This is a genomic window from Micromonospora sp. NPDC005237 (assembly GCF_040607775.1).
Taxonomy (GTDB): domain Bacteria; phylum Actinomycetota; class Actinomycetes; order Mycobacteriales; family Micromonosporaceae; genus Micromonospora.
Genome location: NZ_JBEXHJ010000006.1, coordinates 113,850 through 226,668, shown reverse-complemented (window position 1 = coordinate 226,668; position 112,819 = coordinate 113,850). Strand labels below are relative to the sequence as shown.

104 protein-coding genes and 2 riboswitches (2 of these 106 only partly in view) are annotated in these 112,819 nt (G+C 71.7%); of the genes, 43 read left to right on the top strand and 61 right to left on the bottom strand.

Features of this window, described 5'->3' with window-relative positions; translation table 11 throughout:
* The 4 genes from ABZT87_RS18295 to ABZT87_RS18280 form a co-directional block, all read right to left on the bottom strand.
* Positions 1–499, bottom strand: the 5' portion of a protein-coding gene (locus ABZT87_RS18295; protein WP_355136803.1) for a hypothetical protein. 86 nt of this gene lie to the left of the window's left edge; only the first 499 of its 585 coding nucleotides appear in the window; it begins with the start codon at positions 497–499; the stop codon falls past the left edge of the window.
* A 563-nt stretch (positions 500–1,062) separates the two neighbouring features.
* Positions 1,063–1,227 (bottom strand): hypothetical protein, encoded by a 165-nt coding sequence (locus ABZT87_RS18290; RefSeq protein WP_355137119.1) that lies wholly within the window; start codon positions 1,225–1,227, stop codon positions 1,063–1,065.
* Positions 1,228–1,365: 138 nt separating this feature from the next.
* Positions 1,366–1,569 (bottom strand): hypothetical protein, encoded by a 204-nt coding sequence (locus tag ABZT87_RS18285; protein WP_355136801.1) that lies wholly within the window; start codon positions 1,567–1,569, stop codon positions 1,366–1,368.
* Between the two features lie 41 nt (positions 1,570–1,610).
* A complete protein-coding gene (locus ABZT87_RS18280) occupies positions 1,611–2,420 on the bottom strand; it encodes a DedA family protein (RefSeq protein WP_354859979.1) in 810 nt (269 codons plus the stop codon).
* Between the two features lie 100 nt (positions 2,421–2,520).
* Between ABZT87_RS18280 and ABZT87_RS18275 the strand changes: the two genes are divergently transcribed.
* The 3 genes from ABZT87_RS18275 (at position 2,521) to ABZT87_RS18265 (ending at position 4,270) form a co-directional block, all read left to right on the top strand.
* Positions 2,521–3,201, top strand: coding sequence for a carbon-nitrogen hydrolase family protein (locus ABZT87_RS18275; protein WP_355137117.1), 681 nt, complete (start codon positions 2,521–2,523; stop codon positions 3,199–3,201).
* An 81-nt stretch (positions 3,202–3,282) separates the two neighbouring features.
* Positions 3,283–3,726 carry a VOC family protein gene (locus ABZT87_RS18270; RefSeq protein ID WP_355136799.1) on the top strand — a complete coding sequence of 148 codons (444 nt, stop codon included), beginning with the start codon at positions 3,283–3,285 and terminating at the stop codon, positions 3,724–3,726.
* Positions 3,727–3,772: 46 nt separating this feature from the next.
* A complete protein-coding gene (locus ABZT87_RS18265) occupies positions 3,773–4,270 on the top strand; it encodes a DinB family protein (RefSeq protein WP_355136797.1) in 498 nt (165 codons plus the stop codon).
* 15 nt (positions 4,271–4,285) lie between these two features.
* On the opposite strand, the gene ABZT87_RS18260 is transcribed toward ABZT87_RS18265, so the two are convergent.
* The 7 genes from ABZT87_RS18260 to ABZT87_RS18230 form a co-directional block, all read right to left on the bottom strand.
* Positions 4,286–4,936, bottom strand: coding sequence for a histidine phosphatase family protein (locus ABZT87_RS18260; RefSeq protein ID WP_355136795.1), 651 nt, complete (start codon positions 4,934–4,936; stop codon positions 4,286–4,288).
* Positions 4,937–4,996: 60 nt separating this feature from the next.
* Positions 4,997–5,872, bottom strand: coding sequence for an alpha/beta hydrolase (locus ABZT87_RS18255; RefSeq protein WP_355136793.1), 876 nt, complete (start codon positions 5,870–5,872; stop codon positions 4,997–4,999).
* 25 nt (positions 5,873–5,897) lie between these two features.
* On the bottom strand, positions 5,898–7,361 hold the full coding sequence (locus tag ABZT87_RS18250; protein WP_355136791.1) for a protein kinase: 1,464 nt from the start codon (positions 7,359–7,361) through the stop codon (positions 5,898–5,900).
* Positions 7,362–7,448: 87 nt separating this feature from the next.
* The gene (locus ABZT87_RS18245; RefSeq protein ID WP_355136789.1) at positions 7,449–7,652 is read right to left on the bottom strand and encodes a hypothetical protein; all 204 of its coding nucleotides are present in this window, start codon (positions 7,650–7,652) and stop codon (positions 7,449–7,451) included.
* Between the two features lie 2 nt (positions 7,653–7,654).
* Positions 7,655–8,719 carry a LacI family DNA-binding transcriptional regulator gene (locus tag ABZT87_RS18240; protein ID WP_355136787.1) on the bottom strand — a complete coding sequence of 355 codons (1,065 nt, stop codon included), beginning with the start codon at positions 8,717–8,719 and terminating at the stop codon, positions 7,655–7,657.
* A gap of 110 nt (positions 8,720–8,829) precedes the next feature.
* Positions 8,830–9,717 carry a helix-turn-helix transcriptional regulator gene (locus ABZT87_RS18235; RefSeq protein WP_355136785.1) on the bottom strand — a complete coding sequence of 296 codons (888 nt, stop codon included), beginning with the start codon at positions 9,715–9,717 and terminating at the stop codon, positions 8,830–8,832.
* Between the two features lie 138 nt (positions 9,718–9,855).
* Entirely contained in the window at positions 9,856–10,095 is a 240-nt protein-coding gene (locus ABZT87_RS18230) for a DUF397 domain-containing protein (protein WP_355136783.1), read from the bottom strand.
* 264 nt (positions 10,096–10,359) lie between these two features.
* Here ABZT87_RS18230 and ABZT87_RS18225 point away from each other — a divergent pair, with 264 nt between their 5' ends.
* The gene (locus tag ABZT87_RS18225) at positions 10,360–11,010 is read left to right on the top strand and encodes a GGDEF domain-containing protein (RefSeq protein ID WP_355136781.1); all 651 of its coding nucleotides are present in this window, start codon (positions 10,360–10,362) and stop codon (positions 11,008–11,010) included.
* 22 nt (positions 11,011–11,032) lie between these two features.
* Here ABZT87_RS18225 and rox read toward each other — a convergent pair whose 3' ends face one another.
* From rox to ABZT87_RS18210, 3 genes are all read right to left on the bottom strand, one after another.
* Positions 11,033–12,460 carry a rifampin monooxygenase gene (rox, locus tag ABZT87_RS18220; RefSeq protein ID WP_355136779.1) on the bottom strand — a complete coding sequence of 476 codons (1,428 nt, stop codon included), beginning with the start codon at positions 12,458–12,460 and terminating at the stop codon, positions 11,033–11,035.
* A 165-nt stretch (positions 12,461–12,625) separates the two neighbouring features.
* The gene (locus ABZT87_RS18215) at positions 12,626–13,099 is read right to left on the bottom strand and encodes an SRPBCC family protein (protein ID WP_355136777.1); all 474 of its coding nucleotides are present in this window, start codon (positions 13,097–13,099) and stop codon (positions 12,626–12,628) included.
* Positions 13,083–13,427 (bottom strand): metalloregulator ArsR/SmtB family transcription factor, encoded by a 345-nt coding sequence (locus ABZT87_RS18210; RefSeq protein WP_355067387.1) that lies wholly within the window; start codon positions 13,425–13,427, stop codon positions 13,083–13,085. The genes ABZT87_RS18215 and ABZT87_RS18210 overlap by 17 nt, the downstream gene beginning before the upstream one ends.
* Positions 13,428–13,587: 160 nt before the next feature.
* Between ABZT87_RS18210 and ABZT87_RS18205 the strand changes: the two genes are divergently transcribed.
* Positions 13,588–14,238 carry an NAD(P)H-dependent oxidoreductase gene (locus ABZT87_RS18205; RefSeq protein WP_355136775.1) on the top strand — a complete coding sequence of 217 codons (651 nt, stop codon included), beginning with the start codon at positions 13,588–13,590 and terminating at the stop codon, positions 14,236–14,238.
* Between the two features lie 36 nt (positions 14,239–14,274).
* Here ABZT87_RS18205 and ABZT87_RS18200 read toward each other — a convergent pair whose 3' ends face one another.
* On the bottom strand, positions 14,275–14,766 hold the full coding sequence (locus ABZT87_RS18200) for a type II toxin-antitoxin system PemK/MazF family toxin (protein ID WP_354860017.1): 492 nt from the start codon (positions 14,764–14,766) through the stop codon (positions 14,275–14,277).
* Positions 14,767–14,830: 64 nt separating this feature from the next.
* Between ABZT87_RS18200 and ABZT87_RS18195 the strand changes: the two genes are divergently transcribed.
* The gene (locus ABZT87_RS18195; RefSeq protein ID WP_355136773.1) at positions 14,831–15,346 is read left to right on the top strand and encodes an NUDIX domain-containing protein; all 516 of its coding nucleotides are present in this window, start codon (positions 14,831–14,833) and stop codon (positions 15,344–15,346) included.
* A 50-nt stretch (positions 15,347–15,396) separates the two neighbouring features.
* Positions 15,397–16,644 carry a hypothetical protein gene (locus ABZT87_RS18190; RefSeq protein WP_355136771.1) on the top strand — a complete coding sequence of 416 codons (1,248 nt, stop codon included), beginning with the start codon at positions 15,397–15,399 and terminating at the stop codon, positions 16,642–16,644.
* Positions 16,645–16,749: 105 nt separating this feature from the next.
* On the opposite strand, the gene ABZT87_RS18185 is transcribed toward ABZT87_RS18190, so the two are convergent.
* From ABZT87_RS18185 to ABZT87_RS18160, 6 genes are all read right to left on the bottom strand, one after another.
* Positions 16,750–17,169, bottom strand: a complete 420-nt coding sequence (locus tag ABZT87_RS18185; RefSeq protein ID WP_355067395.1) for a hypothetical protein — start codon at positions 17,167–17,169, stop codon at positions 16,750–16,752.
* A gap of 278 nt (positions 17,170–17,447) precedes the next feature.
* Positions 17,448–18,044 carry a DUF2267 domain-containing protein gene (locus tag ABZT87_RS18180; RefSeq protein ID WP_355136769.1) on the bottom strand — a complete coding sequence of 199 codons (597 nt, stop codon included), beginning with the start codon at positions 18,042–18,044 and terminating at the stop codon, positions 17,448–17,450.
* 82 nt (positions 18,045–18,126) lie between these two features.
* Positions 18,127–18,525, bottom strand: coding sequence for an NUDIX domain-containing protein (locus tag ABZT87_RS18175; RefSeq protein ID WP_355136767.1), 399 nt, complete (start codon positions 18,523–18,525; stop codon positions 18,127–18,129).
* 59 nt (positions 18,526–18,584) lie between these two features.
* A complete protein-coding gene (locus ABZT87_RS18170; RefSeq protein WP_355136765.1) occupies positions 18,585–19,925 on the bottom strand; it encodes a hypothetical protein in 1,341 nt (446 codons plus the stop codon).
* Positions 19,922–20,743 (bottom strand): sugar phosphate isomerase/epimerase family protein, encoded by an 822-nt coding sequence (locus tag ABZT87_RS18165; RefSeq protein ID WP_355136763.1) that lies wholly within the window; start codon positions 20,741–20,743, stop codon positions 19,922–19,924. The genes ABZT87_RS18170 and ABZT87_RS18165 overlap by 4 nt, the downstream gene beginning before the upstream one ends.
* Entirely contained in the window at positions 20,744–21,781 is a 1,038-nt protein-coding gene (locus ABZT87_RS18160) for a zinc-binding alcohol dehydrogenase (RefSeq protein ID WP_355136761.1), read from the bottom strand.
* Positions 21,782–21,897: 116 nt separating this feature from the next.
* Here ABZT87_RS18160 and ABZT87_RS18155 point away from each other — a divergent pair, with 116 nt between their 5' ends.
* From ABZT87_RS18155 to ABZT87_RS18140, 4 genes are all read left to right on the top strand, one after another.
* Positions 21,898–23,292, top strand: coding sequence for an extracellular solute-binding protein (locus tag ABZT87_RS18155; RefSeq protein WP_355136758.1), 1,395 nt, complete (start codon positions 21,898–21,900; stop codon positions 23,290–23,292).
* Positions 23,289–24,245 carry a sugar ABC transporter permease gene (locus ABZT87_RS18150; protein WP_355136756.1) on the top strand — a complete coding sequence of 319 codons (957 nt, stop codon included), beginning with the start codon at positions 23,289–23,291 and terminating at the stop codon, positions 24,243–24,245. The genes ABZT87_RS18155 and ABZT87_RS18150 overlap by 4 nt, the downstream gene beginning before the upstream one ends.
* A complete protein-coding gene (locus tag ABZT87_RS18145; RefSeq protein WP_355136754.1) occupies positions 24,245–25,111 on the top strand; it encodes a carbohydrate ABC transporter permease in 867 nt (288 codons plus the stop codon). The genes ABZT87_RS18150 and ABZT87_RS18145 overlap by 1 nt, the downstream gene beginning before the upstream one ends.
* A gap of 127 nt (positions 25,112–25,238) precedes the next feature.
* Positions 25,239–25,844, top strand: coding sequence for a class I SAM-dependent methyltransferase (locus ABZT87_RS18140; protein WP_354860046.1), 606 nt, complete (start codon positions 25,239–25,241; stop codon positions 25,842–25,844).
* 107 nt (positions 25,845–25,951) lie between these two features.
* Here the strand turns inward: ABZT87_RS18140 and eccB are convergent, their stop codons facing one another.
* Positions 25,952–27,325: a type VII secretion protein EccB gene (eccB, locus tag ABZT87_RS18135; protein ID WP_355136752.1), complete on the bottom strand. Its 1,374-nt coding sequence runs from the start codon at positions 27,323–27,325 to the stop codon at positions 25,952–25,954.
* Positions 27,326–27,453: 128 nt separating this feature from the next.
* On the opposite strand from eccB, the gene ABZT87_RS18130 reads away from it, so the two are divergent.
* Positions 27,454–28,167, top strand: a complete 714-nt coding sequence (locus tag ABZT87_RS18130) for a spermidine synthase (protein ID WP_355136750.1) — start codon at positions 27,454–27,456, stop codon at positions 28,165–28,167.
* A 97-nt stretch (positions 28,168–28,264) separates the two neighbouring features.
* Entirely contained in the window at positions 28,265–28,441 is a 177-nt protein-coding gene (locus ABZT87_RS18125; RefSeq protein WP_355136748.1) for a hypothetical protein, read from the top strand.
* Positions 28,442–28,453: 12 nt separating this feature from the next.
* Here the strand turns inward: ABZT87_RS18125 and ABZT87_RS18120 are convergent, their stop codons facing one another.
* A complete protein-coding gene (locus tag ABZT87_RS18120) occupies positions 28,454–30,256 on the bottom strand; it encodes an acyl-CoA dehydrogenase (RefSeq protein WP_355136746.1) in 1,803 nt (600 codons plus the stop codon).
* A gap of 147 nt (positions 30,257–30,403) precedes the next feature.
* Between ABZT87_RS18120 and ABZT87_RS18115 the strand changes: the two genes are divergently transcribed.
* From ABZT87_RS18115 to ABZT87_RS18095, 5 genes are all read left to right on the top strand, one after another.
* Entirely contained in the window at positions 30,404–30,814 is a 411-nt protein-coding gene (locus tag ABZT87_RS18115) for an MmcQ/YjbR family DNA-binding protein (protein ID WP_355136744.1), read from the top strand.
* 112 nt (positions 30,815–30,926) lie between these two features.
* A complete protein-coding gene (locus tag ABZT87_RS18110) occupies positions 30,927–31,964 on the top strand; it encodes an L-dopachrome tautomerase-related protein (RefSeq protein WP_355136742.1) in 1,038 nt (345 codons plus the stop codon).
* 50 nt (positions 31,965–32,014) lie between these two features.
* Positions 32,015–32,620: a DUF4291 domain-containing protein gene (locus tag ABZT87_RS18105; RefSeq protein WP_354857155.1), complete on the top strand. Its 606-nt coding sequence runs from the start codon at positions 32,015–32,017 to the stop codon at positions 32,618–32,620.
* Between the two features lie 23 nt (positions 32,621–32,643).
* Entirely contained in the window at positions 32,644–33,024 is a 381-nt protein-coding gene (locus tag ABZT87_RS18100; protein ID WP_354857157.1) for a VOC family protein, read from the top strand.
* A gap of 39 nt (positions 33,025–33,063) precedes the next feature.
* Positions 33,064–33,759: an alpha/beta hydrolase gene (locus ABZT87_RS18095; RefSeq protein ID WP_355136740.1), complete on the top strand. Its 696-nt coding sequence runs from the start codon at positions 33,064–33,066 to the stop codon at positions 33,757–33,759.
* Between the two features lie 41 nt (positions 33,760–33,800).
* Here ABZT87_RS18095 and ABZT87_RS18090 read toward each other — a convergent pair whose 3' ends face one another.
* From ABZT87_RS18090 to ABZT87_RS18080, 3 genes are read right to left on the bottom strand one after another with little or no spacing between them, the layout of a single operon-like run.
* A complete protein-coding gene (locus ABZT87_RS18090; protein ID WP_355136738.1) occupies positions 33,801–35,057 on the bottom strand; it encodes an MFS transporter in 1,257 nt (418 codons plus the stop codon).
* Complete coding sequence (locus ABZT87_RS18085) at positions 35,054–35,650, bottom strand: helix-turn-helix domain-containing protein (protein ID WP_355136736.1); 597 nt, start codon at positions 35,648–35,650, stop codon at positions 35,054–35,056. The genes ABZT87_RS18090 and ABZT87_RS18085 overlap by 4 nt, the downstream gene beginning before the upstream one ends.
* Before the next feature lie 60 nt (positions 35,651–35,710).
* Positions 35,711–37,303: an LLM class flavin-dependent oxidoreductase gene (locus tag ABZT87_RS18080; protein WP_355136734.1), complete on the bottom strand. Its 1,593-nt coding sequence runs from the start codon at positions 37,301–37,303 to the stop codon at positions 35,711–35,713.
* Between the two features lie 115 nt (positions 37,304–37,418).
* Here ABZT87_RS18080 and ABZT87_RS18075 point away from each other — a divergent pair, with 115 nt between their 5' ends.
* The gene (locus ABZT87_RS18075) at positions 37,419–38,012 is read left to right on the top strand and encodes a MarR family winged helix-turn-helix transcriptional regulator (protein ID WP_355136732.1); all 594 of its coding nucleotides are present in this window, start codon (positions 37,419–37,421) and stop codon (positions 38,010–38,012) included.
* Positions 38,013–38,121: 109 nt separating this feature from the next.
* On the opposite strand, the gene ABZT87_RS18070 is transcribed toward ABZT87_RS18075, so the two are convergent.
* Positions 38,122–39,630 carry a phosphoesterase gene (locus ABZT87_RS18070; protein WP_355136730.1) on the bottom strand — a complete coding sequence of 503 codons (1,509 nt, stop codon included), beginning with the start codon at positions 39,628–39,630 and terminating at the stop codon, positions 38,122–38,124.
* Positions 39,631–39,806: 176 nt separating this feature from the next.
* Positions 39,807–40,292, bottom strand: coding sequence for a hypothetical protein (locus tag ABZT87_RS18065; RefSeq protein WP_355136728.1), 486 nt, complete (start codon positions 40,290–40,292; stop codon positions 39,807–39,809).
* On the opposite strand from ABZT87_RS18065, the gene ABZT87_RS18060 reads away from it, so the two are divergent.
* Both ABZT87_RS18060 and ABZT87_RS18055 read left to right on the top strand, forming a co-directional pair.
* A complete protein-coding gene (locus tag ABZT87_RS18060) occupies positions 40,293–40,928 on the top strand; it encodes a helix-turn-helix transcriptional regulator (RefSeq protein ID WP_355136726.1) in 636 nt (211 codons plus the stop codon).
* A 49-nt stretch (positions 40,929–40,977) separates the two neighbouring features.
* Positions 40,978–41,367: a VOC family protein gene (locus ABZT87_RS18055; protein WP_354857177.1), complete on the top strand. Its 390-nt coding sequence runs from the start codon at positions 40,978–40,980 to the stop codon at positions 41,365–41,367.
* Between the two features lie 25 nt (positions 41,368–41,392).
* Here the strand turns inward: ABZT87_RS18055 and ABZT87_RS18050 are convergent, their stop codons facing one another.
* Positions 41,393–41,788: a helix-turn-helix domain-containing protein gene (locus ABZT87_RS18050; protein ID WP_354857180.1), complete on the bottom strand. Its 396-nt coding sequence runs from the start codon at positions 41,786–41,788 to the stop codon at positions 41,393–41,395.
* A gap of 87 nt (positions 41,789–41,875) precedes the next feature.
* On the opposite strand from ABZT87_RS18050, the gene ABZT87_RS18045 reads away from it, so the two are divergent.
* The 6 genes from ABZT87_RS18045 (at position 41,876) to ABZT87_RS18020 (ending at position 47,590) form a co-directional block, all read left to right on the top strand.
* Positions 41,876–42,733 (top strand): SDR family oxidoreductase, encoded by an 858-nt coding sequence (locus ABZT87_RS18045; RefSeq protein WP_355136724.1) that lies wholly within the window; start codon positions 41,876–41,878, stop codon positions 42,731–42,733.
* 221 nt (positions 42,734–42,954) lie between these two features.
* Entirely contained in the window at positions 42,955–43,902 is a 948-nt protein-coding gene (locus tag ABZT87_RS18040; RefSeq protein WP_355136722.1) for an ion transporter, read from the top strand.
* A 79-nt stretch (positions 43,903–43,981) separates the two neighbouring features.
* Complete coding sequence (locus ABZT87_RS18035) at positions 43,982–45,151, top strand: acyl-CoA dehydrogenase family protein (RefSeq protein WP_355136720.1); 1,170 nt, start codon at positions 43,982–43,984, stop codon at positions 45,149–45,151.
* Positions 45,151–45,996 carry a PhnD/SsuA/transferrin family substrate-binding protein gene (locus tag ABZT87_RS18030; RefSeq protein ID WP_355136719.1) on the top strand — a complete coding sequence of 282 codons (846 nt, stop codon included), beginning with the start codon at positions 45,151–45,153 and terminating at the stop codon, positions 45,994–45,996. The genes ABZT87_RS18035 and ABZT87_RS18030 overlap by 1 nt, the downstream gene beginning before the upstream one ends.
* Complete coding sequence (locus ABZT87_RS18025; protein WP_354857190.1) at positions 45,993–47,198, top strand: ferritin-like domain-containing protein; 1,206 nt, start codon at positions 45,993–45,995, stop codon at positions 47,196–47,198. Before ABZT87_RS18030 ends, ABZT87_RS18025 begins: the two co-directional genes overlap by 4 nt.
* A 38-nt stretch (positions 47,199–47,236) precedes the next feature.
* Entirely contained in the window at positions 47,237–47,590 is a 354-nt protein-coding gene (locus tag ABZT87_RS18020) for a TraR/DksA C4-type zinc finger protein (RefSeq protein WP_355067447.1), read from the top strand.
* Between the two features lie 54 nt (positions 47,591–47,644).
* Here ABZT87_RS18020 and ABZT87_RS18015 read toward each other — a convergent pair whose 3' ends face one another.
* Both ABZT87_RS18015 and ABZT87_RS18010 read right to left on the bottom strand, forming a co-directional pair.
* Positions 47,645–49,051 (bottom strand): NAD(P)-binding domain-containing protein, encoded by a 1,407-nt coding sequence (locus ABZT87_RS18015; protein WP_355136717.1) that lies wholly within the window; start codon positions 49,049–49,051, stop codon positions 47,645–47,647.
* 14 nt (positions 49,052–49,065) lie between these two features.
* Entirely contained in the window at positions 49,066–49,563 is a 498-nt protein-coding gene (locus ABZT87_RS18010) for an N-acetyltransferase family protein (RefSeq protein WP_355136716.1), read from the bottom strand.
* 98 nt (positions 49,564–49,661) lie between these two features.
* Here ABZT87_RS18010 and ABZT87_RS18005 point away from each other — a divergent pair, with 98 nt between their 5' ends.
* The 5 genes from ABZT87_RS18005 to ABZT87_RS17985 all read left to right on the top strand — a co-directional run bounded on the left by ABZT87_RS18005 (position 49,662) and on the right by ABZT87_RS17985 (position 54,174).
* Positions 49,662–50,045 (top strand): metalloregulator ArsR/SmtB family transcription factor, encoded by a 384-nt coding sequence (locus ABZT87_RS18005; protein WP_354857201.1) that lies wholly within the window; start codon positions 49,662–49,664, stop codon positions 50,043–50,045.
* Entirely contained in the window at positions 50,042–51,142 is a 1,101-nt protein-coding gene (gene arsB / locus ABZT87_RS18000) for an ACR3 family arsenite efflux transporter (protein WP_355136715.1), read from the top strand. Before ABZT87_RS18005 ends, arsB begins: the two co-directional genes overlap by 4 nt.
* The gene (locus ABZT87_RS17995) at positions 51,139–51,546 is read left to right on the top strand and encodes an arsenate reductase ArsC (RefSeq protein ID WP_355136713.1); all 408 of its coding nucleotides are present in this window, start codon (positions 51,139–51,141) and stop codon (positions 51,544–51,546) included. Before arsB ends, ABZT87_RS17995 begins: the two co-directional genes overlap by 4 nt.
* 502 nt (positions 51,547–52,048) lie before the next feature.
* Positions 52,049–53,443 carry an enolase C-terminal domain-like protein gene (locus ABZT87_RS17990; protein ID WP_355136711.1) on the top strand — a complete coding sequence of 465 codons (1,395 nt, stop codon included), beginning with the start codon at positions 52,049–52,051 and terminating at the stop codon, positions 53,441–53,443.
* Positions 53,444–53,451: 8 nt separating this feature from the next.
* Positions 53,452–54,174 (top strand): FadR/GntR family transcriptional regulator, encoded by a 723-nt coding sequence (locus tag ABZT87_RS17985; RefSeq protein WP_354857210.1) that lies wholly within the window; start codon positions 53,452–53,454, stop codon positions 54,172–54,174.
* A gap of 73 nt (positions 54,175–54,247) precedes the next feature.
* Here the strand turns inward: ABZT87_RS17985 and ABZT87_RS17980 are convergent, their stop codons facing one another.
* From ABZT87_RS17980 to ABZT87_RS17970, 3 genes are read right to left on the bottom strand one after another with little or no spacing between them, the layout of a single operon-like run.
* Positions 54,248–55,063 carry an ATP-binding cassette domain-containing protein gene (locus ABZT87_RS17980; RefSeq protein WP_354857211.1) on the bottom strand — a complete coding sequence of 272 codons (816 nt, stop codon included), beginning with the start codon at positions 55,061–55,063 and terminating at the stop codon, positions 54,248–54,250.
* A complete protein-coding gene (locus ABZT87_RS17975; RefSeq protein ID WP_355136709.1) occupies positions 55,063–56,115 on the bottom strand; it encodes an ABC transporter substrate-binding protein in 1,053 nt (350 codons plus the stop codon). Before ABZT87_RS17975 ends, ABZT87_RS17980 begins: the two co-directional genes overlap by 1 nt.
* Before the next feature lie 40 nt (positions 56,116–56,155).
* On the bottom strand, positions 56,156–57,163 hold the full coding sequence (locus ABZT87_RS17970; protein ID WP_355136707.1) for an ABC transporter permease: 1,008 nt from the start codon (positions 57,161–57,163) through the stop codon (positions 56,156–56,158).
* Between the two features lie 736 nt (positions 57,164–57,899).
* On the opposite strand from ABZT87_RS17970, the gene ABZT87_RS17965 reads away from it, so the two are divergent.
* Positions 57,900–59,330 carry an endo-1,4-beta-xylanase gene (locus tag ABZT87_RS17965; protein ID WP_355136705.1) on the top strand — a complete coding sequence of 477 codons (1,431 nt, stop codon included), beginning with the start codon at positions 57,900–57,902 and terminating at the stop codon, positions 59,328–59,330.
* Positions 59,331–59,653: 323 nt separating this feature from the next.
* Here ABZT87_RS17965 and ABZT87_RS17960 read toward each other — a convergent pair whose 3' ends face one another.
* From ABZT87_RS17960 to ABZT87_RS17940, 5 genes are all read right to left on the bottom strand, one after another.
* The gene (locus tag ABZT87_RS17960) at positions 59,654–59,905 is read right to left on the bottom strand and encodes a hypothetical protein (RefSeq protein ID WP_355136703.1); all 252 of its coding nucleotides are present in this window, start codon (positions 59,903–59,905) and stop codon (positions 59,654–59,656) included.
* A gap of 151 nt (positions 59,906–60,056) precedes the next feature.
* Positions 60,057–61,205: a serine hydrolase domain-containing protein gene (locus ABZT87_RS17955; RefSeq protein ID WP_355136702.1), complete on the bottom strand. Its 1,149-nt coding sequence runs from the start codon at positions 61,203–61,205 to the stop codon at positions 60,057–60,059.
* Between the two features lie 3 nt (positions 61,206–61,208).
* Positions 61,209–62,033: a carbohydrate ABC transporter permease gene (locus ABZT87_RS17950; protein ID WP_355136700.1), complete on the bottom strand. Its 825-nt coding sequence runs from the start codon at positions 62,031–62,033 to the stop codon at positions 61,209–61,211.
* Entirely contained in the window at positions 62,030–63,001 is a 972-nt protein-coding gene (locus ABZT87_RS17945) for a sugar ABC transporter permease (protein WP_355136698.1), read from the bottom strand. The genes ABZT87_RS17950 and ABZT87_RS17945 overlap by 4 nt, the downstream gene beginning before the upstream one ends.
* Complete coding sequence (locus tag ABZT87_RS17940; protein WP_354857228.1) at positions 62,998–64,353, bottom strand: extracellular solute-binding protein; 1,356 nt, start codon at positions 64,351–64,353, stop codon at positions 62,998–63,000. Before ABZT87_RS17940 ends, ABZT87_RS17945 begins: the two co-directional genes overlap by 4 nt.
* A gap of 372 nt (positions 64,354–64,725) precedes the next feature.
* Here ABZT87_RS17940 and ABZT87_RS17935 point away from each other — a divergent pair, with 372 nt between their 5' ends.
* Entirely contained in the window at positions 64,726–65,751 is a 1,026-nt protein-coding gene (locus ABZT87_RS17935) for a LacI family DNA-binding transcriptional regulator (protein WP_355067467.1), read from the top strand.
* The gene (locus tag ABZT87_RS17930) at positions 65,678–66,778 is read left to right on the top strand and encodes a family 43 glycosylhydrolase (RefSeq protein WP_355136696.1); all 1,101 of its coding nucleotides are present in this window, start codon (positions 65,678–65,680) and stop codon (positions 66,776–66,778) included. Before ABZT87_RS17935 ends, ABZT87_RS17930 begins: the two co-directional genes overlap by 74 nt.
* Positions 66,779–66,908: 130 nt before the next feature.
* Here ABZT87_RS17930 and ABZT87_RS17925 read toward each other — a convergent pair whose 3' ends face one another.
* The 8 genes from ABZT87_RS17925 to ABZT87_RS17890 form a co-directional block, all read right to left on the bottom strand.
* Positions 66,909–68,588, bottom strand: coding sequence for a ricin-type beta-trefoil lectin domain protein (locus ABZT87_RS17925; RefSeq protein ID WP_354857234.1), 1,680 nt, complete (start codon positions 68,586–68,588; stop codon positions 66,909–66,911).
* Positions 68,589–68,803: 215 nt separating this feature from the next.
* The gene (locus tag ABZT87_RS17920) at positions 68,804–70,177 is read right to left on the bottom strand and encodes an RICIN domain-containing protein (RefSeq protein WP_355136694.1); all 1,374 of its coding nucleotides are present in this window, start codon (positions 70,175–70,177) and stop codon (positions 68,804–68,806) included.
* Between the two features lie 172 nt (positions 70,178–70,349).
* Positions 70,350–72,746: an RICIN domain-containing protein gene (locus tag ABZT87_RS17915; RefSeq protein ID WP_355136692.1), complete on the bottom strand. Its 2,397-nt coding sequence runs from the start codon at positions 72,744–72,746 to the stop codon at positions 70,350–70,352.
* A gap of 106 nt (positions 72,747–72,852) precedes the next feature.
* The gene (locus tag ABZT87_RS17910; RefSeq protein WP_355136690.1) at positions 72,853–73,704 is read right to left on the bottom strand and encodes a sugar phosphate isomerase/epimerase family protein; all 852 of its coding nucleotides are present in this window, start codon (positions 73,702–73,704) and stop codon (positions 72,853–72,855) included.
* Between the two features lie 7 nt (positions 73,705–73,711).
* A complete protein-coding gene (locus tag ABZT87_RS17905) occupies positions 73,712–74,896 on the bottom strand; it encodes a substrate-binding domain-containing protein (protein WP_355136688.1) in 1,185 nt (394 codons plus the stop codon).
* Positions 74,897–74,906: 10 nt separating this feature from the next.
* The gene (locus ABZT87_RS17900) at positions 74,907–75,884 is read right to left on the bottom strand and encodes an ABC transporter permease (protein ID WP_355136686.1); all 978 of its coding nucleotides are present in this window, start codon (positions 75,882–75,884) and stop codon (positions 74,907–74,909) included.
* Positions 75,885–75,886: 2 nt separating this feature from the next.
* Entirely contained in the window at positions 75,887–76,861 is a 975-nt protein-coding gene (locus ABZT87_RS17895) for an ABC transporter permease (protein ID WP_355067479.1), read from the bottom strand.
* Between the two features lie 114 nt (positions 76,862–76,975).
* Complete coding sequence (locus ABZT87_RS17890; protein ID WP_355136684.1) at positions 76,976–78,487, bottom strand: sugar ABC transporter ATP-binding protein; 1,512 nt, start codon at positions 78,485–78,487, stop codon at positions 76,976–76,978.
* Between the two features lie 523 nt (positions 78,488–79,010).
* Here ABZT87_RS17890 and ABZT87_RS17885 point away from each other — a divergent pair.
* On the top strand, positions 79,011–82,562 hold the full coding sequence (locus ABZT87_RS17885) for a ThuA domain-containing protein (protein ID WP_355067483.1): 3,552 nt from the start codon (positions 79,011–79,013) through the stop codon (positions 82,560–82,562).
* Between the two features lie 87 nt (positions 82,563–82,649).
* Here ABZT87_RS17885 and ABZT87_RS17880 read toward each other — a convergent pair whose 3' ends face one another.
* The 8 genes from ABZT87_RS17880 to ABZT87_RS17845 form a co-directional block, all read right to left on the bottom strand.
* Positions 82,650–83,624, bottom strand: a complete 975-nt coding sequence (locus ABZT87_RS17880; protein ID WP_354859905.1) for an aldo/keto reductase — start codon at positions 83,622–83,624, stop codon at positions 82,650–82,652.
* Positions 83,621–84,502, bottom strand: coding sequence for an amidohydrolase family protein (locus ABZT87_RS17875; RefSeq protein WP_355068738.1), 882 nt, complete (start codon positions 84,500–84,502; stop codon positions 83,621–83,623). Before ABZT87_RS17875 ends, ABZT87_RS17880 begins: the two co-directional genes overlap by 4 nt.
* Complete coding sequence (locus ABZT87_RS17870; protein WP_355068740.1) at positions 84,499–85,260, bottom strand: SDR family NAD(P)-dependent oxidoreductase; 762 nt, start codon at positions 85,258–85,260, stop codon at positions 84,499–84,501. The genes ABZT87_RS17875 and ABZT87_RS17870 overlap by 4 nt, the downstream gene beginning before the upstream one ends.
* Complete coding sequence (locus tag ABZT87_RS17865; RefSeq protein ID WP_354859899.1) at positions 85,257–86,285, bottom strand: alcohol dehydrogenase catalytic domain-containing protein; 1,029 nt, start codon at positions 86,283–86,285, stop codon at positions 85,257–85,259. The genes ABZT87_RS17870 and ABZT87_RS17865 overlap by 4 nt, the downstream gene beginning before the upstream one ends.
* Positions 86,286–86,425: 140 nt before the next feature.
* A complete protein-coding gene (locus ABZT87_RS17860; protein ID WP_355136682.1) occupies positions 86,426–87,661 on the bottom strand; it encodes a mandelate racemase/muconate lactonizing enzyme family protein in 1,236 nt (411 codons plus the stop codon).
* 1 nt (position 87,662) lies between these two features.
* Entirely contained in the window at positions 87,663–88,490 is an 828-nt protein-coding gene (locus ABZT87_RS17855) for a carbohydrate ABC transporter permease (RefSeq protein WP_355136680.1), read from the bottom strand.
* Positions 88,490–89,470, bottom strand: a complete 981-nt coding sequence (locus ABZT87_RS17850) for a sugar ABC transporter permease (RefSeq protein WP_355136678.1) — start codon at positions 89,468–89,470, stop codon at positions 88,490–88,492. The genes ABZT87_RS17855 and ABZT87_RS17850 overlap by 1 nt, the downstream gene beginning before the upstream one ends.
* 4 nt (positions 89,471–89,474) lie before the next feature.
* Positions 89,475–90,743: an extracellular solute-binding protein gene (locus ABZT87_RS17845; RefSeq protein WP_355136676.1), complete on the bottom strand. Its 1,269-nt coding sequence runs from the start codon at positions 90,741–90,743 to the stop codon at positions 89,475–89,477.
* A gap of 152 nt (positions 90,744–90,895) precedes the next feature.
* Between ABZT87_RS17845 and ABZT87_RS17840 the strand changes: the two genes are divergently transcribed.
* Together ABZT87_RS17840 and ABZT87_RS17835 are read left to right on the top strand one after the other, a co-directional pair.
* Positions 90,896–91,666, top strand: coding sequence for a FadR/GntR family transcriptional regulator (locus ABZT87_RS17840; protein ID WP_354859888.1), 771 nt, complete (start codon positions 90,896–90,898; stop codon positions 91,664–91,666).
* Positions 91,667–92,095: 429 nt separating this feature from the next.
* The gene (locus tag ABZT87_RS17835; RefSeq protein WP_355136674.1) at positions 92,096–93,907 is read left to right on the top strand and encodes a family 43 glycosylhydrolase; all 1,812 of its coding nucleotides are present in this window, start codon (positions 92,096–92,098) and stop codon (positions 93,905–93,907) included.
* 146 nt (positions 93,908–94,053) lie between these two features.
* Here ABZT87_RS17835 and ABZT87_RS17830 read toward each other — a convergent pair whose 3' ends face one another.
* Positions 94,054–95,049, bottom strand: coding sequence for a ribonucleotide-diphosphate reductase subunit beta (locus ABZT87_RS17830; RefSeq protein ID WP_355137115.1), 996 nt, complete (start codon positions 95,047–95,049; stop codon positions 94,054–94,056).
* 50 nt (positions 95,050–95,099) lie between these two features.
* Entirely contained in the window at positions 95,100–97,490 is a 2,391-nt protein-coding gene (locus tag ABZT87_RS17825; protein ID WP_355136672.1) for a ribonucleoside-diphosphate reductase subunit alpha, read from the bottom strand.
* Between the two features lie 136 nt (positions 97,491–97,626).
* Positions 97,627–97,847: riboswitch (cobalamin riboswitch) on the bottom strand.
* A gap of 196 nt (positions 97,848–98,043) precedes the next feature.
* A riboswitch (cobalamin riboswitch) is annotated at positions 98,044–98,118 on the top strand.
* 58 nt (positions 98,119–98,176) lie between these two features.
* On the opposite strand from ABZT87_RS17825, the gene ABZT87_RS17820 reads away from it, so the two are divergent.
* Genes ABZT87_RS17820 through ABZT87_RS17810 form a run of 3 tightly spaced genes read left to right on the top strand, consistent with a single transcriptional unit; the run spans position 98,177 to position 99,740 of the window.
* Entirely contained in the window at positions 98,177–98,380 is a 204-nt protein-coding gene (locus ABZT87_RS17820; RefSeq protein ID WP_355136670.1) for a CbtB domain-containing protein, read from the top strand.
* Positions 98,371–99,141 (top strand): CbtA family protein, encoded by a 771-nt coding sequence (locus ABZT87_RS17815; protein WP_355136668.1) that lies wholly within the window; start codon positions 98,371–98,373, stop codon positions 99,139–99,141. The genes ABZT87_RS17820 and ABZT87_RS17815 overlap by 10 nt, the downstream gene beginning before the upstream one ends.
* On the top strand, positions 99,138–99,740 hold the full coding sequence (locus ABZT87_RS17810) for a histidine phosphatase family protein (RefSeq protein ID WP_355136666.1): 603 nt from the start codon (positions 99,138–99,140) through the stop codon (positions 99,738–99,740). The genes ABZT87_RS17815 and ABZT87_RS17810 overlap by 4 nt, the downstream gene beginning before the upstream one ends.
* A 358-nt stretch (positions 99,741–100,098) precedes the next feature.
* Here the strand turns inward: ABZT87_RS17810 and ABZT87_RS17805 are convergent, their stop codons facing one another.
* From ABZT87_RS17805 to ABZT87_RS17790, 4 genes are all read right to left on the bottom strand, one after another.
* Complete coding sequence (locus ABZT87_RS17805) at positions 100,099–105,684, bottom strand: GH92 family glycosyl hydrolase (RefSeq protein ID WP_355136664.1); 5,586 nt, start codon at positions 105,682–105,684, stop codon at positions 100,099–100,101.
* A gap of 295 nt (positions 105,685–105,979) precedes the next feature.
* Positions 105,980–107,440 carry a GTP-binding protein gene (locus ABZT87_RS17800; RefSeq protein ID WP_355136662.1) on the bottom strand — a complete coding sequence of 487 codons (1,461 nt, stop codon included), beginning with the start codon at positions 107,438–107,440 and terminating at the stop codon, positions 105,980–105,982.
* On the bottom strand, positions 107,437–109,299 hold the full coding sequence (locus tag ABZT87_RS17795) for a dynamin family protein (protein ID WP_355137113.1): 1,863 nt from the start codon (positions 109,297–109,299) through the stop codon (positions 107,437–107,439). The genes ABZT87_RS17800 and ABZT87_RS17795 overlap by 4 nt, the downstream gene beginning before the upstream one ends.
* A 115-nt stretch (positions 109,300–109,414) precedes the next feature.
* Positions 109,415–110,302 carry an IniB N-terminal domain-containing protein gene (locus tag ABZT87_RS17790; RefSeq protein WP_355136660.1) on the bottom strand — a complete coding sequence of 296 codons (888 nt, stop codon included), beginning with the start codon at positions 110,300–110,302 and terminating at the stop codon, positions 109,415–109,417.
* Between the two features lie 297 nt (positions 110,303–110,599).
* Between ABZT87_RS17790 and ABZT87_RS17785 the strand changes: the two genes are divergently transcribed.
* Together ABZT87_RS17785 and ABZT87_RS17780 are read left to right on the top strand one after the other, a co-directional pair.
* Complete coding sequence (locus tag ABZT87_RS17785) at positions 110,600–111,865, top strand: Hsp70 family protein (protein WP_355136658.1); 1,266 nt, start codon at positions 110,600–110,602, stop codon at positions 111,863–111,865.
* A 5-nt stretch (positions 111,866–111,870) separates the two neighbouring features.
* On the top strand, positions 111,871–112,819 hold the start of the coding sequence (locus ABZT87_RS17780; protein WP_355136656.1) for a LuxR C-terminal-related transcriptional regulator. 1,628 nt of this gene lie beyond the right edge of the window; 949 of the gene's 2,577 nt are visible here — the first part of the coding sequence; its start codon is at positions 111,871–111,873; its stop codon lies off the right edge, out of view.

Here is a 112,819-nt window from a genome sequence, read left to right as displayed (position 1 = left end):
TCTGCGCGGCCTCGGTCAGCGGCATGTCCTGCCACCCGTCAACCTGACGCAGGCCCTTCAGGAACGCGGTCGTGGAGTACTCCGGGTCGGTGATCTGCTCCGGCGTGCCCCAACCACTGGACGGGCGCTGCTGGAACAGACCCAGCGAATCATGGTCGTTCATGTCGCCGAGGTGGCCGAGGTTCTCCAGCTTCGACTCCTGCAGGCTCGTCGCGATCGAGATGACCGCGGCCCGCTCGGGCAGGCCCGCCTTCTTCGTGGCGGCGATGATCGCCTTGGCGTTGGCCGTCTGCTCGTCATTCAGGTCGATGTGCGACTGGGCACCCTGGGTGCCGTGCGGGATCAGCTTGCTCGTGTCGGGCTTGTCGGCCTGCACCACGGCCACCGGACGGGCGTCCGTGCTCGGGGTGGCGACATGGGCGATCGGGCCGGCGAAGACACCACCGGCGAACGCGAGACCAGCAACAGACAGCATGCTCTTACGGAAGATCGTGTTCATGGGGGTAGCTCCTTCGGGGGTAGGAACACCACACGCCACCACCGGGGGGACGGTGACGCGGATGTGAGCACCTCGTCGGGCGCTGCAAAAGCAGGGGAAAGTTTCGGGCCGGCACCCTGCGGGGCGAGGCCCTCGCGGTGCCGGGGCGGCGGCCGACGGGCAAGGGGTCGCTCGTGGCGCCGGGACCGTGTGCAACGACCGCCGGTCCGGGGTCATTCCCGGGCCCTCAGCGGGACCTGGCAACGGACCCGGGGGGCGAGCCCACGGTCGGTCGGGGGTCTGCAACGACCCGACCCGGCCGCCCATTCCCGCACCGGTTGGGCGGGCACGGTGGCCGTGGTCCTGCGATCGTCAGGGTATGTAACGACCCCCGGCCCGCCACGATTCCGGCCCAGGGATGCACCCGGTCACACCCCATCGGGCCTCGCAACCGGACAGCACGCCCCAGACCAACCGCCTCCGAGGGCCGGAGCGAGCCGTCGGGTGACGATCCACCCGGAATGTCCGATACCGGATGGTGCGAGCGATCGGGACATCCCGGCCTCCCCGATCCGGCTTGATCTTTAAGAAAGGGATGCAGAGGTAGCGCAGGACAGCGGGGATACGGCGGCTGTAGCCGGTCGTGTGAGGCCGAGCTTGTCGAAGATGGCGTTGACGTGCTTCCCCACGGCGCTCCGAGACACGTGCGACCGCTGGGCGACACCGGCGTTGGTGTGCCCGTGGGTCATTTCGTGCAGGACGTCCCGTTCGCGCGGGGTGAGTCGGCCGAACGGGTCGGGTCGCTCCGATCCGGCCGCCACCTGGCTAACCACCTCCGGGTTGAGCGCGGGGCCCCGGGCGGCGACCCGGTCGAGGCGTCGAGGGAGTCATCCACCTGGGCGACCGATTCCTTCGGGACGGTCCGCGCGCAGCCGGGCGGCGTAGCGCCGCTGGACGTACTGGGAGAGCACGAGGACGCCGGTGTCGGGCCAGCGCTCGCGGATCTCCAGCGCGGCACGCAACCCATCGTCGATGTGGGTGGGCTGCGGCAGCCGAGCCCACCACGGGCGGGTCCGCCGCTCCCCTGTCACCGTCTCGCGTCCCCACCTAAGACGTCTGACAAGGCGGCGGGCTAGCGCTCGTCCGAGGCCCAGGAGCCGCCCCGGTAGAGGGTGCCCCGACCGCCCGGATCCGGCATCCCCGACGGTGGCGCACCATCCCGAGAAGGACCCGAGTCCGACCAGGGGCGGTCGGCCGACTCGGGGTTTCGCGCGGCGCGGCGGGCCCGCAGCACCCGGGAGCCGACGAACCAGGCGACGGCCGCGACGCACGCGACGATCACGACGTTCTGGAGTGTGCCGACGTAGCCCTCGACGAGGTGCCAGTTGTCGCCGAGCAGGTATCCGGCGAGCACGAAAGTGGTGTTCCAGATCAGGCTGCCCAGCGTCGTGTAGAGCAGGAAGATCCGCACCGGCATCCGCTCCACCCCGGCCGGGATGGAGATCAGGCTCCGGAAGATCGGGATCATCCGGCCGAAGAACACCGCCTTCACGCCGTGCCGGAGAAACCACGCCTCGGTCCGGTCCACGTCGCTGAGCTTCACCAGCGGCAGTCGGGCGACGATGGCGCGCATCCGCTCCCGGCCCAGGGACGCGCCGATCAGGTAGAGCGCCAGCGCGCCCAGCACCGAGCCCAGCGTGGTCCAGAAGATCGCGCCGAGCAGGCTCATCCGCCCCTGCGCGGCCACGAAGCCGGCCAGCGGCAGGATGACCTCGCTGGGGATCGGCGGGAACAGGTTCTCCAGCGCCACCGCCAGACCGGCGCCCGGCCCGCCGAGCCGTTCCACCAGATCGCTGACGTAGCCGACGATTCCGCCCTCGGGCGGTTCGGCCGCGGCGGCGGGGGTTCCGGTGGCGAGCACGGCGTGCGACGTTCGAATCATGTCCCCACGCTACGAACCGATCCTGAGAATCGACCATGAGGCGGACCATCCGACCCCGCGGGTCGCCCCCACCGGCGGGCGTGCGGAAAACCGCACCCCGTTGCGGCTCGCGGTGGCGCAGCCGCCGTGCGTACCCCTGGATGTCGCACAGAACGCGCGGGCGCACGCCGACGCGGTCCGCGCGGCGCGCGCCCGGGTGGTGGTCTTCCCGGAGCTGTCACTGACGGGGTACGAGTTGCAGGGCCCGGTCGTGTCGGTCGACGACCTCCGGTTGGCGCCGCTGGTCGACGCGTGCGCCGAGGCGGGCACGCTGGCGCTGGCCGGTGCGCCGGTGGCCGGTGACCACATCGGGGTGCTGGCGGTGACCGGCGACGGGGTGACCGTGGTGTACCGGAAGATGTGGCTCGGCGGCGCGGAGGCGCAGCGGTTCCGGCCGGGCGACACACCAAGGGTGCTCGATGTGGACGGGTGGCGGATCGGGCTGGCGGTCTGCAAGGACACCGGCGTCGCCGCGCACGCGCAGCGCACGGCCGCGCTCGGCATTGACGTGTACGCGGCGGGGGTGCTGGAGTTGGCGCGCGACGCCGGCGTTCCGGACGAGCGGGCCCAGCGGATCGCCACGACACACCGGGTCTGGGTGGCGGTGGCGAGCTTCGCCGGGTCCACCGGCGGCGGCTACACCGAGGCGGCGGGCCGGTCGGCCATCTGGACGCCGCAGGGTGAGGTGACCGCCCGGGTGGGCACGGCACCGGGCGAGTGGACCGTTACGACCCTCCACTGAGGGTGCCGCCGGAGTCGACGACCGGCCCGAGGGCCCCCGACGAGGGACCGGTTGTCGTACCGCTGCGGCAGGATCGGCGCCATGAGTGCGATCCCCTCTCGGCTGTCCGTGGTCACTCTGGGCGTACGCGACATGGGTTCGCTGCGGTCGTTCTACCGCTCCCTGGGCTGGCCGGAGCTGTCGGCGAGCGACGACGGCTGGTCGGCGTTCCTGCTCGGTGGCGTTCTGCTCGCGCTCTATCCGCTGCCGGATCTGGCCGCCGAGGCGGCACCCGGCGTCGCCGGTCCGGCCGGCGGCTGGTCCGGCGTGACCCTCGCCTGCAACGTCGATGACCGCGCCGAGGTCGACACGGCCTTCGCGGCGGCCGTCGCGATGGGGGCGACGGTGGTGGCGGAGCCGACCGACCGCCCGTGGGGTGGCCGCTCGGCCTACATCGCCGACCCGGAGGGCAACCGCTGGGAGATCGCCTGGGCGGGCACCGCCGTCTTCGACGAACGCGGCGCCCTCGTCTTCTTCGGCTCATGAGTGCCGAAGTTGCTCACAGGTGACCGCCCTTGAGATGCTTCGGTCCATGACCATCTTCCCGCCGACGTTCGCCGAAGATGTCGTGAATCAGCCGGCCCAGGCACAGGTCGAGGCGTTCATGGACGAACACCGCGGAGCGCTCAACGGCGCCCTGGACGGGCTGACCGAGGAGCAGGCGCGTCGCTCTTTGGTGCCATCGCGGACGACGCTGCTGGGTCTGGTGAAGCACGCGACCTTCGTCGAGAAGGTCTGGTTCGACGAGGCCGTCACGTGCCGGTCGCGCGCCGAGATCGGGATCCCGGCGACGCCGGACGAGTCGTTCATCCTCGATGACGGCGACACGATCGCCACCGTCCAGCAGGCCCACCGCGAGGCGTGCGAGGCGTCGCGCCGCGCGACGGCGTCACTGGGTCTGGACGACCTGCTGCGCGGCAACCGGCGCGGTCCGCTGCCGCTGAACTGGGTGTACCTGCACGTGCTGCGCGAGCTGGCTCAGCACTGCGGGCACGCGGAGATCCTGCGCGAGCAGATCCTCAGCGAGTAAGGCGCCGGCGCGGCGTTACTGGATCACGCTCTGGCCGGCCGGCGCCGTGTCACCGAAGCGGCGCAGGGTCCAGCGGGCCGGCGGCCAGCCGCCGGTGTCCTGGTCGGTGACCCACTCGGTGATCGAGGCCGGCGGCACGTCCAGGTCGAACGCCCGGAAGATCGGCTGCGCGGCGAGCGCGTGGAAGGCGCCCTCGACGGTCTCGCTGTGGCCGACCAGGACCACGGTGCCGCCCCGGTGCCGGTGCGCGATCTCCATGATGGCGCGACTGACGCGTACCACCAGTTCGGCCCAGCTCTCGTTGCCGTCCTCGAACGGCCGGAACACTCCCCCACCGGGCACCGCGTGTTCGGTACGGAAGCGGGTGACCGGCAGCCCGTCCGCGTACGGCGGGGTGTGCCAGGTGCACAGGCCGCAGTCGGCCAGCGGGCGGACGCCGAACGCCGCGGCGATGGGCTGCGCGGTCTCGACGGTGCGGCGCAGCACGGACGAGTAGACCGCCAGCGGCCCCTCGACGGCGTAGTCGTCGACGAGCCGCTGGGCCAGCCGGTGTGCCTGGTCGTGGCCGAGCGGCGTCAGCCCGCGGCATCCGTGCGGGCCGCCCACGATCCCATCGACCTGGTGGACCGACTCGCCGTGCCGCACGAAGATCAGCCGTGTTCGCATCGGCCCATCATGCCAGCGACGTACGCGGATGGATCAGCCGTCCGTACGAGATGACGGCCGTCAGCCGGCGTCCAGCACCTCGCGCAGCCGTGCGGCGAACTCTTCGGGCTTGCCCGCATAGCCGAACTCGCCTCCGAGGAAGCCGCCGTGGTGACTCGGGAACACCACGGCCTCCTGGCCGAGCAGCGCCGCCGTGCCGAGGGCCGTACGGTCGGTGTACGTGCCCGCCGACTCCTCGCCGACCGCGATCACGATCCGGGTCGGGGACGCCGTGAGCACGCTCGCGTCGGGTTGGTAGTCGGTGATCGCCCACGAGCTCTTCGACAGCAGCGGATCGTCGCGGCTGCCGTCGTCGTCGGTCGGCATGCCGACCATCGCGGGGTCGGGCGCGGGCTGGGCGAAGTAGGCGTCGGTGAACTCGCCCTGCCACGACGTCATCGCGATGAACGCGGCCATGCCGGCGCCGAATCCCTTCGCCTGGTACGCCTCGTAGAAGGCGGCCTGAGCGCGCTCGGCTGCCGTGACGTCCGGGAGCACCGCGTTGATCGGCGGCTCGTGGGCCACCAGCGTGACGACGTCGCCGGGATGGGCCGCGACGAGTTCGAGTGCGGTCACCGCACCGCCGCTGCTGGCGAACACGTCCACCGGGCCGGCGTCGAGCGCCTCGATGAGCAGGTGCAGGTCGGCCGCCTGCTGCTGTGGCGTGTGGTCGGACCGGCCGTCGGTGCGGACGCTGCGGCCGAGGCCGCGCGGGTCGTAGGTCACGACGGTGCGGTCGGTGAAGTGCGCGGCGAGCGCGTCGAAGCCCTCCGCTGTCATCGGCTGGCCGATCATGAGCAGCGCGGGACGCCCGCCGCCCGGGGGTAGGGGGCCGCGGACGTCGTAGACCAGCTCGACGCCGGGCAAGGCGAGGGTGTGCGTCTGCTTCGTCGTCATGCCGGTGAGACTACGACAGATGCCCTCAGTCGGCGGTGCGCCCGGCGGGCAGCCCGCGGGCCTGATTGAGCAGTTCGTCGAGGTGGGCGCCCGTCTGCCGCGGCAGCCGGCCACGGTCCACCAGCTCGGCGATGGTGTTTCGCAGGTCGGCGATGCGCCGCTCGCGGTCCTTGGACCGTCGGTTCACGTCGGCGAGGTCGTCGCGAAGGTCCTCCGCGGTCTTGCGGTCGACATCTCCGCGGGCCACCGCCGCGGCGAGCACGTCGGTGAACTCGTCGCTGACCTGGCGGAAGCTGACCGGCACCTGCTGACCGACGGTCGAGGGCGCGGCGCTGGCGGTCGGCGGCGACGGAGACGCCGATGCCGGCGGCCTCGGTGCCTGCGTACTGGGCGCGGGTGTCGGGGCGGAGGTCGAAGGCGGGGCCGCGACCTGCCCGGACCCGGTTGTGTCGGGTGCGCCGAGGCCCTGGGTGAGCAGCGCGCCGAGGCCGACCAGCACGGCGAGACCGGCCGCGACGAAAAGGGCCAGGGGTCGGCGCGATCGGCGGCGGGCCGGCACGGCCGCGACCGGCACGCGACGCGCGGCCGAGCGGTCGATCAGGGTCGGCGGGTGGGCCGCCGAGGCGGGCGCCACGATGCGCAGCAGCTCGGTGGGGGGCTCGACCGGTTGACCGGCGCCGAACCGGCGGGCCAGCTGCGCGGCGCTCGGCCGGCGGGCCGGGTCGGCGGCGAGGCAGGCGAGGGTCAGCTCGGCGATGTCGGCGGGCAGGCCGTCCACCCGCAGCGGCGGCACCGGTGTGCCCCGCCGGTGCACCTCGAGGGCGTCCTCCCAGCTCTGCACGGGCAGGGGCGCCTGGCCGGTGAGCGTGCGGTAGAGCAGCGCGCCGAGGGCGTACACGTCGCTGGCCGGGTCGGGCGGACCGGCGGCGAGGCGCTCGGGGGCGAAGTACGCGGGTGTGCCCATCAGCGGCTCGCCAGACTGGCTGTCGAGCCCGCCGAGCGCGGCGATGCCGAAGTCGAGGACCTTGGCGCCGGTGTCGGTGAGCATGACGTTGCCCGGCTTGACGTCGCGGTGCACCACGCCGATGCGGTGCGCGGCGGCCAGCGCGGCGGCGATGTGCCCGGCCACGCGGACCGCCTCCGGCCAGGGCAGAGGGCCGTTGCGCAGCCGGTCGGCCAAGTTGTGGCCCTCGACCAGCTCCATCACCAGGTACGGGACGACGACGCCGCCGGTCAGGGTCGCCTCGGCGTAGTCGTACACCTGGGTGACGTGTGGGTGGGTGAGCCGGGCGGCCGCGCGGGCCTCGCGCTGGATGGTGGCCCGCAGTTGCGGGTCGGCGGCGAGCTGCCCGGCGAGCACCTTGATCGCGACCGGCCGGCCGAGCACCTCGTCGTCGGCCCGCCACACTTCGGACATGCCACCGAGCCCGATCCGCTCGTGCAGGACGTAGCGGTCGTGGAGGCGGAGGGTGGGCGTGAAGGGTGACATGGCTTCACCAGTCTGCCTGGCGAGTGCCCCTTCGACCACTCTACGTGTCCGGCCCGGCACCGTTCGTCCCATGCGTGCCGAAATAGGTCAGGAGCAGCGGGTCACCGTCGGCATCGGTCGGGGCTGGATCCGGTCGGCGAGCCGGCGCAGGGCGACGGCGGTCACCTCTCGGGTCGGGGCGAGCAGCGCCCGGCGGGGCCGCTCGGCCTGGACCGGGGCGTCCGGTCGGGCCGAGTTGACGTGTCGGTTCATCGCGTCGAGAGCGGTGACGTAGCCGGTCGGGAATTCCATGGTCAACTCCTCGGGACAGGTCCGGTGGAGGCCCGGACGACGAGTGCGGTGGGCAGCAGCACCTGACCGGCTGCGGCGTCCGCGGGTGGGTCGAGCAGCAGTTCGGCGGCAATCCGGCCCTTCTCCTCGGCGGGTTGCCGGACGGTGGTGAGGCCGGCCGACGCGGCCTCAGGAATGTCGTCGAAGCCGGTCACCGAGACCGGCGGGTTGGTGCCGCCCGGCCGCTGGGCCAGCGCGTCGAGCACACCGAGGGCGAGGACGTCGGAGCCGGCCAGCACGGCGGTCGGCGGTGCGGGCCCGTCGAACAGGCCGGCGACGGCGGCGGCCGCGGCCTGGCGGCTGTTGCCCAGGGCGTTGACCAGCGTCAGCTCCGCCCAGCCGACGCCGACCTCGGCGAACGCGTCGGCGAAGCCGGCAAGCCGGCCGCGGGTGGTCGGGTGCCACGCCTCGTGCACCCCGGACAGGGTGACGGGGCCGGCCGGCGCGTCGGGCAGCACGGCGTCGGCGAGCAGGGCCACCCGGCGGTGACCGAGGCCGGCCACGTGCGCGGCGACGCTGCGAGCCGCGGCGCGCTCGTCGATGCCGACGAACCGCTCGTCCGCGCCGGCGTCGTCGTGCGACGCCGTGCTGACGTACGGCAGCCCGCGCGCCCGGATCACGTCCAACGCCCACTCCTCGTCGGCGACGCAGTAGACGCAGAAGCCGTCGACGGCGGCGTTCTCCACCGCCCGGCGGGCGTCGGTCTGCGCCGGTGGGAGCGGCACCAGCAGCATGCTGGTGCCGTGTCGCTCGGCGGCGCCGCTCACCCCGGTGAGGAAGCGGATCGCGAAGGGGTCGGTGAAGGCGTACGACAGCTGCGACGTGAACAGGACCCCGATCGAGCCGACGAAGCCGCGGCGCAGGGAGCGGGCGGTGGGATTGGGCCCCGGGTAGCCGAGTTGACGGGCGGCGTCGAGGATCCGCTCGCGCAGTGCCGTGGAGAGCTGGTCGGGGCGGCTGTAGGCGTTGGACACGGTGCTGCGGGAGACGCCGACGGCGTCCGCCACGGCTTGCAGTGTTGGCTTCACCCGGCACCTCTCTGTATCGATTCAGACTGGATCGATACAGAGACTAACCCGACGGGTTGGCGACGGTCAATACGATTCTGCGAACCCTCAGGGCGACCCCGGCCGGGCGCTCACTGCGGGTAGAGCTCCTCCAGCAGTTGACCGAGGATCTCCGGCGTACGCTCCGGCGGCTCGGCCTCGACGCACAGCCGCTCCATGGCCACGGCGTAATAGTCGAGGTCGTCGCGCTTGTCGAGGTAGATGGCGCTGGTGAGCTGTTCGATGTAGACGATGTCGGGCAGCTCCTGGTCGCCGAAGCGCAGGATGGTGAAGGCGCCACCGGCGGCCGCGTGGCCACCGGCGGCGAACGGGATGACCTGGAGCCGGATGGTGGGCGACTTGGTCGCCTCGATGAGCGCGACGAGCTGCTCACGCATCACCTCGGCGCCGCCGATCGGACGACGCAGCGCCGCCTCGTCCACGACAGCCCAGAGCTGCGGCGGGTTGTCCCGGTGCAGTAGTTGCTGGCGCTGCATCCGCAACTCCACGCGGCGATCGATCTCGGCGGCGCCGGCCGCGCCGTGCCCGAGCAGCACGACCGCGCGAGCGTACTCCCGGGTCTGCAACAGGCCGGGGACGAACTGCACCTCGTAGCTGCGGATCAGCGCGGCCGCCGCCTCCAGGCCCAGGTACGACTGGAACCAGCTGGGCAGCACGTCGCCGTAGCGGTGCCACCAGCCGGGGCTGTTGGCGTCCCGGGCAAGCTTCAGCAGCGCCGCGCGCTCGCCCTCGTCGCTGACGCCATAGAGGGTGAGCAGGTCGGACACGTCGCGCTCCTTGAAGCCGACCCGCCCCAGCTCCATCCGACTGATCTTCGACTCGGAGGAGCGGATCTCCCACCCGGCGCCCTCCCGGGTCACCCCGCTGGACTCCCGCAGGCGGCGCAGTTGGGCGCCGAGCAGCATGCGCAGCACGGTCGGCCCGGTTGTCGGGCCGCCCTCGGCGGGAACCATCGTCACGTGCGGACCTCCGGATACCGACCACGCGGTCGGGCACCCAGCCCGGCCGACGTGTAAGCATGCCATGGACCGACAGTGAGGTGAACTCCTCCGGACCGGCTATTCAGTCCCGTCCCCGGGACGGCCTTCGACGACCGGTCAGTTGATCAGGTGATCGAAGTCGCCGTCGCGTGCGCCGTGCACGAACGCGGCGATCTCGTCCACTGTGTAGATCAGCGCGGGTCCCTCCGGATGGCGCGAGTTGCGAACGGCGATGCCGGCTCCCCCGGGCAGTTCGGCGAGTTCGACGCAGTTGCCGCTCGGGTTGCTGCGGCGGCTCTTCTGCCAGCTCAGCGGGGGCAACTGAGTAATCGGAACGCCATTGGGTGGCTGTTGCATGAGAGGCGTCTTTCTGCTCACGAGCCCGCCGGTGCCCGTGGGAGGAGCGGTGACGGCGAGGGTGCGGTATCGACAGTGGACGGTTATGCACGTGCATCTGCTATTGCATCTGCACCGGACGGCGAGCATGATAACGCACGTGATCGGTGCTTATCCGTTCACTTTGCGTTACCCCGACTGGGGCAACCACCAGGGAAAACTGCCCGACGCGGCACCGCGCCGCGAGACCGAAGGCTGGAGGCGGTCGCGGCGATGGGAGGTCTCGTGCCGGATCCGATGAGCGTCGCCTCCGGCATCTGTGCGGCGGGAGCATTGCTCTCCTCCTGGCAAATGCGCCGACGGGCCCTGCGGGCCGAGGCCGAGATCGGGCACCTCCAGGCCGAGTTGGCCGCCGAACGGCACGCCGCCAGCCACGACCCGCTCACCGGGCTGCCCAACCGACGCGCCTTCTACCGCCTCGCGGCCGCGCTGCTCACCAACGCCGACGGCCAGCCGCTGATCGCCATCGTGCTCGACCTCGACGACTTCAAGCAAATCAACGACCGGTACGGGCACGCCGCCGGCGATCAGGTGCTGATCAGCGTGGCCGAACGGCTGGCCGGTTTCGCCGGGGACAACCTCGTCGCCCGCCTCGGCGGCGACGAGTTCGCGGGCCTGCTCGCCAGCCCGACAGTCGACCGGCGCTGGATCGAGCACGCCACCCGACGCCTCAGCGAGACCGTCGCCGCGCCCATCCGGCTCAGTGGGTGCAGCGTCCGGGTCACCGCCTCGGTCGGGCTCGCCCCGGTGACCGGTCCGGCCCAGCTCACCGACGCGCTCAGCCGCGCCGACGCGGCCATGTACCAGGCGAAGAGCCTCGCCGGCCCGCGGTCGCCCCGCCAACTCGTCGACAGCGCCCGTCTCGCGGAGGGGTGACCGGTCAGGTGGCGGGGCCGCCTCAGGTGGCGGGGCCGCCGAACCACCGGGGCAGCTGACCCACCAGTTCGGCCTGATCGTCACCGGCCCAGGCCACGTGGCCGTCCGGCCTCAACAGCACCGCGGGTACGTCCAGTTCCGCAGTGACGTCGACGACGTGGTCGACCCGGTCGGCCCACCCGGCGACCGAGAGCCGGCCGGTCTGGTCGAGCAGCAGCCCACGACCGCCGTGCAGCAGGTCGTCGAGCCGTCCCCGCGTCAGCCGCACGTCCCGCAGGTGCCGACCGAGCAGCTCGTGGCCCGCGCCGAAGTCGTAGCGGACCCCCAGGCCGGTGACCTTCTCGATCAGGTACCGGTTGACGTCCTCGAAATCCATCAGTTCCGACAGCAGGTGGCGGACTGCCTGCTGCCCCGGCTCGGGGGACAACAGGAACATCTGCGCGCGGGTGTTGATGAGCACGTCGGCGGCCACCGGGTGCCGCTCGGCGTGGTAGCTGTCCAGCAGCCCGTCGGGCGCCCAGCCGTTGACCGCGGCGGCCAGCTTCCAACCGAGGTTGACCGCGTCCTGAATGCCGAGGTTAAGCCCCTGCCCGCCGGTGGGCGGGTGAATGTGCGCCGCGTCTCCGGCCAGCAGCGCCCGACCGACCCGGTAGCGCTCGGCCAACCGGGTGGCGTCGCCGAAGCGGGAGAGCCAGCGCGGGGAGTGCACGCCGAAGTCGGTGCCCGCGTACGCCCGCAGTTGCTGTTGGAACTCCTCGATGGTCGGCGGGACGGAGCGATCCTCGGTCACCCCCGCGGCGGGCACGAGAACCCGGTACACGCCGTCCCCGAGCGGCCCGAGGCCGAACCGCAGGTGCGTCTTGCGGACCTCGGCCACCACGTCGGCGACCGTCTGCGCCGGTACGCCCACCTCCATCTCGCCCAGCAGCGACTCGACCCGGCTGGGTTCACCGGGAAAGCCGACCCCGAGCAGCCGACGGACGGTGATCCGGCCGCCGTCGCAGCCGACGAGGTAGCGCGACCGCAGCGGCGTACCGTCGGCCAACTCCACCGTCACCCCGTCGTCGTCCTGGCTCAGCCCGACCAGTTCGCAGCCGCGGCGGACCTCGACGCCGACCGCGACGGCGTGCTCCGCCAGCAGCCGGTCGGTGGTGGTCTGCGGAATACCGAGGACGTACGCGTGGGCACTGTCGAGACCGCCCGGCGACGGCTTGGGAATCGCGGCGAAGTAGCCACCGAGTGGATGCCGCGTGCCCAGGGCGAGGAAACGCTCCAGCAGACCGCGCTGGTCCATCACCTCGATGCTGCGCGCGTGCAGACCCAGCGAACGGACGTAGCGGGTCGGCTCGGCGTCCTTCTCCAACACGACAACGTGCACACCGTGCAGTCGCAACTCGCTGGCCAGCATCAGACCGGTCGGCCCGCCGCCGGCAATGATCACATCGATCACGAGATCCCCCGATTTTCCCAGTTTTGGGCTTCGGTGGAGATTCTGCGGCAGCACCCGGGTCTTGCCGCAAGACCCCCGGTGCGATATATGTTGGAGGTGGCAGGGAGCGCGACGTCCCTGCCATTTCTGTTTTTCCCTGGCCTTCCCGCCCTCCCGCCTCAGCCGTCAGCGCATTGTGGACAGGTGGCGCTCCAGTGCGGCGTACGACTCGGCTACCCCCTGCGCCATCCCGGACTCGGCCATGCCGTCGCGCTGCTCGGTGGTGTCGAAGCGTGTGGTGCCGGTGAGCACCGTGCGGCCGTCCTGCTCGGTGAAGACCAGCGTCTCCACGGCCACCTGGCCGGGCATGCCCTCGAACTCGAACGTCTGCACGATCCGCTCCGGCGCGACGATCTCCCGGAACTCGCCCCGGAAGGCGTACTCGTTGCCGTCCGGGGCGTGCTCGACGAAGCGGTAGCGACCGCCCTCGCGGAAGTCGATCTCGACGTCCAGCGGATTGCCCCGGCCCCACCAGTGCCTGAGGTGTTCGGCCTGGGTGTGCGCGGCGAAGACGAGGTCGCGCGGGGCGTCGAACGACCGGGTCATCGTGATGTCCCGGTCGGAGGACACGTCGATCGTCAGGTCACGGGTTTCGGTCACGGCTGGTCTCCTTCAGGTCGCGTAGGTAGTCGTCCAGGGCGTCGTGGCGCTCGTCCCAGAGCCGGCGGTACTGGTCGACCCACTCGGCGAGGGTGCGCAGCGGCGCCGGGTCGAGCCGGCAGCGCCGCCACTGCGCCTCGCGGGTCCGCACGATCAGCCCGGCACGCTCCAGCACGGTGAGGTGCTTGGAGATCGCCTGGAGGCTGATCGGGAACGGCTCCGCCAGTTCGTTCACCGTCGCCTCGCCGGTAGCCAGCCGGGCCAGGATGGCGCGGCGGGTCGGGTCGGCGAGCGCGGCGAACACGGCACTGACCGGATCTGCTGTCATGTCGCTTTCAACCACCTAGATGATTAACCGATGAGTTGAATTTACAGCTCATCCGCTGTCTGTCAACCCGTTCCGGAGATGACGCGGTGCCGCCCTGGTGAGTCACCCCGGAGACCGGGTATGGGGAACCCGGCCGTCCCGTCGCCGAGAGGAACCCGTCGTGGTGAGCATTCGCGCCCTCGTCCTCAACTGCACGCTCAAGCCGTCGCCAACCCCGTCCAGCTCCAACCAGTTGGGTCGCGAGGTGGTGGCGGAACTCGCCCGCCAAGGCGTGGACGGCGAGATCGTGCGGGTGGTCGACCACGGCGTGCGCTTCGGGGTGTCGACGGACGAGGGCGACGGCGACGGCTGGCCCGCGATCCGCGCCAAGCTGCTCGCGGCCCAGATACTCATCATCGCCACACCGATCTGGCTGGGCCAGCCCGCAAGCGTCACCAAGATGGTCCTCGAACGCCTGGACGCCGAACTGTCCGAGACCGACGACGAGGGACGGCTGCTCACCTACGGCAAGGTGGCCGGCGTCGCGGTCGTCGGCAACGAGGACGGCGCGCACCACACCATCGCCGAAGTCCAGGGCGCGCTCAGCGAGGTCGGCTTCACCCTCGCGGCGGCCGGCGCGACCTACTGGGTCGGCGAGGCACTGCACAAGGTGGACTACCGCGACGCCGGCCCCAAGCCGGACACCACCGGCCGCACCACCAAGGCCCTCGCGCTCAACAGCGCGCACCTGGCCCGGCTGCTCGCCGAGCAGCCGTACCCGCCGCCGGAGGCGCAGGGCGCCGCGGTCGGCCCGAGCCGCGAGCCAGCCTGACAGGCCGTCCGGTCCCGGGCGGGCCAGGGGGTACGGTCAGCGCCAGCCGTAGCCGGCGCGCAGCGCCTGCCCGACCCGGTCGAACCGGGGCCGGTCCAGCACGGCGCCCTCGCGGCGGATGCTGTCCTCGCGCATGGTGAGCACGCGGTCCAGCCGGACCCAGCTCGGCCGCTTGTCGCGGTCCCACTCGCCGGGGCCGAGCGCGAACCAGTGCCGCTGACCGTCCCGCTCGCTCTGGCTGGACAGCATCAGCCCGAACAGCGTTCGGCTGTGCCGTCCGACCACCAGCACCGGGCGGTCCTTGCCCTGGCGGGGGTCGTCCTCGTACGGCACCCAGGTCCAGACGATCTCGCCCGGGTCGGCCTGGCCGTCGACCTCCGGCGCGTAGCTCAGCTCGCGCCGCTGCAACGCGCTCACCTGGCGAGGACGGGCCACCCGCGCCGGAGCCGGCCCGGTACGCCGGGGCGACGGGATGACCGCGCCCACCCGGGAGATGCGTTGCGCCACGTTCCTCAACAGACCAGCCACGGCGGGCAGCCTACCGGCCCCGGCGCGGCCCGCCGGAGTCGGCGCGCTGCGGCAGACTGGCCCGATGGACGAACTGCCCGACGACCTGCCGATCCTCGAGCGGCGCGCGGTGCGCGTGGTCGTCTCCGACGACACCGACCGGGTGCTGCTGTTCCACACCCGTGACCCGGACCATCCCCGGCTGGGCACCTGGTGGGAGTTGCCCGGCGGCGGCATGGACCGCGGTGAGACGTACCGGGACACGGCCGTGCGGGAGCTGCGCGAGGAGACCGGCATCGTGATCACCGCCGACCAGGTGGGCGCACCGACCTGGCGGCGACGGGCGAGTTTCCTGCACCGCCAGCTGCGCCACGTCCAGGACGAGGTGATCGTCGCCGTAGGGCTGAACGGGCCCGGGCCGGACGTGGACGAGGCGGACCGGCTCGACTACGAGCGTGAGGACTACTTCGGCTTCCGGTGGTGGCCGCTGCCGGAGGTGGTGGCCAGCGAGGAGCGGTTCTATCCCGGCCAGCTCCCCCGGCTGATCACGCCCTTCCTGGCCGGCGAGCAGATCGACGAACCGTTCGAGCTGTGGTCGTGAGCAGGGCCGGCGGAGATGCCGGACCCCGGTACGACGGGCAGAGTGGGGACATGACGACGGACCTGCACGAGCCGCTTTCCGCGTACGCCGAGCGGCTGCACGCCACGATCGGCGACCGGCATCACGTCGCCTCCCCGCTCGGGGCCTGGCTGCTGCTCGCCCTCAGCGCGGCTACGGCTGACACCGACCCGGCGACCGCACCGGAAGCGGCGACCGGGCAGCTGGCGGACGCCCTGGGCACGGACCTGGCCCGTGCGGCGGAGGTTGCCCGCGCCCTGCTGGACGCGCCGCATCCGCTGGTCGCCTCCGCCACCGCGCTCTGGCTCCGACCGGGTCGGCTCACCGACGAGCCGGCCGGGTGGCGGGCCGCGCTGCCGGCGGCGACCGAGGTCGGCACGCTGCCCGACCAGGCCGGGTTGGACGCGTGGGCACGCGAGCACACCCACGGCCTGATCGAGACGTTCCCCCTGAAGGTCAGCCCGGACGTCGTCTTCGCCCTGGCCAGCGCGCTGGCCACCCGGATCTCCTGGGCCCAGCCGTTCGAGGTCACCGACGCCCGCGCGCTCGGCCCGGCCAGCGCCTGGGCGCGCGACCTCCGGCGAGCGCTGCGCAGCCCGGACCACGGGCACCAGGGGGCCATCGTGACGACCGACCGGGCCGGTGACGTCATCATGCACGCTGCCCAGGCCCAGGTAACCGACGGCGCGGGGCTGGTGGTGCTCTCGGTGGCCGCCGCACCGCACGTGCCGTCGACCGATGTGCTCGCCGCCGCGTACGACCTCAGTGCCGGCGCGGCCGACGGCGCGCAACCGCCCGGACGGCGCTCGCTGTTCGACCTGCCGCTCGGCGAAGCTCCGCTGTGGACGCTGCGCGAGGAGCGGGTCCGGACCCGCTCCCGCGACGGCCGCGAGGAACGACACAGCGCGGTGCTCCCCTGCTGGTCGGCCCGCAGCGAGCACGACCTGACCGCCGAGGCCCTGGGCTTCCCGGCGGCCACGGCGGCGCTGGCCGAGGCACTCGCCCAGCCGGTGCAGGGCTTCGAGGCGCGGCAGGTGGCGATGGCCCGGTACGGCCGGTACGGCTTCGAGGCGGCGGCGGTCACCGGGATGTTCGGCACCGTCAGCCTGCCGCCGGAGGGCGTCGCCCGCACCGCCGAGCTGCGCTTCGGCCACCCGTACGCCGTCGTGGCCGTCGCCACCGACACCAGGGCCGACGGCGCCACCGGGCCGTGGCACGGGGTGCCGGTCTTCTCGGCGTGGGTCACCGAGCCGGACGACCTGCCCGACGCCGACGCCTAGTCGCCCGCCGCGGGCTTGATCGACCCCTACATCAGCGATATCGGGGTATCCCGGTGGTGGCGACACCCCGAGATCGGCGAAACCGAGTCGATCACCGGCGCGGTTCTAGGCGATGGGCGGTCCCGGGCAGGTGAAGAACACCCGCGCCTCCCAGCCGGGCACCAGGTGGCCGTGACCGTCGTCGACAGTCGTCCGCTGGAATTCGGTGGTGTGAATCGTCGGCAGTCCGGCGTCCATGCCACACGCCTCGCGGGCGCTCTGTTGCGCGATCGTCAGCGCCAGATACCTGTCGACGTTCTGCCCGGCCGCCGTGCGCGAGCCCGGCGGGGGTGGGGTGTAGGCGGCGGTCTCCTCCGGGCCGCCGTCGCTCACGCCGGTGCTCACGGCCGACGCGTCGAACGCGCCGATGCCCCCGCCGCCCGGTTCGGGGTGCTCAGGTGGCGGGTGGTGGACGGTGACCCCGGGCCCCCAACTGCGCTCACCTCTGCGCGTGACGAGCCTCTTGAGCTTCTCCCAGATGTTCATGTCGCTCCGTTCCCCGGGGAGCGTCACCGACAGTCCGCCCGCCGCCCCCATGACGGCGGTGACGCCTCTGCATCGTAGGTCGCCACGAATCCCGCAGCGCCCGCGCAGAGGCGGCGTCAATAGTGGAATGGCGTGGATTGGAGCGACGCGGACGCACAACCCAAATGCGACAGTGCGGGACCCTGGGGTGTTCGACACCGAACCCCGGGTTTTCGTGAGAGAGGTGACCCAGAGGTTCATCCGCAAGCCCGAAGCGCCGACGGGGGCGCGTGCGAGGGTCAGCGGGTGAACGGGTCGGGCAGAACAGGCGGGTCGGTCGCGGCGCCGCCATCGTCGTCGCGGGGCAGTCGCGCGACCATCTCCCGGAACTCCCGTACGGTCACCGCCTCCCGCAGGGTCGCGAAGACCGCTCCGGTACCGGCCCGTGCCGTGGCGGGGTCCACCCCGGCGCGCTGGGCCACCCGGAGCAGGAACTCCGCTGGGCCGGCGTCCATTGGTGGCGGCGTCGCGACAGGCCCGCCGACGTCGAGGCCCACACCTGTCTCGAGCCCGTCAACGCCGTCGGTCGGGCCGGTAACCGAACCAGGCCCCAGGACCGAGGGCGAGCCAGCCGGGTCCGCAGGCAGACCCGCCACATCCGCAGACGGGCTCGACAGGTCCGCGGGCGGGATCGGCGACGCGCCGTCCAGGTAGTCGTCGACCTCGTCGGGAAGGTGTCCGGTGAGATCATCCGGCGGGCCGCCGGTGACTCGTTCGGCCATCGTCGCAAGCACCGCGCGGGCGAGCGCGGCGGCCTGCTCGGTCGGCAGGCCGGACCGTCGGGACACCGCGTCGATGAAATGCGGAAACCCGTCGCCGCCCGCGCTGTCGGTCACGCCGCGCGCTTACCCCGGGCCGCCGACGCCAAACGGCGCCGTCCGCACCGCAGCGCAGCCGGTCAGCACGCCAGAGCAGCCGTCAGTGCAGCAGGTCCGCCGCCAGCAGGTGATCGAAGATGAGCTGGTCGACCGGGGAGGTGCGGTGCCGGTCGGCGTACCCGAGCCAGGCCATCTCGGCGATCTCACTGGCCGGCCGCAACCGCCCCCGGTATCCGGCCCGGTAGCAGGTCATCCGCACGGTGATCCCGGTCGCGTGCCCGTGCGCCTGCGCGCTGAACGTGCCCAGGTGCACCGCGCTTGGCACGTCGACCTCGACGCTCAACTCCTCGTCGATCTCCCGGCGCAGGGTCTCCAGGTCGCTCTCCCCCGGCTCGCGCTTGCCGCCGGGCAGGTACCACACGTCCTTGCCCTGCGAACGGGTGCTCAGCACCCGTCCGTCCTCGATGAGGATCCAGGCCACCTTGTCGATCTCGCGCACGCCGCCTCCCGCCCCGCTGAGAGCGGGCACGCTACCACCCGGTGCCGGCCGAGCGACACTCAATCGGCCAGCAGGTCGAGCAGCAGCGCGGCGGTCCAGCCGAACGCCGGTGAGCCCAGCCCGGCGCCCGTGTCTGGGTGGAAGTACTCATGGCAGCCGGCCCCCGCGACCAGGTCGATCATCGAGCGGCGCAGGCCGGCCGCGAGCTCCGGATGCCCGTGGGTCAGCAGGCCGCGCCGCACCAGCCAGCCGATGTTCAGCCAGCTCGGCCCGCGCCAGTAGCGCACCGGTTCGAAGTCGGTCGCGGTGCGGTCGTAGGTCGGCAACGGCCGGTCCATCCACCGGGCCACCCCGAAGCGCGGCGACCGGGCCTCGGCCACGAGCGCGTCGACCTGCCGGGCGGGCAGGCCGGGCAGGATCAGCGGCGCGAGCCCGAGCACGGTACGCGCGCCCACGAGCCGATCGGTGCGCAGGTCGCGGGGCTGGAACGTGCCGGTGCCCGGGTCGTACAGCCGGCGTACCAACGCCTCGGTGACGCGGTCCGCGCGGACCCGGTGCGGGGCCGGGTCCGCGCCGATCAGCGCGGCGATCTCGGCCAGCGCGTGCTCGGCGGCCCCGAACGCCGCGTTGAACAGCGGGCATTCCACCAGGAACGGATGGCCGTCGGCCAGGTCGCGGTCGGCGTAGCCGTGGTCGCGGTAGGCCGCGACGATCGCCAGGTAGCGCGCGTAGTCCAGGTCCGTGGGGCGGTGCGCGGCGTCGGCGTGCGCGGTGTCGTGCCGACGGTACGCGCGCATGACCGCCGCGTCGGCGTCGACCGCGGCCATCGGCTCGTCCCAGGCGGGGCTGTTGTCCAGACCGGACTCCCACGGGTGGACGACGCACACCAGCCCGTCGCCGGCGACGTCCCGCCGCTTCGCCAGGTACCGCTGCTGGGCGACCAGCGCCGGGTAGAGCCGGCGCAGCGCGGCCAGCCCGGCCGGATCAGGCGCTCGCCGGTACGCCAGCAGCGCGGCGAGCGCGTGCACCGGCGGCTGGACCAGGCCGGAGGTGTCCACCGTCGGCGCGCCCTCGACGTCGGACGAGCGCCACAGCTCCGGCCCGGGGAAGTACGCGCCGACGCGCAGCGCCGGGTTGAAGACGATGTGCGGCACCCGCCCGTCGGCCCACTGCGCCCGGAACAGGCTCGTCAGCTCCTGCCAGGCCCGTTCGGGACGCATGTGGGCCAACCCGATCGCGATGAACGCGGAGTCCCAGCTCCACTGGTGCGGGTAGAGCGTGCGCGACGGGACGGTGTGGTCGTGCTCCCAGTTGGCGTCGAGGGTGGCGATGGCGAGCCGCCGCAGCCCGGCCAGATCGGTCGGACCACCGGTGCGGGTGGGGACAGCGCCGGCGGTCATGCGGCGGCCTGCCGGGGCAGCGCGTGCCGCAGCACCGCGGCGGCCTGTTGCAGGGCCCGGACCGGGTCGCCGCGCAGCCGGCACTCCAGGGCCAGCCAGCCGCGGTAGTCCAGCTCCAGCAGGGTCCGCACGAGCGCCGGCCAGTCCAGGTGCCCGGTGCCCGGCTGGCACCGGTTGGAGTCGCTGACCTGCACATGCCCGAGGTACGGCGCGGCGGCGCGCAGCGCCCGGTGCACGTCGTCCTCCTCGATGTTCATGTGGAAGGTGTCGGCGACCACCCGCACCGAGGGCAGCCCGAGCGCGGCGCAGAGGGCGACCGCCTCGTCGAGCCGGTTGACCATGTGATCCTCGTACCGGTTGAGGGGTTCGAGGAAGAGGGTGACCCCCTCGGCGCGGGCGTGTTCGCCCAGCTCGCCGAGGGCGTCGAGGAGCACCTGGCGGTCGCCGGCCGGCGGGCGTGGCGGCTCGAACGGCGGCAGCCGCCGGGAGAACATGCCCCACGCGGCCGGGGTCATCGCCCCGACGCCGCCCAGCTCGGCGATGACCGAGAGCTGGGAGCGCAGGTTGCGCACGGCGTCGGCGGACCGGGCGGGGTCGAAGTCGCCGATGAAGTGGTCCATCTCGACGCAGACGGTGGGCATCACCACCCCGGCGGCGCGGGCCCGGCGCAGCTCGGGCAGTCGGTCGGCGAACGCGAGGTCACCGCGTCCGCGCAGCTCGATGCCCTGGTAGCCGAGCGCGGTGGCGAGGGCGTACTTCTGGATCAGGTTGGTGCCCGGCAGGAGCTGTTCCTGGCAGGCCAGCGCGATGGTGGTCATCTAGAACCTCAACACCACTTGGAGGACGTCACCGGCGCCGCGGTCGAGCAGCGCGAGGGCGTCGGCGACCGCGCTGGCGTCGACGATGTGGCTGACCAGCGGCAACGGGTCGACGCTGCGCTCAGCCACCAGGTCCATGAAGGTCTGCGCGACCCGGTCTCCGGTCCACCGGCCGGCCATGCCCGGCGCGGGGGTGGGCCCGGAGACCTGGGCGGCCACCAACTGGATGCGGTTGTGGTGGAACTCCTCGCCGAGGCCGAGCGCGTCGGCCTGGCCCTGGTAGAAGCCGGCGGCCACGACCCGGCCGGCGTGTGCGGTGGAGCGGATCGCCTCGTGCAGCGCCGGGTACGCCCCGGACAGCTCCAGGCAGACGTCCGCGCCCCGGCCGTCGGTGGCCGCGCGCAGCACGGCGGCGGCGGACTGGGTTGCGACATCCACGGTGGACCGCGCGCCGTAGCGGGTGGCGTACGCAAGCCGGCCGGGCACCTGGTCGACGGCGACCACCCGGGCGCCGGAGAGCACGGCGAGCCGGGTGGCGAGCAGCCCGATGACGCCCTGCCCGAAGACGCCGACCCAGTCGCCCAGGTGCAGGTCGCCGGCGAGCACGGCGGTGAGCGCGATCGCGCCCGGCCGGGCGAAGACCGCCGCGAGCGGGTCCAGGTCGGCGGGGAGCGGCCGGACCGCGTCGGCGGCGAGCACCGCCTCGGCCCGGTGCCCCCAGATGCCCCACACGAGCTGCCCCGGGTGCCGGTCGACGACGCCCGGCGCCACCTCGACGACCTCGCCGACCTCCTCGTAGCCGAAGCCGATCAGCGGGTACGGCACGGGGGTCTGGCGGGGGACGAACATGCGGGCGGCGTCGTCCCAGTCCTTGCTGAGCCGGGGATTGCTGCCCCGGTAGAGGGTCAGCTCGGTGCCGGCGGAGATGCCCGAGTAGCAGGTGCGGACCCGGACCTGGCCCGGGCCGAGCGGATCCGGCGGGCAGGGCTCGAGGCTGATCCGTCGAGGCCCGGCGAGAGAGACCACCCAGTTGCCCATGTGTCACATCCCGGTAGCACTGGGCTCCAGGATAGACACAAAATCACAATATGTCTTGCTATTGATCAATCGAAGGTGTTGAATCCGGCATGTACCCTTCGAGAGGAGTGCCACCGATGTCAGCACCTCCGAGGCGGATACTCGCCACCACCCTGATCATGGCATTGACCGCGTCCACCCTGCTGGCCTGCGGAGATGACGGATCAGACAGCAACAGCAAAAAGATCACTGTTTGGAGCCTGGAGGACGTCGCCGACCGCGTCACCGCCACCAAGGCGATCATCGGGGACTTCACCGCGAAGACCGGGATCCAGGTCGACCTCGTGACCGTCAACGAGGACCAGTTCCCTTCCCTGATCGCCGCCAACGCCGCCGCCGGCGACCTGCCCGACGTGGTCGGCTCGGTCTCCCTGGCCGGCATCCGTACGCTCGCCGGCAACGAGCTGCTGCACGCCTCGGCCAACGCGGAGGTCGTCGACAAGCTGGGCCGACAGACGTTCTCTCCGCGAGCGTTGGAGCTGACCTCCGACGACGGCAAGCAGCTCTCCGTGCCCAGCGACGGGTGGGGGCAACTGCTCGTCTACCGCAAGGACCTGTTCGCCGCCGCCGGCCTGCCCGCCCCCGACACGTACGAACGGATCACCACCGCCGCGGCGAAGCTGAACACCGGCGGCGTCGCCGGCATCACCGCGGCGACCTCGCCCAGCGACGTGTTCACCCAGCAGACCTTCGAGCACCTGGCACTGGCCAACGGCTGCCAGCTCACCGACGACTCGGGCGCGGTGACCCTCGATTCGCCGCAGTGCGTCGAGGCGTTCCGCTTCTACGGCGACCTCATCCGCACCAGCTCGGTGAAGGGCGCGCAGGACGTGGACACCACGCGGGCCACCTATTTCGCGGGCAAGGCGGCCATGGTGATCTGGTCGCCGTTCATCCTCGACGAGCTGGCCGGGCTCCGCAACGACGCCAAGCCGACGTGCCCGCAGTGCCAGGCCGACCCGACGTTCCTGGCCAAGAACAGCGGGTTCGTCACCGCGATCAAGGGCCCCAACGGCACCGAACCCGCGCAGTACGGCGAGATCAGCTCGTGGGCCGTGCTCGACGGCGCGGCGGCCGACCCGGCGAAGTCCTTCGTGGAGTACATGCTCGGTGACGGCTACCCGCGCTGGTTCGGCATGTCCCCCGAGGGTCGATTCCCGGTGCGCAAGGGCACCCCGGCCGATCCGGAGGCGTTCCTCACCGCCTGGAACACCAGCCAGGCGGGCGTGGACGCCAAGAAGCCCCTCGCCGACGTGTACGGCGACGAGGTGCTGGCCACCCTGCGCAGCAGCCCGGACACCTTCGGGCGCTGGGGGCTCAGCCAGGGGCAGGGCAAGCTGGTCGGCGCCATGCTCGGCGAGCTGCCGGTGCCCAAGGTGCTGGGCGACCTCACCTCCGGCAAGACCGACGCGGCGGCCGCCGCCGGCCGGGCCAGGAAGGACGTCGAAGCGATCAAGGCGGGCGTCAATTGACCACCACCGCCCCCGACACCGGCCGCTCCCCCACGAAGGAGCGGCCGGAGCCGCCCCGCCGCCGACCACTGACGCTGCGCCGCCGCGAGTCCCGCGCCGGGCTGGCGTTGGTCGCGCCGACCCTGCTCGTCACCATCGCGGTCATCGGCATCCCGATCATCTGGACCGTGGTGCTCGCCTTCCAGCGGGTCCGGCTCGCCACCCTGCGCAAGACCGGGCTGTTCGGCGAGTTCACCATGGACAACATCGACCGGGTGCTGCACACCCCCGGCTTCGCCGACACGCTGTGGGTCACGCTGCTCTACAGCATCGGCGGCACCGTGGGGTCGATCGCGCTCGGTCTGGTCGCCGCGCTGGTGGTGCGCCGGCCGTTCCGGGGCCGCACGCTGGTGCGGGCCTCCATGCTGCTGCCGTACGTGGCGCCGGTGGTCGCGGTCACCTTCGTCTGGCAGGTGATGCTCGACCCGCAGCTCGGCATCGTCAACCACTGGGGTCAGCGCCTGCTGGGCTGGGACGCGCCCGTGCCCTTCCTCACCCAGGAGTCGACCGCGCTGGCCACGGTCATCGTGTTCGAGGCGTGGCGTTACTTCCCGTTCGCGTTCCTGTTCCTGCTGGCCCGGCTCCAGGCGGTGCCCGGTGAGCTGGAGGAGGCCGCCCGGGTCGACGGGGCCACCCCCACCCAGCGGTTCCGGCACATCCTGCTGCCGCAGCTGCTGCCGGTGATCGCCCTGCTGGGGGTGCTGCGCTTCATCATGACGTTCAACAAGTTCGACGACGTCTACCTGCTCACCGGCGGGGCCGCCGGCACCGAGGTGGTCAGCGTCCGGGTGTACGAGTTCCTCACCGCCCGTACCGACATCGGCGCGGCTGCCGCGCAGGCGGTCGTTCTGGCCGTGGTGCTCATCGTGTTCGTGCTGATCTATCTGCGCTTCTTCGGACGGAGGGTCGGCTGATGGACCGGGACATGGTCGAGACGGTGAGCCTGCGCTGGCTGCGCCGCCTGGTGATCGCCGCGTTCCTGGTCGTCACCGTCTTTCCCTTCTACTACATGCTCGTGCTCTCGGTGCGCCCCATCGAGCGGCTGCTGCTCGACCCGGGCTCGCTGGTCGTCGGCTTCGGCGAGTTGACCGTCGCCACGTACGCCGAGGTGCTCAAGGCCACCGACGACGGCGGCCAGGGATTCCTCACCTTCATCCGCAACAGCGGCCTCGTCGCCGTCGCGGCGACCGTGCTCACGCTGCTCGTCGCGATCCCCGGCGCGTACGCGGTGGCCCGGCTGCGGTTCTTCGGCCGGCGGCAGGTCGACTTCCTGTTCCTGGCCGTCTACCTGTTCCCGTCGATCGTCATCGCGATCCCGCTGTTCGTGGTCTTCAGCCTCGCCGGGCTGCGCGGCTCGCTGTTCGGCCTGGTGCTGGTCTACATCTCGCAGACCCTGCCGGTGTCGGTCTACATGCTGAAGAACTACTTCGAGACCATCCCGGTCAGTCTGGAGGAGTCGGCGGCCATCGACGGCGCCGGCCGACTCGGCATCATCCGCCGGGTCAGCCTGCCCCTCGCCGCGCCATCGATCATGGCGGTCGCGCTCTACGACTTCATGATCGCTTGGAACGAGTTCCTCTTCGCCCTGCTGTTCCTGGTCGACAAGCCGGACCGGTGGACGGTGTCGCTGGGGTTGTCACTGCTCGCCGACGGCGTGGAGGTGCCCAAGACGGTGCTGATGGCCGGGTCGGTCGTCCTCACCCTGCCCATCGTGATCCTCTTCTTCGCCAGCGAGCGGCTGCTCACCGAGGGCCTGACCAGCGGCGCGGAGAAGGGCTGACCGGTTCCCTGATCGGTGGCAGCCCAGCGGCCCGACACGCCGACCCCGTCGCCGCTGAGCTGCCACCGATCGGTGCGCCTGCCGGACCGACCCGTCGCGCCCCGACCGGCCCGGTTACGGTGGCCGTATGGCCAACCCGACCCGCTGGGCGACCGACACCGGTCCGGAGCACTCGCAGTGGTACATCGACCGGTTCCGCAAGCTCGCCGCCGAGGGAGCGGACCTGGCCGGCGAGGCCCGGCTGGTCGACGCGCTCGTCGCGCCCGGGTCGCGGATCCTCGACGCCGGCAGCGGCACCGGCCGGGTCGGCGCCGCGCTGGCCCAGCGCGGGCACACCGTGGTCGGGGTCGACGCCGACCCCGCGCTGGTGGAGGCCGCCCGCGCCGACCATCCCGGCCCCCGCTGGCTGGTCGCCGACCTGGCCGAACTGGACCTGCCGGCGCTCGGCGAGGCGGAGCCGTTCGACGCGGCGGTCCTCGCCGGCAACGTCCTCGCCTTCGTCGCCGCCGGCACCGAGCCGGAGGTGCTGCGCCGACTCGCCGGGCACCTGCGCCCCGACGGCGTGCTGGCGGTGGGCTTCGGCACCGAACGCGGTTACCCGCTGACCGCGTTCGACGCCGACGCGGTCGCCGCCGGGCTGCGCCTGGAGCACCGCTTCGCCACCTGGGACCTGCGGCCGTGGCGCGACGACGCGCCGTTCGCGGTCAGCATCCTGCGCCGCCCGGCCGCCTGACCCGGCGGGCAGCCCGGGCGACCGACACCCGCGCGGCGGGGCCGCCGGAAGACCGAAACCCCACCGACGGGCAGCCGACCGCCGCCCGGGCGACAGAACGACCGGCATCAGGACGGGGCGGCGACGGCCCGGGCCGCGTCCGGGTCCAGGGTGGCGCCGGCCGGCACGAGGCTGACCAGGCCGGCGGGCAGCCGCACCGGTCGCACGTCGCGGTAGCCGAGCATCGCCAGCACCTCCCGGTCGGCCAGCACGTACCGCCGGCCCAGGTCGGTGACCACGGACACCGCGCCTCCGGACGCGCCGGGCGCCGCGGCGGCCTCGACCACCGCGCCGCCACCCGGCTGCACCACCACGTGGTCGGCCAGCGCCGCGCCGCCGCTCGGCGCGGTCCGTGGGACGGCCGCCAGATCCGGCAGCCGTACGCCCCGCAGCACCTCGCCCGTGCCGTCGTCGTCCCCGACCCGGGCGCAGATCGCCGCGTCGTCGGAGCTGACGAGCGGGGGCGGCACGGGCGGCGGCGCGGTCGGGCCGCTCGGGGCGAGGTCGGGCAACGTGGGCAGCGCGGCGAACCGGCCCAGCGTCATCGGTTCCGACTCCCCCTGCCCGGTGCGGGCCAGCAGCAGCCCGGCCTGCAACTCGGTGATCCCGGCCAGCCCGTCGTCGAGCGCCACCGCGTACTGCCGGCCGCCGCCGGAGTTGCGCACCAGGTAGACCTGGCCGATCGTGGCGCCGGGCACGCGGGTGGCGGGTCGACCCTCGCCGGGCAGCGCCAGCGGGGCCAGATCGACGCCTGCGGGAAGCGCGTTGAGCAGGGCCGGCGCGACCGGCACCGCCCGCGTCCGGGTGGTCGCCAGCGCGGCCAGCACGCGGTTGGGATCGCGGACCAGGTACCGACGCTGGTGCCACACGAGGTGCAGGCCGCCGTCCGGGTGGCGCAGCAGCAGCGCGTCGTCGCCCAGCGGCCGACCGCCGTCGGGGTCGGTGCCGATCAGCAGCGCGGACCGGGGGTCCTCGCCGCCGGCCGTCGAGCAGACCGTCCAGGCCGACGTCGCCAGCCGGCCCGGGGCGGGCAGCGAGTCCGGTGCGTCGGCGATGCCCAGGGGCAGGCCGCGCGGCACGTCGTCGATCGAGCGTCGGGAGACCAGCACGGTCTTCGACCGGTCCGCGCCGACGATCAGCAACGCCGACGCGTAGTTGAGCACCGGGTGCAGCTTTTGCTCCCGGTAGACGAACCGGGCACCGGACTCCTTCTCCACGATCACCGCGCCGGGGTCGCGCCACCCCTTGCCACCGCCGGCGAACAGCCCGTAGAGCGCCGAACCCCCGAGCCCGATCGCCGCGACGAGGACGCTGGCCAGGCCCGCGCCCGCCAACCGCCGAAACGGTGACTGGGCGGGGTCGGTCTCCCGCATCACCAGTGCGGCGACCGCCCGCTGGACGCTGAACTGGTAGGAGTGCAGCTGATCCTGCCGCGACGGCATGAGGTCCCTTCCGCTGGTTTGACCGGGCCACAGGATATGCGCTGCGTCGATGTCCCGTGGACCCTGCGTGGCGGGCCCGGCCCCGACCGGTACCATCCGGGGACGAATCCGGCGGCGAGAGGGCACCCGTGGGCGCGCGTTTCGAGGAGCTGGCCTGGCGGGAGACCCCGATCGGCGCGATCAGCCTGCGGCGGCGCCGCGATCCGGCGCTGCAGGTCGAGGTGTACGAGGTCAAGCTCGACGACGAGTACCTGATGTCCAGCCTCTTCCCCGTCGCCGAGATCGAGCTGGCCCGGCTGGGCCTGGCCGAACTGACCGGCGACGCCCTCGACGTGGTGGTCGGCGGCCTCGGGCTGGGCTACACCGCGTGCACCGCGCTGGCCGACCCACGGGTGCGAACACTCCTCGTGGTGGAGGCCATCGAGGACGTCATCGACTGGCACCGGCGGGGACTGCTGCCGTTCGCGGCCGGGCTCGCCGAGGACCCCCGGACCCGGTTCGCGCGAGCCGACTTCTTCGCCGCCGTGGCCGGTGACGACGGGTTCGACGCCGAGACGCCCGGACGTCGGTACGACGCCGTCCTGCTCGACGTCGACCACTCGCCGCGCAACGTCCTGCACCCGAGCCACGCCCCCTTCTACGCGCCGGACGGGCTACGCCGACTCGCGGCGCTGCTACGACCGGAGGGCGTCTTCGCGCTGTGGTCGGACGACCCGCCGGACGACGAGTTCGTCGCGGCGCTCACGGAGGTGTTCGCGACCGCGCGGGCTCATGTCGTGCCGTTCGCCAACCCGCTGACCGGCGGCCAGTCCGCCAACACGGTCTACGTCGCCCACCGCTGACTCCGCCTGGGGATGGCGTTTGAGGTTGGCGGAATCGGGGACGTGGAGCCCGGGGGTCGCCGCATCTCGCGCCGCGGCCGGGTTACGGGAGGTCGCGATGCGTGCCCTGCTCTGGGTCGTCGGTGTGGTCGCCGGCGTGCTGATTCTGCTCGGGCTGTTCCTCGAGGCGGTCCGCTGGCTGATCATCATCGGTCTGATCGCGCTGGTGATCGTGATCATCCTGGGCGTGGTCAAGGGACGGCAGGCCATGCACCACCAGACCCGCCGACGGTGACGCCGGGGCCGTTCAGAACCAGTCGGCGCGCATGTCGAGCGTGGTCCGGTCGAGGCTGTCCAGCAGGTCGAACTGCGGGCCCGTCCGGGGCAGCTCGGCCGTGAAGAAGTAGCGGGCGGCCTGCCGCTTACCGGCGTGGAAGGCGTCGCCGTCCTCCTGGGGCGGCAGCGCCAGCACCTGCTCCAGCCACATCCACGCGATCACCACGTGCCCGACCGCCTCCAGGTAGACGCTGGCGTTGGCCAGGGCGAGCACCGGATCACCGCCGGACCAGAGCCGGCGGGTGACCGCGACGACCCGATCCACCGCGCCGGCCAGCCGGTCGGCCAGCTCGGCCGCCTCGCCCCCGGCCCGGCGGCCCCGGCTGACGGTGTCGCCCATCCGCTCGGTCAGCAGGAGCAGGCCCGCGCCGTCGCGCATGGTCATCTTGCGCCCCAGCAGGTCCAGCGCCTGGATGCCGTGGGTGCCCTCGTGGATCGGGTTGAGCCGGTTGTCCCGGTAGTGCTGCTCCACGTCGTGGTCGCGGGTGTAGCCGGCGCCGCCGAGCACCTGGATCGCCAGGTCGTTGGCGACCAGACACCACTGCGACGGCCAACTCTTGGTGATCGGGGTGAGCACGTCCAGCAGCAGGTGCGCCCGCTCGCGGTCGGTCTGCTCCGGGGCGGTCTGCTCCTCGTCGAGCAGCCGGGCGCAGTAGAGCACCAGGGCCAGGGCACCCTCCACGTAGCTCTTCTGCGCCAGCAGCATCCGCCGTACGTCCGGGTGGTCGATGATCGGCACCTGCGGCGCCGCCGGGTCCTTCGCGTCGACCGGCCGGCCCTGCGGCCGCTCGCGGGCGTACGCCAGGCTCTTGAGATAGCCGGTGTAGCCCAGCGCCATGGCACCGGCGCCGACACCGATCCGGGCCCCGTTCATCATGTGGAACATCTGGGCGAGCCCCTGGTGCGGCACGCCGACCAGATGGCCGACGGCGCCGGAGCGACCGGCCGGGGTGTGGCCGCCGTCGCCGAAGCTGAGCAGGGTGTTGGTGGTCCCCCGGAAGCCCATCTTGTGGTTGAGCCCGGCGAGTACCACGTCGTTGCGGTCGCCCAGCGATCCGTCCGGCTCGACGAGCACCTTGGGCACGATGAACAGCGAGATGCCCTTCACCCCGGGCGGCCCGCCGGGAATCCGCGCCAGCACCAGGTGGACGATGTTCTCGGCCAGCTCGTGATCACCGCCGGAGATCCACATCTTGGTGCCGAAGAGCCGGTACGTCCCGTCCGGCTGCGGCTCGGCCCGGGTGGTGATGTCGGCCAGCGAGCTGCCCGCGTGCGGCTCGGACAGGCACATGGTGCCGAAGAACCGACCCTCCAGCATGGGTCGGACGTACGTGTCGACCTGCTCGGCGCTGCCGTGCGCCAACAACAGCTTCGCGTTGCCCAGGGTCAGCATCGGGTACGCCGAGGTGGCCACGTTGGCCGCCTGGAACCAGGCGAAGCAGGCGGCGGCGACGGCCTGCGGCAGTTGCAGGCCACCGACCGAGGCGTCCAGCCCGGCCGTGAGCAGACCCGTCTCGGCGAAGCTGTCCAACGCCGCGCGCACCTGCGGGATCAGCCTCACCCGCTGCCCGTCGAACGTCGGTTCGGCAAGGTCGGCGGCCCGGTTGTGCGAGGCGAACTGCTCGGTGGCCACCCGCTCGGCGAGGTCCAGCGCGTCGTCGAAGGTCTCCCGGGAGTGCTCGGCGTAGCGAGGGCGCTCGGCGAGCTGCGACACCCGCAACCAGTCGTGCAGCAGGAAGTCCAGGTCACGGCGGGAGAGCAGGGTGGACGGCACGGAACTCCTCGGCGGGGCTCGGGTGTGTCGGTTCGGGGGCGGCGGCCCGGCGTCGCCCCGACCCATCCTGACCGATCCACCGGGAGCACACCACCGCCGCCCGTCGGCGGGCGTCATTGTCGTACCCGTCGGCTAAGGTCCCTGCCCGTGACCGCGCCCGGAGACGTCGACCCCGAGGTTCTCGACCGGCTGCGCCCGATCTGCCGCGGATTGCCGGAGACCTACGAGGAGCCGGCCTGGGTGGGCACCCGTTGGCGGATCCGCCGGCGCACCTTCGCCCACGTGCTCACCGTCGACCCCGACCGTCAGGCGGTGCACGCGCGCGCCGCCGCGCTCGACCGGCCGGCCTGCCTGTTGGTCTTCCGATCGCCGCTCGACGAGATCGCCGGTCTTATGAGCGTCGGGCACCCCTTCTACAAGCCGGACTGGAGCCCGAACGTGCTGGGCATGATCCTGGACGAGGACACGGACTGGGACGAGGTCGGCGAGCTGCTCACCGAGAGCTACTGCGTGCAGGCGCCCAAACGGCTCGCCGCACTGGTCGACCGGCCCGGCTGAGCGCACCCGGCGAGGCCGGCGTTTCGCCCGGGCCGGCTCGGGGATACCGCGCCAACGGTGGCGGATCACCGACGGGAATCGGCGACGCCGCCCGTCGCGCGAGGAGCGGCCCATGTCCAGGCTTGGGACCGAGGAGGATCCTCGGTTGACACCCGTGCTCGTCGAGGATCGGGTCTGCACGGGTGTGACCACCCTGCGGGGGCGGGTCTTCCTGAGCTACCCGTCGGCGGACGGGCCGGGCGTGCAGGTGGCGGAGGCGCTGCCGGACGGCGGTCGCAACCCGTACCCGGACGCCGCGTGGAACGAGCCGGACCAACCGCCGGACGGGACGTTCGTGCACGTCAACGGGTTGCGGGCCGGCCCGGACGGCCGACTGTGGATCATCGATTCGGGGTCGCCGCAGCTTGGCGGGGAGCAGGTGCCCGGCGGCGCGCGGCTGATCGCCGTCGACGTCGACGCTGACCGGGTGGACCGGGTCTACCACCTCGACGACGCGGTGCGTCCGCACAGCTACGTCGACGACGTCCGGTTTCACGGCGGCACCGCGTACCTCACCGACGCCGGCACGCCCGGCCTCATCGTGCTGGACCTCGATTCGGGCCGGTGCCGACGGGTGTTGGACGGGCACCCGAGCACGGTGGGCGGGCCGGTGGTCGCCGACGGCCGGGCGCTGCGGGATCCCGGCGGCGCCGAGGTGTGCCTGAACGCCGACCAGCTGGAGGTGTCGCCGGACGGTCGGTGGCTGTACTACCAGCCGGCCTCGGGTGGGATGTCCCGGATCGGCACCCGCTGGCTGGACGACCCGACGCTGTCCGCCGAGGAGTTGGCCCGGCGGGTCGAGCCCTGGTGGGACACGCCCAGCACCGGTGGCACGGCCATCGACGCGCTCGGCACCATCTACGTCAGCGATGTGGAGCGACGTCGCGTGCTCGCTGTGGGGCCGGACCGCAGCGTCCGTACGCTCGTCGCCGACCCGCGCCTGGCCTGGGTGGACGCGATGTGGCTCGACGCCGAGGGTCACCTCTGGCTGCCGGCGGCCCAACTGCACCTGACCGCCGGGCTCAACGGCGGCCACTCGGCCGTCGACTATCCGGTCCGGATCTACCGGATGCCGGTCGACGCCGGTCCGCCCCCGCGCGACCACGCCTGACGGCGGTATTCCTGTGGAGCGGTCGAGGCCCGATCGGTGAGAATCGGGGCGTGTCCGTTCCCGCCCGTCAGATCCGCGCACGCCATTCGGCCGACACGATCACCGTGTACCAGGCGTACCCCCCGGAGGTCGCGCTGCCGGCCGTGGCCGCCGGCCGCTTCGTGGCCCCCTTCAAGCGGGACCGCATGACCTGGATCAAGCCGTCGTTCCGGTGGATGATGTACCGCTGCGGCTGGGCCACCAAGCCCGGCCAGGAGCGCGTGCTGTCGATCGACATCGCGCGGGAGGGCTTCGAGTGGGCGCTGGCGCACGCCTGTCTGAGCCACTACGACCGGGACGTGCACGGTGACCGGGCGACCTGGTCGCGGCAGCTGAAGAGCAGCCCGGTACGGGTGCAGTGGGACCCGGAACGGACGGTGCGGATGGCCGCGCTGCCCCATCGGTCGCTGCAGGTCGGGTTGTCCGGTGCGGCGGTCGCCCGGTACGTCGACGACTGGATCGTGGCCGTCACGGACATCACCCCCACCGTCCACCGTGTACGGGAGCTGGTGCGGGCAGGCGATGAGCGAGCGGCGACGGACCACCTGCCGGTCGAGAGTCCCTACCCGCTACCGGCTCAGATCGCCGCTCGCCTCGGCGCGACGGGCGGTGGGTGAGAGTCCTCGATATCCTGCCTCGCATGCATCGAAGCCGTGTGTACGCGTTGCTGATCGACGCGCCCGAGGCGGAGGCCGCGCGGGCGGCGGAGTTCTGGTCGGCGGCACTCGGCGTCGGCACCCGGTCCCATCCGGCCGAGCCGCAGTTCGTCGGTCTGCACGAGGCGTTGCCGGGCCTGGTCACCGCCGTCCAGGCCGTCGACGACGCGCCGCGCTACCACCTCGACATCGAGACCGACGACGTGGCGGCCGAGACCGCTCGGCTGGTCGGCCTGGGCGCCACCGAGGTGTCGCAGTGGTTGGAGTGTCGGATTCTGCGGGCGCCCGGCGGGCACCTGCTCTGTGTGCTGCCGGTCGAGAGCCCACCTGAGGTGTTCGACGCCCAGTCCCGGACCTGGTCGTGACGCGCCGGGCTGTCAGAGGTCGGCGCTAGGGTGCCGGACATGGCGAATGTGATGTTGGTGGCGGGCGCGTGGCTGGGGTCGTGGGCGTGGGACGAGGTGGTGCCGGGGCTGCGAACCGCCGGCCACCAGACCTGTCCCCTGACCCTCTCCGGTCTCGCCGAGAGGCATGGCGTGCCCGCCGGGCAGCAGACCCATGTGCAGGACATCGTCGGCGAGATCGAGCGGCGCGACCTGCGCGACGTGGTGCTGGTCGGGCACAGCTACGCGGGCATCCCGGTGGGTCAGGCCGCCGCGCGGATCGGCGACCGGTTGACCCGGGTGGTCTACGTCGACGCGGAGGTGCCGGTCGACGGCGGGTCGTTCGCGTCCGGCTGGTGGCAGGGTCAGGCGGCGTTCGAGTCGGTGCTCGCCGACAACGGCGGCGACTGGCGGCCGCCCGACGCGGCCGAGTTCGACGGCCAGGGGCTCACCGAGGAGCAGATCGCGCGGCTGCTCAAGGGCGCCACCCCGCACCCGGGCGCCACGCTGACCGAACCGGCCGTGCTGGCCCGTCCGCTGGGCGAGCTGCCGACGACGTACGTCAAGTGTCTGCTCGACGGGCCGGAGCCCAACGACACCGTGTCCGCGCTGCTGACCAGCGAGCACTGGCGGCTGGTCACGATGGCTACCGGCCACTGGCCGATGTTCTCCCAACCCGCCGAGCTGGCGCGGTTGCTGGTGGCCGAGATCGGCTGACCGCGCGGGCGACGACGGTCTCGGCGGGCCGGCCCGGCAGGTCAGGTCGCGGGGTCGTCGAGGGTGGTGATGTGGCGTACCGGGGACGCAAGCAGCCACAGGACGGCGAGCACGCCGCCCACTCCGGCGACGACCAGGGCCGGCCGCAGCCCGAGGGTGGTGCCCAGCGCGCCGCCGACCAGCGCGCCGAGCGGCCGGATGCCGTAGTTGACGGCGCTGTACGCGCCGGCCCGGCGACCGCGCGCGTCGTCGGGTGTGACGGCGGTGAGCAGGGCGTTGAGGTTGACGTCCATCAGCATCACGCCGACGCTGGAGACCATCTCGATGGCCGCCAGCATGGCCACCTTCGCCCAGGTCGGGCCGGCGATCAGCGCCGTCAACGCCAGCGGTGCGGGGAAGACCACAACGCCGATCATCGCGGTACGGCCCAGCCCGATGGCCCGCGACAGGCGAGGCGCCAGGGCCGCGCCGGCCAGTCCGCCGAGCGCGCCGATGCCGAACGCGACGCCGATGGCGCCGGCCGACAGGCCGAGTTCACGGTTGGCGTAGAGCACCAGCAGCGCCGCGGCGATGAAGGTGAAGAAGTTGACGGTGGTGGTGCAGCCGAGCGCGGCGCGCAGCACCGGGTGGCGCAGCACCAGCACCAGGCCCTCGCGGACCAGGCCGAGTGTGGACGTCCGCCGTGGCGGCGGAGGCGACTCGGTGACCGGGATGCGCCGCAGCAGCAGCGCGGAGGCCAGGAAGGACACCGCGTCGACGAGGACCGCCACCGGCGCGCTGAGCGCCTGGACGAGCCCACCGCCGACGGCCGGGCCGGCGATGAACGAGAGGGACCGGCTCACGCTGAGTTTGCTGTTCGCGTCCACGTACGCCGACCGCGGCACCAGGGCGACGAAGAACGCCTGCTGTCCCAGGGTGAACAGCACCGCCCCGGCGCCGCTGAGCAGCGCCACCAGGTAGAGCTGGGTGAGGGTGATCGCGCCGAACAGGTAGGCCACGGGCAGGCTGAGCAGCACGGCCGCGCGGGCGAGGTCCGCGATGATCAGGAGTCGACGCTTGTGGGTGCGCTGGTCCACCCACGCGCCGAGGAACACGCCCAGCAGGTTGGGCAGCCAGATAAGCGCGGTGAGGACGCTGACCTGCACGGGCGTCGCGGCGAGCAGGGAGACGGCGATCAGCGGCAGGGCCAGTTCGCTGATCCGGTCGCCGAACGCCGAGATCGTCTCACCCATCCAGAAGGTGCGGAACCGCCGGTCGCGGCCCAGCGCCGGTGCGGGCGGGGCGTCGACGGCCGTCATGACGCGGGCGAATCGTCGCTGGATTCGGGCAGCAGGTAGCGCAGCATCCGGACGAGCTGGGCGCCGTCCGGCGCCGTCTCGTCGTCCTTGCGCCGCACGTACGGGGCGAGCAGTTCTTCGATCGCCTCTTCCAGGTGTCGCAGCTCGTCCGGTGTGGCGACGAAGCGGGTGTCGGCCACCCCGGCCAGCCCGCGCCACTCGGTGTTCAGCCGAGGCTCGTCGTGCAGCAGCCACTGCTGGGGCGCCTCGGCATAGCGGGCGAACATCTCGCCGCGCAACTGCCGGGCCGCGGCCTGCCCCTCGGCGTCGTCGGGCAGCGAGAAGCGGAACCCCTGGGCGGCTGCCTGCCACCAGCGTTCCCGCTTGCTGGTGGCGCCGTCCCAATCGGTGACCAGGCCGAACGTCGCGAGGTGGCGCAGGTGCCAGCTGACCACCGACGGCGTGGCGCCGACGTGCGGCGACAGTCCGGTGGCCGTGGCCGGGCCGTGTTGCTGGAGCCGGTCGAGGATGGCCAACCGGACAGGATGCGCCAGCGCCCGCAGCGCCTGCGGCTCGGTGATCTCGAAATCCCCGTACGGATTCTTGAGAGACATGTTTCGAAAGTAGCCTCTCAGATCCTGCGCAGCAACCCCCGGAGACGCCGGTTCCTCCGCTCAGCTCACCCCCAGGCGGGCCAGCGGCTCGACCAGTTCCCGCTCCTCGTAGCTGAGGTGCGACAGCAGGGCGTCGGTCAGCAGGTTCACCGCGGCGCGCAGCTCGGCCAGGCCGTCCGGCGCCCCGACGTACGCGACCAGCGCCTTGTCGACCCCCTCCAGCACGTCGTGGATGACGTGGTGCTCCTGCTCCAGCCGGTCGACGACCGGGCGCAGCCGCGGGTCGGCCTGCCGCAGCCGCGGAAAGAGGGCCTGGTCCTCGATGGTGTGGTGGGTGGTGACGATGCGGCAGTAGGACTCGCAGTAGGCGCCGAGCGTCCACCGGTTCTGCCGCATGGTCATCGTGTTGATCTGCGATCGCGCCACGCCGGCGTCGATCTCGCCCGCCGCGACCTGCTCGATCAGGTCGTGGATCTGGGCCAGTTCGCCGCGCAGGCCGTCGTGCACCTGCACGAGGTGCTGGCCGGTGGCCTGCTCGTGCGCGGTGTAGGTGCGCGTCGGGTCGGGCGCGGGCCCGGTGGGACGGGCCGACTCGTCCCAGACCTGCCGGTCGCTGAGCCGCCGGCCGTCGTCCGGGGTCGGCACCACCGCGAAGGCCCCGGCGGTCACCCTCGCGCGGGTCGGCCGCGCGGAGGGCGCGACGAGCGCCGCCGGCTCCGCGGCCACCACCGGCTCGGCGGGAGTACGCGTCGACGCGGCGCCACTGTCGCGTTCGGCCGCGACCAGTTCGCGCACGGCGGGGGCCACCTCGCCTGCGAACCGGCGCAGGTCGTCGGGGTCGTCGCTGGCGAGGATGAACGTGCCGACGCCGTCGCCCAGCGCCAACTCGACCAACTCCCGCACCCACTGTTCGGCGGGCCCGTGCAACGGGCCGCCCCCGGCCGACGAGAAGGTGCCGGAGATGTTCAGCAGCCGGCGGACATCGCGAGGCGAGCGGCCCGCCTCCTGGGCGGCATCGTCGATGATCTTGTTGCCCCTGGCCAGGTCACCGGGCTGGAGGTAGTCCAGTGACGGCAGCCAGCCATCGGCCCGGCGACCGGTGAGCGCGAGCATGCGCGGCTTGTACGCCCCGAGCCAGATCGGCACCGCGTGGGCGGGGGCGGGGCCGCGCTTGGCGCCGACCACCCGGTGGAACTCGCCGTCGACCCGCACGCCGCCGCGCGCCTGGACGTCCCACGTCTGCCGGATGACGTCGATGCCCTCCTCCAGCGCCCGTACGCCCTGGCCGGGGGTCAGCCGCCGGCCGCCCATCGCCTCGATGGCGTCCCAGAACGCCCCCGCGCCGAGACCCAGCGCGACCCGACCGCCGCTGAGCAGGTCGAGGCTGGCGACGCTGCGGGCGAGCACGGCGGGTGGGCGCAGCGGCAGGTTGGTGACGTTCGCCGACAGGTGCACCCGGTCCGTCCGCGCCGCGACGAAGCTCAGCAGCGTCCAGGTGTCCAGAAATCGCGGCTGGTACGGATGGTCCTGGAAGGTGACCAGATCCAGCCCGACCTGCTCGGCCAGGACCGCGAGCCCGACCGTGCGGTCCGGATCGTCGTTGCCGGGCGTGGTGAACGATCCGAAGACCAGGTCGTGGCCGTAGTCGCTCATCGTGCGAGCCTCCCGTCGTCCGCGACGCGTCGGACGATGCGTCGTGGCCTCGACCTTATGTCAGACAGAACATCTGTTGCCAACAAGGTTGGCTGTCCTGCGCTATTGTCGGGGCATGACGGGTGCCAGCGACCGGCCGGACCGGCCCGATCCCCTCGACGACGATCTGGGCTGGATGCTGGGAATCGTCTTCCGGGGCTACGTCCGGGCTGCCGAGCACACCCTGACCGATTTCCCCGGCGGCCCGCGCGGTTATCAGGTGCTCACCGCCGCGGCCAACGGGCCGGCCCGCAACCAGGGCGCGATCGCCGAGGAGCTGGGCATCGACCGGACGGTGCTCACGTACCTGATCGACGACCTCGAACGCCCGGGGTTCGTCGCCCGGCGGGCGGACCCGGCCGACCGGCGCAGCCGGCTGGTGGACGTCACCGACGCCGGGCGGGTGGCCTGGGAGCAGCGGCGCGAGGCGCTGCGGCAGGTCGAGGCGCACCTGCTGGGGGCGCTCACGCCGACCGAGTCGGCGACCCTGCGCGCACTGCTGCAACGGGTCGCCTGCTCGACCCAGGCGATCGACCCCCTGCGCGATCTCTGCCAGGCGGTGGCCGAGGTGCGGCCCGAACCCGCTGCGCCGATGCCGAGCCGGCCGGGCGCAGCGTCCGAGCACGGTCGGCCGCGCGCCGCCCGGTCGCCCGGCCGCAGCGACGGCTGACCGGACGGTCGAACGGCGAGGTGGGCCCGCCGGCCGCTCCCCGACCATCGTGGGTCGAGGAGTGCCGGCGGGCCCACCGTGTGGCGGCAGCGTCGCTTGCGGCGACGGGTCAGCGCACGTGCACGAACACCGGGTTCGAGTAGAACCACAGGTCGTCCCACGGGCTCTCCAGCCCGTCGGCGAGCGGCTCCGCCTCGTCGGTGCTGGTGCCGCGCGCCCGCGCGTAGGTGTCGGCCTCAACGTTGCGCAGGGTGTGCCGGATGACGTAGTCCGCACCCTGGCGACGCCAGTCCCGCGGGCCGAACCGGGCCACCACCGTGGTGGTGGGGTTGGTGTCGGCGTCCGGGTCGGCGCTCGGCCCGGTGATCTGGCCGACGATCAGGTCGACCCGACGGACCTCGGGACGGTCCCCGTTGCCGTTCACACCGTCCAGCGGACGGAACGTGATCTCGATCTCGACGTCGGTGCGGCTGCGGCGACTGACCGTGATGGTCTCGCCGACCTCGGCCGTCTGCCCCTGGGACCTGGCGGTCACGTCGAGGCTGCGGATCAGGTCGCCGGTGGTCACCCAGATCCGGCCGTTGCGCAGGCCGTCCATGATGTCGCCGTAGTCCTGGCGGGCGTACACGTAGGTCTTGCTGTACTCGCCCGGCCAGAAGTCCGAGCCGCCGCGCGTCCAGTGCACGTGCGAGTCCGACGTCGCCGTGATCCACCAGCGCCGGCCCTCACCGAGCAGCGAGTCCCAGAGCCCACCGACCCGCGCGGTCATCTGGTCGAAGCCACCGTAGGTGGGGTGGTTGCCGTACCCGCCGCGCTTGCCGCCGTTGAGCGGACCGGCCTGGTGGCCGGGCGCGCCCTCGAAGCCGATGTAGACGTCGGGCGCGGCGTTGTTGCCGTTGCGGAACTCCCGCGGGGTGTCCTGGCCGTAGACACCGAGGCCGGGCGCCGACCGGGAGGCGTGGTGGGCGATGACCAGCGGCTTGTGCGGCATGCCCCGGGCGACCTTGAGGAACTCCACCATCTTGGCCTCGGTGTCGCGGGCCGGGTCGGTGGGGAACGCGTCGTACTTGGCGAACCGGCTCTCCAGCTCGAAGAGCTGCTTCGCCTCGTCGTCATGGCGCGGGATCATCAGCGTGTGGTGGTCCAGCGAGGGCGCGTCGAACTCCATGCCCCAGAACTGGAGCACCTCGGGGACCAGCTTGCGCGAACGCAGCAGATCGGGGTACGCCTGCTCGATGTTCACCTTCGAGTGCGTCGGTCCACCGTGGTCGGTGCACATCGCCCAGGTCAGACCGAAGTTCTTGGCCATGATCGCGTTGGTGACGATCGGGTAGACCGCGTCCGCGCCCTTGTGGAAGACGATCGGGCTCTTCGCGGTGTCGAACTCGCCGCTGTACTCGGAGTGCACGTGGTGGTCACCAGCGCGCCAGGACCGGTTCTTGGCGTTGCCCCGGTCGCTCGTGTCGTCGCCGGGGCGGCGCTCCTCGTCGGCCCACGCCGCGCCCGCGCCGACCAGCGGGCTGGCGGCGGCCAGCGTCGCGCCGACGCCGGCGTACTTGACCAGCTTGCGCCGCGACAACTGCGCGTGCTCGATCTCTTCGGCTTGCTTGTCTCTCACGTGAGAGCCTCTCCTCGATCAAGCGAATGCTCTTTCGATCAAGAAGCCTCGAAGAGGTTGGTGAACGCCCGCCGTACGACGGGCGGGTGCACGATGAACACCCTCGCGGAGCCCGTTGAAGGGCGCGTGAGGCGCGGCGGTGGGTCACGCGCCGACAGCGGGGCGTGCGCGTGTCGTCAGATCCGGGCGCGTGGCAGCCAGCCCAGGAAGCGGAGTCGTACTCGGGGCAGGGGAAGCGTCGGCAGATCCCGGGCGGCGGCCACGAGGCACGACCCGAGGTAGACGGCGAGCGCGGCACGCGCCCCGCCGAAATCGGCGAGCAGCTGGCTCTGCTTGGTGGCGCAGGGCCATTCGCGGCCACATCCGGTGCAGGTCCAGCTCGGCGGACTGGGCAGGTGCTCGGGCAGCTTGGTCCGTCGGTACCGGCCCACGACGCTGTTGTCCGCTCGCACGTCGCGTCGCCGGGGCTCGGGGCCCCCGTTGCGGTGCGCGGGTGGCCGCGGGGCGGGCAGATAGCGCCGGACGGTGCCGAGAAGCGCCCCGACGCGGACCAGGGCGTCCGGCCCCACCTGGTGGGCCAGCAACGCCGTGAGCAGGTAGTGCCCCAACAGGTCGGCCCCGGCGACGCCTTTCTCGTCACCCGTCCCGGTCAGCCGGTCCACGTGCGGTGGGACCCCGGCGAGGTGGAACTCTGCGTCCTGGACCTCGGCGTGTTGACGCAGGTGGCGACCGCCGCCACAGCCCGGAGGCCCGGCCAGATCCGGTTCACCGACCTCGGCGGAGTCAACGCGCCGCTCGCCCGGCAGTGGCACCGAACCACCAGTTACGTCAGCGATGTCGTGGCGAGCATCCCGAGCGCCAGCGCCCAGCCGTTGGTGATCGGCAATGCCGCACGGATGCTCGCCGCGGCAGCGCTCGCGATCTTCCCCAACACGGCGTTCACCGACGAGACCGCCGAGGACCGCCGCGACGCCAGCACCGCCACCCTGCGCCGCACCGTCGCCTTCATGGAGGAGAACGCCGACCGGGACATCGGCGCCGCCGACATCGCCAGCGCCGCCGCCGTCTCCCAGCGCGCGGTGCAGCTCGCCTTCCGCCGCCATCTCGGCACCACCCCGATGGCGTACCTGCGCAGGATCCGGCTCGATCGGGCCCACCACGACCTGGTCCGGGCCGACCCCGGACAGGAGACCGTGTCGGCCATCGCGAGTCGCTGGGGGTTCGCCAACCACAGCCGGTTCACCGCCCGGTACCACGCCAGCTACGGCGTGCCGCCTCGCGAGACGCTCCGCGCCTGACCGCGCCGCATGCCCCACGTCCGGACGGCCCGGCCGTAAGCTCGGTGCCATGCCGGACGGTTTACGGCTCGACCACTGTGTCATCGCGGTGACCGACTGGGCGAGGTCCACCGCCTTCTACCGGGATGTCCTGGGCGCCCAGATCGTCGACCAACCCGATGGTCGGGTCGCGTACCGGTTCGGCGACCAGCAGCTCAACGTGCACGGTCCGGGCCTGGACGTCGGCGCGTTGGTCGCCCGGCGTCCCGTCGAGGCCGGGGGCAGCGACCTCTGTCTCGTCTGGCCGGGCACCGCCGACGAGATCCTCGACCACCTGCGGCGGCACGGCGTCGAGGTGGAGGCCGGGCCGGTGGACCGCCACGGCGGACGCGGACCGGGCAGAAGTGTCTACTTCCGCGACCCCGACGGCTCGCTGTTGGAACTGATCAGCTACCGCTGACCGCCTCGGCGAACTCCGGCTCGGGTCAGCCCCGCTCCCGCTCGCCGGCGGTCTGCACCTCGGACACCGAGGCCTCCAGCAGGTCCGCGAGGCCGCGCAACTGATCGGCGACCCGGGCGCCGAGAGGGGTCAGCGAGTATTCGACGCGCGGCGGGATCGCGGTGAGCACCTCGCGGGTCAGCATGCCGTCGCGTTCGAGAGTCTGCAGGGTCTGGGAGAGCATCCGCTCGCTCACCCCGTCGATGCGCCGCCGCAGCGCGTTGAACCGGTAACTGCCCTCACCGAGCGCGAGCAGAGCGAGCGAGGCCCATTTCGAGGTGACGCTCTCGAAGGCGGCACGGGAAGTGCAGCCGCGGGCGAAGACATCACTGACGAGTTCCTGGGTAGGCCCCGCCGGGTCCCGGGCCGGCATGTCGCTCATGTCACCAGCTTACCCGACGCTTACCTGAGAGCTTGTGCTGTAGATTCGTAAGTGCTTACGTTTCGTCACTGTCAATCGGAGGTCCCCATGCCCACGTATGCCGTCACCGGCGCCACCGGCCGGCTGGGTCGCCTGGTGATCGAGCACCTGCTCGGCGCCGGCGTGCCCGCCACCGAGATCGCCGCGATCGTCCGCAGCCCGGAGAAGGCCGCCGACCTGGCCGCGCGCGGGGTCGAGATCCGCCGGGCCGACTACGACGACCCGACGACGCTGCCCGGCGCCGTGGCCGGCGTACGCCGCCTGCTGCTCATCTCCGGCGACACGCCCGGGCAGCGGACCGCCCAGCACACCGCGGTCATCGAGGCCGCCACGCTCGCCGGGGTCGGGCGCGTGGTCTACACCAGCATCCTGAAGGCCGACACGACCACGAACCCGCTCGCACCGGAGCACAAGGCCACCGAGGACGTCCTGGCCGCATCGGGCCTGCCGTACACGGTGCTGCGCAACGGCTGGTACACCGAGAACTACACCGACCAGCTGCCGCAGTACCTGCAGAGCGGCACCATCCTCGGTGCCACCGGCGGCAGCAAGGTCTCCGCCGCGCCCCGGACCGACTACGCGGCCGCCGCGGCGGCGGCGCTGACCCGGGACGAGGAGGGCAACGCCGTCTACGAGCTGGGCGGCGCCGCGTTCACCTTCGACGAGCTGGCCGACGCCGTCACCGAGGTGACCGGCACCACTGTCGTCCACCGCGACCTGTCGGCCGCCGAGCTGGCCTCGGCGCTGGAGAACGTCGGGCTCGACGCCGGCACCGCCGGGTTCGTCGCCGCCCTCGACCACTCGATCGCCATCGGCGAGCTGGTCACCGACAGCGACGACCTCAGCCGGTTGATCGGCCGGCCGAGCACCCCGCTGCGCGACGCCATCCGGGCCGCGCGGGCCTGACCGGCCGCGGTCTCCTCACGGTTCGTCGATCGGGCGGGTGACAGGGTGTACGCCTCCGTCACCCGCCCGCCGGTGTCGGCCAGGGCGATGGCGGCCTCGACGATGGCGTACCGGCTGTGCGTCGTGACTAGGGTGGTGACCATGCCCCCGCACCGCCAGCCCGACGATGCGAGGTGGGCCCACGACGCCGCCTCGGCGCACACCGACGGGTCGGCCGCTTGATGAGCGGACCGCCCGCGCCCGCGCAGCGAGACGCACCGTCCACACCCCAGCGTGACCGGCCCGCGCTGGCCGACGCCTGCGCACGGCTCGCCCGTTCCCGCCCCTTCGAGATCGGCATCGTCGTCGTCATCCTCGCCAACGGGATCGTCCTCGGACTGGAGACGTACGACGGTCTGGTCCCCGCGACCCGGGCGCTGCACGGGCTGGAGGTGCTCTTCCGCGCCGTCTTCGTCGTCGAGATCGGCATCCGGCTGGCGGCCTACGGCCGACGTCCGCAGGACTTCTTCCGGCACGGCTGGAACGTCTTCGACTTTGTCGTGATCGCGGCCATCTTCGTTCCGGGACTGCACGGCGACTCGGCGCTGCTGCGCGTGGTGCGGGTCGCCCGGATGGTCCGGCTGGTGCGGTTCTCGCCGGGCCTGCGGACCATCGTGTCCGCATTGTGGCGCAGCCTGCCCGGCGTCGGCGGGTTCCTCGCCCTGGCCGTGGTGACGCTCTACGTGTACGGGATGGCCGGCTGGCTGATCTTCGGCGACAGGTACCCGGACGAGTACGGCGACATCGGCCGGTCGCTGCTGACGTTGTTCGTGCTGCTCTCGCTGGAGACACTGCCGGACCTCATCGAGCAGGGCCTGGCCATCTCGCCGTGGACGCTGCTCTACTACGTCAGCTACGTGGTGATCACCGTCAACCTGCTGCTCAACATCCTCATCGCGGTCATCGTCAACTCGATGGAGGAGGCCCGCCGCCTGGAGATGACCGAGCGGTTGGCCCCCGGCTACGACGAGGACGGCGACGGCGTACCCGACGAGGTGGACCGCATCGCGCTCACCCAGCGGCTGGACGACCTGCGGGCGGTCATCGCCGAGTTGGAGCGGGAGTTGCGAATCGACCGGGACGACACGCACGCCCGGCCGCACCGCGAGGACACCCCCTCCCGACGGTGAGACCACATTCTCGATCATGACGGCCGGATCGGCTAGTCTCGATGGCGGTCCCGCCGGTACGAATGAAGGGGCACCGCGCATGACGGCCAGTGTCGACAGTTTCCAGTCCCGCACCGACGTCCTGACCACACTCACCAGCGTGATCGACGAGGTGATCCGTCCGCAGGCGGAGGCCGTCGACCGGGACGGCGCCTTCCCCCGCGAGGGCGTCGATGCCCTCGCCACGGCGGGCCTGCTCGGCCTGGCCTCCGCACCCGAGGTCGGTGGCGGCGGCCAGGGCATGCGCGCGGTCGCCGACGTCATCGAACGGCTGGCCGCCGAGTGTGGGTCCACGGCGATGGTGGTTCTGATGCACTACGCGGCGACCGCCGTCATCGAGGCGCACGGCCCGCACGAGGTTCGCGCGGCCATCGCCGCCGGCCGTCACCTGACCACGTTGGCCTTCTCCGAGTTCGGATCCCGCAGCCACTTCTGGTCGCCGACCGGGTCGGCGACGGCGTCCGGTGACGGCGCGGTGCGACTCGACGCCCGCAAGAGTTGGGTCACCGCGGCGGGCGAGGCCGACAGCTACGTCTGGTCGAGCCTTGCGCTGGCGTCGGGGGCCGGGCCGATGACGCTGTGGCTTGTTCCGGCCGACAGTGCCGGGCTCCGCGTCGCCGGTGAGTTCGACGGGCTGGGCCTACGCGGCAACGGCTCCCGGCCGATGACGGCCGAGGGCGTGGTGGTCACCGCCGACGCGATGCTGGGCACCGACGGCACCGGCCTCGACACCGCGCTCGGCGCCGTACTCCCCTGGTTCCTGGTGCTCAACTCGGCGTTCTGTCTCGGCCTCGCCGACAGCGCCGTCGCCGAGGCGGGCCGGCACCTCACCGGCACCACGCTCACGCACACCGGCGCGGCGCTTCGCGACGCGCCCGTCGCCCGACGCGACTTCGCCCAGTTGAAGATCCGCACCGACGCCCTGCGCGCCTTCCTCGGTGACACCCTCACCGCGCTGGAGACCGGCCGGGACGACGCGACGCTGCGCGTGTTGCAGGTCAAGGCCCTGGCCGGCGAGACGGTCGCGGACGTCACCGACGGCGCGATGCGGCTCTGCGGTGGCAGCGCCTTTCGCAAGGAGTTGGGCCTGGAGCGCCGATTCCGCGATTCGCGAGCCGCCCGGGTGATGGCACCGACCACTGACGCTCTGCACGACTTCGTGGGCCGCGTCGCCACCGGCCTGCCGCTGCTCGACGAGGCCAACCGCTGATGCCGGCACCGTCGGTCCTGATGGGCGCGGTCGCGTACGACCCCAAGGTCGTCACCATCTGGGAGGGCTTTCGCGGCTGGCTGCGCGGTCACGGCCTGGATTTCGACTTCGTCCTCTACTCGCACTACGAGCGACAGGTCGAGGACCTTGTCGCCGGCCGCATCGACGCCGCGTGGAACTCTCCGCTCGCGTGGCTGCGAGCCGACCGGCTGGCCACGGCCGCTGGCCGCTCCGTGCGCGCGCTCACGATGCGCGACACCGACCGGGACCTCACCTCGGTCGTGGTGGTGCGCGCCGACTCGCCCGTACACCGGGTCGAGGATCTCGCCGGAAGGGTCGTGGCGACCGGCGCGGTGGACAGTCCGCAGGCCACGCTGATCCCACTCGGCCATCTCGCCGCGGCCGGAGTCCGGGTCGACGTGCGCCGGTTCGACGTCGGTGTCGGGCTGCACGGTGACCACGTCGGGGGCGAACGTGACGCCGCGCGCGCCCTGGCGGCCGGGGAGGTCGACGCCGCCTGCATGATCGACGCCAACCACCTGATGTTCGTGCAGGAGGGCACGCTGCCACCCGAGGGCACCCGGATCGTCGCGCAGACCGGGCGGTACGACCACTGCAACATGACGGTGCGCGAGCCGGCGTCCGACGGGGTCCGGCTCTTCGGCACCCTGCTGCGCGGCATGTCGTACGCCGATCCGCAGGTGCGCCCGCTGCTCGACCTGGAGGGCCTGACGGCCTGGCAGGACGGCCGTACGACCGGGTACGACGCCCTCGCCGAGGCGGTCGACGCGAGCGGGTTCTACGCCCCCGACGGGCGGGTGACCGCCGCGGACTATCGGCCGTGACCGCCGACGTCGAGATCGATCTCGGCGGCCTCGGCTTCGGCCGTGGCGCGCACCTGTTGGTACAGCGCGCCCTGGCCGGGTTGCCGCCCGGCGGCCGGGTGGCGGTCTCCGGCACCGATGCGGCGTTGGGGGTACACCTGCCGGCGTGGTGCCGAAGCCGGGGTCACCGGGTCGAATGGCCCGATCCCGCGGACCGGAGTCGCCTGGTGGCGGTCGTCGTCCGGGGCGCCGCCGACGACGACCGCTGGTTCGGCGCGGAGCGGGCCGGGCCTGCCCTGCCCTCGGCGCTGAGCAGCCGTCCACCGCCACGCTGGGGGCTCGGTGCCCGTGGCGCGCTGCTGGAGGCCGGCGGGCCCGAGGCCCGCTTCGACCTGGACGACCGCGATCTGGTGTGGGCCGACATCGCCCCCGCGCTGTACGCGCAGGCCGCCGCACGGCAGTGGGACCCGCAGACGGCGGTGCCGTGGGACGACGCGTTCGCGCTGCCGGCGGATGTCGAGGCCGCCGTCGTGCAGGTCATGACCTACCTGGTCGAGAACGAGCAGGCGGCTCTCGTCGTACCGGCCCGGTTCATCGGCCGCATCCACCCGCACTTTCGGGAGGTGGTGCAGCTCCTCGCGGTGCAGGTGGCCGACGAGGCCCGGCACATGGAGGTCTTCAGCCGGCGGGCGCTGCTGCGCGGCGCGGAGCTGGGCACGTCCTCGGCGGGTGGCCGGCAGTCGCTCTTCACGCTCGTCGCCGAGTCCGATTTCGCCCTGGCGTCGTTCCTGCTCTCCGTGCTCGGCGAGGGCAGCTTCGTCGACCTGCTGGGGTTCCTGGTGCGGCACGCTCCCGATCCTGTGACCCGCCGGATCTGCTGGTTGGCGATGCAGGACGAGCGCCGGCACGTGGTGTTCGGCATGGCCCATCTGGAGCACCAGGCGACGGTCGACCCGCTGCTGCGGGACCGACTCCGTGCCGCGATCCACCGTCGTCACGACGCGTTGGCCGACACCGCGGGCCTCAACGCGGACGTCTTCGACGCGCTGGTGCTGCTCGCGGCGGGCGGGTGGGACCCCGATGACGTGGCCGCCGGCTTCGACCACGTGCGTGCTCTGCAACAGGCGATGGACCAGGGCCGCCAGCGCCGACTCGTCCGGCTGGGCTTCCGGTCGGACGAGGCGGCCGCGCTCTCCGCCCTGCACACCCGCAACTTCATGTAGACCCCGGTGCGCGGCACCGGGCGTAGCCTGGAACCGCCATGGACACCGAATCCCGCGCGATTCGTGCGGATCTCCTCCGGCGGCGCGACGAGACCGCCGCTGAGGCCGCCGCGCTGGAGGGCGACCTGCGGAGCCTGTTCGAGGCGTCCCGGTCGTCGAACGCCGACGACGAACACGACCCCGAGGGCAGCACGATCGCGTTCGAACGGGCACAGCTCAGTGCCGTCCTGGACGCGGCACGTCGACGCCTGGCCGAACTGGACGAGGCGGTGAGCCGCGTCGACGCCGGCAGCTACGGCGTCTGCGAACGATGCCTGCGCCCGATTCCCGCCGAGCGGCTCGCCGCCCGCCCGTCGGCGCGTACCTGCGTCGCTTGCGCCAGCCGCCGGTGACGGTTGCGGCGCCCGCGGGCCCGGGGGCCGGCGGACGCCGCCGTCGCGGGGACGTCAGCTGGCGCAGCAGCCGCCGGCCTGGCCATCGGCGGGCGCGGTGTCGACGGCGACGAGGCTGAGCAGCCCGCCGGAGACGCCGGTGGCCAGCCCGCGTCGGGCCGGCTCGGCGGCCGGCGTCGGGCCGCAGCAGCTGTCGCCGCTCACCGAGTCGGCGGCGTTGCTGGAGCACACGCCGGTCTCGGGCAGGTCGAGCTGGACGTCGCGGGCGGCGGCCCAGTCTCCGGCCAGGGCGGCGACGACCGAGCGGACCTGCTCATAGCCGGTGGCCATGAGGAACGTCGGCGCCCGACCGTAGGACTTCATGCCGACGGCGTGGTAGCCGACCTCCGGGTGGGTGAGCTCGTCGATGCCGTGCGGAGGCACGGTGCCGCAGGAGTGCTCGTTCGGGTCGATCAGCGGGGCGAGCGCGCGGGTCGCGCCGAGCACCGGGTCGAGGTCCAGCCGCAGCTCGGCGGTGATCGAGTGGTCCGGGCGGAACCCGGTGGCCGCGACGACGCGGTCCACGAGCACCGACTCCTCGCCCCCGTCGGCGTGCCGGACGACCACCCGGACGCGCCCGTCGGCCGGTGTGAGGGCGTGCACCCAGAAGCCGGTGAGCAGCCGGACCCGGCCCGCGTCGACGTGCCCCCGCAGCCGCGCGCCGAGAGCGCCGCGCGCCGGCAGGGCGTCGGCGTCCCCGCCGCCGTACGTGCGCGCGGGCGAGGTGGTGCGGATCGCCCAGGTCACCTCGGTGCCCGGCTCGGTGGCGGCCAGGTCCGCCAGGGACAGCAGGGTGTTCGCCGCGGAGTGACCGGCGCCCACGACGAGCGTGTGGCGGCCGGCGAAGCGGTCCCGGTCGGCGCCGACCACGTCCGGCAGCGCGTGTTCGAGGTACGCGGCCACGTCGGCCTCACCCCGGGCGGGCAGGCCGGACGCGCCGAGGACGTTCGGGGTGCCCCAGGTGCCGGAGGCGTCGAGCACGGCGCGGGCCAGCAGCTCGTCACCGTCGGCGAGGCGGACCAGGAACGGCGTGGTGTCGCGGCCGGCGGTGCGCAGCCGGTCGAGGCCGAGGCGGCTGATCGCCTGGACCCGGGCGCCGTAGCGGACGTGCGGCTTGAGCTGGGGCAGCTCCGCGAGCGGCTGGAGGTACGCGCCGACCAGCTCCGCCCCGGTCGGCAGGGCCTCCGGGTCGGGGGCGATCCAGCCGGCGTCGTCGAGGATCCGGCGGGCGGCCGGGTCGATGTTGTAGCGCCAGGGCGAAAAGACCCGCACGTGTCCCCACTGGGCGACGGCGGCGCCCGGGGTGTCGCCGGCTTCCAGGACGACGAAGGGCAGGCCGCGTTCGTGCAGATGGGCGGCGGCGGCGAGGCCGGTCGGGCCAGCGCCGAGGACCACGACGGGAAGGCTGTCCAGGGCGTTCATCGGGTAACTCCTTGTCAGGTGATGGTGGGGCTGCGGCGTTCCAGCAAAACCACGTCGCGCCAGCGGTCATGGTGGCGGCCGATCCGCTCCCGGACGCCGATGACACGGAACCCGGCCCGCCGGTGCAGGGCCAGACTGCCGGTGTTCTCCGGGAAGATGCCGGACTGGATGGTCCAGATGCCGGCCGCCTCGGTCGAGGTGATCAACGCGTCGAGCAACAGCCGGCCGACCCCGCGCCCCTGGGCCGCCGGGTCGACGTAGACGGAGTGCTCGACCACTCCGGCGTAGACCGGGCGGCTCGATGTCGGTGTGACGGCGACCCAGCCGAGGATGGCGTGGCTGTCGTCCACGGCCACGAAGCGGTGCGCGGTCAGCCGGGTGGCGTCGAACGCCGCCCAGGTCGGCGCGGTGGTCTCGAAGCTGGCGTCACCGCCGTCGAGGCCCGCCTGGTAGATCGTCAGGACGCGGTCGGCGTCGCCGGCGGTCATCGGGCGCGTGGTCAGGTCGGCCATCGGCGGGCTCCGTTCCGGTCTCGGACGAGGAGAGACTGTCTCGACGTCTGTCGAATCAGACAGTTGCACGCTGATTAGATGTCTGTCAACCTAGACTGATGTCGAAACAAGCGGCCGTGGACGTGCTGTGCTGTCCGCCCCTGTCCGAACGGCGTGTGCCGGCCGAGACCGCCGCCGCGCTCGCCCCCGCGTTCAAGGCCCTCGGCGACCCGGTCCGCCTGCAGCTCATGTCGATGATCGCCTCCGCCGAGGGCGGCGAGATCTGCGTCTGCGACCTCACCCCCGCGTTCGACCTGACCGGCCCGACCATCTCGCACCACCTCAGGACGCTGCGCGAGGCCGGGCTCGTCGACGCCGAGCGTCGCGGCACCTGGGTCTACTACCGCGCCCGGCCGACGGTCCTGCACCAACTCGCCGCGCTGCTCACCGTCGTCCCGACCGAGGCAGGCCCCGCTCCCGCCGCCCGGTCGGAATGCTCGTGAGCACCGCCACCCGCCAGGCCGACCCGGCCGCGAGCGCCGTCGTCGGTCGCCTCTCCCGACTCGACCGGTTCCTGCCGGTCTGGATCGGGCTGGCCATGGTCGTCGGGCTGCTGCTCGGCCGCCTGATCCCCGGGCTCGACGACGCGCTGGACGCGGTGGCGGTCGGCGGTATCTCGCTGCCGATCGCGATCGGCCTGCTGGTCATGATGTATCCGGTGCTGGCGAAGGTCCGCTACGACCGGCTCGACACCGTGACCGGCGACCGCCGCCTGCTGGTCTCGTCGCTGGTCCTCAACTGGCTGGTCGGCCCGGCCGTGATGTTCGCCCTGGCCTGGGTGTTCCTGGCCGACCAGCCCGCGTACCGCACCGGGTTGATCATCGTCGGCCTCGCCCGGTGCATCGCCATGGTCGTCATCTGGAACGACCTCGCGTGCGGCGACCGCGAGGCCGCGGCGGTCCTGGTCGCGCTCAACTCCGTCTTCCAGGTCCTCGCCTTCGGCCTGCTCGGCTGGTTCTACCTGTCGGTGCTGCCCGGCTGGCTCGGGTTGCCGGGCGCCGAGTTGCGCGTCTCGGTCTGGGAGATCGCCCGCAACGTGCTCATCTTCCTCGGCATCCCGCTGCTGGCCGGTTACCTCACCCGCCGCCTCGGCGAGCGCGCCCGGGGTCGCGAGTGGTACGAATCCCGCCTCCTGCCCCGCGTCGGCCCCGCCGCCCTGTACGGGCTGCTGTTCACCATCGTGATCCTGTTCGCCCTTCAGGGCGACGCCATCATCGGCCGGCCGTTCGACGTCGCCCGTATCGCCCTGCCGCTGCTGGTGTACTTCGCGCTGATGTGGGCCGGCTCCTACGCTCTCGGCCGGGCGCTCGACCTCGGCTACGCGCGCACGACCACCCTCGCGTTCACCGCCGCCGGCAACAACTTCGAACTCGCCATCGCCGTCGCGATCGGCACCTTCGGCGTGGCCTCTGGTCAGGCGCTCGCCGGGGTCGTCGGGCCGCTGATCGAGGTGCCCGTACTGGTCGGCCTCGTCCACGTCTCGCTCCGGGCACGCCACCGCTTCTTCACCCCACCCCTTGACCGAGAGGCGTCACGATGAGCGACAAACCCAGCGTCCTGTTCGTCTGCGTCCACAACGCCGGCCGCTCCCAGATGGCCGCCGGCTGGCTGCGCCACCTCGCCGGCGACACCGTCGAGGTCCGCTCGGCCGGCTCCGCCCCGGCCGAGACGATCAACCCCGCCGCCGTCCAGGCCATGCGCGAGGTCGGCATCGACATCACCGACCAGACCCCCACCCTCCTGGAGTACGCCACCGCGGAGTCCTCCGACGTCATCGTGACCATGGGCTGCGGCGACGCCTGCCCGGTCTTTCCCGGCAAGCGCTACGAGGACTGGAAGCTCGACGACCCGGCCGGCAGGGGCGTCGACGCCGTCCGCCCGATCCGCGACGACATCCGGGCACGGGTGGAGCAGCTCGTCGCCGATCTGGCCGCACTCGGCTGAGCACGGACGAGGCCGACACACGCCACCGCCGGCCGGCACCACGACGGGACTCACCGACGGCAACGGCGTCCACATAGATGTGATGTATCGCCTCAGCGGCACCGGTGCGGCCAGACTGAGCCGACGTCGGCCATCGGGGTGAACATCTAATCTTCATCGGGGCCCGGCCGATGTTCACGACAACCACCCGGCCCCGGCCGGGGCGGTGCCGGCCGACGCGGCCCGCAGCGCGGCGGAGCAGGTCGACCGCCCTGCGGGAGGGTCGGCAAGCAGCGCCGGTGTCACACGGAACCCGTCGCGCCCTCGCCGCGTCGATCCGTCCATCGGGCCGGGCGGACGCCCCGGCGGGCGAGGAACGGACGCGGTCACCGGACGCCGCCAGAGAGCGTAAAACATTAGATCTATATTGGCACAGGTCGATCGATGTCGTTGACGCAGCCGATCGAGCCTCCGTATACTCCAAATGATCATCAGATCTTTAGCCTAGTCGGGCGAGGAGCGCATGCCGCAGATCACTGGCGTCACCGTCGAGGACGTCCGCTTCCCCACCTCGCTGACCGCTGACGGGTCCGACGCCATGAACAAGGACGGCGACTACTCGGCGGCCTACGTCATCCTGCACACCGACGGCCTCGACAGCGCCGGCGCACCGCTCGCCGGTCACGGCCTCACCTTCACCATCGGCCGGGGCAACGACATCGTCGTCGCGGCGGCGGTGCACCAGGCCCACCGCCTGGTGGGCATGGACGTGACGACGATGGCCGCCGACATGGGGGCGGTCTACCGCCTGCTCACCTCCGACTCCCAGCTGCGCTGGCTCGGGCCGGAGAAGGGCGTCATCCACCTGTCGCTGGCGGCCGTGTTGAACGCGGCCTGGGATCTGGCCGCGCGACTCGCGGACAAGCCGCTGTGGCGGCTGCTCACCGACATGTCCCCCGAGCAACTCGTCGACATCGCCGACCTGCGCTACCTGTCCGACGCGCTGACCCGGGACGAGGCACTGGCCATCCTGCGCGCCAAGCAGAGCACGAAGGCCGACCGTCTGGCCGAGCTGGCGCGCACCGGCTACCCGGCCTACACCACCTCGGCGGGCTGGCTCGGCTACGGCGACGACAAGCTGCGCCGGCTGTGCCAGGAGGCCGTCGACTCCGGCTACGGCTACGTCAAGCTCAAGGTCGGCGCCGACCTCGACGACGACATCCGGCGGTGCCGGATCGCCCGGGAGATCCTCGGCCCGCAGCGCAACCTGATGATCGACGCCAACCAGGTGTGGGACGTCGACCAGGCCATCGAGTGGGTCAAGGCCCTCGCCCAGTTCTCACCACTGTGGATCGAGGAACCGACCAGCCCGGACGACATCCTGGGCCACGCGGCCGTACGCCGTGCCGTCGCTCCCGTCGGCGTCGCCACCGGCGAGCACTGCCACAACCGGGTGATGTTCAAGCAGCTGTTCCAGGCCGAGGCCATCGACTTCTGCCAGTTGGACACCGGCCGGCTGGCCAGCATCAACGAGATCGTCGCCGTGCTGCTGCTCGCCGCGAAGTTCGACGTCCCGGTGTGCCCGCACGCCGGCGGTGTCGGGCTCTGTGAGATGGTCCAACACGTGTCGGTGCTCGACTACGTCGCCATCTCAGGGGATCTCACCGGCCGCGTGACCGAGTTCGTCGACCACCTGCACGAGCACTTCACCGACCCGTGTGTCGTCCGGGACACCGGCTGGGGCAGCGGTTACGTTCTGCCCGGCACGCCCGGCTACTCCACCCGGATGCACCCCGAGTCGATCGCGCGGTACCGGTTCCCCGACGGCCTCTACTGGGCCGCGGCAGACCCGGCTACGGTGTCATCTCCGGAGCCGTACGTGATCGCGGGTGGGCCGGCCACCCCCGCCGGCCGCTAGGAGGTGTCATGTCCCGCACCGACGAAGTGGTGAACGGCATCAAGCGGATGATCCTCGAAGGGACGTTCAAGCCCGGGGATCGGCTGCCCATCGAGAAGGACCTCGCCGAGTCCCTCGGCGTCTCGCGGGGATCGCTGCGCGAGGGGATGTCGGCGCTGTCGATCCTCGGCATCGTCAACATCCGCCAGGGCGACGGCACGTACGTCACCAACCTCGACGCGCCGCAACTGCTGGCCCCGATGGGCTTCGTCGTCGACTTCCAGGGGCAGGGCGACGGGCGGCACATCCACACCGTCCGCCGCCTGCTGGAGTGCGAGGCCGCCCGGTTGGCGGCGACCAGGATCACCGACGAGGCCCTCGCCCAGGCCGGGGAGCTGCTCGACGAGGCAGCCCGGATCGCCGGTCGGTCGCCGCAGGACCATGAGCGGATCATGGAAATCGACATCGCGTTCCACCGGATCATCGCCGCACACGCCGACAACCCGGTGCTCATCGGCCTGATCGAGGCGTTCGCCGGGCGCACCCTGCGCGGGCGACTCTGGCGGAGCCTGCACGAGGAGGGCGCGGACCGGCGTACCCACGACGAGCACGTGGCGATCCTCAAGGCCCTCCGGGCGCGCGACCCGGAGCGGGCCCGCACCCGGATGGCCAACCACCTGATCGGTGTGGAGGAGTCGCTACAGGGGTTGCCCGACGAGGGTGAGACGGGCGTCGACGCGCAGGCGCAGTGATCGCCCGCCCGCTCCGCGCGCCAACGGAACCGATGCCGGCCCCTCGCGCTCGGTCACGGGCGGGCGACCGCCGTCACCGCTCGTCCCGCTCCGCGCCGGTGCTCCCGGTCATCGCCGCGACCAGGTCGTCGGTGGTGACCTCGTCGGCACGCAGCCGGGCCGCCCGTCGGCCCAGGCGCAGCACCTCCACCCGGTCGGCGATCTCGAGCACCTGCGGCATGTTGTGGCTGACCAGCACCACCGACATGCCAGCGTCACGGGCCCGGCGGACGACGTCGAGCACCCGCCCGGTCTGCACGACGCCCAACGCCGCGGTCGGCTCGTCGAGGATGACCACGTTCGTCGCCCAGATGATCGCCCGCGCCACCGCCACGCACTGCCGCTGCCCACCGGACAGCATCGCGATCGGCGTGGTGACCCGGGGAATCCGCACACCCAGCTCGGCGAGCGCCGCGGCGGCCCCCTGCCGCATGGCGCGCTTGTCGAGAAGCCCCAGCCGGCCGAGCGGCCCGGAGCGCAGGATCTCCCGCCCGAGGTAGAGGTTGGCGGCGACGCTGAGATCGTCGGCGACCGCGAGATCCTGGTAGACGGTCTCCACTCCCGCGCGCCGGGCGTCCACCGGCGTCGCGAAGTGGACGGGACGACCGCCCACCCGGATCTCACCCTCGTCGGGCGGGTGCACACCGGACAGCGTCTTGATCAGCGTGCTCTTTCCGGCGCCGTTGTCGCCGATGAGGGCGACGACCTCGCCCTTGTGGACGGTGAAGTCCGCGCCACGCAGCGCCTCGACGTGGCCGAACCGCTTGACGATGCCACGGGCTTCGAGCACCGGCGGTTCGTCGGCGGCCGGCTGGTCGGTCTCGACGGTGGTCGTCGGGGCGGCGTCCATCACTGCACCGGAGGGTTGGCGCAGCTGGGCTCGAGCACCGCCTTGATCTCCGCCGAGTCGATGTTCTTCTTGGTGACGAACGTGACGCCGGTGTCGGCCGACGCCAGCGGCGCCTTGTCCCGAAGGTGTTTGACCATCTTGTCGACGCCGAAGTAGCCCATCTTGAACGGGTTCTGCACGACCAGCGCCGAGATCTGGCCGCTGCGTAGCCCCGCGATCTCGTCGGGGGCGGCGTCCCAACCGATGATGACCACCTTGCCGGACTTGCCGGCCGCCTGAATGGCCTGCGCGGCGCCGAGCACGCTCGGCTCGTTGGCCGCGAAGATGCCGGCGAGGTTGGGGTTCGCGGTCAGGATGTTCTCGGTCACCCGCCGCGCCTCGTTGACGTCACTGCGGCTGGGCTGCTGCCCGACCAGCTTGAGGTTAGGGAACTGCGCGAGGCCGGCCTTGAAGCCGTCGACCCGCTCGGTGTTGGTCTGCGAGCCGGGTTGGAACTCCACAAGCGCCACATCGTGGTTGCCGGGGCCCAGTTCGGTGGCGAGCAGTTTGGCCGCCTCGACGGCCGACGCCTTGTTGTCGGTGGCGAAGAGCGGCACGCTCGGCGGCTGGGGGCTGGTGCCCGAGTCGATCATCGCGACCGGGATGTCGGCGCCGAGCGCCTGGTCGGTGGCCGGCGCCAACGCCCGGGAGTCGGTGGCCGCGTAGACGATGCCGTCGACCTTCTTGGTGACGAAGTTCTGGATCAGGTTGACCTGGCCCTCGACGTCCGTCTCGGTCGTCACCCCGTCCCACTGGACCGTGACGTCGCCGGCGCGCTGCGCGGCGCACTCGGCGCCCGCCTTCACCGTGTTCCAGTAGTCGGCCCCGACAGCCTTTGGCACGACGGCGAGCTTCAGCGGCCCGGCCGCGTCCTTGGTCGCGCCGTCGCCTCCGTCGCGGACCTCGACTCCGCCGCACGCGCTGAGCAGAGCGGTCGCCGCGGCGACGGCGACGATGACCTGTGCGCGCAGAAGACGCCCTCGTGGCCGTCGGCTGGTGGTGGTGTGTGACATGGTGTGCGTCCTTCCTCTGTCGAACTCCGGGAACGGCATGTCAGCCCCGTGACTCCAGCCGCCGACGGCGGTACTGGTCGAAGTAGACGGCGGCCCAGATGATCAGGCCGACGATCACCTGCTGGTAGTGGATGCTGATGTCGAGCAGGACGGCGCCGTTGCGGACCAGGGCGATGAGGAAGGCGCCGATGATGGTCCCGACGATCCGGCCCTGCCCTCCGAACAGGCTGGCGCCGCCGATGACCGCGGCGGCGATGACGTCGAGTTCCAGCGATATGCCGTAGTTCGGCTGGCCGGAGTTGACCCGGGAGGCGGCGATCATGCCACCCAGACCGACCAGCACACCCGCCAGGACGTACACGTACGTCAGGTGGCGGCCGACCCCGATGCCGGAGCGGCGGGCGGCTTCCAGGTTGGACCCCATGGCGTAGGTGTACTGCCCGAAGCGGGTCTGCGAGAGCAGAAACGCGACCCCGACGGCGACCACCGCGGTGATCACCACAGCGAACGGGATACCGATGATCTCGCCGTTGCCGAGCAGCTGGAACGATCGGGGCAGACCGTAGACGCCGACCGCCCCGGTGATGATGAAGACCAGGCCCCGGCCGACCGACATCGTCCCCAGCGTCGCGATGAACGGGGGTATCCGGGCGAAGGTCACCAGCAGCCCGTTGAGCAGCCCGGCCAGGGCACCGACACCGATCGCGACCGCCGTCGCCGCCAGGAGCGGGAAACCCAGGTCACGGACGACCATCGCTCCCGCCACTCCGGCGAGAGCGGCGACCGAGCCGACCGACAGGTCGATGCCCCGGGTGATGATGACCATCGTCTGCGCGGCGGCGATGATGGCGATCACAGCGGTCTGCGCGCCGATGTTGAACAGGTTGTCGGCCGTCAGGAAGTAGGGACTGGCGAAACTCAACGCGATGAACAGGACGACGAGCGCGGTGGCCGCGGTGAACTCGGAGAGCGCGTGCGAGATGCGCTCCCGCAACCAGTCGTTGAGCGCGCCGCCCTGGGGCTCCGCGGTCGCCTCGGCCGCACTCATCGGCGGGCGCGGCTCTCGTCCACTGTGTCCCCGGCTCGACGCGCGTCCCCGCCGGTGATCGACGCATTCCTCAGCAACCGGACCTCCCCAGGACGTCACACACGGGCCACTCCCCGCAGCGCCTGCGCGATAGATCGGATGTTTCCTGCGATCAGGCGTTACCTTCCCACGGTCACACTCATGTTGCCAAGGGCTTACAGGCATGTTGTGGCATCGTTATGCACGCTTCGCGCACCATACGTCCGACCAAAAAAGCGTTGCCGGCAAAGGGCTGCGGCGAACGCCCTTCGTCCACCATCGACCCGCCGTCGGATCAGGCCAGTGTTAGCGGTAACGCCTGGAACTCGCCGCGCGGGCGTCATCGCCGGAGATGCTCGCTGCCCGGCCACCGCTCACCTTGAGCATGTTATCGATAACATGCTATGTTCCGCCACGGAGTCGAGGGCACGTCCCTCCCGCTCGGAGTCACCGGCACCTCGAAGGGCATCGGGTCCCGCGACCCGGTCGACGGTCGGTGACCTGTCCGAGCCACACCTGTCCGGCGTACGCCGTGTTCCCGCGTCCGCGCACGCGGTCGCTCCGTCATGACGTCCGCCCTCAGGCATCGCCGTTGGCGACCTGTCGCACCGTCCCCGGGCCCGCCCACATCCACCCCGAGCGGTTTCCCACGGGCAGCCCACCGCCGGTCTGGCAGCGACCCTCGACTCCGGCCGCCACCACCTCGAAAGGCAGGACCATGGACAAGATCCCCGACGAACGCGCACCGCGACCCCGGTTCCGGGGCCGTCGGGTGCTGATGCCGCTCGCGGCCACCCTCGCGGCGGTCGCCGCGACGGTGGCGGTGACCTCCGCCGCCAACGCCGGCACCACTCTGGGTGCCTCGGCGGCCGAGAAGGGCCGTTACTACGGTGCGGCGGTACCCGCCTTCAAGCTGTCCGACAGCCAGTTCGCCACCATCGTGAACCGGGAGTTCAACCAGCTCACTCCCGAGAACGAGATGAAGTGGGACGCCACCGAGCCGCAGCAGGGTCGGTTCAGCTACAGCGGCGGGGACCAGATCGTCGCCCACGCCCAGTCGCACGGCATGATCGTCCGCGGCCACACGCTGCTGTGGTACCAGCAGCAGCCGGGTTGGGCGCAGGGCATGTCCGGCACCGCGCTGCGCAACGCCGCCATCAACCACGTCACCCAGGTCGCCACCCACTACCGCGGCAAGATCTACGCCTGGGACGTGGTGAACGAGGCCTTCGCCGACGGCGGCAGCGGCGGCCGACGGGACTCGAACCTGCAGCGCACCGGCAACGACTGGATCGAGGCCGCGTTCCGCGCCGCCCGCGCCGCCGACCCGGGCGCCAAGCTCTGCTACAACGACTACAACACCGACGGCATCAACGCGAAGTCCACCGGCATCTACAACATGGTGCGCGACTTCAAGTCCCGCGGCGTGCCGATCGACTGCGTCGGCTTCCAGTCCCACCTGGGCACCTCGGTGCCCAGTGACTACCAGGCCAACCTGCAGCGCTTCGCCGACCTCGGCGTCGACGTGCAGATCACCGAGTTGGACATCACCCAGGGCTCCAACCAGGCCAACGCCTACGCCCAGGTCACGCGGGCCTGCCTGGCCATTCCCCGCTGCACCGGCATCACGGTGTGGGGTGTCCGGGACAGCGACTCGTGGCGCGGCAACGACAACCCCCTGCTGTTCGACCGCTCGGGCAACAAGAAGGCGGCGTACACCTCGGTCCTCAATGCCCTGAACTCCGGCGGAACCCCCACCCCGACCACCCCGCCGCCGACGACCCCGCCGCCCACCACCCCGCCGCCGACCACTCCGCCGCCGACCACTCCGCCGCCCACGACCCCGCCGCCGACCGGTGCCGGATGCTCGGCCTCGGTGTCGCTGAACTCCTGGAACGGCGGCTTCGTCGCCACCGTCAAGGTCACCGCCGGTTCGACGGCCCTGCGGGGTTGGACGGTCCGGATCACGCTGCCCTCGGGCACCGCAGTCACCAACACCTGGAGCGCGCAGGCCAGCGGCTCGTCGGGCACTGTGGACTTCCGCAACGTCGACTACAACGGCCAGGTCGGCGCGGGAGCCAGCACCGAGTTCGGCTTCCAGGGCACCGGTGCCAGCCCGTCCGGCACCCCCACCTGCACCGCGAGCTGATCCGTCCCCTCTCAGCTCACCACCCCGGCACCCCCGGGGCGTCGCGGACGTGCCGCGCGCCCCGGGGGTGCCGTACTACCAGAAGATCAGATGGACGGCGTACGGACGCCTGGCCGTCCTGCTCCCGGGCCAGCGCCAGCGGGCCGGCCAGGCGTCGTCGACGTCGCCGCGCCACCGCCCGTACGCCAAGAAGCAGGAGCAGCAGCGCGAGGTGCACCCACGGCGGGGCCCAGGTGGTGACAGCGACGGACGTCCGGCGCAGGTCGGCGCCGGCTCACACCCGAGTCCTCTGGACCACCCTGGCAACCAGGGCCTCCGCGACGTCACGCACCTTGCGGGCCCCGATTCTGCTCGTACTGCCGCTCGTCCAGCTCGCGGGCCAGATCGCCGGTGAACGCGGCGGTCCAACCCGCGCGATCCCGGACCAGGGTGACCGAGACCTCCCTGGCGCCGGGAACGCTCCGGTTGGCCAGCGTGGCCACCCGGCGCAGCATGTCGTCGAGGCTGATCTCGTCGAGTCTGATCCGGCTCAACTCGGCCAGCGCCTGCGCGGGATCCACAGTCGGCTCGGTCATCGCCGACGTCCATGTCGGCCGGCACCCGCCGGCAGGTGGGAGTCGCGCACAGTCGGTCACCCCGTCGGATCGTGGCGGCATCTCGCTGCGTGGCCGCCGTCGACGTCCTGCCTACCCCGTGCGGCGCCGACTCACACCGCAGCCGGCCGGCTCAGGCGTCCAGGCTGGAGCGGACGGCAGCGGTCAACCGGTTGGCGCGCTCGTCGCCCGCGGAGTACATCTGGTTGACCACGTAGCCGAACCCCACCTCGTGGTGCGCGTCGGCGAAGGCGAGGTTTCCTCCGGCGCCGTCGTGGCCGAAGCTGCGCTCCCCGAGCAGCGGCCGCGCCGGCGGAGAGTGCAGCAGAAAGCCGCTGCCCCAGCGCTGGCCGGTGTCGGGCGGGCCGTGTCGCTGCTGACCCTGGGAGCGGACGACGACCGCGTCGTCCACCGACGCCCCGGTGAGCAGGGGGCCACCCCGCAGGTCGGACACGCAGGCCGCGTAGAGCCGCGCCAAGCCGTCCGCGGTGCTCACCGCGCCCGCGCCCGGGATGCCGGCGGTCTGGATGGCGGGGTCGTTGAAGCTGACCAGACCGTCGGCGTCGGCGGGGAAGGCGAACGCGCCACCCATGGTGATGCCCCGTTCGGCGACCGGGTCGACGAACGGATCGGCGTCCGGCGGTGGCGCCAGATCCCAGGCGACGGTGTCGCGCTCGCTGGCGGGGAGCCCGAGCCAGGTCCGCAGTCCCAGCGGCCGCGCGAGGGTGTCGTGGAAGTACGCGCCGGGAAGCTGGCCGGTGACGCGGTGGATGACCTCGCCGACGAGCCACCCGTAGGTCATCGAGTGGTAGCTGTGCGCGGTGCCCGGCTGCCACAGCGGCGTCTGCGCCTCGATCGCCGCGACGACCGGGTCCCAGGCGAGCACCTCGTCGAGGGTCAGGGGCCGGTCCAGGGCCGGCAGGCCGGCCTGGTGGGTGAGCAGCCAGCGTACGGGGATGTCCGCCTTGCCGTGCTGACCGAACTCCGGCCAGTAGCGCGTCACGGGCGCGTCGAGGTCCAGCCGCCCCTGCTGCGCCAGCAGGTACGCGCAGATCGCCAGGATTCCCTTGGTGCAGGAGAAGACGACGGCCGGCGTGTGCGCCGTCCAGGGCCGTCCGGTGCGGGTGTCGGCCAGCCCGCCGTACAGGTCGACGACCTTGCGGCCCCGCACGTAGAGGGTGACCGCGGCGCCGACCTCGCCCCGGGAGGTGAAGTTGTCGCGGAACGCGTCGGCGACGCGCCCGTAGCGTTCGTCGACGTCGCCGTGGATCTGCGTGGCCACTGCCTATCCCTTCAGTGAGCCCTGGATCAGGGCCTTGATGAACTGTCGCTGGAAGATCAGGAACACGATGAGGGTAGGGGTGAGGATCAGCAGCGAACCAGCGCACAGCAGCACCAGGTCGGTGCCCCACTGGCCCTGGAAAGCGCCGAGCGCCCCGGCCATCGTGCGTTTGGTGGCGTCGTCGACGAGGACGATCGCGAGCAGGAACTGGTTCCACGTCCACAGGAACATCAGGATCGTCAGCGACGCGATGGCCGGTCGGGCGAGCGGCACCTGGACCCGCCAGAACAGCTGCCAGGTGCTGCTGCCGTCCACCCGGGCGGCCTCGGACAACTCGACCGGCACGTTGGCGAAGTGGGCACGCATCCAGAACACCGCGAAGGGCATGTAGAGGCCGATCAGCGGCAGGATGATGGCCCACCGGGTGTTGAGGAGCCCGAGGTCCTGCATCTGGTAGTAGAGCGGGGTGACCACGGCCTCGAACGGCAGGGTGAGTCCGAGCAGCAGCAGGCCGAAGACGAGCCGGCCGCCGGGCACCCGCAACTGGCCCAGCCCGAAGCCGGCCATGGTGGCGATGAGCACCGACACCGGTACGACGCCGGCCACGATGAGCAGACTGGAGCGCAGCAGCGCGCCCATGTTGGCGGCGGTGAACGCGTCGGCGAAGTTTCCCCACTGCGGGTCGGACGGCCAGGCCAGCCCGTCGGGTACGGTGCCGCGCGGTTGCAGGGCGGCCGAGAGCATGCTCACGAACGGCAGCAGGGTGACGAGGATCAGGGCGATCAGGAAGACTCGCCCGGTCACCCGCTCACGTCGGCTCAGGTTCACGGCTTCTCCTCGCGGGTCAGTCGCTGGATCGGCAGCACGAACGCCAGCACCAGCAGCATGAGCACGACGGCGAGCGCCGAGGCCAGCCCGACCTGACGCTGCGAGAAGGCGAGGCGGTAGATCTCCAGGCCGGGAACGGTGGTCTGCAGACCCGGGCCTCCGCTGGTCGAGATGTAGACGATGTCGAAGCTCGCCAGGGCGGCGATGATCGTGACGGTGAGGCAGACCCCGATCTCCTGGCGCAGGCTGGGCAGGGTCACCGCGAGGAACTCACGGACCGGCCCCGCGCCGTCCAGCCGGGCGGCCTCGTAGAGCGCCGGGTCGATCTTGCTCATGCCGGTGACCAGCAGGATCGTGCACAGACCGAGCAGGACCCAGGCGCCGATCACCCCGACGGCAGGCAGCGCCGTGTCGAAGTCGCCGAGCCACGCGCGGGCGAGGCCGCCCAACCCGAGCGCGCGCAACACCTGGTTGACCAGCCCGTTGGTCGAGAGCAGCCAACTCCACGCGATGCCGGCCGCGACGAGTGGGATGACCTGTGGCAGGAACAGGATCGTCCGGACGACCGTCCCGAACGCGCCGGTGGTGATCCGGCGGACCATGCTCGCCACCAGCAGCCCGAGCGCGACCGGGATGAAGCTGAAGAAGACGATCAGGATGATCGCGTTGGAGATGATCTTCAGCAGGTCGCTGTCGGTGAACACGGTGACGTAGTTGTCCAGGCCCGCCCAGCGGGCGACGCCGATCCCGTTCCAGTCGTAGAACGAGTACTGGACGGTCAGGGCGAGGGGGCGCAGGACGAAGACCGCGTACATCAGCAGGGCGGGCAGGACGTACAACCAGCCGGTCCCGGCCGCGCGGGCCCACCGGCGTCGGTGGGCCCGCGTGGACGTGGAACGGGCGGGACGACCCGTCGGCGACACCTGGTCGTCCCGCCCGGTTGGTGCGCTGCCGAGGGCAGACGTCATCGGGACAGTTCCTTCGCGTACTCGGCCTGGACCGCCTTCACGTATCCCTCGGGCGTCTGCTGGCCGGCGACCAGCTTCTGCATCTCCGGCGTGATCGCGGCGGCGAAGATGCCGCCGGTCGCGTTGGCGGTGAAGTCCACCGCGCCGTTCTCGGCCCCGAGCTGCTGCGCCGCCTTGAGGGTCTCGGCCAGCACCGTGTTCGGGGCGGCGGCCGGCACCGGCAGGTCGCTCGGGCCGCCCGGGCTGGAACCGCCGACCGTCACGGCGATCTCCCGCGCCTTGGCGTTGGTGTGGACCCAGTTCAGGAAGTACGCGGCGGTGTCCGGGTTCTTGGCCTTCGCGGAGACGCCGAAGGTGTTGGGGGCGGACATCGCGACGTGCTTGCCACCGGCGGTCTCGGCCGGGAACAGGAAGAAGCCCACGTTGCCGGGCATCGCCTTGTCCAGGTTGGCCGACTCCCAGTCGCCGTTGAACATGAACAGGCCGTTGCCCTTCTGGAACTGCCCCACCATGCCCGCGTAGTCCAGGGCGTTGGCGTCCTTCGGGAAGTAGCCGGCCTGGGCCCACTTCTGGATGGTCTGGGTGGCCTTCAACGCGGCCGGGGTGTCGAAGGTGGCCCCCGGCTTCTGGAAGATCCAGTCGGCGACCTGGGCCGGGTCACCGAACTGGTTCTGCAGCGCCTGGTGCGGGAAGTTGATGCCCGCGGTGTTCTTGTTGAACTGCATGATCGGCTGGACCCCGCTGGTCTTCGCCTTCGCCAGCAGCTGCTCGAACTCGGCGACCGTGGCCGGCGGCTGGGTCATGCCGACCTGGCTGGCCAGCTTCTTGTTGTAGAAGACGCCGGTGACGCTGTAGCCGAGCCCCATGCCGTAGAGCGAGCCGGTGCCCCGGGTGTTGTCGCCGACGCGCAACTGCATGAGCTGCGAGGCCGGGAACTTGTCCCAGCCGTACGCGCTGACGTACGGGTCGAGGTTCTTGAGCAGGTCGTCCTTCACCAGGTCGACCATCGTGGGCAGCCGGATGATGTCGGGCGCGTTGTCCGAGGCCATGACGCGCGGCGCGTTCTCCACGATCACCGTGAACTGGTCCTCGCGGATGGCGAACGTGACGTTCGGGTGCTGCTTGGTGAACTCGTCGGCGAGCGCCTTGGCCAGCGGGAAGCCGGTCTCCGCGTACATCTCCAGCTTGATCGGCGCGGTGCCCAGGTCGGTCTTGACCGCGGCGTCGGGCCCGGCGGTCGACGACCGGTCGGCTCCCGGAGCGCTGCACGCCGTCGCGGCGAGCCCGATCACCAGCAGCGGCGCGAGGATGACCGCTCTGCGTCGCGGGCTTTTCGTCAGCAATTCTGCCATTTAATGACTCCTAGATTCCTCCGCGCGTCCCGCGGCTCAGGGCCGCGCGACGGCTCCACCGGGACCACCGCGACCGGCTGAACAGCCACGACAGGTACGTCGTGGCGGTCGCCCGGCCGCAGCAGACGTTCCGGCCACCGTTGACCCTCAGCACGGCGGCCGACGACGTCTCCAGACGCGCCAAAAGTGGTCGCTAAACTGATTTAGCAGAGCATGCGCGTGACACGGGAGGCTGTCAAGGACAACCTGGCAACGGTCCGGAAACATCGACTTCACACGACGCCCGACCCGACCGGGGCCAGAGTCCGGGCGCCGACGCATCATGATGGGCAGGAGCGGGGCCCGTGGCACCGCGCCTGATTCGGAGGACTGATGGGCCGCAACAGAGCAACCCTGGCCGACGTCGCGCGGCGAGCCGGGCTGTCCAAGACCGCCGCGTCGATGGTGCTCAACGGCAGGGAGGGCACGCGGCTCTCGGCCGAGGCACACCAGCGCGTGTTCGCCGCCGCCGAGGAGCTGGGCTACCGTCCCAACCTCGCGGCGCGCAGCCTGCGTACCCGCAAGACCGCGACCATCGCGTTCGTCTCCGACATCGTCGCCACCACCCGCTTCGCCGGCGGTCTCATCCGCGGCGCGCTCGACGCGGCCCGCGAGCGTGACCACGTGCTGCTCATCACCGAGACGCAGGGCGACGCCACGTTCGAGCAGTACGCCATCGAGGCCATGCTCGACCGACAGGTCGACGGAGTGATCTACGCCGCCATGGCCACCCGGCGACTGACGGTGCCCCCGGCCATCCTCGGCGGCCCGGTGGTGCTGCTCAACGCCACCAGCGCCGACGGCCTGCCCTGCGTCCTTCCCGACGACGACCGGGCCGGTCGCTCCGTCGCCACAGCCCTGTTGGAGCACGGCCACCGCGACGCCATCGCGCTGATCGGCCGCAACCGGCTCAAGGAGGGCGACCCGGAGGTCTCCCTCGCCGCCCGGGCCCGCCTGCGCGGCATCCAGCAGGCGCTGGGCGACGCGGGCGTCAGCCTCCTCGCGGAGTGCTTCTGCACCGAGTGGCTGCCCGAGCACGGCTACGCCGCCATGCGCGGGCTCCTGAGCAGGCCGTCGCGACCCAGCGCGGTCATCTGCATGAACGACCGGCTGGCCTTCGGCGCCTACCAGGCGCTCGGCGAGGCGGGCCTGAGCGTCCCGGACGACATCTCGGTGATCTCGTTCGACGACGACCCGATCGCCGCCTGGCTGCGCCCCAGCCTGGCCACCACGGCGCTGCCCCACGAGCAGATGGGGCGGCGCGCGGTCGAGCTGCTCCTCGACGGTGGCGCCGCCGAGCCGTCACTCGTCGCGATGCCGCTGCGCCGACGCCGGTCCCTCGCGCCCCCCGCCGGCTGACCCGAGCGCCCCACGACGTCGGCGGGGTCGACGCCTTCGTCAGCTAAACCGGTTTAGTGCTACGTTTCCGGCCATGCTTCGTCTAGCCGACCACTGGGTGTGGGACAGCTGGTACGCGCGGGACGACAACGGCCTCTGGCACGTGTTCTTCCTGCGCGCGTCCCGCGCCCTGCACGACCCGCACCGCCGCCACCGCCGCGCCTCGATCGGCCACGCCGTCTCGACGGACCTGCACGCGTGGCGTCTGGTCGCCGACGCCGTGGTCCCCGCCGACGCGCCGGCCTGGGACGACCTCGCGACCTGGACCGGGTGCACCGTCCGCGGCCCGGACGGGCGGTGGTACCTCTACTACACCGGGGTCTCCCGCGCCGAGGACGGGCTCGTCCAACGGATCGGTCTGGCCGTCTCCGACGACCTGATCACCTGGCATCGTCACGGTTCCGGTCCGGTCGTGCAGGCCGACCCGACGTGGTACGAACTGCTCGACACCGACCTGTGGTACGAGCAGGCGTGGCGCGACCCCTGGGTGTTTCCCGACCCGGACGGCGACGGCTGGCACATGCTCATCACGGCACGCGCCAACACGGGAACGGCGGACACGCGGGGCGTCGTCGGCCACGCCACCTCCCCCGACCTGCTCACCTGGACCGTCCGACCGCCGCTGTCGACGCCGGCGGGGTTCGGTCACCTGGAGGTGCCCCAGGTCGCGGTCGTCGACGGGCAGCCCCTGCTGCTGTTCTCCACCGACGCGACCGCCAGCGCCCGGCGCGACGACCACCGGATCTGGGTTGCGACCGGGCGGAGCGTCCGCGGGCCGTGGGACATCGCGGCCGCCCGGCCGGTCACCCACCCGCACCTGTACGCGCCCCGGCTGGTCCCCGGACCGGACGGCGACTGGTCGCTCATCGGCTTCCTCGACCACGTCGACGGGTCGTTCGTCGGTGAACTCACCGACCCCATTCCGGTGCGCTACGACGCGTCGACCGGGCTGACCATCCAGGCGGCGGGGACGGTCGCCGCGACCTGATTCGCGGGCCTACCGCGACCACGCCCGACCCGGTCCCCGGCGGACCGGTCAGCGACCGGCCGCAGGACCGCGACGACGCAGGTCCGGGCCGGGGCGACTCCGCCCCGGCCCGGACCTGTCGGTACTGCCGTCAGCGCTGGGTCCAGCGTTGGTTGGCGGCCCCGGTGCAGGACCAGAGGAGCACCGTGGTGCCGTTGGCGGTCCCGTTGTTGTTGACGTCGAGGCACAGGCCGGACTGCGCCCCGCTGATCGTGCCGTTCGCGTTGAGGGTCCACCGCTGGTTGGCCCCGCCGTTGCAGTCCCAGATCTGGACCTTGCTGCCCGCCGTGGCGTTGGTGGGCGCGTCCAGGCACTTGCCGAGCGACTGGAGGGTCTGCCCGTTGGCCGTCCAGCGCTGGTTGGCGGCCCCGTTGCAGTCCCAGATCACCGGCTGGGTGCCATTGGTGGTGTTGCTCTGCGGGATGTCCAGGCAGCGGCCCGAGGCGACGCTGGCCAGCGCGAAGGAGGTGGTCGACGGCGGGGGCGTCGACGGCGGCGGCGTCGTCGGCGGCGGGGTGCTGGTGCCGCCGCCGCTGACCCGGTACACCACAGTGCCGTGCGCCGGGACGCTGGCGGAGATGCTGCCCGTGCTGGTGGTGGTGGCGTTGCTCCAGGCGTCCACCAGGGTGAAGGAGCTGCCGGACTTGCCGACGGCGGCGGCCGTGGTGGAGATCGTCGTCGTCGAGCCGCCCTGGTTGAACAGGGCGACGGCGACGTCACCGTTGGCCAGCCGCTTGGCGAGCACGCGGCGGGTGCCGTCGAACGAGACCTGGCTGGCCTGCAACCCGAGGGAGTCCTGGTTGATGGCGATCAGGTTGCCGTTCTTGAGGATGGTCTGCGTCGCCGAGTTCATGCTGCGCACGTCGTTGCCGGCGATCAGCGGCGACGCCATGACGGCCCACATCGCGAAGTGGCTGCGCATCTCGGTGTCGTTCATGCCGCCCCGGCCGACCTCCATCATGTCCGGGTCGGTGAACGCACCCGGTCGCGCGTACGGCGCCAGGGGGACGTTGACGTTGATGATGTTCTGGATGCCCATCGGGTAGCCGTTGGTCTGCCCGGTGTCCCACGCGTTGGTGATGTCCTCGGTGGTCCGCCAGATGTTCGCCACGTCGCCCCAGTTGCGCTGCGGACCGGTCTTGGCGTGGATGCTGTTGGGGTTGATGCTGTAGACGATCGGCCGGCCGGTCGCGGCCAGCGCGTCACGCATCTTCGCGAACGTGGTGACCTGATCGTTGATGCTGCCGTTGGGGGAGCACCAGTCGTACTTGAGGTAGTCGACGCCCCAGGCGGCGAACTGCCGGGCGTCCTGCGCCTCGTGGCCCTGACTGCCGGTCGCGCCCGGGTAGCTGTTGAAGTACTGGGCGCAGGTCTTGTCGACCGGCACCTGGTAGAGGCCGAACTTCAGCCCTCGGGCGTGCAGGTAGTCGCCGAGCGCCTTCATCCCGCTGGGGAAGCGGGTCGGGTCGCCCTGCAGGTTGCCGGAGCTGTCGCGGTTCGGGTTGAACCAGCAGTCGTCGACCACGACGTACTGGTAGCCCAGATCGCGCATGCCGTTGCTGACCATCGCATCGGCCGTCTGCCGGATCAGCCCCTCGTTGATGTTGCAACCGAACGAGTTCCAGCTGTTCCACCCCATCGGGGGTGTCCGGGCGACGCCGTTCTCCAGTGCCTGGGCCACCGGGGCGCGCAGGCCCACGAGGACGGCGGCCAGGAGCAGCCCGGCCGCCGCTGCCCGCCCCCAGTGCCGGGCTCGGACGATTCGCTTCATGCGGGAGCATCCTTTCGTGATGCCGTCCTTCAGGGACAGCCGCCCGGATGAGGCGGGCATCATGAATGTCTACGCGCCCACTGTTAGCGTTAACAGCAGACGCCGGCCATATTACGGAGCCGTTTCGTCGAATTCAACTACTTCCATGTTTCGACGTGCCGCCCGTCGACGTCCAGGCGTCGACGCGACAGTGTCGCGGTCGCCGAGCGGGACCGCTAGAACTGCGCGAAGAACCGCCACACCTCGCCCTTGGTCCAGGTCGTGATGCCGCTCTCGGCGTACGTGCCGTCCACCGGCCCCGGCATGTGGCCGTTGTCGAACGCCGCCCACTGCACCGGATATCCGGCCCGGCACCCGGAGTAGGCGGTGGTGATGTGCGTACGGCTGCCCGAGGCCGGCTCCCGCGGGCTCTGCGCGGCGCAGCCGTTGGTGCGGACGAACGTGTCCCGCAACGACCGCCCCGAGGAGATGGGAAGCACCGAGTCGGTGATGCCGTGCAGACCGAAGTACGCGATGGGCTGGGTGCCGCCGCTGCACCCGCTGAGCTGGGCGCCGCTGAACACCGCCACCGCCCGGAACACGTTCGCCCGCGCACACGCCAGCGCGTAGCTCATGCCACCGCCGTAGCTGAAACCGAGCGCGAAACGCTGCGCCGTGTTGACGCAGAGGTCGCCCTCGATCAACCGGATCATGTCGTCGACGAAGGTGATGTCCTCGCCGCCGGAGTTGGCCCAGCCGTTGCCGAGGCCCTGCGGCGCGACGAGGATCGCGGTGTTGTTCGACTGCTCCTGCTGCCCGTAGTAGGACCACGGCGTCCCACTCGTGCCGCCCGAGTTGACCTCGGCCGCGGTGCCGCCCCGCCAGTGGAACGCGAAGATCAACCGATAGCGGGTGCTGCTGGAGTAGGTGGCGGGAAGCCGCAGGATGAAGCTGCGGCTCTTGCCGTTGCTCTGGATCGTGTGGGTGCCGTTGGCCAGCGTGGGGCTCTTGCCGCATCCTCCACCGGTCCCGGTGTCACCCGACACCCTGGCCAGCTGCCACTGCTGGTTGGCGCCGTTGAGGTCGGCGTACTGAACGACGTTGGCGCCATCGGCGGTCGAGGCGCCCTGGACCTCCACGGCCTTGCCGCTCTGCCGACCGATCAACCGGACGTTTCCGGCGTCGGAGTCGGCCAGCCGGAACTGTTGGTTGGCCGCGTTGTTGTCGGTCCACTGCACGATCGCCGCCCCGTCGGCGGTCGACGCGCCGCTGACGTCGAGGACCTTGCCGGAGAGGCGCGACTTCAACCGGTAGAAGCCGCCGCCGGAATCCACGAACTGCCACTGCTGGTTGCTGCCGTTGTTGCGCGTCCACTGGGTGATCCGCGCGCCGTCGTTGGTGGCCTGGCCGTACACGTCCATCGCCTTGCCGCTGGTGCGGTTGACCAGGACGTACCAGGCGTTGGTGTCCACCGTCGCCGCCGCCGCGGGCGCCGCGTTCACCCCGACGAGGGCGCCGGCGGCGAGCAGGGTCGCCGCCACCGCGGCCAGCCCCGACCGCCAGCGACGCTTCGGTGGAGCGGCGGGATGAAGCGCACCGTTGGTTTCCATGAATTCACTCCCATGCTGGGGTACGCCCGCGGGGGCGGGCGATACCTGTTTTGGGTTAGCGTTAACACTTCTGCTGGTCGATGACCGGCAGCAAATGGCGGGCCCCGATCTGCCGGCGGCCTGCTGCCGGGGCGCCCCGGCCGGGGTGCGGCCGGCCGGGGCGAACCAGATGTCAGCTACGCAGCTGCCACTGCTGGTTGGTGCCGCCGTTGCACGCCCAGAGGATGAGCTTCGTGCCGTTCGCCGTCCCGGCGCCGTTGGCGTCCAGGCACAGACCCGACTGCGCGCCGGTGATCGTGCCGTTGGCGTTGACGTTCCACTGCTGGTTGGCCTGGCCGTTGCAGTCCCAGATCACCACGGCGGTGCCGTTGGTGGTGCCCTGACCCGAAGCGTCCAGGCACTTGGTGCCGTACACCATGAGCTGCCGGCTCGCGGTGTGGGTCCACCGCTGGTTGGCGGCGCCGCTGATGCAGTCCCAGAGCTGGGCCTGTGTCCCGTTGGTGGTGCTGGAGTTGCCGATCTCGGCGCAGCGACCCGACTGGACGCCGACGAGCTGCACGTTCTGCGGGTTGGTGCTGCCGCCGCTCTGCACGCCGGCAGCGTTGATCACCGTCTGCGCGCCGGACGGCCAACTGCCGTTCGAGACCGTGACGTTGCCGTTGACGACGTTGCCGCGGTCGCCGTTGGTCACGTTCGTGCTGCCGTTGGTCGACCAGTTGTTGGTGACCGTGAAGTTGCCCATGTTCTCGGCGTAGTAGTAGTTGGCGGTGGCCCAGGTGCCGGTGGAGGAGAACACGTTGTTGCGGGCGGTGTAGTAGCGCGAGCCCTCGTCGAAGTAGAGCCCGAACCAGCCGTTGGTCCGCAGGCAGTAGTTCTCGTTGATGGTCCCGCCCTGGTTCGCCGACAGCGTGTAGATGCAGCCGCCGTCGGTCATCTGCTGCATCACGTCGTGGATGTAGTTGCCGATGACCTGGTTGTTGGCGGCGGTGGTCGCCGTGGAGTAGCGGGGCTGGTAGTTGTAGAGACCCCGGTTGGCGTAGTGGTTGCTGCCGCCGGCGTCGTTGGCGCCCCAGCCGTACCCGACCGAGAGGCCGGTGTACGGCATGTTGTAGACCTCGTTGTGCGAGACCAGCGCGGTGTTCACGTAGGTGGTCAGGATCGAGACCACGCCGCGGTACTCCAGGCCGAGGTCGTGCACCCGGTTGTTGCTGATGGTGATGTTCCGGTTGACCATCCGCTGGTCGCTGGGGTGGTGGGCGTCGGCGCGCACGCCGCCGACCACGATGCCGCCGGCCGAGTTGCGGGCGATCTCGGAACGGGTGACAGTGATGTTGCTGGCGCCCAGGCCGACGCCGCTGGCGTGGGCGTTGGCGTCGTTGCCGATACCGATGGCCGTCTGCCCCAGGTTGACGAACTGGGAGTCGCTGAAGGCGATGGTGTTGGCCGCCGAGACCTGCACGGCGGCCGGCATCTGGGCCCAGCTCGGGCGGGTGGCCTCGAACAGCGGGCAACCCTCCTGGCAGGAGGTCAACGCGTCGGACGGGCGGGCCCAGGTGCCGACGATGTGCGCCCCGGTCTGCTGGTCGGCGAAACCGTTGCTGCTGCTCGGGCCGAGCCAGCTGGTGCCGGTGAAGGTGATCCCGCTGAACGAGATGTGGTGCGCGGGCGCGTCGTAGGTGCCGCCGACGTTGACCAGGGACTGCAGCTGCGGCAGCTCCACGCTGACGGAGCTCATGCTCTGCCCGGCCAGCGGGATGTAGTTGAGCTGGCCGCTGCCGGGGTTGAGATACCACTCGCCCGGCGAGTCGAGGAACTCGTACGCGTTGGCCAGGTAGAACGGGCCGGCCCGGTGCGGGCGGGACAGGGTGTCGAAGCCGAACGTGTTGTTGTTCCAGGCCGGCTGCTGCATGGTCAGGAAGTTGCCGCTGATGCTCTGCACCGGCGAGTACCGGTCGGTGAACGAGCCGACGCTCTCCACCTCGACCCGGTTCTGGTTGCCGAGGTTGTTGAGGTAGTTCAGCGCGCTGTTGCTGAACCGCATGCCCGACGTGGTGAAGGTGAAGTCGGCGCGATTCACGGCCGTCCGCGCCCGGGTGGCGACGGCGCCGTTGACGTAGAGCTGGCGGCTGTCGAGCCCGGCGGGGACGCTGGCCCGCCAGATGTTCTTTCCGGAGTCGACGAGCGACCACCCGGTGACCGCCCGCGCGCCGCTGATCGTCGGGCGGGCCGAGGCCGCCGCCCGCCAGATCACCTGGTAGCCGTTGGTGCCGGAGTCGGCGGCGGTCAGCCGCATCGGCGAGGTGAGCCGGTACACGCCGTCGGCCAGTTCCACGACGATGTCGCCGGACATGGAGCTGTTGAGCGTCCGTACCGCTGCCTGCGCGCCGGCCAGCGAACACGGCTGGCTGGCGGAGCAGGTGCTGCCGCTGCCGGACGGGGACGCGTAGAGGGTGGTGGTCGCCGCGGAGGCCGGTGTGGCCGAGGCGGTCACGGCGACCAGAGCGGTCAGTGCCGCCGTGGCGGCGCCGGCGAAGAGCCTGCGCGCCACGGAGATGGATGAGAGGGACACGGGACGGTCTCCTGTGGTGGTGGGGGTGGGGGACGCCTCGACGAGGCGGGTTCGGAGGGTGGCGGGTGGTGGTTAGCGCTAACAACGTGGGCGTGCCGACGCCAGGTCAGGCGACGACCTTCCGTAGGTGGTGCAGGCCGTCGACGGCGAGGCGGTCCTGGGAGGGGGCCAGGGGCCGCCAGATCGACGCCGCGGTGGCGATTGTCGCGTTGTCTGCCGTGAACGACTCGATGCAGACCGCGCCCCGGTAACCGGTGCCCCGCAGGACGGAGAAGAAGCGGGGCCAGTCGAAGTGATCCGCGCCGGGCGCGCCCCGGTCGGTGCCGCTGACCTGGACGTGCTTGATGTGCGGACCGGCCAGCGCGAGGGCGGCGTAGGGGTCGGCCTCCTCGATGTTCATGTGATACGTGTCGATCATGATGCCGACGCTCGGGGGCAGGCCGTCGATCAGCTCGATCGTCTGCTCGACGGTGTTGACCACGCTCGTCTCGTAGCGGTTCAGCGCCTCGACGCCGATGCTCACGCCGCACTCGCCGGCCCGGTCGGCCACCGGCGCGAGAGCCCGCCGGAAGTCGGCGTAGCAGTCCGCCCGGGCCGCCGCCGACATCCGCCAGGTGCGTCCGACCGCCGCGTACACCGGGCCGCCGACGCAGGGCGCGCCGACCGCCGCCGCGCTCGCCACACACCCCATGAGGTACGCGACGGTCGACTCGACGACGGCCGGCGTGGCATCCACCAGGTCCCGCCCGGGCGGGGTCACCGCGCAGACCCCGGCCGCGACGAGGCCGTGCGCGGCCAGCAGGTCCCGCGTGCGGACCGGATCCCAGTCGCCGGGCTGCTCGATCGGCAGTTCGACCGCGTCGAACCCGAAGGAGGCGATCCGCGGGATCAGCCGGGCGAGGGCCTCGTCGTCGACCGGCGAGGCCCACACCCAGGGGTTGACGCCGATGGCGTACACCGCGAACCTACTTCCAGCGCTGGGGGTAGCCCGGCAGGTCGCGGCAGCCGCACATCGCGTAGTGCAGCGGCGGCATGCTCGCGTCGAGGTACTGGTCCAGGTTGTCCTGGGTGATCGTGGGCTGCGGCAGCTTCCACGGGTTGGAGACCTGGGTTCCGTCGAGAATGCTCAGCGCGGCGATGATCGGCGTCCGCCACTGGTACGTCGGGTAGGTCGGCGCGATGGCGGTGAGCTTCTTGTCCTTCCACAGCTTCAGGAAGTCGAGCTGGTCCTCGCCGTTCATCGGCGGTACGGGCTTGCCAGCGTCCTGGAACGCCTCGACCGCCGCCACGGCTACCGCTCCGGCGTCCATCCAGACCCCGTCGATCGTGCCGTACCGCTGGATGTAGTCGTTCACGATCTTCTTGGTCTTGGCGGGGTCGCCGTCGGTGAACTCCACGCCGACGACGTCGACCTTCGCCTTGTCCAGCGCGATCTTCGCGGCGGACCAGCGGGTCTCCAGCACGTCGACGCCGGGCAGGATGCGCAGGGCCAGCAGCTTGCCGCCGGGCTTCATCTTCTGGCTGACGAACTCCGCGCCCACGTGGCCGAAGCCGTAGCCGCCCACCGGGTTGATGAAGGTCACCGGGCAGGTGGTGTTGACCCCCCGGTCGAAGACGACCACCGGAAGGCCCGCCTGGCAGGCGGCCTCGACGGCCGGGGTGAGGGTGGCGGTGGTGTTCGGCGAGACGATGAGGGCGTCGCACTTCTTGCCGAGCAGGTCGTTGATGTCGGCGATCTGCTTCTGGTCCTTGCCCTCGGCGTCGATGTGCACGAACTCGCTGATCCGGCTCCGCTGCGCCTCGACCTCGGCCTGCATGGTCTTGAAGCCGACCTGCCGCCAGGGGTTGTTCAGCGCCGCGTTGGAGAAGCAGATCTTGTGCTTGCCAGGCTTCTTGAACTTCGCGGTGTCCACCATCTTCGGGTTGAGCACCTGCTCCCACGGCTTGTCGGCCGGGCCCGTCGGGGCGGCGTCGAGCAGGGCCAGCTCATTGTCGTAGTCGGCCTGCACGAAGAACTTGGACTGCTCCCCGGTCCCCGACCCGGCCGCCGCGGAGGCGGTGCCCGAGGGTGACGCCGTCGGCTCGTCGGTGGCGCATCCCGCGAGCACCAGGACACTCGCCGCGGCCAGAGCGGTCATGGTTCGTCTCATCGAATCACCTTTATCTGGAGGAGGAGGAACGCAGGGACGAGACCGCCACGGCGAGCAGGATGATCACGCCCTGGACGGTCGATCTGAGGGCACCGGAGACGCCGGTGAAGTTCATCAGCGCGAAGAGCGTCTCGAGGGTCAGGGCACCGAGCATCGCCCCGACGACCGAGCCGCGGCCGCCGCCGAGGGCGACCCCACCCAGCACGACCGCGGTGATCGCGCCGAACTCCAGCCCGACGCCGGCCTGGAACGACACACCGCTGTACCCGCCCAGGAGGATCGCCGCGACCGCCGCCGCGAGGCCGCTGAGCATGAACGCGATCGTCTTGGTGCGCGCGACCCGTACGCCGCTCAGCTCGGCGGTGCGCGGATTGTCGCCGACGGCGACCAGCGTGCGACCGAAGTCGGAGCGCGTCAGCACGACGGCGATCGCGGCGACGACCACCAGGACGAGCAGCGCGTACGGGATCCGGCCCAGCAGCGGCACGTCCTCGATGGCCCGTCGGCCGAAGCGGCGGAACTCCTCGGAGAGCCCGCCCTTCGGAGCGCCGTCGGACCACAGGTACACGGCGCCGACCAGGATCAGGAACATGCCGAGGGTGGTGATGAAGGACGGCACCCGCAGCACCGTCGTGACCAGACCGTTGACCAGCCCGACGAGCGCGCCGCCGACGAGCAGCAGCACGACCACCGGCCACGTGCGCGACGGATCGCTGTCGATGAGCCGGGCGGCGACGACGACCTGCGCCGTGACCAGGGAGCCAACGGAGAGGTCGAACTCACCGCAGACGATCACGAAGTACTGACCGGCGGCGAGCAGGATGATAGGCGCGGAGCGCCCGAGGAACGACATCAGCGACGACGGCGCGAGGAAGTCGGGCTGGACGAACGCGACGAGGATCAGCAGAACCGCCAGGAGCGCGACGATCGGCGCGATCCCGTCGGTGCGGATCCGCAGTGGCAGCGGACGACGTTCGGCGACCCGCATGGTCAGGACCCCGCCTTTCGCATGGCCCGTCGGGCGTAGACGGCGACCGCGGCGATGATGATCACGCCACGGATCACCTGCTTGAAGAACGCGTCGACCTCGAGCTGGTTGAACACCGCGTCGATGCTGGCGAGCAGCAGCACGCCGCCGACCGTGCCGAGCACTCCCCCGCGCCCGCCCGCGAGGGCGGTGCCGCCGAGGACCACCGCGGCGATCGACTCCAGGTCGTAGAGCCCCTCGGTGCCCACCCGTGGGGCGCCGGAGCCGAGTCGGCTGGCCAGGTAGACGCCGGCCAGGCCGGCGCAGAGGGAGCACAGCACGTGGGCGGTGATGAGGACCCGGTCGTTGCGGACGCCGGAGAGCCGGGCGACCTCCGGATCGCCGCCGACGGCGATGAGGTGGTGGCCGAAGCGGGTACGCGCCAGCGCGAACCACGCCACCGCGGTCACGGCGAGCAGCAGCAGGAAGGACACCGGGACCGGCCCGATCCGCTGGTACCCGAGAGTCCGCACGAGAGCCGGGGCGCTCTCGCCGGCCGGGCCGTCATAGCCGTTGTCGAGATAGCCCTTGAGCAGCAACCCGACGCCGAGGGTCGCGATGAACGCGTTGATCCGCAGCTTGGTGACGAGTACACCGTTGAGCAGCCCGACGGCGGCGCTGACCGCGAGCGCCAGCCCGATCGCCGGAAGCAACGCGCCGTCGCTGCCGTTCATCGCCTCGGCCGCCACGAGGGTGCTCAGGCTGATCACGAACGCCACCGAGAGGTCGAGCGAACCGCCGAGGATGACCAGGGTCTGCCCGACGGCGACGAGCCCGAGGCCGGCCGCGACGTGCAGCAGACTCACCGTCGTCGACTGGTTGAAGAGCTGGCCGCCGTCGAGCATGACGACCAGCCAGCCGATGACCAGGGTGAGGGCCAGGGCCACGAACACGCCCGGCACGGCACGTCGAGCCGGACGAAGCGACAGGGCGGTCACAGAGCGATCTCCATTCGCGACTGCGGGGCTCGCAAAGCCGGCTCACTCCTCGCGCTCATCGGGCCGTCTCCATTCGCGACTGCGGGGCTCGCACACCCGGCTCACTCCTCGCGCTCACGCGGCGGCCTCCCGGACGGCGCCGACCGCGAGGGCGACGACGTCCTCCTCGGTCGCGCCGGCGGGCAGCTCGCCCGCGATCCGGCCGTCCCGCAGGACGACGATCCGGTCGCTCATACCGAGCAGCTCCGGTAACTCCGACGAGATCATCAGAACGGCAGCGCCGTCAGTCGCGAGGCGGCGGACGAGATCATGGATGGCCGACTTTGCGCCCACGTCGATGCCCCGGGTCGGCTCGTCGAAGAGCAGGATCCGTGGTGTCAGCGCGAGCCATCGGGCCAGGACGACCTTCTGCTGGTTGCCGCCGGAGAGGAAGCGGATCTCCTGGTCGTCGCCGGCGGCGCGGACCTCCACGGCGTCGAGCAGCTCACGCACCCGTGCGGTGCGGGCGGCGCGACCGGACCTCGCGGCGAACACGGCCCGGCTGGCGAGCAGCGCGTTGTCCAGCACCGACTGCCGGGCCACGATGCCCTCACCCTTGCGGTCCTCGGTGACGTACGCGATGCCCGCCCGCATCGCGGCACGCGGCGAGCGCAGCCGCACCGGCTCGCCGTCGAGCTCGACGTCGCCGGTCGTGAACGGGGCCACCCCGAAGAGCGCACGGGCCAGCGCCGATCGTCCGGAACCCTGCAGACCGCCGACGCCGAGCACCTCGCCGGCGCGCAACTCGAGGTCCACCCCCCGCAGCTTCCGGTTGCCCCCGCCGCGGACGGTGAGTCGCACCGGCCCGCGGTCGCCGGGGTCGGCCCGCGGCGGGTAGTAGCTGGACAGCTCGCGGCCGACCATGTGTCGCACCAGCTCGTCCGTGTTGGTCCGCTCGGTGTCCACGGTGGTCACCCGGCGGCCGTCCTTGAGGACCGTGATCCGGCTGGACAGGTCGAAGACCTCGGTGAGCCGGTGCGAGACGTACAGCAGGCCGATGCCGCGTTCCTGGAGCCGGCGGACCAGCCCGTAGAGCAGCTCGACCTCCTGGTCTGCCAACGCCGCGGTCGGCTCGTCCATGATGAGCAGCCGCGCGTCCAGGGCGAGCGCCTTGGCGATCTCGACGACCTGTTGCTGGGCGACGCCGAGCCGCCCCACCCGGGAGTCGGCTGGCAGCGCGGTCTCCCCGATCGAGGCGAGCAGGCGCCGGGTGCGGTCGAGCATCTCGCGGCGGTCGACCAGCCCGCGCCGGACCGGCTCGTGGCCCAGATAGACGTTCTCCGCGACGGTGCGCTCGGGCAGGAGGTTGAACTCCTGGTGGATGATGCCGACGCCGGCCCGCTGCGCGTCGCGGGGGCCGTGGAACGCGCGCGGCTCGCCGGCGAACTCCACGGTGCCCTCGTCCGGGGCGTACGCACCCGAAATGATCTTCATGAGCGTCGACTTTCCGGCGCCGTTCTCACCGACGACCGCATGCACCTCGCCCGGCGCCACGTCGAGGTCGACACCGTCGAGGACGCGCACGCCGAGGAAGGACTTGCCGATGCCCCGCAGGGCCAGCAGCGGTGCCGGTGGTGGGTCTGACATCCCGATAGCCCTTACAGATAGTAGTCATCGACGAGGTCGGCACAGCGGCCGGTAGGCCGTTCGATGCGCTGAGCGACGCACTTTCGCAGGCTGCTGCAGAACTTGCGTTTTTATGGTGCAAACATTTCCTTGACATCGAGGAAACATCACACGTATGAAGATAGATGTTTGGATGCGGGTCCGCAATCCTCGATCTGCGGCGACTGCCAGGCCCGGCACTCGATCGGCTCGACTGCCGGCTCAGGCGGCTCAGACCCGACCACTCCTACTCGGAGGTAACATCAGACGCTCGACGTTACATTGACACCTATCAGTGGATAGCCCATCCTGACCTCGCAGACCAGGGACGCACACACAGCCCACGTCACGCTGTGTGACGTCCTGCGGGGCTGACTGCCGTTTCGGCGGACGGCACGACGACCGCGACCAGCACATTCGTGGCCCACGCGCGCCCAGGCACAACCTGACGCGCGCCGGACCCGTGCGCGCAAACGGAGTTGCCCGCCCAGACCTAGGAGACGGCATGCGTCGCCCCACAATGATCATAGGAATGATCGTCGGCCTGTTACTGGCCCTCGGCCTGGCCCCGCCGGCGTCGGCCGCCCCGGCCTTCCGCGCCCTGTTGTTCACCAAGACCGTCGGCTACCGGCACGACTCGATCCCGGCCGGAATCTCCATGTTCCAGCAGCAGGCGGCCGCGAACAACTTCGAGCTGGTGGCGACCGAGGACGCGAGTGTCTTCACGCCCGCCAACCTCGCCACCTTCGACGTCATCATCATGTTCCAGACCTCCGGCATGGTCTGGACCTCGGCAGCCCAGCGCCAGGCCGTGGAGGGTTACCTGGCCAGCGGCAAGGGCATCGTGGGCATCCACAACGCCCTGGACATGGGCATCGAGGGTGAGTACCCCTGGTGGGACCAGACCCTCAACGGCGGCGCCCACATGCCCGAGCACTCCCCCGGCGTGCTGGCCGGCACCGCCATCGTCGCCGACAAGCAGCACCCGTCGACGACCGGTCTGCCGGACCGCTGGAACCGCAGCGAGGAGTGGTACAACTTCGACTCCAACCCGCGTGGCAACGTGCACGTCCTGGTGACCGCCGACGAGCGCACGTACAACCCGGGCTCCCGGGCCATGGGCCCGGACCACCCGATCTCGTGGTGTCGCAACGCCGGTGGCGGCCGGGTGTGGGCCACCGCGATGGGCCACGCGATCGAGTCGTACAGCGAGACGAACTTCCGCAACCACGTCCTCGGTGGCGTCAAGTGGGCCGCCGGCAACCAGCCCGGGGACTGCGGCGGCACCGTCTGGAGCAACTTCGAGAAGCGCACCCTGGACGACAACACCGCCGACCCGATGGCGCTGGCGGTGCTGCCCGACGGCCGCGTGCTCTACGTCCAGCGCGGCGGACAGGTCAAGCTCTTCAAGCCGAGCACGAACAGCACCGTCACCGCCGCCACGCTGAGCGTCTACACCGGCGGTGAGGACGGCCTCACCGGCGTCGCGCTGGATCCGGCATTCGCCAGCAACGGGTACGTGTACGTCTACCATTCGCCGGCGAGCAGCACGACCGACGTCAACCGGGTCTCCCGCTACACGCTCACCGGTGACACCCTGAACCTGGCCAGCGAGGCCCGGATCATCGACATCCCGGCGACCCGCGACCGGACCTTCGCCGAGCCCGGCCACACCGGCGGCTACATCGAGTTCGGCCCGGACGGCAACCTCTACATCGGCACCGGCGACGACACCCCGCCCAACCTCGACCCCAACTGGCAGGGCTACGCCCCGCTGGACTGGCGGTCGGGCAAGGCCAACCTGGACGCCGCCCGATCCGCCGGCAACACCAACGACCTGCGCGGCAAGCTGCTGCGCATCCGGCCGTCGGCCAGCGGTGGCTACACCATCCCGACGGGCAACCTCTACCCCCAGGGCACGGCGCAGACCCGACCCGAGGTCTACGCCATGGGCTTCCGCAACCCGTTCCGCTTCTCGATCGACCCGTCCACCGGCTGGGTCTACCTGGCCGACTACGGCCCCGACCGCAACCCTCCGACGACCAACCGGGGCCCCGAGGGGCTCGTCGAGCTCAACGTGATCAAGGCCGCCGGCAACTACGGCTGGCCCTTCTGCCACGGCGACAACCAGCCGTACGCGCCGTTCAACCCGGACACCGGCGTCGTCGGGTCGAAGTTCAACTGCAACGCCCCGGTCAACAACTCGCCCAACAACACCGGCCTGGTCAACCTCAAGCCGATCGTCGCGCCCAACATGTGGTACGGCTATCCCGCCTCGACGACCTTCCCGGAGCTGGGCTCCGGCGGGTCGGCGCCGATGGGTGGGCCGGTCTACCGCTACAACGCGGCGAACCCCTCGGCGACGAAGTTCCCGGCCTACTACGACGGCGTGCACTTCTTCTACGAGTGGTCGCGCAACTACATCAAGGAGACGCACTTCGACTCGTCGACGGCGGTCACCCGGACCAACTCGTTCATGCCCGGCGGCAACTTCAACAAGCCGATGGACATGGAGTTCGGCCCGGACGGCTCGCTGTACCTGCTGGAGTGGGGCTCCAACTTCGGCGGCGGCAACAACGACTCCGGGCTCTACCGCATCGACTACATCCAGGGTGGACGCTCACCGATCGCGAAGGCCGTCGGCACGCCCACCAGCGGTAGCGCCCCGCTGACCGTCCAGTTCAGCAGCGCCGGCACGGCGGACCCGGACGCCGGTAACACCCTCAGCTACCAGTGGACCTTCGGTGACGGCGGCACGTCCACGGCAGCCAACCCGGCACACACCTACACCACCAACGGCAACTACACCGCGCAGCTGAAGGTCACCGACAACACCGGCAAGACCGGCTTCGCCAATGTGCAGATCACCGTCGGCAACACCGCCCCGGTCGTCACCATCACGGTGCCGCCCAACGGCGGCATGCTGAACTTCGGCGACAAGGTCTCGTACACGGTCAGTGTCTCCGACCCCGGCGGCGCGGCCATCGACTGCACCAAGGTGTTCGTCAACCCGGCACTCGGTCACGACGACCACGCGCACGAGACCACCGAGTACCCGGGCTGTTCGGGCACCATCTCCACCGACCTGCTCGGTGGGCACCCCGAGGGCGCGAACCTGTACTACGTGCTCAACGCCCGCTACACCGACAACGGTGGCTCGGGTGGCGCGGCGCCGCTGACCGGCTACGCGCAGGCGATCCTGCAACCCAAGCACAAGCAGGCCGAGTACTTCAGCAGCCAGTCCGGCGTGCGGATCGTCGACCAGGCCGCCGCGGAGAGCGGCAAGCGCGTCGGTGACATCTCCAACAACGACTGGGTGGCGTTCAACCCGATGAGCCTGTCGGGCATCAGCACCGTCAGCTACCGGCTCTCGTCACCGAGCGGTGGGGGTTCCATCGAGCTGCGGGCCGACTCGCCGACCGGCACGCTGCTGGCCACCACGACGGTGCCCAGCACCGGCGGCTGGGACAACTACCAGTCCACGCCGGCGGTGAGCGTCGCGGCCCTGTCCGGGACGCACACGCTCTACATGGTGTTCAAGGGCAGCTCGTCCAACTGGTTCGACCTCGACGCGTTCACCTTCGGTGGCAACGGCGTGGGGGTCCCCGGCACCGACGGCGGAGGGATCGCCGGCCGCACCTGGACCCTCACGGCGCAGCACAGCGGCAAGCTGATGGACGTCAGTGGCAACTCCACCGCCGACGGCGCCCAGGTCGTGCAGTGGGCGGCCACCGGCGGTAACAACCAGAAGTGGCAGGCGGTGGACGCTGGTGGCGGCGCCGTCTACCTCAAGGCGGTGCACAGCGGCAAGTGCCTGGACGTCACCGGCGGGTCCACCGCACAGGGCGCCTTCCTGCAACACAGCACCTGCACCAACGCCAACCAGCAGAAGTTCACCGTGACGGCGACCGGCACCGCCGGGATCTACACGGTCAAGAGCGCGCTGAGCGGGCTCTGCCTGGACGTCAACGGCGCCTCGACGGCCGACGGGGCCCGGCTGCTGCAGTGGGGCTGCCACAGCGCCACCAACCAGCAGTGGCGGTTCAGCGCGGTCTAACGACCGGACGGTAGGTAGCTGCGACAGGGCGCCGGCCACCCGATCCTCGGATCGGGTGGCCGGCGCACCGCGTTCAACTGTGGGTCGTCACCCGCCGAGCAGCCCGGCGTCGCGCAGCGCCGCCCAGAGCTGCTCCGGCACGTCCGCGTCCGACCGGCGCAGGGTCTCGGTCACCTGGGCTGCGTCGCGCAGGCCGACCACGGTCGAGACCACGGCCGGATGCCGGCGGACGAACGCCAACGCCGCCTGCGGCAGGGTGACGCCGTACGCCTGACAGACCGCCGCGATCCGCCGCGCCCGCTCGATCAGCTCCGGCGGCGCCTGCTGATAGTTGTAGACCGCGTCGGCCGGTGGCTGGTCGCGGGCCAGCAGCCCCGAGTTGTAGACCCCGGCGATGACCACGCCGACCCCACGGGCCTGCGCGGCGGGCAGCAGGTCGTCGAGCGCGCCCTGTTCGAGAAGGGTGTACCGGCCGGCGCACATGACCACGTCGATGTCGGTCTCCGCGACGAACCGGGCCAGCATCGCCGACTGGTTCATGCCGGCCCCGATCGCGCCGATGACGCCCTGGTCGCGCAGCTCCACCAGCGCGGGTACCGCCTCGGACGCGGCCTGCTCCCAGTGCTCGTCCGGGTCGTGCAGGTACACCACGTCCACGCGGTCCAGGCCGGTGCGTTCCAGGCTGGCCTCCAACGACCGGCGTACGCCGTCGCGGCTGAAGTCCCAGACCCGCCGCAGGTCGGCCGGCACGTCGAAGCCCTGCGAATCACGCTCCCCCGCGGTCTCCGGCGAGGGTACGAGCAGCCGCCCGACCTTCGTCGAGACCACGTACTCGTCGCGCGGCCGGGACCGCAGCGCGGCGCCCAGCCGCCGTTCGGACAGGCCGAGGCCGTAGTGCGGCGCGGTGTCGAAGTACCGGATGCCGGCGGCCCAGGCGGTGTCGACGGCCGCGGCGAACTCGTCGTCGGACGTCGCCCGGAACAGGTTGCCGCCCTGCGCCGCGCCGAAGCCCAGCGTGGTGAGGCGGATCGCCGGCCGGCGGGGCAGCGCTCGGTCCGTCATGACGCCTCCAGCCGGTACGCGCGGTGGGCGGTCTCCCGCCAGATCGCCGCCTGCTCCTCGTCACCGAGTGGTGCCACCAGGTCGGCGAGCACGGCGACCCACCGGGTGTAGGAGCTGGCGAGCAGGCACACCGGCCAGTCCGAGCCGAACATGAGCCGGGCCGGTCCGAACGCGTCGAGCGCGTGGTCGACGGCGGGCCGCAGGTCGTCGGCCGTCCAGGATGATCCGTCCACCTCGGTCACCAGACCGGAGAGCTTCGCGGTGACGTTCGGTTGGGCGGCGAGCGCCCGCAGGTTGGCCGGCCAGTCGCCGAGGCTCCCCGTGCCGAGCGCCGGTTTGGCGAGGTGGTCCAGGACGAACGACACCTCGGGCAGGTCGCGGACGAGCCGGGTGGCCGCCGGCAGTTGGTGGTCGCGGACCAGCAGATCGTAGGCGAGACCGGCCGCGCCGACCGCCGCGATGCCCCGCCGGACGTCGTGTCGGTCGAGGTACGCCGGGTCGGGTTCGGACTGGACCAGGTGCCGGATGCCGACCAACCGCTCTCCGCCGCGTGCCGTGCGGAGCCGGTCGAGGCGCTCGTCGATGTCGTCGGCGGTGAGGTTGACCCAGCCGACGACCCCGCTGATGAGCGGGTCGTCGGCCGCGATGCCCAGCAGGTGCTCCGTCTCCGTCACGGAGGCGATGGACTGCACGACGACGGTCTCGGTGACGCCCGCGGCCCGCGCCGCCGGGGCGAGATCCGCCGGGGTGAAGTCGTTGTCGATCGCCGCCATCGTGTCCGGGTCGATCCAGGGCTGCGGGTGTCGCGCACGGACCCAGAGGTGGTGGTGCGCGTCGACGATGCCGGGGCGGCCGGCCGGCGAGGTCTGCTGCGTCATCGGCCCAACCACCCGCCGTCGACGGGCAGGACGGTGCCGTGCACGTAGTCCGAGGCCGCGGCGGCCAGGAACACTGTGGCGCCGGCCAGGTCGTCGGCGCGTCCCCACCGGCCGGCCGGGATCCGGCCCACGATCGCGTCGTTGCGCGCGGGGTCGTCGCGGAGCGCCTGGGTGTTGTCGGTGGCGATGTAGCCGGGCGCGATCGCGTTGACGTTCACCCCTCGGCCCGCCCACTCGTTGGACAGGGCTCTGGTCAGCCCGGCGAGGCCGGACTTCGCCGCGGTGTAGCTCGCGACGTTGATGCCGCCCTGGAAGCTCAGCAGCGAGGCGGTAAAAATGATCTTTCCGCGGCCCCGGTCGACCATCCGCCGACCGATCTCCCGGCTCAACACGAACTGGCTGGACAGGTTCACCTGCAACACCCGGTCCCACATCTCGTCGGGGTGCTCGGCGGCCGGCGCCCGGGCGATCGTGCCGCCGTTGTTCACCAGGATGTCCACCGGCGCCACCGCCGCGGCCTCCTCGGCCAACCGGTACACCGCGGCCCGGTCGCCCAGGTCCGTCCGGATGCCGGTGAACCGGCGACCGGCCGCCTCGACCCGTTGCTGCACCGCACTGCCCTCGGACTCCAACTGCGCCGACACCCCGATGATGTCCGCGCCGGCCACCGCCAGGGCCTCCGCCATCGCCAGGCCGATCCCCCGCCGGGCGCCGGTCACCAACGCGGTACGTCCCGTCAGGTCGAACAGGGCGCTCATCGGCCCTCCTCCCGCCAGTCGAGCAGCACCTTCATGACGCCGCCGCCACCCTCCAGAGCCGTGAACGCGTCCGTGACACCGGCCACGGGCAGCACCCGGGAGATCAGCTCCCGGGCCGGGATGACGCCCGCCGCGACCAGCCGGATCGCCTCCACCACGTCCTCGCGCTGGTACAGCCGCGCGCCCAGCAGCTCCAGCTCGCGCCAGAAGAACCGGTGCAGGTTCACCGGACGCGGCTGCGGGTGGATCGCCACCATCACCAGCCGGCCCCGGGTGGTCAGCACATCCACGGCCGTGCCGACCCCGGCGGCGGAACCGGACACCTCGAACGCGACGTCCGCGCCCGCGCCCCCGGTCCGCTCGTTGACGAGCGCCACCACATCGGTCGGCCCCGGATCCACGGCCTCGATCCCGATCCCCGACGCGACCCCGCGCCGGAAGCCGTCCGGTTCGACGAGCAGGACCTGGGCCCCACGCGCCCGGGCGACGGCCGCGATGAGGACGCCCACCGGACCGCCGCCGACGACGACCACGTGCTCTCCGGACGCCACCTTCGCCCGTCCGACGTCGTGCACCGCCACCGCGACCGGCTCGACGAGCGCCGCGTGGTCCAGCGGCAGATCGTCGGGGAGTGGAAGCACCAACTCGGCCGGCACCGTCCACGACGACTGCATCGCGCCGGGCGAGTCGATGCCGAGGAAGTCCATCGCGTGGCAGATGTGCGAATTGCCGCGGCGGCACGCCGCACACTGCCCGCAGGCACGGGTCGGCATCACGGTGACGGGCTGCCCGACGGTCAGCCCGGTGACGCCGTCGCCCAGCGCGGCGACCCGGCCCGACATCTCGTGTCCAAGCACCGCCGACGCGCCCACCCGGGCGTCCATGTCGCCGTGGAAGATGTGCAGGTCCGTGCCGCAGATCCCGGTGTACGCCACCGCGATCCGCACCTGGCCGGGGCCCGGCGGTTCTGGGGCACGGTCTTCGATCCCGAGATCACGCGCACCCCGGTAGACAACTGCTTTCACTGCTGCTCCGTCTCCACGTCGTTGGTTCGTACGGGTGCGTATGCCAGGGGCGGCCAGATCCGCATCCGTCGTGTCGGCGCCATCGACACGGTAATCATCCGACCAATCCTGGTCCAGTGGTCGCTTGCGGGCGGGCCGGCTCAGTGCCGCAGGGGTGCCACGTCGTTCTGGGACCCGACGGCATCGGCGAGCAGGGCCTCGACCGGGACCGGCCCGACGGTGGGCATCTGCTCGGCCACCGACAACAGGCGCTTGCCGGCCCGCTCCGGTCGGACGTTCGGGCTGCCGGCGGCCGGGCTACCGGTCCGCTGTCCGGCCGCCGCGATCGCCGCCTCGTCGACCCGGATGCCCAGGCCCGGTGTGTCGCCGAGAATGAAGGCGCCGTCCTCGACGTGCAGGTCGAGGCCGATGCCCGCCGGCGGCCGCAGATCCTGTAGTTCGCTGACCAGGTGGTTCGGCACCGAGGTAGCGGCGTGCAGCAGCCCGACCGGGATGTTGCCGATGGGGCTGACCGGCAGGTCATGGGCATGCGCCAGGGCCGCCACCCGCAGGAAGTGGGTGACACCCCAGACGGCGGCCATCTGGACGATGTCGACCGCGCCCGCCCCGATCAGCGGGCGGTACTGCTCCAGCCCGGTGAGGTTCTCGCCGGTGGCGATCGACGCTCGGACGCCCCGGCCGACGGCGGCCAGACCCTCGGCGTCCCAGCGGCGGACCGGCTCCTCGATCCAGATCAGATCGAGGGTGCGTTCCAGCTCGGCCACGTGCCGGACGGCCTGCTTGCGCGACCACGCCTCGTTGACGTCGAGCATCAGACCGGGCCGCCGGCCGTGGCCCGCCTCGGTCAGCACCTCCCGCACCAGCGCGAGCCGGTGCCGGTCCCGCTCGATGTCGAGGCCGCCCTTGAGCTTCGCGGCACGCAGGCCGTACTCCGCGTAGACCTCGTACTCCGCGACCAGCTCGTCGTCGGTCAGACCGATGTCGAGGCCGGACGCGTAGGCCGGGACGCGTCGGTCCCGCCCGCCGAGCAGCCGCCAGAGCGGCTCACCGGCGAGCTGCGCCTTGATGTCCCACAGGGCCGTGTCCAGTGCGCCGATCGTCCCGAACACCAGCCCGCCGTGACCGGCCTTGAAGGTGTGCCGGAGCATCCGGTCGTACAGGCTGGTCACCGCGCGGGGATCTTCCCCCTCGATGGCCGGGAAGATCTTGTCGATCTCCACGTGCGGGCCCAGGCCGACGCCGCTGATCCCCCCGTCGGTCTCGACGATGGTGATCGGCACCGTCGTGACGCCGTCGGGGAACACGCCGTTGGCGTCGCCGACGGGCCGGCCCCACTCCTGGACCGTCGTCAGGGTTCGATACCCGGTGATGCGCATGTCAGCCTTTCGTGGAACCAGCGGAGACGCCGTCGGCGATCTGGCGCTGAAGGAACAGGTAGACCGCCAGGACGGGGATCGCGGCGATGAGCACCCCGGAGGCGAACGTCGGAATGTCCTCGGAGTACTGCCCCCGCAGCGAGGTCACCCCGACCATGAGGGTGCGGTGGTCGGCCGACGGCATCAGCAGCAGCGAGATGAGCACGTCGTTCCAGCAGAACAGCGTGTTGAGGATGCCGACCGAGAGCAGCGCCGGAGCGCCCAGCGGCAGCATGATCCGCCGGTAGACGCCGTACACGGTGTTGCCGTCGATCCGGGCCGCGTCGACGATCTCCGCCGGGATGGTCTTGTAGTAGCTGGTCATCAGGAAGACCGTGAAGGGCAGGAACTGCGCGACGTACGCGAGGATCAGCCCCGGGTACGTGTCGACGAGACCGCTGTCCGCCATGACCCGGGCCAGCGGCACCATGATCACCTGGAAGGGGATGAAGAGCGCCGCGAGGCAGCCGATGAACAGCGCCGTCGAGCCCCGGAAGCGCAGTTGGCTCAGCGCGAAGCCGGCCATCGACCCGAACAGCAGCAGCAGGAACACCGAGCAGGCCACCACGAGGACCGAGTTGGCGGCGTAGCGGCCCATGCCGACGCTGGTCCAAGCGGTGGTGATGTTCTCGAAGCGCAGCGCGTCCGCCAGGGAGAACCGGTCGAGAATGTACTCCCGGCGGGTCTTCATGGCGACGTTCGCGGTGAACAGCAGCGGGTAGATCGTCGCGAGCGCGAGGAGCCCCATCGGGATCACGAGCAACCATCTGCCCAGTCGGACGCGGGACATCAGTCTTCCCTCCCCGCTCGTCGGAGCAGCTTGAGTTGCACCAGCCCGACGACGAGCATGATGACGAAGAGGACGGTGGACGCGGCCGACGCGAGCGCCGGCCGGTTCATCTGCCCCTGCTGGATCCAGATGTAGTACTCCGGCAGGTACGTCGAGCCCTCCGGGCCGCCACTGGTCATGACGTAGAGCAGGCCGAACATGGACGTCAGCATCCCGATCATCGTGGTCACGAAGACGAACTGGATGGTGCGGGAGAGGCTGGGGATGATCACGTGCCAGATGACCTGGGCCAGTGACGCGCCGTCCACCCGCGCGGCGTCCAGCAGCGCGGAGTCCAGGGTCGCGAAGCCCGCGAGGAACACGACCAGGGCCATGCCGAAGGTCGCCCACACGTGTACGCCGACGACCGCGAACATGGCGACGTCCGGATCACCGAGCCAGTCCACCGGCCCGATGCCCACCGAGGACAGGACAACGTTGACAGGACCGTCAAACGAGAGCAGCAGGTTGAAGATCGCGCCGACGATGACCGGAGACAGCACGGCCGGGAAGAAGTAGACGCTGCGGTAGAACCGGTGCCCCGGCACGCGCAGGTAGATGAACGTGGCGAGCAGGCCCGGGATGGCCACCGCCACCGGCAGGAGCAGCACCAGCAGCCCCACGTTGCGCAGCGCCTGTTGGAACAGCGGATCGTGGAGCAGGTCGACGTAGTTGTCGAAGCCGACCATCGCCCCGTCGCGGTCGCCGTCGCCGGTGAAGGAGAAGTTGACGCCGAGTAGCAGCGGCCACAGCCGCAGCAGCACGAGGATCAGGACGGCCGGGGCGACCAGCACGAAGGGCGCGAGCAGCTCGGCGCGACGGCCGCTGGCGGCGCGCCGGGAAACGGCGCGGCCACGAGACGGCGATGGTACGGGTGGCAACCCGTCGGTCCGCCCGGCCGAGGCCGAACGGACCGACGAGAGCGACTTACCGATCGACACGAGATCAGCCCGCCGTGTCCACGGCGGCCATCTGCTTCACGACCTCGTCGACACTGATCGACCCGCTGAGCAGCTGCTGGGAGAGCCTGCCCATCAGGTCGAGCGCCTTCGAGGAGAGCGCCACGTGCGGCGCCGGCTTGCCGGTCTTGAGCGCGCCGACGATCGTGGTGACGGCCGGCCCAGCCTGCGACACGTCGATGGTCGTGTCGGCCGTGATCGCGCCGGCGTTGGCGTAGAACGCCTTCAGGGCGTCGGTGGAGGTCAGCGAGCGCACCAGGTCGGCGGCCACCTTCGGGTCCTTGGTCCACTTCGCGACCGCGTAACCGATACCGCCGTCGTACGGCAGGCTCGGGGTGGCACCACTGGTCACGGTCGGGGCCATCATGACGCCGAGCTTCTCCGGCGTGATGAACTCGTTGAAGTCCTTCCAGTGCCCGATGTCCGACATCAGACCGATGATGTGGGCGGCCTTACCGGACTGGAAGACGGCGAAGGCGTCGTTGAACATCGCGGTGGAGTTGGCTCCGTCGTTGTTCAGCTTCGCGGTGCCGGTCTCCTTCCACAGCTCGAAGATCCGCTTCACGTTCGGCGAGTTCCAGTCGCGCTTGCCGGCGATCCAGTTGTCGTACTCCTGCGGGGTGAGGACGCCCGACGCCAGGGCCGACAGGAAGAACTGGATGCCGATGCCCTCCTTGTTGCCGACGGCGAAGCACTTGGCGCCGGTGGCCTTGGTGATGGTGGCGCAGTTGGCGATGAACTCCTGCCACGTCGTGGCCGGCTTCGCCGGGTCGAGGCCGGCACGCTCGTAGAGCGCCTTGTTGTAGTAGATCGGGTGGCCCTGCAGGGTCACCGGAGCGGCGTAGGTCTTGCCGTCCTTGGCGAACGCCTCCCAGCCGGCCAGCCGCTGCCGGTCCTCGCTCACGTACTCGTCGAGCGGCTGGAGCGAGTCCACCCGGTCGCGGATCTGACCGCCACCGTTGAACAGGATGACGTCCGGCCCCTTGCCCGACTGGATGGCCGCGCCCAGCAGCGTGTAGTACTGATCGAACGGCTGGGCCACGAACTCGACCTTGACGTCCTTGTGCTTCTTGGCGAAGTCGGCCTTGGCCTTCTCCACGTACTGCGCGGAGCTGGCCTCGCCGGACTTCCAGTCCCAGACGACCAACTTCTTGTCCGAGCCTCCGGACGATGAACCCGAACCTGTCGCGCTTCCACAGCCAGTCAGGGCCAGCCCTGCAACGAGGACCGCGGACCACACTGCTCGTTGCTTCATCGTTGCTCACCTTCATATGGGGAGTGGCCGAGGGACCGGCCGTCGATGCAAGATTGACGAGAACGTAACTCGTATGACGTCTGACGTCAACGGTTGCCCGTACACTGGGGGCGGACTCGTGGGCCCGCTCCCGCGGCTACGCGGAGGTGAACGTGACGACATCGAACCAGTCGACCGTCAACGGCGGGGCGGCACCGACCTGGGCCCGTCGCCCGGCCAACCTGGCTCAGGCGATCACCGCCGAGCTGGTGACCCGGATCGTCCAGGGAGTTCACCCCTCGGGAACACCGCTGCCCCCCGAGCCGGTGCTCTGCGAGACCTTCTCGGTGAGCCGGACGGTCATCCGGGAAGCGGTGAAGATCCTGCAGGAGAAGGGGCTCGTGCAGGTCCGCCAGGGCAGCGGAACGCTGGTCACCCCGCCCTCGGCGTGGGACATGCTCGACGAACTCGTCCTCGCGGCGACCATCGCCGAGGACGACACCCTGGCGATCCTCGACGACCTGGTGGTCACCCGGCGGGTGCTGGAGTCCGACATGGCCAACGTGGCCGCGCGGCTCGCCGACGAGGAGACCGTCGACCGGCTGCGGGCCCTGGTGGACCGGATGGACGAGCTGGTGGACGACCACGTCACCTACCAGGAGCACGACCGCGCCTTCCACGACACGGTCATGCAGGCGTCGGGCAACCGCATCGCCCGGGGCGTCGTCCGGTCCCTGGAGAGCCAGGTCGTCAACACCGCGCGCTACATGGGCCAGCCGGAGCGGGCCATGTGCGTGGCGTCGAACCAGGGGCACCGGCGCATCTACGAGCGCATCGCCGCCCACGACCCCGACGGCGCCGCACAGGCGATGTTCACGCACATCACCGAGGCGTGGCTCGTCCGGCGCAGCGGGCCGGGTAGCCCGACGCGGCTGCAGCGCTGACGACCCGGCGCAGCAGCACTGACGACCCGGTCGCCGGACGTTGGCGACCCCGGTCCAACCCGCCCGCGACGGCGGCGCGGAAATCCAGATGCATCCATCGCTTGAGAATGTTAGCGATAACAGACTACCCTCGGGCCGCAGAGGCGAAGGGCACGCTTCACCGCTCCACTCGATCCGCCGAGGTCGATGGAGTCGCGCATGACCAACGCCCGCTGGCGGGTGTCCGGGCCTCCCTCAGGGACGTTGACCACCGCCGTTGACAACGGCGGGACGCCGCGCGCGGGAGCCACGGTGGACCCCCGATCCCTCCTGCCGCTCTCGCGGCACGGCCACCACCGAGGTCCCGAAGCGACCCGCGACGACACGCGGCACCCGCCAGCGAGAGCGGCGAACCGTGCCCGCCCGTCGTGACCCACCCTGGAGGTACCGATGCACCCCACACCGCCACCACGGACGAAGAACCGGCTCCGGAGCGGCGTCGCCTGGCTCGTGAGCCTGCTGCTCATCTCGACGCTGACGCCGGCCACGGCCGCCCACGCGGACAACCCCATCGTCCAGCACATCTACACCGCCGACCCGGCTCCCCTGGTGCACAACGGACGGGTCTACCTCTACACCGGCCACGACGAGGACGGCTCCACGTACTTCACGATGAAGGACTGGCGGGTGTGGTCGTCGGCCGACATGGTCAACTGGACCGACCACGGCTCGCCCCTGAGTCTCAGCACCTTCAGCTGGGCGAGCGCCAACGCGTGGGCCGGCCAGGTCGTCGCCCGCAACGGCAAGTTCTACTGGTACGTGCCGGTGACCGCCCGGGCGACCAACTCGATGGCCATCGGCGTCGCGGTCGCCGACAGCCCCACCGGGCCGTTCCGGGACGCCATCGGCCGTCCGCTGGTGGGCAACGGCGAGATCGACCCCACCGTCTTCATCGACGACGACGGCCAGGCGTACCTGTACTGGGGCAACCCGAACCTGTGGTACGTCCGGCTGAACGCGGACATGATCTCCTACAGCGGCAGCGCCACCAAGATTCCGCTCACCACCGCCGGGTTCGGCACCCGGACGGGGAACGCGAGCCGGCCGACCCTCTACGAAGAGGGCCCGTGGGTCTACAAGCGCAACGGTATCTACTACAACGTGTTCGCGGCGGAATGCTGCTCCGAGTTCATCGGTTACTCGACCGCGACCGGCCCGACCGGCCCCTGGACCTACCGCGGGACGGTCATGCCCCGCCAGGGCGCGAGCTTCACCAACCACCCCGGAGTCATCGACTTCAACGGCGGCTCGTACTTCTTCTACCACAACGGAGCGTTGCCCGGTGGCGGCGGCTACACCCGCTCGGTGGCCGTGGAGAAGTTCACCTACAACACCAACGGCACCATCCCGACGATCAACATGACCACGACGGGCGCCCCCCAGATCGGCACCCTGAACCCGTACGGGCGGCAGGAGGCCGAGACCATCGCCTGGGGCTCCGGCATCGAGACCGAGCCGGCCAGCGAGGGCGGGATGAACGTCGGGTTCATCGAGAACGGGGACTACATCAAGGTCAAGGGCGTGGGCTTCGGTACGGGCGCGACGTCCTTCTCCGCCCGGGTCGCCTCGGCCACGTCCGGTGGCACGATCGAACTGCGCCTCGGTAGCCCCACCGGCACCCGGGTGGGCAGCTGCGCGGTGCCGGGCACCGGCGGGTGGCAGACCTGGCAGACCATCTCCTGCCCGGTCAGCGGCGCCACCGGGACTCAGGACCTGTACCTGCGCTTCACCGGCGGCAGCGGCAACCTGTTCAACTTCAACTGGTGGCAGTTCCAGGCCGGCGGCACCACGACGCCCACCCCGACCCCCACCGCGACGTCGACGCCGACGCCCACCCCGACGCCGACGCCCACCCCCACGCCGACGCCGACGCCGACGCCGACGGTCCCGGCTGGGCAGTCCTGCGCGGTGACCAACACCGTGGTCAACACGTGGCAGGGCGGATTCGAAGGGCGGCTCACGGTCACCAACTCCGGGGCCTCGTCGCTCGACGGGTGGCGGGTCACCTTCACCCTCCCCAGTGGGCAGACGGTGTCACAGGTCTGGAACGGCACCCTCACCCAGACGGGCAACCAGGTGACCGTCGCGAACGCCGCCTACAACGGGCAGCTCGCGCCGGGAACGTCGACCACCGCTGGCTACCTCAGCACGAGCGCCACCGCCAGTCCGCCGACCATCACCCCGACCTGCTCCCCCGCCTGAGGGTCACTCCACCCCCAAGAACACCCCCACCCCATCCCCACCTCGCCCGCCGCCGACGTTGATCATGAATTTGGTGCCCCTGACACGCCGATAGGGGAGCAGCAACTTCCTGGTCGACGGGGTGGGGAGGGGGTGGGGTGGGGGTCCTAGAAGTCGTCGTCGAAGGCCACCGTCCCGGTCACTCCCACCTGGTACGCCGACACCCGCCGCTCGAAGAAGTTGGACAGCTCCTGGACGTCCTGCAACTCCATGAAGGCGAACGGGTTGGCGGACCCGTAGTGCGGGGCGATCCCGAGCTGGACGAGACGGCGGTCGGCGACGTGCTGGAGATACTCCCGCATGTCCACCAGGGTGAGACCGGGCACGCCCTGACCCACCAGGTCCTCGGCGAACTGGACCTCGCACTCGACGGCCTCGGTGAGCATCTGGCGAACCTGGTCGGCGAGATCGTCGTCGAACAGGTCGGGCTCCTCGGCACGCACGGTGTCCACCACGTCGAATGCGAACGCCATGTGCATTGACTCGTCGCGGAAGACCCAGTTGGTGCCGGAGGCCAGGCCGTGCAGCAGGCCGCGGGAGCGCAGGAAGTAGACGTACGCGAACGCGCCGTAGAAGAACAATCCCTCGATGCAGGCGGCGAAGCAGATGAGGTTGAGCAGGAACGCGCGCCGGTCGTCCCGGGTCCGCAGCTCGCGCAACTCCCCCAGCGAGTCGATCCAGCGGAAGCAGAACTCGGCCTTGCGGCGGATCGAGGGGATGTTCTCGATGGCGGCGAAGGCGGCGAACCGCTCGGTCTCGTCGGGCACGTACGTGTCGAGCAGGTTGAGGTAGAACTGGACGTGCACGGCCTCCTCGAACAGCTGCCGCGACAGGTAGAGGCGGCCTTCCGGGCTGTTGACGTGCTGGTACAGGTTGAGCACGAGGTTGTTGGCGACGATCGTGTCGCCGGTGGCGAAGAACGCGACGAGGCGGCTGACCAGGTGCCGCTCGGCCGGCGACAGCCTGTCCAGATCGGCGAGGTCGGCGTGCAGGTCGACCTCCTCGACCGTCCAGGTGTTGCGGATGGCGGCGCGGAACCGGTCGAAGAAGTGCGGGTAGCGCATCGGGCGGAGAGTGAGATCCATCCCGGGGTCGAGCAGCATGTGCGTGGTCCTCGCGTCGGCGGTGGTGTCGGCGGTGGTGTCGGACGCGGTCACTGGCACGCCTCGCACGACTCGGGGTTCTCCAGCGAGCAGGCCAGCGCCTCGGCGTCGCTCGTCGACGGCGTGACGAGGGCGACGGCGGCGGGCGTGACGGTGGCCTGCTGGATGCGCGTGGCGGGACGGGAGCGCAGGTAGTAGGTGGTCTTCAGCCCGGTCTTCCAGGCGTACAGGTACATCGAGGAGAGCTTGCCGATGGTGGGCGAGGCCAGGAACAGGTTCAGCGACTGGGACTGGTCGATGAACGGGGCGCGGGCGGCGGCCAGGTCGATCAGCGCCCGCTGCGGCAGCTCCCACGCGGTGCGGAACAGCTCCCGTACGTCGGCCGGGAGTTCCACGACGTCCTGCACCGACCCCTCCGCGCGCCGGATCGCCGACCGGACCTGCTCGGTCCACAGGCCACGCGCCTTCAGCTCGCGGACCAGGGCCGTGTTGACCTGGAGGAACTCCCCGGACAGGGTCTCGCGCTTGAACAGGTTCGAAACCTGCGGCTCGATGCACTCGTAACACCCGGCGATCGAGGCGATGGTCGCGGTCGGCGCGACCGCCACCAGCAGCGAGTTGCGCAGCCCGTACTCCCCGACCCGCTGGCGCAGCGCGGCCCAGCGCGCGGTCTGCGTACCCTCGACACCCCACAGGTCGGGTTGGAGCTGGCCCCGCGCGGCCCGGGTCTGCGCGTACGCCGGATGGGCGCCGAACTCACGCGCCAGGTCGGCGGAGGTCTCCAGCGCGGTCAGGTACAGCTCCTCGCTGATCCGGGTGGACAGCTCCCGCGCGGCCGGCGAGTCGAACGGCAGCCGCAGTGCGAAGAACACGTCCTGCAGGCCCATCAGCCCGAGCCCGACCGGCCGCCAACGGGGGTTGCTCGCCGCCGCCTGCGATGTCGGGTAGTAGTTGATGTCGATGACCCGGTCGAGGAACGTCACCGCGGTCCGGACCGTGGCGCGCAGTCGCGGCCAGTCGATGCCGCTCCCGGTCAGGTGGGCGGCGACGTTCACCGAGCCGAGGTTGCACACCGCGGTCTCGGCGTCGCTGGACACCTCGATGATCTCGGTGCACAGGTTGGACAGGTGCACCACGTTGCCCGGCTCGGCCGTCTGGTTGCACAGCCGGTTGGCCGCGTCCTTGAAGGTCATCCAGCCGTTGCCGGTCTGGGCCAGGGTGCGCATCATCTTCCCGTACAGCTCCCGCGCCGGCACCTGCCGCACGTAGCGGCCCTGCGCCTCGGCCGCCCGGTACGCGGCGTCGAACCGCTCCCCCCACAGGTCGGGCAGCTCGGGAACCTCGTCCGGGTCGAACAGCGACCACACCTCGTCGGCCTCGACCCGGCGCATGAACTCGTCCGGGATCCAGTTGGCGAGGTTCAGGTTGTGGGTACGCCGGGCGTCCTCGCCGGTGTTGTCCCGCAGTTGCAGGAACTCCTCGATGTCCGGATGCCACGGCTCCAGGTAGACGCAGGCCGCGCCCTTGCGCCGGCCGCCCTGGTTGACCGCGGCGACGCTCGCGTCGAGCGTACGCAGCCACGGCACGATCCCGTTGGACTGCCCGTTGGTGCCGCGGATCAGCGCGCCCCGGGACCGGACCCGGGAGTACGCGATGCCGATGCCACCGGCGAACTTGGACAGGTTCGCGACCTGGGCGTAGCGCTGGTAGATCGAGTCCAACTCGTCGCGCGGCGAGTCGACGAGGTAGCACGAGGACATCTGCGTGTGCCGGGTACCGGAGTTGAACAGCGTCGGTGAGCTGGGCAGGTAGGCCAGGCTGGACATCAGCCGGTAGAAGTCGACCGCCTCGTCCGGCGTACGGGACAGGCCGCAGGCCACCCGCAGCAGCCAGTACTGCGGGCTCTCCAGCACCAGCCGGCTGGTGGGGTGGCGCAGCAGGTACCGGTCGTAGACCGTACGCAGCCCGAAGTACTCGAAGCGGCGGTCGCCGTCGGCGTCGACGGCGTCGTCGAGCAAGCTGCCGTGCGCGGCGACGAACGCGGCGGTCTCGTCTCCGATCAGCCCCTGCGCGTGGCCGGTCCGGATCGCCGCGCTGAACGAGGTGACGCCCTGTCGGCGTACCTCCCGGTCGATGTGGCTGGCCAGCAGCCGGGCGGCGAGGCGCGAGTACTGCGGCTCCGTACCGATCATCTCGGCAGCGGTCTGGATGGTCAGCCGGTCCAGCTCGGCTGTCGTCGCGCCGTCGTACAGGCCGCTGATCGTGCGGGTCGCCACCCGCAGCGGGTCGACGTCGGGCAGGTCGTCGGCCCAGCGCTCGACCTCGGCGACGAGCCTGCGCACGTCCACCGGCTCGCTGGCGCCGCCGCGTTCGCGGACCTGCCCCGGCGTACGCCGCAGGGCCGTCTCGCCGCCGGCCGCGGCTACCTCGGTAACTGTCACCACTCACTCCTCGCGAGCTTGAGGACCTGATGGCCCTCGGCACGAGGAGACCGACACCGGCGGACGCCACGCCGGCGGCGCGGATCCGAGAGGCGTCGGCCGTCCCACGCGGCCTCGGACCACCGCCCACCCGGATGCGGGTACGCGGCGCGCTGGCAGGTCTTCGGACTCGCGGGCACGACCGGGGTTCACCCGGTCCCCTACTGGCCGTCGCTTCCCAGGCCAGGTGGCGGCCCAGTGCTGATGACGGCTGTCGTTCCCACTCACCGCTGCGGGGCAGTCCCGGAATTCCACCGGGTTCCCTCTTGCCTCGGCCACTCTGGGATGAGTGGCCGAACCAGCTGCGGTCGACACCATATATAGGGGCGACTGGGTTTGTCACACCCCACATGTCGGGTCCGGGCGTGTCGCGGTCGTCGCTGACTGCCGTCGTCGATCCGTCGGCGACGGCAGACGTGCGAGCATCGGGCGGCGTCGCGTTCGGACACCGCAGTCGGCTTGACCGACCGAACCGGCACCGATACGGTCGACCCACTATCTGCGGCGACGCGAGGGAAGCCGGTGAGAATCCGGCGCGGTCGCGCCACTGTGAGCGGTCCCCGACCCCGGGGGCCGCGAGCCAGGACGCTCGGTCGTCCGCAGCCTTGCGATGGGGACGCGTCATCCCCGAGGAGGTTCGTGCACCCATGTCCAGTTCCACGTCCAGCCAGCCGCTGGCGCACCCCGCTGCCCCGACCCGTCTCCTGTGGACGGTCCTGGCCACCGTCGCCGTGCTCACCCTGCTGGCCTATCTCGTCGCCTTCGACCAGGGCGCGGTCTCGCGCAGCGGGACGTACCTGCACGAGCTGATGCACGACGGCCGGCACCTGCTCGGTGTCCCGTGCCACTGAGCGGCACCAGCACCGCACCCACCTTCGTCACGGTTCTCCTGCGCGGGCTGCTCGCCGGCCTGGTGGCCGGCCTGCTCGCCGGAACGTTCGCCTACGTCGTCGGCGAACCCCACGTCGAGGCGGCCATCGCCATCGAGGAGGCGGCGGCACACGCCGAACCCGCCACCGGGGGGCACCAGCACGACGAGGACGCTCTGGTCAGCAGGAACGGCCAGCGCGGCGGGCTGTTCCTGGCCACCGCCCTGTTCGGGGCCGCGATGGGTGGCCTGCTGGCCACCGCGTACGTCCTGCTGAACCGGCGGCGGCGCACGGTTGACGACGGGTGGTCCGGCCTGCTGCTGGCCGGCGGCGCGCTGCTCGGCGCGGTGATCGTGCCGTTCCTCAAATACCCGCCGAACCCGCCGGCCGTCGGCGACCCGGCCACCATCAACCAGCGCACGGTCACCTACCTGCTGCTGGTGGTCCTCGGCCTGGTGGCGGTCTGGTCCGGTTCGCTGGGCTACCGGTCGGTCGGCGAGCAGGCGCCGGTGTGGCTGCGCGCCGCCGCGGCGGTCGGCGGGTTCCTGCTGGTCACCGGCGTGGCCTACGTGGTGCTGCCGTCGTTCCAGGAGGTCCCGGGGGACTTCCCCGCCACGCTGCTGTGGAGCTTCCGGCTCGCCTCCCTCGGCACCCAGGTGGTGCTGTGGACCGGGATCGGCCTGCTCTTCGCCGCCCTGATGCACCGGCAGCGCGCGGTCACCGACGCACGACTGGCCGGGTGAACGCCACCAGCCTGCGGCTGGTCGCCCACGGTCACACCGCCGCCCTGCGGCGGGCCCGGTTCGGCGGGGACGACGCACTGGACGAGGGTGGCCGCAGCGCCGCCCTCGCCCTGTCCCCCACCGTGCTGGGCCGGCGGGCATCATCGGGCGACACGGACGCCTGCCTGTCCAGCCCCGCGGCGGCGGCCGTCCAGACCGCGTACGCCCTCGGTCTCGCGCCCGCTGTGGAGACGGCGCTGGCCGACTGCGACTACGGCGACTGGACCGGCCGGTCGCTGGAGGAGATCGGCGTCGCGCAGCCCGACGCGCTGCGCGAGTGGCTGTCCACCCCGGACGCCGCGCCGCACGGGGGCGAGTCCGTCGCCGCCCTGCACGAGCGCGTCGGCCGGTGGCTGGACGAACAGCGCGGCCTCGGCCGACGGGTCACGGCCGTCACCCACCCGCTCGTGATCCGGGTCGCGGTCGTGCACGCCCTGGGACTGCCGCTGGCGACGTACCGGCAACTGGACGTCGAGCCGTTGGCGGTCGTCCGGCTCACCGGCCAGGGCCCACGGTGGCGGCTCCGCCTGAGCGCGCCTCCGGCACCTGCGAGCGGGTGACGAGGTCGACCACGGCCCCTGTAGAGCTGCCCCAGATTTGGGGCGGCATGGAAGCGGTGGGGTCGGGCTGCCGGCAGGCGTACAGACCGGTGAGCGACATACCGCAGAGGTATGAATATGACTCTGAGGTATGTGCCTCACGGGCGACGCGCCCTCGCCCGCCGCGCGGGGCGACAGGGCCACGCAAGACCGGCGGCCGCGCGACCCGCGACGCACGAAGCGCGACGCACGACCACGACGCGTGACGCACGACCACGACGCGTGACGCGCGCGGGTCTGGGGGTCGAGAGCGGGCGGGCCCAGGACGGGTGTCGGGCGGGCCGTGAAGCACGGCCCGCCCGACTGTGTTGTTCCCGGCTTACTTCGCGCCGGTGACCGTGAACGGTCGGGACACCGCCGTCGCCGACGTGGCGCCGGACAGCGTCACACTGGTCACGCCCGGCTGCGCCGAATCCGGAACGGTGACGGTCGCGCCGGAGACCACGCCGTCGCCGTTCGCGCGTACCGTGCCGACCGCACGACCGTCGCCGACGCTGACCGTGATCGCCTCGTTCGGCGCGAACCCGGAACCGTCGACCGTGATCGACATACCGCGCGGTCCGGACGTCGTGGGCAGCGACACCCGCGGCTGGTAGGCCGGGCCCGCCGGACGCGCGGTCACCTGGACGGTGGCCGTCGCCGGCGTACCCGAGGACGCGCCGGTGGCGCTGACGGCGTACCGGCCCGGGGTCGTGTCCCCCGACGTCGCGACGGAGGCGCGGACCGTGCCCGTCGCGGACGCCGAGACCGTCACGCTCCGCGTCGTGCCGGCGGCCAGAACCACCGTCACCCGCTCGCCGGCGGCGAACCCGCTGCCGTCGACCGTGACCGCGTCACCGGCGACGACCGGCTGAGCCCCGGACACCGCGAGCGTCGGCTGCGGCCCGGCACGCCGGACGGTAACGGTGAAGGTGGTGGTGCTGCTCGACAGCGTGTCCCACGCCGTGACGTGCACCGTGTAGGTGCCCTCCCGCGCGTAGGTGTGCTGGCCGCTCAGCGCGCCGGCCGCGCCGACCGTGACGTCGTCGGGAACCGTGCCGTCGCCCCAATGGACGCGGGCGCGGTAGCCGGTCGCGCCGGGGACACCGCCGGTCACCGACCCGAGGTTCGCCGCGAGGACCTGCCCGGCGTCGACGCTCTGGTCGGCGGGGGCGGTGGTCGCCAGCGCGGCGGCCGGCGTGCCGTCGTCGGCGACGGCGAACACGTGGATCCGGCCCGCCGAGCGGGGATCGCCGGTCTGCGTCGGCAGGGTCACCGAGACCAGCGTCTTACCCGCCGGGATCTGGTACGGCGTGGTGGCGAACAGGAACGGCTGTGCGCCGTCGCGGCTCGTGCCACTGAGCCGGTACGCGGACTTCGCGACCACGATGTTGCCGTACGACGGGGTGCCGTTGGCGTTGCCGCCCAGCGTCCAGTCACTGAACTGGATCGGGATGCTGGCGGTGCTGCCGTCGCTGAACGTCACCGTGCCGGCGGTGCTCTGGTTGCCCTGCGTGCCGGCGCCGATGAACGAGATGGTCCGGGCGTCGGACGGCAGGTGCAGAGCGATCGTCGCGCCGTTGCCGGTGGCGTTGTCCGGTTGCCCGGCCGGGATCTGCGGCAGGGTGAAGCCCAGCGCCGTGCCCGGCACCTGCTGCCGCTGACCCTGGGTCACGCCGGCCGCGGCCAGGGCGGCCCGCGAGTACGCCCACGACTTCGCGTCGCAGTCCGCCGCGAGGGTGCCCTCGTCGCCGACGCACACGGTGTCGAACGCCGCGGCGAGACCGTTCTGTGGCGCGTACGCGACGTCCACGCCGACCGTCACCGAGCCCTGGCTGGTGCCGTCGGTGACGGTGACGTTCGCCTGGTGGTAGCCGGGCGTGGCGTAGGTGTGTTCGCCGCTGACGCGGTAGACGGCCCGCGAACTCAGCGTCAGGGTGCCCTCGGTGGCCGGTGAGCCGTCACCCCAGTCGATCGTCGCCCGGTAGTCGTCGGCGGCGCCGCCGGTGACCGTGGCCAGCGCCACCGTCGCGGGTGCGCCGGAGAGCGCGTGCGCGCCGTCCGTGGCGGTCACCGTGATGTCGCCGCCGCCCAGGTCGAGGTCGCCGCCGGCGAGCAGCTCGATCTCGGCGAGGGTCGGCTGCGCGGCGCCGACGGTCTTCGTCACGACGAGGCGGAACTGGGAGTACCGCCCCGGCTTGTCGATCCGGAACGGCCGGGTCTGGTTGCGCCAGCGGAACACCTCGCCCGCGCGGGAGTCCAGGGTGCTCCAGGTGAGACCGTCGGTGGAGCCCTGCAGCCGCCAGTCCGCCGCGTCACCGGCGCCCGCGCCGGAGGTGAGCGTGTAGTACGTCGGCTTCTGGCGGCCGCCACGGGAGGCCCAGCTGATCTGCGGCGTGCCCGACGACGCGGTCAGCTGCGTGGTCGACGAGTCGTCGAACAGCTTCGACGCGTCCTGACCGCCGCTGGCGGTGGCGGTGCCCAGGCCGGGCCCGGTGACGTCCTGCAACGGCTCGGGTGCCGCGTCACCCTTCGTCAGCGACGGCGGCCCGTCGTTGCGGCCGGTGCCCCAGGACGACGGGTTCGGTCCCATCTGGAAGTCGATCGTGGCGCCCCGGGCGAGCGCGGACACGTCGACGGACACCTCGCGCTGCTTCTTGCCGTTGACCTTGACGCTCTGCACGTACACGTTGCGGGTGCTGTTGTTCGCGGCGTTGACCACGATGTCGCCGGTCGGACGGTGGACGGTCATCCTGGTGAACTGCGGCGAGCCGATGGCCCAGTGGGTCGAGCCCGCCTGCAACGGGTAGATGCCCAGCGAGCTGAGGACGTACCAGGCCGACATCTCCCCGTTGTCCTCGTCGCCCAGGTAGCCCTGGCCGATCTCGCTTCCGACGTAGAGGCGCTGCATGATCTCGCGCACGATCGCCTGCGTCTTCGCCGGCGCGCCGGCGATGTCGTACAGGTACGGAATGTGGTGCGACGGCTGGTTGCTCATGCCGAGCTGACCCAGGCGCACCGCGCGAGCCTCGAGCATCTCGTGGATGATGCCGCCGTAGCCGCCGGGGCGGTCGGCGTTCTCCGGGGTGGCGAAGAAGGTGTCGAGCTTGTCGCGCAGGGCCTTCTGCCCGCCGTACAGGTTGATCAGGCCCTGCGGGTCCTGCTGCGCGGTGAACGCGAAGTTCCACCCGTTGGTCTCGGTGTAGACGCCACCCCAGTCCAGCGGGTCACCGGCGAGGAACGCGCCGGAGGCGTCGCGGCCCTGGAAGAGCTTGGTCTTCTCGTCGAAGAGGTGGACGTAGTTGCGGGCACGCTCCAGGAAGTACCGCGACTCCTCCTTGAGCTGGTCCCGCCGCGACTTCGGCGTGGCCGGGTCCTTCGCCAGGGCGGCGGCCATGTTGCCGATGCCGTAGTCGTTGATGTAGCCCTCCAGCGCCCACGACACCGACTCCCCAGTGGAGGTCGGCGTGTAGCCGAGGAACAGCGAGGTCTCGATGCCCTTGCGTCCGACCGCGCCGCGCCCGGACGCGACGGTCGCGTCCTTGACGGCCGCGTCGTACGCCGCGAGCGGATCGGGCAGCTTGACCCCGGTGAGGTACGCCTGAGCGAGAGCCACGTTCGCGCTGGTGCCGGTCATCAGGTCGGCGTAGCCGGGCGACGACCAGCGGGCGATCCAGCCGCCGTCACGGTAGTGCTGGACGAAACCGTCGGAGATCCTGGCGGCGACGTCCGGGTAGAGCAGCGAGTAGGCGGGCCATACGGTGCGGTAGGTGTCCCAGAAGCCGTTGTTGACGTAGATCTGGCCGTCGACGATCTTCGCGCCGGTCCGGGTGGCGGTCGACGTGCCGGCCGGCGCGGACACCGGGCTGGCGTACTGCCAGTGGGGTGCGGCGGCGGTGCCGGTGTTCTCCGACTGGGAGTTCGGGTACAGGTTCAGCCGGTACAGGTTCGAGTACATGGTGACCAGCTGGGTCTCGGTCGCACCCCGCAGCTCGACCCGGCCGAGGCGGTCCTTCCACGCGGCGGTGGCGGCGTCGCGGATCGCATCGAAGCTCCGGCCGGTCACCTCCAGGTCGAGGTTGCGGCGGGCCTGGTCGACGGAGAGGAACGAGGTGGCGATCCGCATCGTCACCTGCCGCTCGGCGGAGACGTCGAAGGTGGCGGACGTCGCGGTGGACGTCGTCGGCGCGCGGTCGAAGGCGCCGGAGACGAACATGCGGCTGCGCCCGGCGGACAGGCCGCTTCCGTTGTCGACCCAGCCGGTGAAGGTGCCGTCGGCGCCGATGGTGAACGTGCCCTTGGCGAAGACGAGACTTCCGGTCGCCGGGCCGGGGCCGAAGGTGAACCGCATGATCCCGGCGTGGTCGGTGGGTGACATCTCCGCCACCAGACCGCTCTGCGTCGTGACCCGGTAGAGGTCCGGCTGTGCCGTCTCGTCGTCGTGCCGGAAGGCGAGCGCACGGCTGGCGGGTGACCCGGTGAGGGGGCCGTCGCCGGCCACCGGCATCACCGACATCTGGTTGCGGTCACCCATCCACGGGCTGGGCTCGTGGGAGATCGCGAGGCCCTGCAACGTGGGCAGGTTGGCCGCGTTGTTGGCCCGGTGGTACTCGTACTCCCAGGAGTCGGAGGTCGCGTCGGTCACCGGGGTGAAGAAGTTGAAGCCGTTCGGCACCGCGGTGATCGGCAGGTTGTTGCCGCGCGAGAACCCGCCCGTCGAGTTGGTCCCGCGCCGGGTGTCGACGTAGTTGGTCAGCCGGGAGCCGTCGATCGCCGCCGGCGAACCGGTCACCTCGACGTCGTCGAGCCAGCCCTGGAACCGGGTCTCCCCGGTCGCCTGCGGGTTGTCGTAGGCGAGCAGGATGCGGTCGATCGTCTTGCCCCGGGCGACGGCGCCGATGTCGGCGCGCACCGCGTTCCACTGGTCGGCGTAGAGCACCTTGGACGCGCCCTGGCCGGCCGGCGTCAGCGCGTAACCGTGCTGGTCCACCGCCGACCGTCCGCTGAGGTAGCTGCCGTCGGTGAAGTGCAGGTCGACGGCCGCGTAGGTGGACGGGTACCGGGCGTCCTGGCCGGTGAACTCGGGGAAGATCCGGTAGGACAGGCGGGTGTTCGGCCCGACCGGGATGTCGACGTCGAAGAGCCTGTTCGTCGCGTACGAGCGGCCGTCGGCCTCCGCGCCGCCGGAGTAGCGCAGCGCGGCCAGCCCGGTGAAGCCGGCGCTCGGCTTCGTCGTGTAGCCGCCGACCGGCCCGGGGCCGACGCCGGTGACCATGGGCGTGGCGGGCGGGCGGACGTCCGAGCCGTCGCTGATGTCCCAGCCGGCGAGCTGGGTCAGGGAGTTACCGGAGTTCGCGGAGATGGACAGCCGGTACCAGCCGTACGCGGTCGTGTTGGAGACGCGGTACGTGTTGGTGGCGAACCGCTTGGCGAAGCGCTGCTGCGTCTGCCGGTCCAGGTCCGTCCAGGTGTTGCCGTCGGTGGAGCCCTGGAGGGTGAAGTCGCGGGGGTCGCGGGTCGGTTCGTCGTCCGCAGAGGTCAGCGCGTACCGCGCCACGACCGCCGGCTTCGCCAGCCGGTACGTCACCCAGCCGGTCGGTTCGAACGCCAGCCACTTGGTCGACGGGTTGCCGTCGGCGAGGTTCGCCGCGATCTCGTTCGGCGGGTTCTGGGCGCTCGCGGTCACGGCATCGACCTGGCCGAGCAGGCTGCCGGGCAGGTTCGCGCTGCTCGATCCGCTCAGGTTGCCCTGCACGGGCCGGCCCGAGCTGTCGACCTCGACGGTGCTGGTGGCGGGTTGCGGGTCGGCCGACTCGAACGAGGAGCTGAAGGAGCCCGGTGGGGCGGCACTGGGCGCGGCGTTGGCCAGGGGCGCGGCGACGACCAGCCCCAGCGGCAGCAGGGCGGCGGTGGTCGCGGCTGCCATCCGGAGGGACACGGTGCGCGCACGAGGGAGATACGGCATGGGGGCGGGGCCTTTCGACTCGATCCGGTCGAGTACGTCGTACGTCTGGGCGGGAGGGGACGGTGGCTGCTGCGGTCGATCGTGGACGGACGGGTCGGACCTGACATCGTTGTCATCGGACGTGCGTGACAAGCGAGGGCAGAACCGTGGATGTTGGGCAGATGCTTCCGCGCGACCACGGCCCTGTCAATGGGTTGACCGGAAGGAAACACGCCGGCCCTGGGCGTCCGGGGTGGACGCCCAGGGCCGGCGGCGCTCAGCGACCGCCTGCGGCCAGCTCGGCCAGCATCCCCTCGCAACTGCGGACCACGACCTCGGCGCCCCGGCGCTGGGCCAGCGGGAGCGAAGGATCCTCGGCCCGGTCCCGCCACCGCCACTGGGCGTCGGCGGCGACCTCCCAGAGCCGCTGCACTGTCGCCTCGTGCTCCACACCGAGCCGCGCGGCCAGACCAACCCCCTCACCGCCCACCAGCCGCTGCGCCTCGGCCGCCAACTCGGCGTCGAAACCGAGACGGGCGTTGCGCAGCGCCACCAGCAGGCGCAGCTCCCGGAACTCGTGCGCACCCGCCAGGATCTGCTCGATGGCGCCGACCAATTCGTCGGCCCCGCGCACCGGCTCGGCCCGCACCAGGGCCTCCACCGCGGCCAGTGCCGAGCGCGCCTTGAGCGTGTCGCGACGATCGACGAAACAGCGGGTCATCGACTCCCGCAGCTCGGTGAGCCCACTGCGCCGGATCAGCTCGGCCGACAACGTCACCCGGGTGTCGAACCCGCCGCGCACCAGGGTCGTCGCGAGCCGGATCCCGAAAAGCCCGAACCGATCCAGCAGACCGGCGCGCACCTCGGAGTCCAGGTGCACCGGAAGCTCGCCCCGGACGAAGCGGTCGGCGGAGAGCAGGTGGGCCTCCAGCTCGGCGCGGGACGCCCGGGCCAGCGCCGCGAGCGCGGCGAAGTCGGACTCGCTCAGCATCCGGCCCGCGAGGCCGATCGCCCCGCTGCACGCCACCACGTTCACGGCCAGCGCGCCCACCCGGGGATCCCGGTGGTGCCGTCGGGCCAGCTGACGGGCGGTGAGCAGCCCGTCGATCCGGCCGCCGCCCACCTCGTCCGCCCGGGACAACACCATGATCACGTTCACCGGGGCGGCCTGCCCGACGACACTGTCCCGAGCGGACTCCAACACGCGCAGATCACTGTCGCGACCGTCGCGGGTCAGGAACAGCACCGCGTCCGAGTCCCGCAGAACGCGATCCAGCACCGGCGCGTGGCCCTGCTCGTCGACCGTCGCGAGGGCCGGGGTGTCGATCAGCGTCACCTGCCGCAACGCCCGTGTCGGCCACCGCACGACGATGTCGCGCACCTCCCCGACCCGCCAGCCGAGATCCACCCGCATCCCGGTGGCCGACTTGACCACCGTCAGCTCCTGGGGAGGCTGGTCCACCGGGTAGGCGGTGGCGTGCGGCGAAGCGCCGTCCTCGTACCAGGTGAAGACGCCGTCCGCGCCCTCGACCGGCGCGACCTCCTCCCCCATCAACGCGTTGAGCACCGTCGACTTGCCGGCCCGCCAGGGGCCGGACACCGCGATCCGCAGCGGCTGCTCCAACCGCGCCACCTGGTGCCGCAACCGCCCGACGGCCCGCGCGTCGTGCTGGTAGACGTCCATGGCCTGGTGCAGCAGCCCCCACGCCGCCTCGTCCAACCGCACCCCGACCGTCATGCCCGGGGCTCCAGCAGCACCGGGGTGGACCGGGCGCCGGTCAACTGCTGGGACTGCTCGTAGAGCGCGGCCAGGCGGGTCATCTTCAGCCGGATCTCCCGTTGCCGCTGCTCGCGCACTGCGACATCGGTGTCGGCCTCCTGCTTCGCGCTGCGGAACGACTGCACGATGGCCTCCTGCAACTCCTCGGTCAGCCCCGTGAAGTGATCGCGCAGCATCCGCTGCACCTGGCGGGTGGCGTCGCGGCAGTCCCGAACCATCCGGACGAAGAACTCGTCGACATGCCGCTGGATGGCCGTCTTGACGGTCGCCTGGCGGCGGCGCAGCAACTGCTTGCCCTCGTCGCGGATGCTCTTGCCGCCGAAGAGCGCGCCGATGCCTACCGAGACCGGGTTGATCATCGGCATTCCGGCCAGGGTCGTCGCGAGGCCGAACATCAGCATGCCGCCGTACGAGCCCTTCATGCCGGTGAACAACTTCTGGCCGGTGGTGAACTTGTCGATCCTCGGTCGCTCCAGGTCCGGCAGCCGGTCGCCGAGATCCGCCGGCATCGTCATCGACCAGGGCGGCAGCACGTCGTAGCCGTACCGGTTGAAGTTGGCCGCCACCCGACGGGCGATCCAGTCGCAGCGCTGGATCAGCCACTCGTGGTTGGCTTCCGCGGCCTCGACGAGACTGCGCTCCAGCCACTCGGCGAAGGTGTCCCAGGCGACGAGGGGGTCCGCCGCGTCGAACGCCTCGTCCACGGCCCGCAGGATCTGGCGGGTGCGGTCGCGCAGGTCGTACTCGATGTCGGAGAGCAGGTCGGCCATCTCGTCGGCGAGCGTGTTCTGCCACCGAGTGGAGCAGCGGCGCAGCTCGTCGACCTCCCGCTGGGCGGCGTGCAGCCGGGAGATCGGCCCGGACTGCTCCTCGGCCTCCTGCGTCGCCAGCTCGGCGCGCAGCGGCGCGGCCAGTTGCTCCACCACCGTACGGGCCACCGCCTGCACCGACGCCCGCGCCAGGTGATCGGCCTTGCCGGTCAGGTCCCGTTGCAGGCGGGCGATCAGCGCCGGAAAGCCGGACTCGGCGTTGAGACCGCGATCGTCGGTCGTCGCCGCGCGCAGCCGCAGGGTCGCCGACACCGGAATCAGCGGCGCCGCGACACCGGCGTCGGCGAGGTGCTGCCGGTTGCGCTCGGCCACCGCACGCCAGTCCGCCACGAGATCGGTCTTGCTCTGCACCACCACCACGTTCGGCTGCGAGCGCGTGACGTGCAGCAGCATGTCCAGCTCGGCGACCGAGAGTTCCCGGGTCGAGTCCGAGACCAGCAGCACGGCGTCGGCGCGGGTGGAGGCGGCGACCTCCGCGGCCCCACCGAGCGCCGCGACCTGGTCGGTGCCGGGAGTGTCCACCAGCACCAGTCCGGCGGCGAGCAACGCGCGGGGCAACCCGATCTCGACGTACGCCGGACCGCCGCCCGGCCGCCGCCCGAGCGTGCCGGACACCCCGGCCGCGATCTGGTCGAGCGCCAAGGGGGTCCGCTCGACGAGCGTCGCGGCCGGGGCGCCCGCGGCGCCGGTGGGCCGTCCCGACACCGGCGGCGCCTGGACCACGGCCGCGGAGGCGGCCTCGGCGTGCTGCACCACGGTCGGCAGGACGGTGGTACGCCCGTCACCGACCGGGCAGGCCGGCGCGTTGATGATCGCGTTGATGAGCTGACTCTTGCCCTGGTTCGGCTCGCCGACGACCAGGACGCGCAGCTTCGGGTCCAGCAGTTGGGCACGCTTCTGTCGGACCGTCTGAAGCAGGTCGCCGCGACCGTGTGTGTTGCACGTCCGGGCGATCTCGTCCAGTACGTCCAACCAGATCCCCGCCATCACCGCACCAAGTGTGCGGATTTCGGCTCAATTATCAAGAGGGACCGGAAAGGAAACCGGAGAGAGCCGGGCCGCCCGAGGCGACCCGGCCTCCCGCTTCCGACGGGAATCCCCGTCAGAGCAGACCGCCGGTGATGCCCAGCAGCCCGTGGTCCGACGAGGCGGGCCCCCCGTCGTGCAGGTCCCCGGTCACACCGTCGGTGACCCCTCCGGTCACGTCACCGACCGTGCCGGTGACACCGGGGAGGAGACTGTCCACGTGGTGCGTGACGCCGCCCACCACGGACGGGACGTCGACCGGCGGCACCACACCGCCGACGGCGCCGTGCCCGAGGCCCAGGCCACCCAGGGTGTCGTGGACACCGAGGGAGCCGACGATGCCGTCGACCTGACCGTGCACGCCGGAGAGGACACCGCCGGTCACGTCGCCGCCGAGCACCGGGTCGGTGACGCCGAGTACACCGGTCGGGTCCCCGACGGTGCCGGTCACGCCGCCCAGCACCGGGTCGGCGATGCCGTCGACCGGCTGCACCACGTCCGCGTCGAGGGTGTGCGCCACGTCGGCCACGCCGGTCAGGTCGGTGTCGAGGCCGCTCGGGCCGACGCCCAGGCCGAGACCCGGAAGCACGGTCACCCCGGCGGCGACGGTCGTCGGGTCCACGGCGATGGCGCCGAGCACTCCGGCCTTGACGTCCACCCCGGCGGGCGAGCTGGTGATGCTGATCTGCTGCGCCACGCTCTGCAGCTGGCCGACCACGTCGGTGGCGTCGGTCACCAGCGGGTCGAACCCGAGCTGCCCGACGGCCGGAACCATCGGCGCGAGGCCCTGTCCCGGCGCGTAGTCGACCACGAGCGGCACCACGTCCTGCACGTCGGCGGCGGTGATGTCACTGAGCCCTGCGGAGTGCAGCGCGCCCTCCGGGTCGAGGTCGAAGGCCGACCGCGCGTCGGGGTTGGTCAGCAGGTCGAGCACGAAGTCGTGGAGGGTCTGTTGCGAGTCCATGTGCCGGTTCTCCTCGGATTGGCGTCGGCGACCGTCGTTCGTCGACAGTGACGTTATTGCGGGGGCCGATCCCGGACATCGGGGCTCGGCCCGCATCCGATCCGGCCGCGTTAGGGCCTTGATCGGCTCCACCGTTAGGGGGACTGGGGGAAACCGTCCCGGGCAGATTAGGGTCCCGACCGGGGAGCGATCTCTGGTACGAACGTAGGAGCCCGCGGGTTTCGCCGGGGGTGGGTCGCCGGGCAGCGCCGACGCCATCGCCACCAGCCGGCCAACTCGCGGAAAGAGAAGAGACGGATGCCGTACGTCCTGGGGATCGACATCGGAAGCACCAACACCGCCGCCGCCGTCGCACGGCGCGACGGCCGGACCTGGACGCGCCCGGAGGCTGTTCCGCTCAACGCCGGCTCGCCCCTCGTACCGTCGGTGCTGCACCTGGCCGAGGACGGCGCCCTGCACATCGGCGGGCCCGTCACCGACGACGGCAGCCGCACCACCAGGGACTTCGTCCGCCGCATCGGCGACGACGTGCCCCTGCTGCTGGGCGGCGAGCCGTGCGCGCCGCAGACGCTCACCGCGGAACTGGCCGCGTGGGTGGTGGAGCAGGTGCACGCCGCGGAGGGCGGCCCGGCCGAGGCGGTCGTGCTCAGCCACCCGGCGGCCTGGCGGCCGTACCGGCGGGAGCTGCTGCACCGGGCGCTCGTCGAACTCGGTCTGCGCACCGTCACGCTGCTGCCGCGTACGGTCACGGTCGCCGAGAGCCACGCGGCCCGCGGATTCGCGGGCACCACGGCCGCCGTCTACGCGTTGGGCGGCGCCAGTTTCGAGGCGGCCCTGGTGCGGCGCACCCCGCGCGGCACCTACGAGAGCTTCGGCACCCCGCAGGGTCTCGACCCGATCGGCGGCGCCGACTTCGACGAACTGCTGGCCAGCCACGTACGCACCGTGCTGTCGCGGGAGCTGGCCGCCACCGGCCGTCGGGAGCACCACGCCGCCCTGCGCGGGCTGCCGGCCGAGTGCGACCGGGTCAAGCGGGCGCTGACCGTCGAGCTGGCCGCCGACGTGGTGCTGAGCCTGCCGACCGGCCCGGCGCGGATACCGGTGACCCGCGCGCAGTTCGAGGCCATGATCCGCCCGACCGTGCAGGCCACAGTGGACCTCCTGCTGCGCACCGTGCACGGCGCCGGCCTGACTCCGACGCAGCTCGACGGCGTCCTGCTGGCCGGCGGCTCGGCCCGCATCCCGCTGGTCACCGAGCTGATCACCGCGGCGCTTCCGGTCCCGGTCGAGGTGGAGCCGGACGCGCAGCTGACCGCCGCCATCGGGGCGGCGAGCGCGGCCTGCCAGGTGGTGTCACCCCGCCCCCGGCACCCCACTCCGGTCCGCGATCCGGCACCGGTCGCCGGCTCCGGCCGGGCCACCATCCCGGCCCTGCGACGACCCCGGGACCACGCCACCGATCCGGGCGAGCCGCCACCCCGCCCTCCGGTCCGGATCCTCCCCCTCGACCTGCCGAAGGCGTCCCGCCTGGCACTGACGCTCAGCCGGGGACGCGAAGGATGACCACAATGATCATGAATGACGTCGTCGAGTCCCGACTGGTGCTCGGCAGAGCACCCCGGGCCCTGCTAAACCGGGTCGCCGACGATCCGACCGGCCCGCTCCTGGTCGGGCTGGCCGGCCCCGCCGGTCACGGCAAGACCGCGCTGCTCGCCGAGCTGACGCGCAGCCAGCAACGGGCCGGGGTCACCGTGCGGACGGGCGTCCCGCAGCCGGGCGATCCCGTCGACCCGGCCGAGCTGCTGCTGGTCGACGACGCGCACCTGCTCGACGACGAGCGGATCGGCGTGCTGCTGGGCCTGGTCGCCACCCGGCGACACCGACTGGTCGTCGCCCACCGGCCCTGGCCCCGGTCGGCGGTCCTCTCCGAGCTGACCGACGCGCTGCGCCGCGAAGGGCAGGCCGTGCTGCTCGGCCCGTACGCTCGGGAGCAGACCGCGGCCCACCTCGCCGCCGCCGCGCCCGAGCTGGCCCACCGTGGCGACCTGGTCGACTTCGTGCACACGCAGACCGGTGGCGTCCCCCGCGACGTCGAGCGGCTGACCCGTGGCCTGCGCACAGTCCCGGGCCTGACCGGCGCCCCGGCCGAACCACCCCGGTCCGTCGTCCTCGAATTCGCACCGGAGCTGGAGGTCCAGCCCACCGCCGTACGACGGCTGCTGCTCGCGGTCGCGGCCGGCGTACCGCTGCCGGTGACCATGCTCGGCCCGCTGCTCGACCAGGAGCCGGAGGCGGTCGACGAGCTGATCGCCACGACCCGGGCGGCCGGGCTGATCGGCGCCGACGGCCGGCTCACGCCGATCGTCCGGCGGGCCGTCACCACGCTCAGCCCGGCCACCGAGCGCAGCGCGGTCTGGCGTCGCCTCACCGAGTTGCAGCTCGCCCGGGGCGGCCCGGTGCTGCCGCTGGTGCGCTCGCTGCTCGCGGTGGGCGTGCTCGGCGACTGCCCGGCCCCGA

What these genes read in the sequence shown, in the direction of transcription:
- ABZT87_RS18290 (WP_355137119.1), bottom strand. Translation starts at nt 1,227, where the DNA reads ATGACCCACGGGCACACCAACGCCGGTGTCGCCCAGCGGTCGCACGTG.
- ABZT87_RS18280 (WP_354859979.1), bottom strand. Translation starts at nt 2,420, where the DNA reads ATGATTCGAACGTCGCACGCCGTGCTCGCCACCGGAACCCCCGCCGCC.
- ABZT87_RS18270 (WP_355136799.1), top strand. Translation starts at nt 3,283, where the DNA reads ATGAGTGCGATCCCCTCTCGGCTGTCCGTGGTCACTCTGGGCGTACGC.
- ABZT87_RS18265 (WP_355136797.1), top strand. Translation starts at nt 3,773, where the DNA reads ATGACCATCTTCCCGCCGACGTTCGCCGAAGATGTCGTGAATCAGCCG.
- ABZT87_RS18260 (WP_355136795.1), bottom strand. Translation starts at nt 4,936, where the DNA reads ATGCGAACACGGCTGATCTTCGTGCGGCACGGCGAGTCGGTCCACCAG.
- ABZT87_RS18255 (WP_355136793.1), bottom strand. Translation starts at nt 5,872, where the DNA reads ATGACGACGAAGCAGACGCACACCCTCGCCTTGCCCGGCGTCGAGCTG.
- ABZT87_RS18250 (WP_355136791.1), bottom strand. Translation starts at nt 7,361, where the DNA reads ATGTCACCCTTCACGCCCACCCTCCGCCTCCACGACCGCTACGTCCTG.
- ABZT87_RS18245 (WP_355136789.1), bottom strand. Translation starts at nt 7,652, where the DNA reads ATGGAATTCCCGACCGGCTACGTCACCGCTCTCGACGCGATGAACCGA.
- ABZT87_RS18230 (WP_355136783.1), bottom strand. Translation starts at nt 10,095, where the DNA reads ATGCAACAGCCACCCAATGGCGTTCCGATTACTCAGTTGCCCCCGCTG.
- ABZT87_RS18210 (WP_355067387.1), bottom strand. Translation starts at nt 13,427, where the DNA reads ATGACAGCAGATCCGGTCAGTGCCGTGTTCGCCGCGCTCGCCGACCCG.
- ABZT87_RS18195 (WP_355136773.1), top strand. Translation starts at nt 14,831, where the DNA reads ATGGACGAACTGCCCGACGACCTGCCGATCCTCGAGCGGCGCGCGGTG.
- ABZT87_RS18190 (WP_355136771.1), top strand. Translation starts at nt 15,397, where the DNA reads ATGACGACGGACCTGCACGAGCCGCTTTCCGCGTACGCCGAGCGGCTG.
- ABZT87_RS18185 (WP_355067395.1), bottom strand. Translation starts at nt 17,169, where the DNA reads ATGAACATCTGGGAGAAGCTCAAGAGGCTCGTCACGCGCAGAGGTGAG.
- ABZT87_RS18170 (WP_355136765.1), bottom strand. Translation starts at nt 19,925, where the DNA reads ATGACCGCCGGCGCTGTCCCCACCCGCACCGGTGGTCCGACCGATCTG.
- ABZT87_RS18165 (WP_355136763.1), bottom strand. Translation starts at nt 20,743, where the DNA reads ATGACCACCATCGCGCTGGCCTGCCAGGAACAGCTCCTGCCGGGCACC.
- ABZT87_RS18160 (WP_355136761.1), bottom strand. Translation starts at nt 21,781, where the DNA reads ATGGGCAACTGGGTGGTCTCTCTCGCCGGGCCTCGACGGATCAGCCTC.
- ABZT87_RS18155 (WP_355136758.1), top strand. Translation starts at nt 21,898, where the DNA reads ATGTCAGCACCTCCGAGGCGGATACTCGCCACCACCCTGATCATGGCA.
- ABZT87_RS18145 (WP_355136754.1), top strand. Translation starts at nt 24,245, where the DNA reads ATGGACCGGGACATGGTCGAGACGGTGAGCCTGCGCTGGCTGCGCCGC.
- ABZT87_RS18140 (WP_354860046.1), top strand. Translation starts at nt 25,239, where the DNA reads ATGGCCAACCCGACCCGCTGGGCGACCGACACCGGTCCGGAGCACTCG.
- eccB (WP_355136752.1), bottom strand. Translation starts at nt 27,325, where the DNA reads ATGCCGTCGCGGCAGGATCAGCTGCACTCCTACCAGTTCAGCGTCCAG.
- ABZT87_RS18125 (WP_355136748.1), top strand. Translation starts at nt 28,265, where the DNA reads ATGCGTGCCCTGCTCTGGGTCGTCGGTGTGGTCGCCGGCGTGCTGATT.
- ABZT87_RS18110 (WP_355136742.1), top strand. Translation starts at nt 30,927, where the DNA reads ATGTCCAGGCTTGGGACCGAGGAGGATCCTCGGTTGACACCCGTGCTC.
- ABZT87_RS18100 (WP_354857157.1), top strand. Translation starts at nt 32,644, where the DNA reads ATGCATCGAAGCCGTGTGTACGCGTTGCTGATCGACGCGCCCGAGGCG.
- ABZT87_RS18095 (WP_355136740.1), top strand. Translation starts at nt 33,064, where the DNA reads ATGGCGAATGTGATGTTGGTGGCGGGCGCGTGGCTGGGGTCGTGGGCG.
- ABZT87_RS18090 (WP_355136738.1), bottom strand. Translation starts at nt 35,057, where the DNA reads ATGACGGCCGTCGACGCCCCGCCCGCACCGGCGCTGGGCCGCGACCGG.
- ABZT87_RS18085 (WP_355136736.1), bottom strand. Translation starts at nt 35,650, where the DNA reads ATGTCTCTCAAGAATCCGTACGGGGATTTCGAGATCACCGAGCCGCAG.
- ABZT87_RS18080 (WP_355136734.1), bottom strand. Translation starts at nt 37,303, where the DNA reads ATGAGCGACTACGGCCACGACCTGGTCTTCGGATCGTTCACCACGCCC.
- ABZT87_RS18075 (WP_355136732.1), top strand. Translation starts at nt 37,419, where the DNA reads ATGACGGGTGCCAGCGACCGGCCGGACCGGCCCGATCCCCTCGACGAC.
- ABZT87_RS18055 (WP_354857177.1), top strand. Translation starts at nt 40,978, where the DNA reads ATGCCGGACGGTTTACGGCTCGACCACTGTGTCATCGCGGTGACCGAC.
- ABZT87_RS18050 (WP_354857180.1), bottom strand. Translation starts at nt 41,788, where the DNA reads ATGAGCGACATGCCGGCCCGGGACCCGGCGGGGCCTACCCAGGAACTC.
- ABZT87_RS18045 (WP_355136724.1), top strand. Translation starts at nt 41,876, where the DNA reads ATGCCCACGTATGCCGTCACCGGCGCCACCGGCCGGCTGGGTCGCCTG.
- ABZT87_RS18040 (WP_355136722.1), top strand. Translation starts at nt 42,955, where the DNA reads ATGAGCGGACCGCCCGCGCCCGCGCAGCGAGACGCACCGTCCACACCC.
- ABZT87_RS18035 (WP_355136720.1), top strand. Translation starts at nt 43,982, where the DNA reads ATGACGGCCAGTGTCGACAGTTTCCAGTCCCGCACCGACGTCCTGACC.
- ABZT87_RS18030 (WP_355136719.1), top strand. Translation starts at nt 45,151, where the DNA reads ATGCCGGCACCGTCGGTCCTGATGGGCGCGGTCGCGTACGACCCCAAG.
- ABZT87_RS18020 (WP_355067447.1), top strand. Translation starts at nt 47,237, where the DNA reads ATGGACACCGAATCCCGCGCGATTCGTGCGGATCTCCTCCGGCGGCGC.
- ABZT87_RS18015 (WP_355136717.1), bottom strand. Translation starts at nt 49,051, where the DNA reads ATGAACGCCCTGGACAGCCTTCCCGTCGTGGTCCTCGGCGCTGGCCCG.
- ABZT87_RS18010 (WP_355136716.1), bottom strand. Translation starts at nt 49,563, where the DNA reads ATGGCCGACCTGACCACGCGCCCGATGACCGCCGGCGACGCCGACCGC.
- ABZT87_RS18005 (WP_354857201.1), top strand. Translation starts at nt 49,662, where the DNA reads ATGTCGAAACAAGCGGCCGTGGACGTGCTGTGCTGTCCGCCCCTGTCC.
- ABZT87_RS17995 (WP_355136713.1), top strand. Translation starts at nt 51,139, where the DNA reads ATGAGCGACAAACCCAGCGTCCTGTTCGTCTGCGTCCACAACGCCGGC.
- ABZT87_RS17990 (WP_355136711.1), top strand. Translation starts at nt 52,049, where the DNA reads ATGCCGCAGATCACTGGCGTCACCGTCGAGGACGTCCGCTTCCCCACC.
- ABZT87_RS17985 (WP_354857210.1), top strand. Translation starts at nt 53,452, where the DNA reads ATGTCCCGCACCGACGAAGTGGTGAACGGCATCAAGCGGATGATCCTC.
- ABZT87_RS17980 (WP_354857211.1), bottom strand. Translation starts at nt 55,063, where the DNA reads ATGGACGCCGCCCCGACGACCACCGTCGAGACCGACCAGCCGGCCGCC.
- ABZT87_RS17975 (WP_355136709.1), bottom strand. Translation starts at nt 56,115, where the DNA reads ATGTCACACACCACCACCAGCCGACGGCCACGAGGGCGTCTTCTGCGC.
- ABZT87_RS17970 (WP_355136707.1), bottom strand. Translation starts at nt 57,163, where the DNA reads ATGAGTGCGGCCGAGGCGACCGCGGAGCCCCAGGGCGGCGCGCTCAAC.
- ABZT87_RS17965 (WP_355136705.1), top strand. Translation starts at nt 57,900, where the DNA reads ATGGACAAGATCCCCGACGAACGCGCACCGCGACCCCGGTTCCGGGGC.
- ABZT87_RS17960 (WP_355136703.1), bottom strand. Translation starts at nt 59,905, where the DNA reads ATGACCGAGCCGACTGTGGATCCCGCGCAGGCGCTGGCCGAGTTGAGC.
- ABZT87_RS17945 (WP_355136698.1), bottom strand. Translation starts at nt 63,001, where the DNA reads ATGACGTCTGCCCTCGGCAGCGCACCAACCGGGCGGGACGACCAGGTG.
- ABZT87_RS17940 (WP_354857228.1), bottom strand. Translation starts at nt 64,353, where the DNA reads ATGGCAGAATTGCTGACGAAAAGCCCGCGACGCAGAGCGGTCATCCTC.
- ABZT87_RS17935 (WP_355067467.1), top strand. Translation starts at nt 64,726, where the DNA reads ATGGGCCGCAACAGAGCAACCCTGGCCGACGTCGCGCGGCGAGCCGGG.
- ABZT87_RS17925 (WP_354857234.1), bottom strand. Translation starts at nt 68,588, where the DNA reads ATGAAGCGAATCGTCCGAGCCCGGCACTGGGGGCGGGCAGCGGCGGCC.
- ABZT87_RS17920 (WP_355136694.1), bottom strand. Translation starts at nt 70,177, where the DNA reads ATGGAAACCAACGGTGCGCTTCATCCCGCCGCTCCACCGAAGCGTCGC.
- ABZT87_RS17905 (WP_355136688.1), bottom strand. Translation starts at nt 74,896, where the DNA reads ATGAGACGAACCATGACCGCTCTGGCCGCGGCGAGTGTCCTGGTGCTC.
- ABZT87_RS17900 (WP_355136686.1), bottom strand. Translation starts at nt 75,884, where the DNA reads ATGCGGGTCGCCGAACGTCGTCCGCTGCCACTGCGGATCCGCACCGAC.
- ABZT87_RS17890 (WP_355136684.1), bottom strand. Translation starts at nt 78,487, where the DNA reads ATGTCAGACCCACCACCGGCACCGCTGCTGGCCCTGCGGGGCATCGGC.
- ABZT87_RS17885 (WP_355067483.1), top strand. Translation starts at nt 79,011, where the DNA reads ATGCGTCGCCCCACAATGATCATAGGAATGATCGTCGGCCTGTTACTG.
- ABZT87_RS17880 (WP_354859905.1), bottom strand. Translation starts at nt 83,624, where the DNA reads ATGACGGACCGAGCGCTGCCCCGCCGGCCGGCGATCCGCCTCACCACG.
- ABZT87_RS17875 (WP_355068738.1), bottom strand. Translation starts at nt 84,502, where the DNA reads ATGACGCAGCAGACCTCGCCGGCCGGCCGCCCCGGCATCGTCGACGCG.
- ABZT87_RS17870 (WP_355068740.1), bottom strand. Translation starts at nt 85,260, where the DNA reads ATGAGCGCCCTGTTCGACCTGACGGGACGTACCGCGTTGGTGACCGGC.
- ABZT87_RS17860 (WP_355136682.1), bottom strand. Translation starts at nt 87,661, where the DNA reads ATGCGCATCACCGGGTATCGAACCCTGACGACGGTCCAGGAGTGGGGC.
- ABZT87_RS17855 (WP_355136680.1), bottom strand. Translation starts at nt 88,490, where the DNA reads ATGTCCCGCGTCCGACTGGGCAGATGGTTGCTCGTGATCCCGATGGGG.
- ABZT87_RS17845 (WP_355136676.1), bottom strand. Translation starts at nt 90,743, where the DNA reads ATGAAGCAACGAGCAGTGTGGTCCGCGGTCCTCGTTGCAGGGCTGGCC.
- ABZT87_RS17835 (WP_355136674.1), top strand. Translation starts at nt 92,096, where the DNA reads ATGCACCCCACACCGCCACCACGGACGAAGAACCGGCTCCGGAGCGGC.
- ABZT87_RS17830 (WP_355137115.1), bottom strand. Translation starts at nt 95,049, where the DNA reads ATGCTGCTCGACCCCGGGATGGATCTCACTCTCCGCCCGATGCGCTAC.
- ABZT87_RS17820 (WP_355136670.1), top strand. Translation starts at nt 98,177, where the DNA reads ATGTCCAGTTCCACGTCCAGCCAGCCGCTGGCGCACCCCGCTGCCCCG.
- ABZT87_RS17805 (WP_355136664.1), bottom strand. Translation starts at nt 105,684, where the DNA reads ATGGCAGCCGCGACCACCGCCGCCCTGCTGCCGCTGGGGCTGGTCGTC.
- ABZT87_RS17800 (WP_355136662.1), bottom strand. Translation starts at nt 107,440, where the DNA reads ATGACGGTCGGGGTGCGGTTGGACGAGGCGGCGTGGGGGCTGCTGCAC.
- ABZT87_RS17795 (WP_355137113.1), bottom strand. Translation starts at nt 109,299, where the DNA reads ATGGCGGGGATCTGGTTGGACGTACTGGACGAGATCGCCCGGACGTGC.
- ABZT87_RS17790 (WP_355136660.1), bottom strand. Translation starts at nt 110,302, where the DNA reads ATGGACTCGCAACAGACCCTCCACGACTTCGTGCTCGACCTGCTGACC.
- ABZT87_RS17785 (WP_355136658.1), top strand. Translation starts at nt 110,600, where the DNA reads ATGCCGTACGTCCTGGGGATCGACATCGGAAGCACCAACACCGCCGCC.